Origin of the sequence: Sulfitobacter sp. SK011 (genome assembly GCF_003352065.1) — a bacterium.
Classification (GTDB): Bacteria; Pseudomonadota; Alphaproteobacteria; order Rhodobacterales; family Rhodobacteraceae; genus Sulfitobacter.
In genome coordinates this window covers 57,672-173,014 of sequence record NZ_CP025803.1, presented here as the reverse complement: position 1 = coordinate 173,014, position 115,343 = coordinate 57,672, and the positions used below count along the sequence as shown (strand labels likewise).

Sequence of the window (115,343 nt, the reverse complement as noted above, 5' to 3'; positions counted from 1 at the left end):
TTGTGCTGGTATCTGCCGTTGCTCTGATCGATGTCGACGGCCGAGTGCTGTTGGCACAGCGCCCTGCGGGCAAATCGATGGCGGGTCTTTGGGAATTCCCCGGCGGCAAGGTTGAGCAGGGCGAGACCCCGGAAGTCGCGTTGATCCGGGAACTGGAAGAAGAGTTGGGCATCAACACCTGGGCCTCCTGTTTGGCCCCGCTGACGTTTGCCAGCCACTCGTATGATGAGTTTCATTTGCTGATGCCGCTGTTCGCCTGCCGCAAATGGGAAGGGACACCAACGTCCCGCGAGGCGCAGGCGCTCAAATGGGTGCGGGTCAATGACATGAGGAATTACCCCATGCCCGCAGCCGATTTACCCCTTATTCCCATTCTCAGAGACTGGTTATGATGCCTTTTTTGGCAATCCGGGCAAATTTTCGCTCGCATTATCCGCTTTTTTGAAACAATCTTGTAGTAATCACGCCATTGTTGTCTAGAATAGGTTAACTTTCTGGGGGGGAAGTCGGATGCTACGTACAATAATAATCGGAAGCTGCGTTTACGTTCAGGGCATTTTTGTCAAAGATATGCCTGATGGACGGATCGCAGTGAAGGTTGACGACACTGTTTTTTCCGGAATGCCGGTTCTCAGCAAATCCTGAAACGAAAAAAGGGCCGCGTCACCGCAGCCCCTTTTTGGATACCTTGTCTCACCTAACTCAGCTCAGCGTACGGGTGACTTCCTCGCGTTCGAAAATCTCGATGACATCGCCTGGGCGGACATCATCGTAGTTCTCAAACGCCATGCCACATTCCTGACCTGACTGTACTTCCGGCACTTCGTCTTTAAAGCGCTTGAGTGTCTTCAGCGTGCCTTCATGGATCACAACGTTGTCGCGCAACAGGCGCACACCAGCCGACCGGCGTGCGATACCTTCGGTGACGAGACAGCCCGCGACCTTGCCAACACCCGTGACCTTAAAGACCTCTTTGATATTCGCATATCCGATAAAGTTCTCTTTGATCTCGTTGCTGAGCAAGCCGGACGCCGCCGATTTCACATCGTCCACAAGATCATAGATCACCGAATAATATCGGATCTCGACGCCTTTTTGGTTCGCGGTGTTGCGCGCTGATGCATTGGCGCGGACGTTAAAGCCCATGATCGGCGCGCCTGATGCCTCAGCCAGGCCGACATCGGTTTCCGTAATCGCACCGACGCCGGAATGCAGCACGCGCACGCGCACTTCGTCATTGCCGATCTTTTCCATCGCCTGAACAATCGCTTCGGCCGAACCCTGCACATCGGCTTTCACCAAAATCGGCAGTTCGCTGACGTCTTCGTCGGCTTTGGCGTTCGCCATCAACTGTTCCAGCGTTGTCGCCGCACCAGCCGCAGCGCGTTTGTCTTTTGCAGCTTTCTCGCGATAGGTGGCAATCTCACGCGCCTGCGCTTCGGTTTCTGTCACGTTCAGCACATCACCCGCTTCGGGTGTGCCGTTCAGGCCAAGGACCTCAACGGGAACCGATGGCCCAGCCTCTTTGACACGCTCACCCTGGTCGTTGATCAGGGCACGAACTTTACCGTACTGTTCGCCGACAACAAAAATGTCGCCTTGGCGCAGCGTGCCATTCTGGATCAGAACAGTTGCAACAGGGCCGCGGCCCACGTCAAGCTGAGCCTCAATCACGGCACCGACAGCGGCGCGATTTGGATTGGCCTTCAGCTCAAGGATTTCAGACTGCAATGCGATGGCCTCAAGCAACTCGTCCAGGCCTTGCCCGGTGGTTGCCGAAACCTCAACGTCCTGCACTTCACCAGACATCTTTTCGACGATAACTTCGTGCTGCAAAAGATCAGTGCGCACTTTGTCAGGGTTGGCTGCCGGCTTGTCGATCTTGTTGATCGCAACAATCATCGGCACCTTGGCCGCTTTTGCGTGTGCAATCGCCTCAATCGTTTGCGGCATGACGGCGTCATCAGCAGCAACAACCAAGACGACAATATCAGTGACTTGAGCACCACGTGATCGCATCGACGTAAACGCCGCGTGACCCGGTGTATCAAGGAACGACAGCACTTGGCCGCTGTCGGTCGTGACCTGATAGGCACCGATATGCTGGGTGATCCCGCCGGCCTCGCCCGCCACAACCTTGGCATTGCGAATGGCGTCGAGCAAAGATGTTTTGCCGTGGTCGACGTGGCCCATGATCGTGATGACCGGTGGACGATCCACAAGGTCTTTGGGATCATCCTCTGCCAGTTTGATCACATCTTCGACGTCAGCATCTGAAACGCGGACAACTTTGTGTCCAAATTCCTCGATAATCAGTTCGGCGGTATCCGCATCAATCGTTTCATTCTGCGTCACCATCAAACCGTTGTTCATCAACGCCTTGACGACTGCACCGGTTTTCTCGGCCATGCGAGAGGCCAGCTCTGACACAACGATGGCAGGGGGCAAGTTCACGTTGCGCACGATCTTTTCGCGCTCAACGTTGCCACCCATGGCTTTCTGACGCGCACGTTCCTGCTTGCGCTTCATCTGCGCCATCGAACGATGGCGACTGCCCTCGCCACCAGAAAGCGCCTGATTCAACGTCAGCTTGCCAGAGCGACGGTTGTCTTCGCCCTGCTTATTCCGTTTGTCCGTCTCCTCGCGGTCACGATCCGTCTTGCGGACAGTGGGGCCGGGGGCGGGTTTGTTTGGTGCAGGCCGGGCGGCTGCAGGCTCGGAGGGGGCAGCAGCAGCTTTGGCCACGGCCTCTGCTTCACGCTTTGCGCGCTCTTCTTCGTCTGCCTTCGCCTTGAGGCTCTCTTCGCGTTCGCGATCTTCGGCCTCTTTGGCCTCAATCTCGGCACGGCGGCGTTCGCGGTCTTCTGCGCGCGCCTTTTCTTCAGCCTCACGTGCGGCTGCTTCTTCAGACTCGCGTGCCTTCGCGGCCTGAACTGCCTTCAGGCGACGGTCCATTTCGGCATCAGTAATGCCTGCCGGGCGTTTCGTAGGATCGCTGACCGGTCCGGCACCAGGGCCAGATGGCTTTTGCCCGCCCGGTTTTGGCACCACAACGCGCTTGCGCTTGGTTTCGACCACAACGTTCTTGGTCCGGCCATGGCTAAAGCTCTGCTTTACGTTGCTTGGACGCGAACCGCCCAGACCCAATGTTTTTCTACCGTCACTATCGCTCATTACGATTGTCTATCCTTTCGACTGGCCCTTGCCAGCCTCGATTACGCGCACGCCTTTAAGTCTTCCGGCTTCCTCTACAACACGTTGCGTGAGTCCACCAGAGGCGAGCGCCCCATGTATCACAGTTTGGCGACCGAATGCCAAACCCAATTCATCCGCCGTCAGCCAACCAATGTAATGGCCATAATGCGGCGTACTTAGTTTCGATTTGCCGCGTCCAGAACCATCAACGGCCTGCACCAGAACCTCGGCCTCTTCCATTTGCAGCCAGCCTTTAACCTTCTCATAGCCAGCAACCGCTTTTCCCGCCTTGCGCTGCAGCGAGATCAGGTCGACCACACGGCGCGCAAGTTGCTTTTCAACCTCGTCCGCCAAACCCTCCGGGACTTTCACCGGTCGTTTGGCAGCCCGTGAGAACAGGTTTTTCTGAACAGCCAATTCAATCGCCGTTCGGTCCGCCGCAACGTAAATGCCCCGCCCAGGTAGCTTACCAAGTATGTCAGGCACAACCTGATCATCAGGACCCACAACAAAACGCACCAACCCATGTTTTGGTTGCACGTCACCCGTGGCAATGCACTTGCGATCAGGACCGTCATCTCGGTCTTTTGGAACGCCACCGCGACCCATCAGGTTCTTCCGAGGCCTGCGATCAGGCCTCGGCCTCCTCAGTCAACTCTTCGTCTTCTTCCGTCGCATCCGGCTCCAGATCGGCAGGGTCGACCCAGCCCAGCATGATGCGCGCGGTCATGATCATGGCCTGAGCGTCTTCCAAGGAAACATCAAACGGTTCAAGGACACCATCGTCTTTGACGCGTTCGCCATCAACCGTTGTCCAGCCACCCGCCAATTCCCAATCCGCGCAGGTTGCAAAGTCCTCCAGCGTTTTCACTTCGTCTTTGCCCAGCGCCTCTAGCATCTGGGGTGTCAGACCCTCAAATTCAACCAGGCTGTCCTCAACACCCAAGGCACGGGCGGCATCCATCGCTGCTTTGTTTTTGGCTTCCAGCACATCGCGGGCTCGGGCCTGCAATTCGCCAGCGGTGTCTTCGTCGACACCGTCGATGACCAACAATTCTTCAACTTCAACGTAAGCAACTTCTTCAAGGTTCGTGAACCCTTCGGACACCAGCAGCTGAGCAAAGAATTCGTCCAGGTCAAGGTTGTCCATGAACAGCTTTGTGCGCAGTTCAAATTCGGCCTGTCGGCGCTGGCTTTCCTGCTCTTCTGTCATGATGTCGATATCAAGACCGGTCAGCTGTGACGCCAGACGCACGTTTTGACCGCGGCGGCCAATGGCAAGGCTCAGCTGTTCTTCCGGCACGACAACTTCGATCTTGCCGGCTTCTTCATCCAGAACGACTTTGCTGACTTCCGCAGGCTGCAATGCGTTTACAAGGAAGGTTGGCTGATCTTCATTCCATGGAATGATGTCGATCTTTTCGCCCTGAAGCTCGTTCACAACGGCCTGAACGCGGCTGCCGCGCATACCAACGCAGGCACCAACCGGGTCGATAGAATTGTCATAGCTGATCACGGCAATCTTTGCGCGCGATCCGGGGTCGCGGGCAACGGCCTTGATCTCGATAATGCCATCGTAGATTTCTGGCACTTCCATCTTGAACAACTCGGCCATGAATTCTGGCGCAGTACGGCTCAGGAAAATCTGTGGGCCACGCTGTTCGCGGCGAACCTCTTTGATGTAGACACGGATGCGGTCATTGGGGCGATAAGATTCGCGGCCAATTTTCTCATTGCGGCGCAGAATTGCTTCGCCCGCGCCCACATCAACGATGACGTTGCCATATTCTTCGCGCTTGACCAGACCGTTGATGATTGTCCCGGCGCGGTCTTTGAATTCTTCGTACTGGCGGTCACGCTCGGCTTCGCGAACCTTTTGCAAGATCACCTGCTTGGCGGATTGTGCGGCAATACGGCCCATTTCAACGGGCGGCACTTCCTCAACAAAGGTCTGACCGACCTCTGGATTCTCCATATATTGTTTGGCCTGTTCGACCGTGAATTCCGCCTGATAATTCTCAAGCTCGTCGTCTGCCACAACAGTACGGACACGGGTGAATGTCGCGCGACCTGTCTTGCGGTCGATCGCCACGCGAATGTCCATTTCTGCGCCATACCGCGACTTGGCAGCGCGGGCGAGCGATTCTTCCATCGCCTCAATGACCAGACCGGGGTCGATCATCTTTTCGCGCGCAACCGCCTCGGCGGTTTGCAACAACTCAAGCTGGTTTGCAGATGTAATGGCCATTAGGTGTCTCCCTCATCAGACTCTTCAGTCTGGATCTCATCAAACTTGGTTTCGTCAATTGCACCCGACGCTTTGCGCTGGCGCAGCATTTCTTTGATCAACTCATCGGTCAGCACCAATTTGGCATCCGACAGCCAGTCGAATTTCAATCCAATCGTGCCTTCTTCGACGTTGATCAGGACTTCGTCACCTTCAACACCCGCCAACTCGCCCTTGAAGCGGCGGCGGCCGTCGATCAGCTCTTCAGTTTCAATCTTGGCCTCATAGCCTTCGAACATGTCAAAATCCTTGAGCCGGGTCAGCGGACGGTCAATACCGGGGCTGGACACCTCAAGGGTATATTCTTCGACAATGGGATCCTCGACATCCAGTGTCGCACCAATCGCCTGAGAGATCAGGGCAAGTTCATCCACTTCGATGCCCGCCTCTGGCCGATCCGCCATGATCTGCAAAATCGTGGTCTTGCCCGACATCAACCGCACGCGCACCAATTCGAACCCCATATCCTCGATCACCGGTGTGATGATCTCGGCCATGCGGCGGTCAATGGCTGCTTTGGCAATCAGGTCGTTGTTCATGTTGTCCTTAGGCACAAAAAAACGGGCGCGCGGCCCGTGTTCAAGATCGGTGGAGCGTTTGGTTTGGACCCGAACGCGCCGCTGTTGAAAAGGGATATAGGGCGGATGAGGCGCGACTGCAAGCGGAGTCTGAAGCGCTGCCTATCCAAACCACCAGCGTTCTGCTGCACGCAGATTGTCGAGCGGGCGCAATTGGCTGATCTGCGCCGGATGTGCGATGTCGCGCGAAACCGCTGTAGAAGGCATGCGGCGATGGGGCAGCAGCGCGATGTCGGGCAAGTCCGTGACCCCATCCGCATCTGTCACGTTGACCGCATCCACTAGAATTTCTGCCAACGCCTGAATGCGCACTTTCTCAGATGGGATCGACACCAACTCAACCTCATCAAACCATCCTGCGTCCCCATCCTTGTAATGGGCGGAAACCCGCTCGGTAACAAGCTGCTGACCCGGCGCAAAATGTTTGACGCGGTAAAGGCCGGTCCCAATGCCAGACTGCGGTGCGTGCGCTGGGCGAATGACAAATTCCGGCTGCGCCAAAAGCAGTGGCAATCCGGGATTTGGCGCGTTCAATGCGATAATGACCGCATATTTCCCATCAGCGATACATGTGGTCCCCAAGCCAAAGACGGCGGCAAGACTGCCAGCAACATCTTTTGCAGTCAGAGGGGTATCATCATGAAACTTCACCGCTGGACGCAGATCGAACCGCCACGTGCGCCCAGCGTCAGACGTGTGCCATCCGGTCGCCAGTTCTGCCCGCAATGTTCCGTCTGCGGCAACTTCGGTCAGTGTGTCAAACACCAACCCCTGTCGGGCAACCTGCATAAAAAGGCCTTCGCCATTGGTCCAAGTGTCATCGCGCGCGGCATCTGACAGCGCCATCCGCAGACGTCCCCCGGCGCGTGGAATTCCAGCCGCAGACACGCCAGACGCCGCCAGCAACGCGGCAGCAGCACCAGAAGCAAAAAGTGCGCGACGATCCAAAAGGGAATTGCGCCGTGTCATTGTGCCGCGATCCGATCCATCGCGCGCACCAGCTCGGCGCTGATCCCCGGCTCAGACAACGCATGCCCGGCGTTGCGAACCATTTTGAGTTCGCTCTTCGCCCAGCGCTCTGACAGTGCAAATGCGTTTGTCGGAGGACAGATCATGTCATAGCGCCCCTGTACGATCACACCTGGAATATGCGCGATACGCTTCATATGGGCCAGGATCTGCCCATCAAATTCCAGAAAGCCCGCATTGGTGAAATAGTGATTTTCAAGCCGCGCAAAAGCCCGTGCATAATCTGCCGGCCCTTCGTGCGCGGTGCCTGACGAATGTATGGACGCCAGCGCATTTTCCCACGCGGCCCATGCCTTGCCGTATTTCTGTTCCGTTGGGAGATCACCGGAAAACAGGCGCTGATGATACGCCGAGATCATGTCCCCGCGTTCCTTTTCGGGGATCAGCGCCGCAAACCGGGCCCAAACCTCGGGCCAGAATTTGCCGGCACCGCCGCCGTAGAACCAGTCAAGTTCGGCCTGCGTCATCAAAAAGACACCGCGCAACACCAGGTGACGCACAACTTCCGGATGGCTTTGCGCATATATCAGGGCAAGGGTGGCCCCCCAGGACCCGCCAAAGACAATCCAGCCGTCAATCCCAAGTGTGGTGCGAATCAGCTCAATATCCGCAACCAGATGCCAGGTTGTATTGTCCGTCACAGACGCATGCGGCCGGGACCGCCCACATCCCCGCTGATCAAGCAAAATCACCCGATATTTATCCGGATCAAAATAGCGTCGCATCGACGGGCTGCACCCGCCGCCCGGCCCGCCATGCAGCACCACAACAGGGATGCCATCTGGGTTACCGCATTGTTCAACATAGATGCTGTGACCCTGCCCAACAGCCAACATTCGTTGGTTGAAAGGGTCGATCGGCGGATAAAGATACTGTACCGCGCGTTTTTGATCGGGAAATTTGTCCATCGAAGCCCTATATAGTCTGTCAGGACTAAAGAGCATAGGGAGCGCAGAATGCAAGCGCATCAAACAACCGTAGACCCCGCCGAGATTGCAAAGTTTGAGGCGATGGCCGCTGAGTGGTGGGATTTGAACGGTAAATTCAAGCCATTGCACATGCTGAACCCGTGCAGGCTAGATTATATCACCACTCAGATCGCGGGTGAGTTTGATCGTGATCTGAAGTCACCCGAACCATTCAAAGGTCTGCGCATCCTTGATATTGGATGCGGTGGTGGCTTGCTGTCTGAACCGATGGCCCGTCTTGGTGCTGACGTCGTCGGTGCCGATGCGGCAGAACGTAATATCCCGGTGGCGCAGGTGCATGCCCGGCAATCCGGGCTGGAGATTGATTATCGTCACACCACCGCCGAAGCGATGGCAGCCGCAGGCGAGCAATTTGACGCAGTCCTCAACATGGAAGTCGTCGAACATGTCGCGTCCCCCATCGACTATCTGACCGCGTGCCGACAATTGCTCAAACCGGGTGGCCTGCATATTTGTTCGACGATTAACCGCAATCCAAAATCCTTCATGATGGCGATTGTGGGCGCAGAACATGTGATGCGCTGGTTGCCCAAGGGAACGCATGAATGGGCAAAATTCATCACGCCCGATGAATTGTTTGATCTGCTGCGGCAGGCGGGCCTTGATCCGGTCGACCGCAAGGGGTTTGTGTTTAACCCGATCGCGTGGTCGTGGCGGTTGTCAGATCGGGACCTCAGCGTGAATTACGTCACCGCCAGCACGAAACCTGATCAGCCAAGCTGACGCCGGATTTCTCGCAAGATCGGCAGGGCGGCACGCGCCTGATCTTCGCCCAACTCATCAACAACTTTGTTGATCATCGGGGTAATCGCAGAGATCGCATTCACATGCGCCAATCGACCTGCCGGGCTGATCCCGACCATCTTGCGGCGGGCATCATCCCAATCGGGCCGGATGTGAATGTATCCTGCCCATTCCAGTTTGTTCAGCGTGTTGGTCATCGCACCGCGCGTGACGTTGAATGTCTCTGCAAGTTTGGCAGGGGACCGTTCGCTGCCGTGCCACGCCAGATTATTGAGAACCGAAAAATGCGAGATTTCCATGCCCTTCGGCAAGACCCGTGTCAGCCGGCTTCGCACAGATTGATCTGCTGCCAGCAGTTCGCTGAACAGCAGAATCGCAAGAGTGTTCTTTTCATCTGTCATGTCTGGGCCCGATCAGGGGTCTGAGAACCTGCGCCTATTGGCAAGGCTTGGCACCTTTTGGCGTGCTGCCACCCCTTTTTCCATATTCAGATCAAAGATGTAAACGCCAGTGTCTGTTTCGGCGTCCAAAATCACTTCTCCCCAGGGATCAACGACCAAAGAATGACCATAGGTATCGCGGGTTTTATGGTTTGTGCTGGCATGGGTTCCGGTCTGCGCTGGTGCCAAGACAAAACACCCCGTCTCAATCGCCCGCGCTCGCAGCAGAGCATGCCAATGTGCGGCACCGGTCACCGGCGAAAAGGCCGCTGGCGCGGTCAGGATTTGCGCCCCGGCGCTTGCCAGCGACTGATAGAGCAGCGGAAACCGCATATCATAGCAAATGCTCAATCCGATATTTGCAAAAGGCGTTTGTGCCATCACCGCCTGCGTACCGGGACGGTAGCCTGCTGATTCGCGATAAGTCTCTGTCTCGTTGATCTGAACATCAAACATATGGATCTTGTCATATCGCGCGGCAATCGACCCATCAGGCGCAATCAGAAAGGACCGGTTCGCAAACCGCCCGTCAGCGTCCTCGGTCTTTAGTCCCAGCGAACCGATCAACAGCCAGACACCGGTGTCCGACGCGACCTGCCGCAGAGCGGCCAATGTGATGTCGTCCGCCTCAAGCTGTAAAACGCTTTTTTGATGTTCTCGGCTTGTCGATACGCAATTTGTGACCTCGGGGGTCAGGATGAACTGCGCGCCCTGCGCCGCTGCATCCCGAACCAACTGGACGGTCACTGGCAGGTTTGCCACCGGATCATCCGAAACATTCAGCTGTACAAGCGCCGCTTTCATTATGCGGCCAACAAAGCGTCCAGCTTGCCCGCGCGTTCCAGCGCATGCAGCTCGTCAGAACCGCCCACATGCGTATCACCGATAAAAATCTGTGGCACGGTACGCCCACCATTTGAACGTTGCATCATTTCGGCCTTCCGCCCCGGTTCCGCCAACACATCGACTTCAGAAAAACTGACGCCTTTCTGGGTCAGCAATCGTTTGGCAGCGTGGCAATAGCCGCAAAGCGGCGAGGTATAGATTTCGACAGGTTTCATGGCTGGGCCTCTTTGAACGCGATGTTGGCACCAGATTTAGGTATCTTTTGCGACGCGCGCCAGTGTTACCACGCGCACTGGCCCAGAACCCGCATCAAGACATGCCTGCGCAGCGGCGGTTAACGTCGCACCAGAGGTCATTACATCATCCACCAACAGGATCGGACGGCCGGCCAATCTGTGTCGCCGTTTTGGGTGAACACGGATCGAATTCTCCAACATTTGGAACCGTTCCTGGCTGCCCAATCCATCCAGAGAGCTGGTGCGCCGAACCCTTTGCAATAGATCCGGGCACCATTCTTTCTCCAGCCGCGTCGATAACGCCTTGGCAAGCAATGCGGATTGGTTGTAGCGCCGTTTCATCAGTCTGCTCCAATGCAGCGGAACTGGCGCAATCAACGCATTTTCGGGTGCGATGCTTTGCACCACATTGGCCATCCATAATGATGCAGGGCGGGCGATTTCCTGTCGGTCGCCGGGTTTCAGGGCAAGAACCAGCTTACGGCCTGTATCGCGATACACCAGGGCCGCACGCCCCTGAACCCATGGCCGGGGGGCCGCAAGGCAGCCATCACATTGTAGTGAGCCACTGACATCAACACCCGGCAAGGGCACACCGCAACTGTCACAGGCGGCCCCGCCCACAAATGCCGTGTCGCGCCAGCATGGCCCACATAGGCCAAAATCGCTGTCCACCATCGCGCCGCAGGTCAGACACCGCGCCGGATAGACAAAGTTCAACGCAGTTTGAAATCCCTGCAACAACGTCATATTGATCCTTAATGACTGCACAGCCCATCATGACCGATCTTGCAAAACTTGCCCGCAACCGCGCACGCGCGACCCCGGCAGGCATGTTCCTGCACCAATCTGCCGCAGATGAAATTCAGGATCGGCTGGAATTGATTAACAAATCGTTTAAGGCACCTGCCATTGTGACTGGTTTCCCCAGTTTTTGGGCACCGCAATTGCCCGCTGCACTGGCCGCGCCTGCGGATGAGGTGCTGACCCTTGATCAAGGTGCGCATGATCTTGTGGTCCACGCGATGGCGTTGCATTGGGCCAATGATCCGGTGGGGCAGCTGATCCAATGCAGGCGCGCTTTGCGGGCAGATGGGCTGTTTCTGTCTGTGTGTTTCGGTGGCCAGACCTTGCATGAATTGCGCGCGTGCCTGGGCCAGGCAGAGGCTACGATAACCGGGGGGATGTCCCCTCGCGTGGCACCGATGGCCGAGCTTCGCGACATGGGAGCGCTGCTGCAGCGGGCAGGCTTTGCGTTGCCGGTCGCTGACGCCATGCCTTTACGTGTCGAATACGATGACATGTGGCGTCTGATGCGTGATTTGCGGTCAATGGGCGAAACCAATGCCTTGCACGCCCGCCTGCGCCGCCCAACAGCGCGGAAAGTACTGGAACACGCCGCAGATCTTTACCACAGCCATTTCGGAACAGGCGACGGACGCATCGTTGCAACCTTCGATCTGATATTCCTGACCGGTTGGGCACCCGACGACAGCCAGCCCAAGCCATTGCGCCCCGGGTCCGCCAAACAGCGGCTTGCAGATGCCTTGCACACGGATGAGACAAAACTGCCCAATTGACCCCAGAGGCACAGCGCCTATTTCATCAGAAAACGAAGATATACCAAGGACAACTGAATGCAGCTTACGCGCCCGGAACATGCCGATACCGACCATCCAAAACTGCCCCGTCCAAAGGTTGGCGTCTTGCTGGCAAATTTGGGCACGCCGGATCATTACGACTACTGGTCGATGCGCCGATACTTGGGTGAATTCCTTTCAGACCGGCGCGTCATTGATTACAGCCCATGGCTTTGGCAGCCGCTCTTGCAATTGGTCATTCTCAGCAAACGACCCTTTACCAGCGGTGCTGCGTATAAATCCATCTGGAACGAGGCCGAGAACGAAAGCCCGCTGATGACCATAACCAAGGCCCAGACCGCCAAGATCACATCGGCGATGCAGAAACGCTATGGCGATGACGTTATGGTCGATTTTTGTATGCGCTACGGCAATCCCTCTACACAATCAAAGGTCGCCGAGATGACCGCCGCTGGATGTCAGAAGATCCTGTTCTTTCCGCTATATCCACATTACGCCGGTGCCACATCTGCGACAGCGAATGATGCTTTTTTTGCGGCGCTGGCGAAAGAGAAATGGCAACCCTCTGCGCGCACTGTCCCTGCGTATTTTGACCGGGCCGATTATATTGATGCGCTGGCTGGATCTATTGAGGCGGCCTATGCGGCGGCTGAAACCAAACCTGATCTGTTGATCTGTTCGTACCACGGCGTACCCATTCGGTATTTGACGGAAGGCGACCCATATCACTGCCAATGCCAGAAAACGACGCGGCTGCTGAAAGAGCGTCTGGGGTGGGATGACACCCAGATCATGACCACGTTCCAATCAAAGTTTGGTCCTGAGGAATGGTTGCAGCCCTACACCGTTGAGGAAGTTGCGCGGCAAGCTGAGGCGGGGATCAAGAATATCGCTGTCTGCGCACCGGCGTTTTCAGCCGATTGCATCGAAACGCTCGAAGAGATTAACGAAGAAATCAAAGAGAGTTTTGAACACGCAGGCGGTCAAGAATTCACCTATATTCCTTGCCTGAACGATGACGATGCACACATCGCGGCACTGTCGAATATCATCGAAGAGAATTTGCAAGGCTGGCTCGCTTAATTGGCCAATCCCTTGTCGTTAAAACGCAAAAAAGGCGGTGCAATGCACCGCCTTTTTCGTTTTAGATACTATTACCGATTAGTCGGCAGCAATAGCAGCAGCAACCACGACCAGCAAAAGCAGCGGGATCAGGATGCCAGAAGAAGAAGAGTTTGCTTCTTCAACGATAACAGGCGCTTCGATGATTGGATCTGCCAAAGAACCGGCAAATGCAGTCGATGCAGCAGCTGACAGAGCAGCGGCGAGAACGAGTTTTTTCATATTCATAACCTCCAGAAAAGGCGTGCAGCACAAAAAGTACTCACACGCACCCAAGACTTACCTCGTGAAACTTTCTAAACAGCATCGCCGGGTGATTGCAAACCCAGATTCCACTTTTCAGCCCCAGATGCACCCGAATGTCGTCAAATAAGCAACACTTGTGTACCGACCTTGGTCATCGCAAAGAGCTCCGCAATGTGTTCATTATAAAGGCCAATACACCCGTTCGACGATTTCCGGCCAATCTTGCGTGTGTCGTGGGTGCCATGAATGCGGTAGTACGTCCAGCTCAGGTAAAGCGCATGAGTCCCAAGCGGATTATCAGGGCCCGGTCCGATATACGCAGGCCATTCTGGGTTGCGCTTAAGCATCGAAGGTGTCGGTCGCCAGCTTGGGCCATCGACCTTCTGAACCACCGATGTCCGGCCACGACGGGTCAAATCTTCCGTCAGCGGGACGCTTGAGGGGTAAAGTTTGTAAATACTTTGATTCTCAGACCAATAGTGTACAGCGCGACTGTCGATATCGACCAGAATCGCACCATTCTTCGTGTTTGAGAAATACGGCTGCCAGTCCAAGGTGCGGAAACTTGAGATATTGCGGCGCACTGTTTCATTCAGATCGCGCTCATTCACCGTGGTCGCCGCCGAATTCACAGCAGCTGCATCTTGCGCTATTGCCGGTGCAGCAAGCATAGCTGCGGAACCGGCCAGAAAAGCCCGGCGGCTATTAAGATTGAATCGCTTATCAGACATTTGATGTCTCCATAAATCGGCATTTGCTACATTTGCCATGTATATATGGCGCGAAAGACGCAGTATCAAATCAAACCCGCGTCATTTAGCAGAGTAACGCCGATGTGCGTTTGAACTGCAACGCATGCCGATGTAAGGCAGACAAAATCAAATTTGTGTGGAGCTGCGCCGTGATCCGTATTCTATCAGTACTACTTTCCGTAACGATTGCCCTTGCGGCCTGTACTCCTGTAACGCCACAAATCGGTACTGATGGCCGAGCATTGCCGAGGGCCTACAAGATCAGCCGCGCTGACGCCGGCAAGATCCAGTTCCGCATGCTTGATTCGATTAATGCGTTGCGCGGCTCGGCTGGCGTGGCACCCGTTCAGCTCAATTCAAACTTGAATGCCGCCGCTGCAACCCACTCACGCGATATGTCGGTCCAAAACCGGCCCTGGCACTTTGGCTCTGACGGCTCGTCCCCGGTCGATCGCATCCAAAGGGTCGGATATGCTGGCGGCCTGGTCGGTGAAACCATTTCGGAAACCTATGAGACCGAACTTGAAACGCTCGCGGCATGGATGGACCAGCCTGACACACGCCGCGTGATCATGTCACCCGATGCCCGTAACATGGGTTTTTCCTGGCATCAGGAAAACGGCGGCAAAATCTGGTGGACGTTGGTGATGGGCAGCTGACCCAGAAAAGGGGTCGATGAACGCACCAACTTCAACGATCGCTATGGATTGATCGCAATCGGTGTGCCGTCGCGCACCATCGCGTAAACGTCTTCTATCTGCTTATTCGTCACTGATATGCAGCCCCAGGTCCAATCGGATTTGTCTTTCTTCCGTGGATCCTTTTGGCCGTGAATAAAGATATCACCGCCCGGCTGTTTGCCCAGCGCATTGGCAACTTCGCGGTCCGTTTGATTGGGATATGAAATACCCAAAGACAGATGGAATTTGCTGTTCGGGTTCCGTCTGTCAATGCGGTAAAGACCCTCCGGCGTCCGGCCATCGCCCTCAAATGTCTTATGGCCAATTGGCGCGAACCCAAGCCTGATCTTGTAGGCTTCGAGCACCCTGTCATGATGCAGCAACATCATCCGACGCTGTTCCTTGTTCACGATGACATAGGTCACTTCAGGACCACTATAGCGTTTGAACTTGCTTGTGCTGCACGCCCCCAATGCCACAAGCGCGGTGCCACCAAGAATTAGATTTCTGCGATTCATGTCCTGCTGTCCCAAATGCCCAAGCTCTTCCAGCTCTTTTCAAACTCGACTAGCATATAACTGAATATTTTGCAGTCAAAAAGAGGTGATACGTCATAGAATAGGGGCAATTGTTGCCCCTGGACAATGGCTTAGCTGTCAGATTGTCTTGGTCAGAGATGCAGCCAATTCGACATGTGACGACCAGCGAAACTGATCCACAACCTGCACCCAGTTCAATGTATATCCAGCCGCAACCAACGCATGCGCGTCCCGGGCAAACGTTACCGGATTACACGATACATAGGCGATCCGCGGCACAGCGGCCTCAATCAACTCAGCAACCTGCCGTTCGGCACCGGCACGCGGCGGGTCAAGCACAACGGCCCCCGCCTTGATCAACTCATCGGGCAACATTGGCCGACGGAACAAATCCCGTGTCTCAGTTGTAACTGGTTTCAATCCCTCGGCCATCCGCCACCCCTTATCCAGCGCGGACAGCATCTCTGCATCACTTTCGACGGCATGCACTCTTGCTGTTTCGGCCAGCGGCAATGAAAATGTTCCACAGCCCGCAAACAGATCAACAACGTAACCTGCGTCGCCAACAGCCTCTTTGACCGCTGCCAACAACGCGACCTCGCCGTGATCCGTCGCCTGCAGAAACGCGCCGGGTGGTGGTGTGATCTGTGCTTTGCCAAACTGTTGGCGCGGCGGGTTGCGCATGGCAATCACGTCGCCATCCCAACTTAGCCGGGCAAGACCCAGTTGATCACAAAGCTGGGCCAATTCCTGCCGCAAAGGACCATCCAGAGACTTGCCATGCTGAACCGCAACATCCAGCCCGTATTTTGATGAGGTGACCGTGACCGCAAGCGCCGCTTTGCGGCTGGTGCCGACAACGGCAAGCTTTTCCGCAATCGGCAGTCCCGCCAACACATCGGGTTGAACAAGTTGGCAGCCCGGCACCTCAATTACCACGTCAGACGCGCGGCCATGAAACCCCGCCATCGCACCGTTCTTGGTCCGCTTCGCCGCAAAAGTTGCCCGTCTGCGCGACTGCGGCGGCGACGTGGTGATTGGTCGCAAAACAGTCTCTAATCCTTGCGCTTCCAGCGCATTTCGCACCACTTCCAGCTTCCAATGTGCAACAAATTCATCTGAAGCGTGTTGGAGTTGGCATCCCCCGCAGGATTTGAAATGTCTGCACGGGGGTGACACCCGATCATCGCTCGGCCTGACGATCTTAACATCACGCAAAGCTTGCCCATCGACCCGACCTGTCACCACCTCACCCGGCAGGCTGATCGGCACATAAAGCGGACCCTCGGCAATGCCGTCGCCGTGGTGACCCAAACGCGTGATAAAATGTTCTGTCATGTTCCGGCCATACAGCGGTGACGCATCATGCTAAAGCCCTATTCGGCGGCCCGCGCGTTTAGGAAGCCACCAGATTGACGGTTCCAATAGCGCGCATAAAGACCACCCTGTGCCAGCAACCCTTCATGCGTGCCGCTTTCAACGATGCGACCCTCGTCCATGACGACAATACGGTCCATTTCGGTCAACGTGGACAACCGATGCGCAATGGCAAGGACGGTTTTGCCTTCCATCACACGGGCAAGGGCAGCCTGAATGGACGCTTCGACCTCGCTATCAAGGGCTGATGTTGCTTCATCCAGAATGAGGATCGGTGCGTCTTTCAAAATGGCGCGCGCCAATGCAATGCGTTGGCGTTGCCCACCAGAAAGCTTGACGCCGCGTTCTCCCAGATGGGCGGCATATCCACGCCGGCCTTTGTGATCCTGCAAGTCTTGGATAAACGCATCCGCTTCCGCCCGCTTTGCTGCGTCAATCACCTGTTCCTTTGTCGCATCCGGGCGACCGTAAAGGATATTATCAAGCGCAGATCGGTTAAACATCGCTGTTTCCTGCGTCACCATCCCAATGTTCTGCCGCAGGCTTTCTTGCGTCGCATCCCGGATGTCGCATCCGTCAATTGAAATTGTGCCCTTTTCCGCTTCATAGAGCCTTAAAAGCAACGCGACCAAGGTCGATTTCCCCGCGCCCGACGCACCCACAATTCCCAGCTTTTCGCCCGGCCTGATGGTCAAAGTGATGCCATCAATGCCACCTGTCTTGCGACCATAGGCAAATCCGAGGTCAGAGATGTCGATCTGGCCGTCTGACACCACTAGCGCCCGCGCATTTGGTTTGTCCTCAAGGCGGGTGCGCGGGGTCAAAGTGTGCATGCCATCTTCAATCTCGCCAATGCTGGAATAGATCGCCATCAGCGTAAAACTGACCCATCCAGTCATCTGCGCGATGCGAATGGCAATCGCACCCGACGCAACGATGTCACCTTCGGTCGCCAACCCGCGTTGCCACAACATCACCGTGCCGCCCAACAGCAAAACAGGAAGCAGCCCGGCAAGGCTCATCAAAGCCAGCCGAAAACCCGCGGCCAAATAGCCAAATTCCAATGCGCGCGCACGAAACGTCTGCATCGCGCCCAGCGCCGCGCGGTCCTCATGATCGGCGTGGGCAAACAGTTTGACCGTTTTGATATTGGTGATCGTATCCACCACCTGCCCTGACACCATCGCGCGTGCACCCGCACGACCCGCCGACCGTTTGCGCACACGCGGCAGGAACCAATAGATGAGGGCAAGATAAAGCAAGAGCCAGACTGAAAACCCAATCGCAACGCGCCAGTCAATCGCAATCAGCAAAGCCACCGACCCGACCAGGGATGCCAGCGCAAAAGCGACCACGTTGATCGTTTCGACGGCAACATCCGTAACAGCACGTGCTGTCTGCATCTGCTTCTGTGCGATCCGCCCCGCAAAATCATCATCAAAAAAGGTAACGTTCTGCCCCAACGTCCAGCGGTGCAAACGCGACAGGACCATCGGGTTTACGTTTGGGCCAACCATGATTGAATTGGATGCTGCCGACAGGCCAAAAAGGATCGGACGTGCCACCAAAAAGAACGCAAGCGCGCCAAGGATCAGGGCGATATTGGTCCCGTCAAAAAACTGGTCCGGTCCGCTCTTTACCGTCGCATCGATGATCCGGCCCAGTATCCACGCTGTTCCCGCCTCCATCACGCCGGCAAAGGCCGAAATAAACGCGGCCAGCCACAAAACCGGCCAGGCCCCGGACAGACACCACCGCATAAACGCGCCCAGCGATTGGGGCGGCGGGCCCTTTGCAGCAGAGAATGGGTTGATCCAGTCAGAAATGCTCACGTGTCGTCATCCAGTTTCAGGAACCCACCAGATTGGCGCGCCCAGAAATCTGCATATAGCCCGCCACGTGCCAAAAGCGCGTCATGACTGCCTTCTTCGACAATCTTGCCCTGATCCATCACCAGTATACGGTCCATTTCGGCGATGGTGGAAAGACGGTGCGCAATTGCAATCACGGTTTTGCCTTTCATCATCCCATAAAGCGTTTCCTGAATAACGGCTTCGACTTCGCTGTCCAGCGCACTGGTCGCCTCGTCCAGCAACAATATCGGCGCGTCCTTGAGGATTACGCGCGCCAGCGTAATCCGCTGGCGCTGACCGCCTGACAATTTCACACCGCGTTCGCCGACGCGCGCATCATAGCCGCGCCGCCCTTCGGGATCAGACAGATCAAGGATAAACTCATGCGCCTGCGCCTGTTTCGCCGCCGCGATCATCTGATCTTCGGTCGCATCAGGACGGCCATAAAGAATGTTGTCGCGCACAGAGCGGTGCAACAACGAACTGTCCTGCTGCACCATCCCAATGTGCCGCCGCAAACTGTCTTGCCGCACTGTTGCGATGTCCTGATCGTCAATCAGGATCTGACCACCTTCCGCATCATAAAACCGCAATAACAGCTTAACTAGGGTCGATTTCCCTACGCCAGACCGCCCAACCAATCCAATTTTTTCACCCGGCTGAACGATAAGGTCAACAGATTGCAAACCCCCCGAAGCGCGCCCGTAGTGATGGGTCAGCCGCTTCATTTCAATCTTGCCCCGCGACAGATCAAGCGTTGGCGCAGATGGGTCATCCACCAGACTGATCGGCTGTGCGATGGTCTCCATCCCTTCGGCCACGACACCCAGCTCGCGGAAAAATGAGGACAATGCCCACATGATCCATGCGGTCATTGAATTGAGCCGCAAGGTCAACGCTGTGGCAGCAGCGACAACACCCACGCTTGCCTCACCGGCTATCCATAGCGCCAATGCCCACCCGACAACGCCGACAATAAGCAAGCCATTCAACGCGACCAGCGTCATGTCCATGATCGTAAAAATCCGCATTTCTTTTTGGAATGTCTTCCGCGCCCCTTCGATCGCTTCTTTGGCAAAATCGACTTCCAGATCATGATGCGCAAACATTTTGACCGAATGAATATTGGTATAGGCATCCACCACGCGCCCGGTTACCAAAGACCGCGCATCCGACGCCGCCTTGGACGCCGGGCCGACGCGTCTGACCGTCCAGGCCACCAAACAAGAATAAAGCGCAAACCAACCTACAAGCGGGATCAACAGCCGCAGATCAGAAGTAGACAGCAATATCGCGGCCCCGATCAAATAGGCCAGCGAATAGGATATCGCGTCAAACACCTGAAACACGACCTCGCCCGCGGCGGGCGGGGTTTGCATGATCCGGTTCGCGATTCGCCCCGCAAAATCGTTTTCGAACCAACCTACCGATTGCCGCAACACCTGTCTGTGCGCGCGCCACCGGATCAATGTTCCGAAATTGGGCAGGATGGTATTGTTGAGCAATGCGACATCCAGGCCCTGCACGATGGGTCGGATGAAGATCACGAACAGGGCAACAATGATCAGCTCAGTGCCGTAGTTCTCCCACATCTGCGCAGGGTCAGTGCCCAGCAGATCAACAATGCGGCCCATGTAGTAGATCAGACCGATCTCAATCGCTGCGACCACAATCGACATGACCGTCGTCAGGGCAAACACCCAGAAGAATGGCCGCGAATAGTCACGCAGAAACGGCCAAAGCGCCTGAGGCGGATGGTCTTGTTCATCGTAATCCACATAGGGATTAACGAGGTTCTCAAAAAAACGGAACATGGCGGGAAACCTTAGGACAGATAGCGCAAAATGATCAGGCGCTGCAGCCGCAGGCCCAACAGTGGGGTGTGGTTATGTCAGCCTTAGCCGAACCAGATCCCGCGATACATTTTGCATTCCTCCATCTCCATGCCACCTGATCTAGCCAAATTTTAGCTGGCTGTCGACCCACTACGGCAGATCAAGCAATTCAACGCCACTCAGCGTGAAACCGGAAGCGATCCATTCACTTTCAAGCAGGGCCAGACGCGCGCCCAACGCCGGGCCTTTGAATGTCGGCATCAGGTCGGCAGCCTTGATGGGAAAAACGGCCTGGCTGGCCTTTTTTATCGTCTCTAACATGGCTGTTTCCGGCATATGCTCAGCCAGTGCAGCACGCAACAAAAGCGCTTGCTCGGCTATTTCCGCTCCATGACGATAAGCGACTTCCGGCAATGGCGGACCGGAAAACCCAGTGTCTCGCAGCAGTTCCAGTTTGCGCGCATTGGCTTTGCTGAGCCTGAGCCGAGCCGCGACATCCTGCCCGCCCAGTGCCGCCAGACGTCCAACCCAATCCACATCAATCTTTAGATGTTGTTCAATATGCACCACGATTGAAAGCCATCGGTCGTCCGATCCCGGCAATATGGCCGAAAGCACGCCTGTTTGGCGCATGGCCGCAATTGCCGGGGCGGGGTTAGGAGCCGACAGCAATTTTGTCATTTCCTGTCCAACACGTTCTGCTGAAAGCGTCTCTAACCCGCCGGTATTTGCCGCAATTGCCGCCAAGGCATCGGGATCAAAGCCCGCCGTTTGATTGCTGAACCAAGCTGAAAACCGGAAGAATCGGAGAATCCTCAGATAGTCCTCTTGGATACGCGCACTGGCATCTTCGATAAACCTGACCTTGCGCGCCAATAGATCTGGTAGCCCGCCCAGTGGATCGATAATGCGCCCGTTTGGGTCTGAATATAATGCGTTCATGGTAAAATCACGCCGCCGCGCGTCATCGGCGATATTGTCTGAAAAAGCGACCACAGCGCGCCGACCATCTGTCGCCACATCGCGACGAAAAGTTGTAACCTCGAAAGCGTCCTTGCCAGAGATCACTGTCACAGTGCCGTGGTCTATCCCGGTGGGTACCGCCTTTAATCCCGCCGCTTCGGCAAGGGACATGACCTGCTCTGGTCGCGCATTTGTTGACATGTCCACGTCACTGTCTGGTTTCCCAAGCACTGCATCGCGCACACAGCCGCCAACAAAATAAACATCATATCCCGCGCCAGTAATAACACGGCAAACCCTCTGCGCCTCAGGGTCATTCAAAAAGCCGGTCTTGGCCGGGATTACGATATCATTCGATCGGTCCATGCCCGTAACATACGCGCGGTTGCGCCCCAGATGTAATAGGGCCCGTAAGGAACAACGTAATAATGCCGTCGTTTCCCGCGCCACCGCCGGGACTGGATCAGGTAATTTCCGGGATTCAGCACGTGATCCAGCGGAACGGAAAACACTTCTTCGACCTCACCGCGTTCCGGGCTGATCTCAAACGGTTCAGTGATGAAACCGATGACCGGGGTTACATTGAACCCTGTTACAGTTTCGTGTGCTGGCAACGTCCCCAAAATATCGACGATGCCGGGCGACAGACCAATTTCTTCGCGCGCCTCGCGCAATGCGGCCGCAACAACATCTGCATCGGTTTCGTCCTGCTTTCCGCCGGGAAAGGCAATCTGGCCCGGGTGATGCTTCAATGCCGACGAACGCTTGGTCAACAGCAGCTCCAGCCGCCCATTTTGTTCGATGATCGGCGCAAGCACGCCCGCAGGGCGCAACACGCGCCCCTCAGGCAACACCACATCAGCATTCAAATCAAAGTCAGACGACCCGACGCCCGTCTGCGCCAAGGCGTCCCGATATGGCTGAACCTGATCACTCACCGCTGGTCGCTTTGGCCTCAAACCCGACAGTGGCCGGGTCCAGGTCGTAATGCGCACTGCAGAACTGACAATCTGCGGTCACACGGCCGTCATCGGTTGTCATTTTCTCGATGTCTCTGGCCGAATAGATCGACAGGCTCTGCCGGACACGGTCTTCGGAACACGAACACCCAAATCGCACCGCCTGCGCGTCAAAGACCCGTGGCAGTTCTTCGTGAAACAGCCGCAACAACAGGTCCGTGGGGGCAATGCTGGGTCCGATAAGCTCAAGATCATCTACTGTGTCGAGCAATACATTCACCCGGTTCCAGTTTTCTTCTTCGTCGCCGTGCACCAGATCGGTCGCCGTCAAGACGCCCCCTGACCCTTCACCCTTTGCGACAAAGGGCGAGGCTTTGGGCATATGCTGCAACATCACACCACCAGCGCGCCAATGCTCTGGCTCGTTTGGACCTGATGACCGACCAAAGCTCATCGAGAACCGGGTCGGCAGCTGTTCAGACTGCGCAAAATATGCCTCGGCGCATGCAGAAAGAGAGGTGCCTTCGAGGGGTGTAATGCCCTGATACGGTGCCATCCCCTTGCCTTGGTCAATCATGATCGCAAAGTAACCTTCACCCACCTGATCAAACGGTGTTGCATCGGTTAAACGATCCGCATCATAGCTGGCATAGGCCCGAATGCGCGCGGATTTTCCGTCAGCTTCTGGTCCATAATAGTCTGTGGCAATCATTCGCACCGCACCTTTGGACTGTACCTGCAACGAGAGCTTCCAGCGCACTTTGATCGTTTGCCCGATCAACGCGGTCAGCAGCGCCATTTCAGCCACAAGCGCTTCTACCTGTTGCGGGTAATTGTGCTGACGCAAGATACCTTCCAACGCACCATCCAACCGGGCCACGCGACCACGGATGTCGGCACCATCAAGCTGAAAAGGCAGAACACTGTCGTCCCATGCAATCATTTGGCCGGGCTGTGTATCGGGAGTCATTGGGGTTTCCTTATCGGGGGCCGCTTGGCATACCGCGTCTATATAGGGGCGGCAAGCCTTGGATAAAGGGGCAAACATATGATCAGACGTGTGGGGCAACCGCCGAAGCCAGAAAAGAACTATCGTTTGCGACCCGGTGCCTATGCCATCCTGCCCCTTAAGGGGCGGTTCTTGATGACAGCGCAAACCGAACCAGTGTTTGACATTCAACTGCCCGGCGGCGGTATCGACCCCGGCGAATCCCCGATACAGGCGTTGCATCGCGAGGTGCTTGAAGAAGTTGGCTGGCGGATTGCGCGACCGCGTCGGCTGGGTGCGTTTCGTCGGTTTGTGTACATGCCGGAATATGACATGTGGGCAGAAAAGTTATGCCATGTTTACGCGGCGCATCCCGTTCGACAAATCAGGGAGCCACTTGAGCCCGATCACATCACATTGGTTTTGTCCGCATCAGAGGCGGTTGCAGCACTCGGCAACGACGGTGATCGTATGTTTCTGACGCGTTATGGCCTTTGATCGACGCCTGAGTATTCAAACAATATCCCTGACACATCATCGGGGAAATCAGCCCCGCCAGCAAAATCAGTCAGCTCCCAAATCAGCGCCTCCAATAACGCCGTGCCCTTAACGTCTCTCAGTTTGACCATGATCCGTTCAAGGCCGTCTTCACCCAGCAATTGACCCGCTGGATCAGGACATTCAGTCACCCCATCCGACAGGATCAACAGCCGGTCGCCAGACTCAAGCTGTACATCGAATTGTTCAAATGAAATGCCTGACAAAAGGCCCACAGGAAACCCGCCTGTACCGGTCTGAACAATACTGCCATCTCGTCGCTGGATTGCCGGATGCGGATGGCCCGCCTGCCCGATGGTCACCCTGCCAGTGTTCAGGTCCACAACAGCCAGCATAAGGGTAAAGTAGTGCTCCGTTTCCATCTCGTTCAGAACGAGGTCATTCAAAGTCGCAATCACTTCGCTCGTCGGGCGCGCGGCATATCTGCCATCAGGCTTGCGCTCCAACGCCACATTCTGATCTGGCGCGGTTGCTGATAGATACCCCGCCAGCCGCGCCGTCATCAAAGCCGAACTGATGCCGTGGCCAGACACATCAATTGCAAATAATCCCAATTGCCCCAAACCCGCCGGAAAAAATCCAACAAGATCACCGCCGACGTGCCCACTGGATCTGAGCATCAGTGAAAGGGTGCCTTGGTCAAAGGTTTTGTGACGTTCGCGCAACAACGATTGCTGTAACTTCTTGGCCTCTAACAAGTCCTTATCAAGGGAATCATAGACCCGCTGCAGTTCATCCAACGTGTCCGAAATCAGCCGGTTATTTTCGGATAATTCGCGCTGCATATGCAATATGCGTTCCCCCGCGGTAATCCGCGCGCGCAGTTCGTTGTTGTCGACGGGTTTAGTCAGAAAATCATCCGCGCCAGAATCCAGCCCGCGCGCTACCTCTTCCTTTTCACTCTTGGATGTCAAAAGGATGAAGTAGGCATAGTGGCCATCCGACAATTCCCGGAACGCGCGGCAGAATTCCAGCCCTGACATGCCCGGCATCATCCAGTCGCTTAAGATCAGGTCAGGTCGCCATGATTTGCAAAACGCAATTGCTGCTTCGCCAGATTCGGCTTCTTCGACCTCAAAACCCCATTTTACCAATGACTTTGCCAAAATGCGCCGTTGCAGGCGGCTGTCATCGACAACCAACACCAGTTTCATCTTACTTGAATTTGCGTCGCCGCCAGGATGAGCAAACGCAGGGGAAAATCGGGCCATTTATTCGTCAGTCTTAAAAATAATCCCCCACCCGATAGCCTGCCATGTTTAAGTTAGGATGAATGGTAAAATTTTGACCATTCCGACATTCGTTGATCAAACTTTGTTTAATAAATCCCGTCATTCTATCTGCAAACGAAGGAGTCTGCGGATGATTGACTGGACACGCGTTAAAGAGCTTCGCGATGAAGTGGGTGCAGATGACTTTCAGGAAGTCGTCGACCTGTTCCTTGAAGAGGTTGAAGAGGTCGCGGCGCGTGTCAAAGTCACGTCCGACCAGACGACCCTCGAGGGTGATCTGCACTTTCTCAAAGGCAGCGCCCTAAGCCTTGGGTTCAGTGACTTTGCAAACCTGTGCCAGGACGGCGAAACTGCTTCTGCGCAAGGTAAAGCGGGTGATGTGGATGTACCCAATATCCTTGCTTCTTACGATGCGTCCAAAGTTGTGTTTTTAAGCAAGCTTCCCGGCGTTCTGGCAACCTAGACAAGTTTATACAACGTCTCGGCTCGGGCAGTGCCCGAAGTCTCAATCGCTTTTTCACGCAACATCTGCATGCCCGCGATCCATCTGTCATGGTCCCGCGCCCGATTGACGGCATATCCATGCACTGCCGGGTGTGACATGATCATGAATTGGTTCGCCTCAATTCCATCAGCAATCACCGCCGCGACATCATCTGCGGTCAACAGAGAAGCGCGGTTTTGCGCGTCCTCATCAGATAATCCCAAAAGCGGTGTCGCGACATATTGTGGACAGACGACCGATACGCCGACCCCATCAGCGCCATGCGTAATCGCGAGCGATTCCGCAAAGCTGACTGCAGCGTGTTTTGTCGCAGAATAGGCCGCATCACCAATTTGGTTAAGCAACCCTGCCGCCGAAGCCACATTGACCAGATGACCAGATTTGCGTGCAATCATTTGCGGCAACAACGCGCGCGCAGCATAGACATGCGCCATCACGTGCACCTGCCAATTCAGCATCCAGACATCATTTGATGCAGAGGCTGCGTGGCTTGGTTCACCCGCACCAATCCCCGCGTTAGAGACATAAATGTCAATCTCACCCAGCGTGGCTGATGCCGTCTTTATCAGCGATTGGACTGCCGCTTCGTCACGCACATCACATTGGACGGCGACGCCGCCAATCTCATCAGCGACCGCCTTTGCCCTGTCGCCATCCAGATCTGAAACACAGACGCGCGCGCCCAACCGTGCCGCGTGGCGGGCCAGTGCCGCACCGATTCCGCTTCCGGCACCTGTTATAACAACTGAGGCGTCTGCAAATTTCATCTGTCAGCCCCTCACAATACAAACTGCGCAAGCGTTTCGTCATTGGTAATGTCGGTAAAGGTAAACCCGGATTCAATCAGTTGTTGCAGGAAAGGTTCAAAGTTTTCAGGGCTCCGTGTTTCGATCCCAATCAGCACAGATCCAAAGTTGCGGGCCGATTTCTTGAGATATTCGAACCGACAAATATCATCTTCCGGCCCAAGAATGTTCAAGAACTCTTTCAGTGCACCGGGCCGCTGCGGCATCCGCAAAATGAAATACTTCTTTACCCCCGAATACCGTTGCGCCCTTTCCTTCACTTCCGGCAAGCGCTCAAAATCAAAATTTCCGCCAGAGGCGATGCAGACCACAGTTTTCCCTTTGATTTCTTCGGCAACCTCGCCCAGCGCTTCAATTGACAACGCGCCTGCAGGTTCCAGCACAATCCCTTCCACGTTCAACATCTCGGCTATCGTCACACAAATGCGGTCTTCTGAAAGGTCGATCACATCTTTTGGGTTCACATCCTTCAGCCGTTCAAAATTGCGCGCGCCAATCTTTGCGACGGCTGCACCGTCCACAAAACTGTTGATCGGGGACACATCAACCGGTGCACCGTTCGCCAGCGCGCGGGCCAGGCTGGGTGCGCCGGAAGGCTCTACAAAGGTGTATTTGCAGGGTTCACCAAAATAACTCCGCACACCTGACGACAATCCACCGCCGCCAACAGGCAATATGATGTGGTCGGGAATGCGCCCAAGTTGCTCTTCAATCTCTACCGCGACAGACGCCTGACCTTCGATCACGTCGTCATCGTCAAAGGGGGACAGAAAATAGGCCCCCTCATCGGCACAGAATTTTTGGGCCGCTGCCAGCGTTTTGTCAAAATAGTCTCCGACGAGCCTAATTTCGATTTGTGCACCGCCAAACGTCCGCGTCTTTTGCACTTTTTGTTGCGGGGTCGTGACGGGCATGAAAATAACGCCGCGCACGCCAAAGTGGCTGCACATAAAGGCCACGCCCTGCGCATGGTTGCCTGCTGACGCACACACAAATACCGACTTTTCGGGGATCACCTTGCGCATTGCGTTAAATGCACCGCGCAATTTGTAGGAACGCACCGGGCTTAGATCCTCGCGCTTTAGCCAAATTTCGGCACGAAATCGTTCCGACAAATGGTCATTGCGCATGAGGGGCGTTGCCGGAAAAACCATCCGCATCGCCTGGGTGCCTGCACGCGCCTTTTCTTGGAAATCTGTGGTCACTTTTAGCCCCTCAACCTGATATCTGTCGATAGGCCTGCGCGGCGCACAGGTCAACGCGCCGCTTCATTCTTGCCCGCCCTTCAAAAACCCGATACCCCGCGAGGCGAATTGCAAAGGAACCTGTCATGTCCGCACCTAAAAAAGTTGTCCTCGCCTATTCCGGTGGGCTTGATACCTCGATCATCCTGAAATGGCTGCAAACCGAATATGGCTGCGAGGTGGTGACTTTCACCGCCGATCTGGGTCAGGGCGAAGAGCTGGAACCCGCCCGCAAAAAAGCCGAGATGATGGGTGCCTCTGAGATATACATCGAAGATGTCCGCGAAGAATTTGTGCGCGACTTTGTTTTCCCGATGTTCCGCGCGAATGCGGTCTACGAAGGGCTTTATCTGTTGGGGACCTCTATCGCGCGACCGCTGATTTCGAAACGTCTGGTGGAAATTGCTGCCGAGACGGGTGCAGATGCAGTTGCACACGGCGCGACGGGCAAGGGCAACGATCAGGTTCGGTTTGAACTGGCCGCCTACGCGCTTAATCCAGATATCAAGGTGATCGCACCCTGGCGCGAGTGGGATTTGTCCAGCCGCACCAAGCTATTGGAATTTGCCGAAAAGAACCAAATTCCCGTTGCGAAAGACAAACGCGGCGAGGCACCGTTTAGTGTTGATGCAAACCTGCTGCACACGTCTTCCGAAGGCAAAGTGCTGGAAGACCCCGCCGTTGATGCGCCTGACTACGTGTATCAGCGCACGGTCAACCCTGAAGACGCACCAGACACACCCGAATATGTTGAAATCGGGTTTGAACGCGGCGATGCGGTTTCCATCAATGGTGAGGCAATGTCACCGGCCACGATCCTGACCAAACTGAATGAGCTTGGTGGAAAGCACGGCTGCGGGCGCCTTGATCTGGTTGAGGGTCGCTTTGTCGGTATGAAATCACGCGGGATTTACGAAACGCCAGGTGGCACTTTGCTTCTTGAGGCGCATCGCGGCATCGAATCAATCACGCTCGACCGGGGTGCCATGCACCTCAAGGATCAATTGATGCCGCAATATGCCGAGCTGATTTATAACGGCTTCTGGTTCAGCCCCGAACGCACAATGTTGCAGGCCGCGATTGACGCAAGCCAGACCCATGTGACGGGCACAGTGCGGCTAAAGCTTTACAAGGGCCATGTGCGTACTGTTGGCCGCTGGTCTGATCATTCATTGTATTCCGAGGCGCATGTGACTTTTGAAGATGACGCCGGCGCATACGACCAGAAAGACGCCCAAGGGTTCATTCAACTGAACGCCCTGCGCCTGAAATTGCTTGCAGCCCGAGAAAAGCGGCTAAAGCGTTAAAACAGAGACTAACAAGGCCTGCTGAGCTTATTTGCAGACAGCATCTGATAATAAGGCAAAGCTTGTGCCAACACCGCTTCGCTTTGTGCGTCAACCTTCGGCAAAGGGCCCTCTGCTTGCGCGAATCCTGTACTGCGGTGCACCGCACCATACCAATGCGCGGCCCAGACGCCGTCCTCTGGTCTGGGCCCCTCGGGCCAATGCAGCATTGCAGGATCAAAGACCAAATCAATCGCACGGCACAGGTCGCGTAACATCCCTTCGGGATCAGCCCGAATATCTGTGCTGTCGATGATCAAACCGCCAATTCGTCCATATAGTTCAGCTTGTTGGCGAAATCCGATGTCCTCAAGCGTCGGTGCCTCGCGTTTGGCGGCATAGCTTGCGATGACGCGGGCCGGGTGCCGGATCAGATGGATGTTTACGCAATCCGCTGCCCATTCCATAGGAAACCCATCAAGCATGTGGTGCGGCATATGTTTCATGTAAAGATGCGGCGATCCGGCTTTGGCGCAGGCCAGCGCTGCCTTGTCCGGATCGGTCTCGTGGTGCTTTAGAATATCATCGCGCATCGGATGAAGGGCACCGGACCGTGCCAGATACGCCGCATAAAAAGGTTCATCCATCACCGCGAAATCTGAACGCGCGCCAAAACTGTACATCATTGCGGTGCTCAGATTTCGAGGTCCAGACCACATTGCAATGCGCATTTTCCGATCGCTTTCTTTAGGGGTGTGAACGTCGATTCACCGGCTCTGGCGACGCTAGAAATGTTACGGCGTACTGCCAAGCGGTAAATTGCTTTCACCACCTCGTGACTTGGCGCGTGGAGCAGTTGCTCTTGGTGAACTGTGGGTGCAGCGTTTCATAAAACAGGAGCACGCAATGTCACATATGAACAATCTCAAGACTTTTGCCTTGGTCACGATGATCGCCATTGGCCTGTTTGCGCACTCAAAAACTGCGCATGCGGCTGGATCAGAGACGATTCTTGTCGCAGGTGGCTGTTTTTGGTGTGTCGAAGCAGATTTCGAATCCGTAAAGGGCGTCAAAGAAGCCGTATCAGGGTTTGCTGGTGGCAAGACGGCCAATCCAACCTACAAACAAGTCACGTCAGGTGGCACCGGCCATTATGAGGCCGTGCAGATCACATTTGATCCTGCGGTCGTCAGCCGCGATTCGATACTGGCCCTTTTCTTTCGCTCAATTGACCCAACGGATGCCGGTGGACAATTCTGTGATCGCGGTGCCAGCTATCGATCAGCCATTTTCCCAAACGGGCCTGACCAAAAAGCTGCGGCAGAACGGGCCAAAGCGGCTGCACAAGTGGATTTGGGACAAACGGTGGTTACCCCGATCCTAGGCCCAGCCAAGTTTTACCCGGCAGATGCCTACCATCAGAATTACTACAAAAGCAGTGACCGACTTGCGGTCAGCAGTGTTGGCATAGGGGTCAAGAAATCTGTGGCCTACAAACGCTACCGCAACGGTTGTGGTCGCGACCAGCGGGTTAAACAACTTTGGGGTGCGGCGGCCCCGTTTACGCATTAACCAAAATCATGATCCTGGATGTCTTTGAGATCCGGGATGACATCCGCTGTGCCATGGCGCATGACCATCAGCGCCCCTGCTTTTGACGCAAGGTCTATTGCCGCGGCAATGTCCATGCCTCGGTCCAGACCCGCAGCCAAATAACCGGTGAACGTATCACCAGCACCCGTGGTGTCGACTGGAACAACCTTGTAAGCGGCAAAGGATTCCGTGATTTTTTTCTTGTTAGAGACCCATTTGCACCCATCGCCGCCTAGGGTCACGACAATGTCCGAAATTGGTAAATCCTCTAGGTCTTTGCCAGTCGCCTCTCGCAGTTGTGCCGCCTCAACCTCATTCAAAACCAGCAAATCAACCTGATCCATGATCAATTGGGTCGCTTCGGCGTCAAAGGGTGCGGCGGCATAGATTACCCTAAGCCCCAGTGTTTTTGCTGTTGTCGCTGCATAAGATTGCCCAAGCGTTTCATTTTGCATCAACAATATGTCGCCTGGAGATGCTTCCGTCAGCGCGGCACCGATCATCTGGTCTGTCACGCCATGATTGGCCCCGGCAAACAACACGATGTTATTTTCGCCGTTCTGATCGACATTGATGTTCGCGTGCCCCATCGCAATGTCGATGGCTGACACATGCCGTGTGTCCACGCCATATTCCAGCAGGCGTTCAACTGCCCAACTTCCATTTGGCCCAACCGCCCCGATATGTTCGACACGCGCCCCGGCCCTCGCAGCGGCAACAGACATGTTCGCGCCTTTGCCGCCCAACCCCTGATCAAATTGCAGCGCGGCGAGCGTTTCGCCCGGGGCAGGCAAATGCGGCAACAGATAGAAATTATCCGTATTGATTGAGCCGAGATTCCAAATCATTCCCCAACCTTACAAGCCGCTAGAATTGCCATATTCAGAATGTCATTTGCCGTCGAGGTCGATGAACAGATTTGAATGGATTTATCCAACCCCGTCAGGATCGGTCCAATCACCGTAGCGCCGGCCATTTCCTGCATCAATTTCACCGAGATACTTGCAGAATGCCTTGCCGGGACGACAAGAATATTTGCTGGCCCTGTAAGCCGCGAAAACGGATAGTTCTTCTGCGATTCAGCGTTCAGCGCGACGTCGACTGTCATCTCACCTTCGTATTCGAAATCCACACCGCGCTGATCAAGGATCATGGGCGCTTTGTGCATTTTCTCAGCACGTTCCGAGACAGGATATCCAAACGTAGAAAAGCTGACAAAGGCGACACGTGGCTCAAGCCCAAGGTGTCGGGCGACACGCGCACCGCTGACAGCGATATTGGCCAGATCATTTTCATCAGGCCATTCATGCACCAAAGTATCCGCGATAAAGACAATCCGTCCCTTGTGCAGCAATGCGGTGAAACCTGCGGCCCCATGTTCGGGGTTTGCCTCAAACACATGGTTCAGCCGCTCAAGAACATGCGCAGATTTCCGCGTGGCACCCGTAACCAGACCATCACCATGACCGTGCTCCAACATCAGGGCCCCAAAAACGTGGCGATCCCGCGCCGCGAGGCGGTGAATATCTTTGGCGTCAAAGCCACGCCGCTGCAAACGCCCGTAAAGATATTCCTTGTAGCTGTCCAAATGGTGCGAATTTGCAGCATTGACCACTTCAAGCTCGCGCACCGCATCCTCCATGCCGCTTGCCAGCAGCTTGGCCTTTACGTCTTCCTGTCGACCGACAACCAATGCCTTGCCCAACCCGGATCGCTGATACAAAACAGCCGCCCGCAAGACGCGTGGATCGTCGCCTTCGGCAAAAATCATCCGCGCTTGGTTGTTGCGCGCACGCGCGTTGATGCCACGCAGGATATTGGCCGTGGGATCCATCCGCGATTTCAGGCTTAGCTCATAGGCGTCCATGTCGATAATCGGACGCCGTGCGGCACCGGTATCCATTCCCGCGCGCGCAACGGCAGGCGGGATGCGATGGATCAGACGCGGATCAAACGGCGTGGGAATGATATAGTCACGCCCAAAGCTCAGGGTTTTGCCATAGGCCAAAGCAACTTCATCTGGAACGTCTTCCCGTGCAAGTTTGGCCAGCGCATGGGCGCAAGCGATCTTCATTTCGTCATTGATCGCACGGGCGTTGATGTCGAGCGCACCGCGAAAAAGATAAGGAAAGCCCAAAACATTATTGACCTGATTGGGGTAATCACTGCGTCCGGTGGCAACAATCGCGTCCATCCGAACCGCGTGCGCTTCTTCCGGTGTGATCTCTGGGTCGGGGTTCGCCATTGCGAAAATGACCGGGTTATCCGCCATGCTGGCGACCATATCCTGTGTGACCGCGCCCTTGACGCTGACACCCAGAAACACATCTGCCCCATCCATCGCTTCTTCCAATGTCCGCAGGTCGGTCGTGGCGGCATGCGCCGATTTCCACTGATTCATACCTTCGGTACGGCCCTGGTAAATGACGCCCTTGGTATCACACATGATACAGTTGTCATGCCGTGCACCCATCGCTTTAAGCAATTCAAGACACGCAATTCCGGCCGCACCTGCACCGTTCAAGACAATACGCACGTCCTCGATTTTCTTGCCGGAAATGTGCAACGCATTCAAAAGTCCCGCCGCACAGATGACGGCCGTTCCGTGTTGGTCATCATGAAAGACTGGGATGTTCATTTCTTCCTTGAGGCGCTGTTCAATGATGAAACATTCCGGTGCCTTGATGTCTTCCAGATTGATCCCGCCAAAGGTCGGCCCCATCAACTTGACTGCATTGATGAACGCATCCGTGTCTTCAGTGTCCAGCTCAATATCGATGGAATTCACATCGGCAAATCGTTTGAACAGAACCGCCTTGCCTTCCATCACCGGCTTGGACGCCAGGGCCCCAAGGTTGCCCAACCCAAGAACCGCCGTCCCATTGGAAATAACCGCAACAAGGTTACCCTTGTTGGTGTAGTCGTAAGCCGTCTCCGGATTTTCTGCGATCGCCTCGCAGGGCACAGCGACGCCAGGCGAATACGCCAACGACAAATCCCGCTGCGTGGTCATCGGCACTGTTGCGGTAATCTCAAACTTGCCGGGCGTGGGTTCCAAATGGAAAGCAAGCGCTTCGGCGTCGGTAATACGGGTCTTGGACAAGGGTTTTGACTTTCTCTTTTTGATGACCTTAGCCATCTGCGCGCAGACCTACAATCACACAGCAGTCAGCGACAAAAACTTCATCAGGCGATGTAACGAACCCAACTATGGTTTCCCAGAAACGCATCATGGCGTTGTGGGAAATCTGCCTTGAGCTGCGCAAGCGCCCAACGGATGACTTGAGGTCGGTCGCACCTGTTGGCGCACCAAACGATACGAACCAATGTCTGCCAACGTGAAGGGTCCGCTTTGAAAGCCCGGTCAAGCGCGATCAGTTCTGATTTTGGTTCATCCAGTTGCTTGTGGCAATCGGCTTGAAGCAAAAATAGCTTGGCATTGTCCCTGACCAGTTGGGGGTGTTGTTCCAGAAGTCTGACAGCGTGTTCACCGGCACCAACAGCCAAAACCCTGCGCCCGACTTCTTCCAGGCTCGTTGCGGTTTTCAACGTGGGATAATGCCCCAGAACAGTCACTACAAAGGCCATAACCTGTGCCGTTCCTGTTTTGGAAAGCATGACAGGCACAATGCCGTCTATTGAAAAGCGAGGTTCTGAAAGAGGTTTGTCGCCTTTGAAATCAGCAAAGAAACTGACGTACCGGCACTGTGCCGCGTTCGCCAACGGCCAAAAGTCGGTCCATCGGAACTGCGCGGTCTGCAACGTTCCGATCTCAATCACAAAGGCATCCGGATTGGCAAACAGCATATTGGTAAATCCCGCGCCGTGATAGGAAACCATCATCTCGGCGTTCGCCATCAACGCGATCTGCTCAAGCGGGGTCAGGCTTTCAAAAACAACGTACTCAAAACCAAACAGCCTGAGGTGATCATACAGCATATCCTCCCCTTCCATGTGCCGTGATCTGCTTTGCCGTGTGTCACGGCCAACATAGAACCGACGGGGAAGATGGCCAAAATCATGACCTTCGATTGCCTGCAACGCCCGGGCACGCAGTGTCAGCAATGCTGAACTTACTGAATTCATCGAAAGGACCGGCTGAAGCGTTATATCTGTCAGCCCCACTTGGTCTGCCAATCCGGCGGGTGCGTGCTTTTCAATGCCAGCAACATCTTCCAATGGCCGCATTGGATGTGACCCAACAAGATCGAAAGCTGTAAGCACTTTTTCATAGTCTTTCGGGGACCGTTCAAAAAAAACCCGGCCCTCGAACTCAGGAAAAAGCGCCATCACAAAAGCCTCGGCAAAGGGGCGTTGCTTGTCTTCCTGGTTTGGGAAGTGGAAATAGATGTTTCCCTGAAATCCAAGCGTATCAAGCAATGTGAGTTGCGGCAGGGATTCGGTGATAAAGTGATAATAGTTGAACGTATTGCGACATTCGATGGCAAAGGCGATATCAGGCTCTAATAAGCCTGAATAGATCGGAATTTCACGATCTTTGTTGTCACTCCGACACCCGGAAAAAAAGGCGTCAAGCCGCGCATCCACGTCAGGATCAGACTCCTCGTTTTCCCGCCGATACTGGTTTAGCAAACGCGTCCCGGATGCCCCGATCAACAACAATCGGTCATGCGCCATGATGTAGGATTTGCGAAAACTTGCATGCTCAAGCACCACTGGAACAGCATTGTACTCAATCGCGCGAGAGAATTTTTTGTCACGCTTGGTTGCCGTGAGAAATACCGATATCTTTTGGTTAATCTCTTTAAAAGCGCTGGCAGAAAACCCTTCGATCACCGCCTTTGGCATCGAACGCCAAATGAATTCAGGCTCCAGCAGCAACCGAAACCCGGGGTCACGCCATGGGTTCAGAAACAGGGTATCAGGCGGAGACCTTAGTTCAATTTTGTTGCGCACAGAGTCCAGCAGCTTTCATGTGGTCTGATCGTTACCCAATTTTAACACGATCCTTGCACCCGTCCACCGAGAACCCGCTTCGCTGCCCCTTTCCCTAGGGGGCGTGGTTTTGTACAGACACGTATGCAAGCGGGGGATGCACGTGGGCGACGATAAGATCACACCAATGATGGCGCAATATCTCGACCTTAAGGCCGGATATAACGACGCATTGCTGTTCTACCGCATGGGTGATTTTTACGAGATGTTCTTTGATGATGCAGTTGCCGCAGCAGAAGCATTGGATATCGCCCTGACGAAACGAGGCCGGCACAATGGCCAGGACATCCCGATGTGCGGCGTCCCGGTTCACGCAGCCGAAGGGTATTTGCTGACGTTGATCCGCAAAGGGTTTCGCGTGGCCGTCTGCGAACAGATGGAAAGCCCAGCAGAAGCCAAAAAGCGCGGTCATAAATCAGTGGTCAATCGCGATGTTGTGCGGTTGGTGACGCCCGGCACCTTAACAGAAGAATCGCTGCTAGAGGCGCGCCGACACAACTATCTGGCCACCTTTGCCGAAGTGCGCGATGCCGCCGCCTTGGCTTGGGTTGATATTTCTACAGGCGCGTTTCATGTCATGCCGCTGACACCTTTGCGACTTGGTCCCGAGCTTGCGCGGCTGTCTCCGTCAGAGCTGGTTGTATCGGAGGCCAAAGAGGCTGATTTACGCAATTTAGTCTCTGAATTCGGGATTGCTATGACCGCCCTTGCCGCATCGGCATTTGACAGCACCAGTGCCGAAAAACGCATCTGTGATCTGTTTGGCATCGCGGCGCTGGACGCCTTTGGAACCTTCACCCGGGCCGAGGTTTCAGCAATGGGTGCTTTGATCGAGTACCTTCAAATTACTCAAAAAGGCAAATTGCCCCTTCTGAGCCCTCCGCACAAAGAAAGCGAAGCACGGACCGTGCAAATCGACGCGGCCACAAGGCGCAATCTCGAACTGACCCATAGCCTTACTGGGGGGCGCGCCGGGTCGCTGCTTGCGATCATGGATCGAACCTGTACGGCTGCTGGTGCGCGCCTGCTTGAACGCCGGATTTCCAGCCCTTCACGGCTGTTAGAGACGATACTGGACCGCCTTGATGCTGTGACATTCTGTTTCACAGATGCGCGTGCGACACAAGATATCCGCACCATCCTGCGCAGTGTGCCCGATCTGGATCGGGCGTTATCGCGGCTGTCTCTTGATCGCGCCGGGCCGCGTGACCTTGCATCAATGCGCAACGGGTTGATCGAGGCCGCCAAATTGGCAACGCAGCTCAATCAGCGGAACCTTCCCGCACTTATCAAAACTGCAGCGGCAGGGTTGGTTGGCCATGACGATCTGATTGACCTCTTGGAGGACGCACTTGTTGCAGAACCACCCCTGCTCACACGCGACGGCGGCTTTATCGCACCCGGTTATGAGGCCGAGCTGGATGAAGCCCGCAAACTGCGGGATGAGGGCCGCAGTGTGATCGCACAAATGCAGCAGCAATTCGTCTCTGACACAGGTATCGCCTCACTTAAGATCAAGCACAACAACGTCCTTGGGTACTTTATCGAAACAACCGCCGTCCACGCGGAAAAAATGCTGTCGCCCCCCCTCTCCGAAACCTTCATCCATCGGCAAACCACCGCAAACCAGGTGCGTTTTACCACGGTGGCCTTGTCCGAGATGGAGACAAAGATACTGAATGCGGGAAATCATGCGCTTGAAATCGAAAAGCGGCTCTATGAAGGTCTAAAAGCAGAAATATTGGCGCGGGCGGCCGAAATTGGTGTGACATCAACCGGGCTTGCCGAGATTGATTTGGCAGCCGCTCTGGCGGACCTTGCGCAGGCGGAAAACTGGGTACGTCCAAAGGTCGACAACAGCCGCGCATTTGCCATTCAGGGCGGTCGGCACCCGGTTGTTGAACGCGCATTGGCACAACAATCGGGCGAACCTTTCATTGCCAACGACTGTGATCTCAGCGCAGAGGCGGAAGCCGCGAACATCTGGTTGCTGACCGGGCCGAACATGGCGGGTAAATCAACTTTTCTGAGGCAGAATGCGCTGATCGCCCTCATGGCACAGATGGGCAGCTATGTTCCCGCCACCTCCGCCCACATCGGGTTGATCAGCCAGCTGTTCAGCCGGGTTGGCGCATCGGATGATCTGGCGCGGGGCCGTTCGACATTTATGGTCGAAATGGTAGAAACAGCCGCGATTTTGAACCAGGCAGATGATCGGGCATTGGTCATTCTCGATGAAATCGGCCGCGGCACCGCCACATATGATGGCCTGTCGATCGCATGGGCCACGCTGGAACATTTGCATGACGTGAACCGGGCGCGCGCCCTCTTTGCAACACACTATCATGAAATGACTGCCTTATCAGGCAAGCTTGATGGCGTTGATAACGCCACGGTCGCGGTAAAGGAGTGGGACGGCGAGGTGATCTTTCTTCACGAGGTCCGAAAGGGCGCCGCAGATAGATCATATGGCGTGCAGGTCGCACAGCTTGCCGGGTTGCCCGAAGCGGTGATTGCCCGCGCCCGCGTGGTACTTGAAGCGCTGGAAAAAGGCGAGCGCGAGGGGGGTGCGAAACAAAAAACCCTGATCGACGACCTGCCCTTGTTTTCCGTCAACCCAACGCCTGCACCAACGCCCAGCAAGCCATCTTTGGTCGAAGAACAGCTCAAAGATATTCTTCCCGACGAACTTACCCCGCGCGAAGCGCTGGACTTGCTTTACAAATTGAAAGAGGCGGCCAGATCCTGACCGCCTCTGCCTTGCCTTGTTCAGCAATCTCAGGATGCAGGATATTCAGGCCCAGGAGCGCTTGCTGGCGTTGATGATACGCCAACCTGTGCCGGGCGCAGCAGGCGGTCATGCAACATGAAACCTTCAGCCGCAACCTGAATGATGTCTCCTGCCCGCGTCCCGGGAACAGGTGCCTCAAACATTGCCTGATGACTCTGGGGATCGAACCGGTCACCGACTTTTGGTTCGATCAGGTCGATTCCGTGTTTTTTGAATACGTTGAGCAATTCCCGCATGGTCAGCTCTACGCCTTCCAGCAGCGGGCCGGAAACAGCGCGTTGATCTTCGGTCGCCACTTCAAGAGCACGCTTCATGTTGTCGTAGACAGGCAACATATCACGCGCCAGCTTTGAACCGCCGTAATTCTCGGCCTCGCGCCGATCTTTGTCAGATCGCTTGCGCGCGTTCTCTGCATCTGCAAGCGCGCGCATAAACCGATCTTTCAGCTGATCACGCTCTGCGCGAAGCTGATCCAATTCTAACGCTTCATCATCAATTTCAGCCATTTCATCGGCGTATTCATCCGCCTCGGCCTCATCAATATCATCCAGAAATTCGTTCTCTTTCGGCTCTGCCATCTTCCACCTCTAACTCCGGTCGGAAATCAGTTTTCCAACCAGTTGCGCCGTGTAATTCACAATCGGCACGATACGTCCATAGTTTAGGCGTGTGGGACCAATCACTCCGACGGCACCAATCACCTTTCGATCAGCGTTCATATAAGGGGAAACCACCAAAGAGGAACCCGAAAGTGAGAAAAGTTTGTTCTCTGAACCGATAAAAATGCGTACACCTTCACCGCCTTCGGCCAAATCAAGGAATTCTGCGATATCGCGTTTGCGTTCGAGGTCGTCAAAGAGGTTCCGAATCCGCGCCAGATCCTCCCCTTCGCCATCTTCGCTCAACAGGTTCGATCGACCCCGCACAATCAGCCGCTCAGTCGCCTCGTCTTCGCCCTGCCACAACGCAAGACCACTTTCGACCAGTTGTTGCGCCAAGATGTCTATCTCTTGACGTCTTTGTGCAATTTCATTGCCTATGGTCCGTTGCAGTTCAGTGATTGTTTTTCCCTCTACCAGCGCATTGAGAAAATTTGCCGCCTCTCTCATCGAGCTTGGTGTTTGCCCAGGCGGAGGTGTGAACAGACGGTTTTCAACATGACCGTCGGAAAACACCAGAACGACCAACGCACGTTCATGAGAAAGCGACACAAATTCGATGTGCTTGATTGGCGCTTCATGTTTGGGCGTCAGAACAAGAGATGCACCATGCGTGACACCTGACAGCGCGGAACCGATCCGATCTAACAAGCCCCCAACATCAGTGGCATTGCTGCCCATCGTCGCGTCTATTTTTTCGCGGTCCGTTTCGGAAGGATCACCGATTTCAATCATTCCATCGACAAACATCCGCAGACCCATCTGTGTGGGAATACGCCCTGCACTGACATGGGGCGACCCAAGCAGACCCATATATTCGAGGTCCTGCATCACATTCCGAATTGTCGCAGCGCTGACCTTTTCGCTGAAATCACGCGTCAGCGTGCGGGACCCCACAGGATCACCGTTGGCCAGGTAACCTTCGACCACCCGGCGAAATACTTCGCGGGATCTGTCATTCATGTCGTTCAGCATATCTGAGGTCTCTGTCATGGCATCCTCTGTTTGTCCTACAGTAAAGGTGCACAACAACCAAACGTCAAACGGGGTTGCATCCCCGCACATCTGAGCGGTATCTCGACACTAACATCAAAAAGGAAAGAATATGCGTCCATCTGGCCGGAAACTCGATGAAATGCGCGCTGTCAGTGTTGACGTGGGCTTTACCAAACATGCCGAAGGGTCGGCATTGATCAAAGTGGGCGACACGCATGTTTTGTGCACCGCCACAGTTGAGGACCGCGTGCCGCCTTTCATCAAAGGATCAGGACTGGGATGGGTCACTGCGGAATACGGTATGTTGCCGCGTGCCACCAACACCCGCATGCGCCGCGAGGCGGCATCGGGGAAACAGGGCGGCCGGACTGTTGAAATTCAGCGCCTCATTGGTCGGTCCCTGCGCGCAGGCGTTGACCGGGTCGCATTGGGCGAACGTCAGATCACCGTCGATTGCGATGTGTTGCAAGCTGATGGCGGCACCCGTTGCGCGGCCATCACCGGCGGCTGGATCGCCCTGCGTCTGGCGGTGAACAAGCTGATGAAAGCTGGCGATGTGATCAGTGATCCGCTTATTGATCCAGTCGCGGCCACAAGTTGCGGGATTTATGCAGGCCAGCCCGTGCTTGACCTGGACTATCCGGAAGATTCTGAGGCGGGCGTTGACGGCAACTTTATCATGACCGGCACCGGACAACTCATCGAAGTTCAAATGAGCGCAGAGGGATCAACCTATTCCCGCGGTCAGATGAACGAACTGATGGATTTGGCAGAAAAAGGTGTGGCGGAACTGGTGGCAATACAAAAGTCAGTCACATCATGACCCGAAAGTTCACCGACACCCGCATCTTGATCGCCACCCACAACGCCGGGAAGCTTGAAGAGATGGGCCAGTTGTTCGCGCCATATGGCGTGACCGTGGTGGGTGCCGCTGAACTGAACCTGCTCGAACCAGAAGAAACCGAAAGCACATTTGTCGGCAACGCGCGCATCAAAGCGCATGCTGCGGCCCAGGCAACCGGCCTTCCGGCGCTTTCGGACGATTCCGGGATTGAGGTAGAGGCGCTGGACAATGCGCCCGGTGTCTATACCGCCGATTGGGCTGAAACACCCAACGGTCGTGATTTCATTGCGGCAATGACCAAGACCCACGACCTTCTTGAAAAGAAAAACGCGCCTCACCCACGGCGTGCTCGTTTTTGTGCAACTCTCGTGTTGGCGTGGCCAGACGGACATGACGAAGTGTTCGAGGGCAAAGTGAACGGATCGCTGGTATGGCCGATGCGTGGCCGGCAGGGACATGGCTATGATCCGATGTTCCTGCCTAACGGGTACGAAGTTACCTTTGCCGAAATGGATGCGGATGCAAAGAATGCAATCAGCCACCGTGCGGATGCTTTCAGCAAACTGATTTCAGCCTGTTTTGACTGAAGATTGGCAGCATGGCGGGTTTGGCCTTTATATCCATTGGCCGTTTTGCGAGGCAAAATGCCCCTATTGCGACTTCAATTCGCATGTCAGTCGGCACATAGATCAACGGGCATGGCGGGACGCCTACCTGACAGAGCTTACGCGCGCAGCCTCAGAGACATCTGGACGCGTGCTAAACGCTGTTTTTTTTGGCGGAGGCACACCCAGCTTGATGGACCCCGATGTCGTTGCTGACATCATAACGCACATCAAGCAGTTATGGCCAACCGCCAATGACCTTGAAATCACGCTCGAAGCGAACCCAAGTTCTGTCGAAGCAGGCCGCTTTGCAGCCTACCGCCAAGCTGGGATAAGCAGAGTGTCCATGGGCATTCAGGCACTGAACGATCCGGACCTGCGGCGGCTGGGTCGTATCCATAGCGCAGCTGAAGCATTGGCTGCCTTTGATATCGCACGAAATGCTTTTGACAGGGTTAGCTTCGATCTGATTTACGGACGACAGGATCAAACATTGGCAGAATGGGAAAACGAGCTAAAACAGGCTCTAAATCTGGCGATTGATCATCTTTCGCTTTACCAGCTTACTATCGAAAGCGGCACGGCATTTGGTGATCGGTATGCCCGCGGAAAACTGCGGGGTTTGCCCGATGATGATCTGGGCGCAGATATGTATGAACTGACCCAAGATCTGTGTGGTGCGATGGGAATGCCCGCCTATGAGGTATCAAACCATGCCCGTGACGGTGCCCAATCCCGGCACAACCTGATCTACTGGCGCTATGGTGACTATGTTGGCATCGGCCCCGGCGCGCATGGTCGCATCACGGTTGGTGGGCAAAAATTGGCAACCGTCTGTTATAGCAATCCACTTCGCTGGCTTGATGGCGTCGCGGACAAAACGTCAGAAAAGCCGCGCGAAGCTTTATCCCGGCGGGATCAGGCAAATGAGTTTCTGCTGATGGGTCTTCGCCTGAAAGAAGGCGTAAGCCTGGATCGGTACGAAAGGTTACTGGGCCAGCCATTGCCCGAGGACAAGATTGCTCACCTCGAGGACATAGACATGATCACGCGCGCCAATGACAATATATCTGTTACAAATCAAGGGGTTATGTTACTGAACGCCGTTCTTGAAGAGCTTCTTGTCGATTAGCTTCCGCTTAACTTCCGACACAACTCATCAAGGTCATCCAACGACTTGTAATGCACCGTCATCTGACCGGCCTCTTGCCCCGGTTTGTGCGCAAGCTCGACTTTCATCCCAAGGCTCGCCGACAGATCCCCCTCAAGCGCCTTGGTATCTGCATCTTTTTCGGTCTTCGGTTTCGCAGAGTCCTTGGAAAAGATGTTATCGCTAGTGCCCGTCTGTTCTTTCTTGACCAAAGCCTCTGCTGCTCGAACCGACAAGCCGCCTTTGACAATCTGTTTTGCCAGCTTCACTGGGTCCTCGGCTGGAACCAGCGCGCGCGCATGCCCAGCACTCAGATCACCGGCGCGGAGCATTTCCAGAACGGGCTCAGGCAGGTTCAGCAATCGCAGCAGGTTTGCGATATGGCTGCGGCTCTTGCCCAGTGCTTCGGCCATTTTCTCTTGGGTATGTCCAAATTTATCCATGAGCTGCCGATAACCCGCAGCCTCTTCTACAGAGTTCAGATCAGCACGCTGGATGTTCTCGATAATGGCAACTTCCAAAACCTCGACATCAGTAAAGTTGCGCACAATGACAGGAAGCTCATGAAGCTGAGCGATCTGTGACGCGCGCCAGCGACGTTCACCAGCGACAATTTCATAACTGCCATCATCCCGCTTGCGCACGATCAAGGGCTGAATGACGCCCTTTTCCTTGATTGACGCAGCGAGATCATCCAGATCACCCTGATCAAACCGTTTCCGTGGTTGCTCCGGATTCGGGGATATGCGTTCGATCGGGACGTATTGCTCTGCGGCGACGGTCCCCCGGGCAACTGCCTCCTCCGTCTCCGAAACATCCGCCATCAGCGCAGACAGCCCGCGCCCCAAGCCACGTTTACGATCTGATCTGTCTGCCATGGTCATCGCCCTCAGTTTGAATTGTTGTTGATCAGCTCTTTCGCGAGACTGCGATAGGCCCGCGCTCCTTTAGACTGACTATCGTAGTTTAGGACGGGCATTGCAAAGCTTGGTGCCTCACTCACCCTGACATTCCGCGGAATGACTGTTTTGTACACCAGGTCACCCAGATTGCTGCGGGCATCCTGCTCCACCTGCTGCGAAAGGTTATTGCGGCTGTCGTACATGGTCAGCACGACGCCTTCGATCCGAAGATCCTTGTTGCCGGCCTGCCGAACCTCCCGGATAGTCAGCATCAACTGCGAGAGACCTTCCAGTGCAAAAAATTCGCTTTGCAGCGGCACCAAGACGGAATGTGCCGCAATCATCGCATTGACGGTCAACAAATTCAAAGATGGTGGACAGTCAATGAGGATGTAATCAAATTCAAACTCATCCATCTGCGTTTGGCGAAGTGCATCATGCAATAAAAAGCTACGCTTTTCGTTCGAAATAAGCTCCATATCGGCTGAGCTTAGATCCACGGTTGCAGGTACAATCAGCAGATTGGCAATCTCGGTCTCCTGAACAACCTCTTTCAGATCTATGTCTTCCAATAACAGTTCGTAGGTCGTGAACTCACGATCCTCCAGCTCAATCCCCAGACCCGTAGAGGCGTTGCCCTGTGGGTCCAAATCAACCACAAGGACCCGTTTGGCGTTCTCAACCAAAGCAGCGGCAAGGTTGATGGTTGTAGTGGTTTTTCCTACGCCGCCTTTTTGGTTTGCAACCGCGATAATTTTCGGGCCAACAGGCCGGGAGAGGTCAGACACGGGCTATTTCCTTGATCTTTAGAACGGCCGCCGAAGGGTTGGTTAAGCTCTTAATGGGTTCACATTCGTAAGACCACACGCCTTGTGCATCTTCATGTTCTTTCCGCCAACTTTCGCCCTTTGGGAAAAGTGCTGTGCCGGCCGACTTCAGGTGCATGTCAGCATACCCCAGAAGTGTGGTAAGGTCGGCGAGCGCGCGGGCCGAAACGATATCGGCCTCTAAGGATGGAACATTTTCGATCCGATCTGAGATCACCGTCGCTTTCAGTCCAAGCTCTCGAATTGCTGTACGCAAAAACGCGCCCTTTCTGTGATCGCTTTCTATCAGTGTCAGATTGTGACTATCGCCCTGTTCCGATGACAAAATCGAAATCACAATGCCGGGAAACCCACCGCCACTGCCGATATCAACCCATGAGCCTGTTTTGGGAGCCATAGTGAAAAGCTGAACTGAATCAACAATATGCCGCTCCCATAGGTTTGGGACGCTCGGCTTTGACACCAGGTTGATTTTCGGCGTCCACTTTTCCACCAATCTTGCGAAAGACTCGAGCTTTGCAAATGTTTCACGTGAAACATCCAGACCCCCTACTGTCGTCATCCCGCCTGCTTCCGTCCATCGCGCCGAAGATGAGCAAGGATAAGAGTGAGTGCTGCCGGGGTAATACCGTCAATGCGCGCAGCCTGCGCAAGAGTCGCTGGACGGGTCGCGGTGAGCTTCAGCTTCAATTCATTGGACAAACCCTCCATCCCCGTAAAATCAAAGCCTTTCGGTATCAAATGCGCCTCATCCTTGCGCAAACGGTCAATATCCTTTTGCTGCCGTTCAATATAGTTCGAATACAGCGCATCCCGCTCAATTTGACGGCGTGTTTCGATGTCGACAGACGAAAATGCCGCATCAAGTTCAATCAAGTTCTCAAAGGACACATCCGGAAAAGACAACAGCTCAAACGCCGTCCGTCGGTTTCCGTCTTTGCTCAACTGAAAACCCGCCAGCGCAGCTTCCTTGGGCGTAAAGGTAGAGGCTGTCAGCAAAGCTTTTGCTTTTTCCAATCTCTCAAGCTTTTCAGAAAAGATGGATCTACGTTCATCAGAAGCACACCCAAGCGCCATCGCAACCGGTGTTAAACGCTGATCCGCATTATCCGCCCTCAAGGACAACCGAAATTCAGCGCGGGACGTAAACATCCGATAGGGCTCCGTCACCCCGCGCGTGGTTAAATCATCGATCATCACACCGATATAGCTTTCCGACCGGCTGAAAATCACCTTGTCTCGGCCAAGGGCCGCCAATCCGGCGTTTAGCCCAGCGACCAAACCCTGCGCTGCCGCTTCCTCATAGCCTGTTGTTCCATTGATCTGCCCTGCCAGAAAAAGGTTCGGCACAGTTTTGACTGCCAGGATCGAATCAAGCGCACGAGGGTCAACGTAATCATATTCAATTGCATAGCCTGGTTGAAGAATCTCGGCCTTCTCAAGCCCCTTGATTGACCGAACATACCGCATCTGGACATCTACAGGCAGGGACGTGGAAATGCCGTTGGGGTAGATCGTGTGATCGTCAGCGCCTTCAGGTTCCAGAAAGATCTGGTGGGACGATTTGTCAGCAAAACGAACCACCTTATCCTCTATTGAAGGACAATACCTCGGCCCAATCCCATCAATGTGGCCCCCATACATCGCGGACAGATGTAGGCTTTCCTGTATGATTTCGTGGGTGTTCGCATTCGTGTGGGTGATTCCGCACGAAATTTGACGTGCTGTGGTGCCCTTCGACAAAAAGGAAAACAAAACCGGCTCATCATCCCCCGGTTGGGTTTCCAGGATGTCCCAGTCAATTGTTCGCCCGTCAAGGCGGGGTGGCGTGCCGGTTTTCAGGCGCCCCAGAGGCAGTTCAAAACTGTCAATTCTTTCTGCAAGTTTGATCGATGCCTTGTCACCAATTCGTCCACCAGAATGCCGTTCGTCGCCAATATGTATCACCCCGCGCAAAAATGTGCCGGTGGTCAAAATGACTGAATGTGCGCTGATTATCTCACCATCGGCCAGCACGACGCCTTTGACGGCACTACCATCCATGCTAAAATCTACAACTTCGGCTTCAATGATCGACAGATTTACCCGATCCACCATCTCTTGTAGCATCTCACGCTGATAGATTTTTCGATCCGCTTGTGCACGAGGCCCTTGTACCGCCGGCCCTTTGCGTCGATTTAGGAGCCGAAATTGAATCCCGGCCCTATCAGCAACCCGACCCATGACACCGTCCATTGCGTCAATTTCCCGAACCAGATGGCCCTTGCCCAAGCCACCAATCGCCGGGTTGCATGACATAACGCCGATACCATCTCGTGACATTGTGATCAAAGCAGTGGTCGCGCCAAGTCGCGCCGCAGCATGAGCCGCTTCACATCCGGCGTGCCCGCCGCCGATCACAACCACATCAAAATGTTTCACGTGAAACACTCCATTATTTGCCCAAACAGAAATTAGCGAAAATTTCGTCCAAAAGGTTTTCTACGTCAATTCGCCCGACCAAGGCCTCGAGCGCACGAATCGCTGAACGCAACTCTTCTGCTGCTATATCATAATGGTCAGGCCCACGATCCAGTACGTCAAAAGCAGCATCCAAAAATTCCGCAGCTTGTTCCAAAGATTTCCGGTGCCGTAAATGCGTCGCCAGACCAACTGATGCTGCTCTTTGGGCTAAAACTGACTGCACCTGTGCAATCAATTCAGGAATGCCAACACCTGTTTTACCCGATATCCCGACGGTTGATGCTGGCAATAGATCCACTTTAGGGGTGACAACAATATCTTCACCAGATGGCGAAATCATCAATGAGTCCCCTGGCTCAGCCAAAAACACCCGCAAATCTGCTGTTTGCGCCCGCTCAATCGCCCGGCTGATTCCGATTGATTCAACATCATCATCGCTGTCACGCAGCCCCGCCGTATCAAGAAGCGTAACAGGCAAACCGCCCAAATCCATACGGACTTCAATGATATCCCGGGTCGTACCCGCCTTCTCTGATGTAATCGCCGCGTCCCGGCCGGCCAGAGCATTCAGCAGTGTGGATTTACCCGCGTTCGGCGCACCTACAATGGCAACCTCGAAACCCGACCTGACACGCTCAGCAACTTTCGTTCCTTTGATTTCCTTCACGATCTGGGTGTGCACTCCGGACAAAAGCGATCCAACTTCAGGTGTGACATCAACTGGCACATCTTCATCTGCAAAATCAATTGTCGCTTCAAGCAGCGCTGCAGCTCTGATGAGGTCACTGCGCCACGATTCAACACGTTGGCCGAGGTGCCCTGACAATACACGAAAGGCCTGCTTGCGTTGCGCTTCTGTCTCGGCCTCGATCAGATCACCCAGCCCTTCTATTTGGGCAAGATCCATCTTTTCATTTTCAAGGGCGCGTCGGGTAAATTCTCCGGGCTCTGCCAGCCGGGAGTTTGGAAACTGCCCCAGCACATCGAGCACGGCACGCACGACGGCAATGCTCCCATGAAGATGAAATTCTACGACATCTTCGCCAGTAAAACTGTTGGGTCCCGAGAAGAACAGCACGAGCGCCTGATCAATGACTTCGCCATCCAGATCCTTAACATGGCGTAACCCGGCCAATCTCGCGTCCGGCACGGGACCACAGATCTGCGAAGCGATCTGCTGTGCATCTGGCCCTGAGAGACGCACAACGGAAACACCCGCACGACCGGGTGCCGTTGCCTGGGCAAAAATCGTGTCCATTAATCATAACCTTTTGTTATTGTTAAATAACTCAGGTATTCATCGAGTCAAAGAAGTCCGAATTCGTCTTGGTTTGCTTCAGCTTCCCAATCAGGAATTCGATCGCATCCGTTGTCCCCATTGGATTCAAAATCCGGCGCAGGACAAAAGTTTTCTGCAGGTCGATCTTGTCGATCAGCAGGTCTTCTTTGCGTGTACCCGACTTAAGAATATCGATGGCCGGGAACACGCGTTTGTCCGCGATCTTGCGATCAAGAACAATTTCAGAGTTACCAGTCCCTTTGAATTCTTCAAAGATGACCTCGTCCATCCGCGACCCCGTATCAATGAGCGCTGTTGCGATGATCGTCAGCGACCCACCTTCTTCGATGTTTCGCGCAGCACCAAAGAAACGTTTGGGCCGTTGCAGGGCATTCGCATCCACACCACCGGTCAGTACCTTACCTGACGAGGGCACGACCGTGTTGAACGCACGACCCAATCGGGTGATCGAATCCAGCAAGATCACCACATCACGCTTGTGTTCGACCAGACGTTTGGCCTTCTCAATCACCATTTCTGAGACTGCCACGTGACGGGTGGCGGGCTCATCAAAGGTCGAGGATACAACTTCACCCTTCACAGAGCGTTGCATGTCGGTGACTTCCTCGGGCCGCTCGTCAATCAGCAGCACGATCAGATAGCACTCAGGGTGGTTCTTTTCGATAGAGTTGGCGATATTCTGCAACAGCACCGTCTTACCTGTCCGTGGCGGTGCCACAATTAAGCAGCGCTGGCCTTTACCAATTGGTGAGACCAGATCGATGATGCGCGCCGAACGGTCTTTGATCGTCGGATCATCCACCTCCATCGTCATCCGTTCATCAGGATAAAGCGGTGTCAGGTTCTCAAAGGCAACCTTGTGGCGTGCCTTCTCAGGATCCTCGAAATTGATCTTGGTGACCTCAGTCAGCGCAAAGTAGCGCTCGTTATCGTCAGGCGCTTTGATCAGCCCCTCAATGGTATCCCCGGTGCGCAGCGAATGCTGACGGATCATGTCGGGGGAAACATAGATGTCATCGGGACCCGGCAGATAATTGGCTTCGGGGGAGCGGAGGAAACCAAACCCGTCTTGCAACACTTCCAACACGCCATCGCCAGAGATTTCCCAGCCTTCATCCGCGCGTTCGCGCAGAATCTGAAACATCATCTCGCCCTTGCGCATCGTTGAGGCGTTTTCGATCTCAAGCTCTTCTGCCATCGCCAGCAGGTTCTTGGGAGTTTGTGCCTTAAGATCGGCAAGGTTCAGGGTGTCAGTTGTCATGGAAAATCCTGTTCAGCTGCAGCATGAGTGAGCCGGCTGTTCATGTTTCGAAAATTACAGATGTGCGCCATCCCCGGACGGGGTGGTGGCGCAGATATAGGCAGACCCCGCCGCCGAGTCAATCAGATCAGAATTTCACGACAACCGAAAAGACAATGATGATCATCAATACGGTCGGAACTTCATTCATGATCCGGTAATGCCGCCCCGTCAGCGTGTTTTCGCCGCGCCCAAATGATTTTACGCGGATCACCAGCCAGGTGTGAAAAACCGTCATCCCAATCACACTTGCAGCTTTGGTCCAGGGCCATATCATCGACCAATCAACGATTCCCGGCGTAAAAACCAGACATAGACCAAAAACCCAGGTAGCGTGCATCGCCGGACGCATGATCACGTTAGAAAGCTTGAATTCCATCATTGCAAACAGATCATGCATTTCACCACTAAGCCCTGCCTTTTCGGTATGATGTACCATGAGCCGGGGCAGATAAAACAGCGCTGCCATCCAAGAGATCACTGAAACGATGTGCAGTGCTTTGACCCAAGGGTAAATGAGGGCAAGAATATCTGACATGTTCATCTCCGATCTCTGGCCCCTTCTTATAATAATAAAGAAGATAAGAAAGATGATGTTGTAAGTAGGGACGCTGAAATCTGTGGATTATTGAGTTATCAGGGTACTTACCCACACGTGGATAAAGTGCCACAGATAATCACCGAATTTGGGTAATAGTCGTTTAAAAACAGGTTTTTAAATAATGCATGGCCAAGAAAAACTGTGGATATCAGATAGGATAACCCAAAAATCTGGTGATTCCTCCCGCAGCGCAAGTTTTCCTTATCCGCATCTGTAGGAATCGGTTGAACGTCCCTGAAACTTTGCGATCCGCAGGTACTTGTAACACCGGGCCCGATTATGCAGAACCAGTCCTTAAGTCGTCCTTAATGAGACACACAGGGTTATCCACATGGTACAGCCTTTCATCCTAGCGTCAGGGTCAGAAATCCGGGCAAAACTGCTGCGGCAGGCGGGTGTTGATCACGTTGTTGAACGACCGCGCGTTGACGAAGAGATGATCAAGCAGGCGATGTTGGCCGAGACGGCCACACCCCGTGACATCGCGGACGCATTGGCAGAGATAAAAGCACGCAAAGTCAGCGATAAACATCCAGGCACATTGGTTCTGGGCTGCGATCAGGTTTTGGATCATCGGGGGACCTTGTTGTCCAAGCCGGTTGATCAGGACGATGCGTTACGGCAGCTTACCTCATTGCAAGGTGACCGTCACAGCCTGCTTTCAGCGGCGGTTATCTGCGAAGACGGTAAACCGATCTGGCGGCATATCGGTCAGGTTAGGCTGCGGATGCGGCAGGTCAGCGATAATTATTTGTCCGACTACGTGACGCGAAATTGGGACAGCATTCGACACACGGTCGGGTGCTATAAATTGGAGGAAGAAGGCGTGCGGCTGTTCTCGAATATCGAGGGGGATTACTTTCACGTCTTGGGTATGCCACTTTTGGAACTGCTGAATTATCTTACTCTGCGCGGAGACCTTGCCACATGACATTGCCAAAAATTCCGCTGGCCGGGGTGATCGGTTCGCCAATTGCACATTCCAAATCGCCGCAAATCCATGGTCACTGGCTTAAAACCTATGGGATCGCGGGACATTACATCCCTATGGATGTGGCCAGCAGCAACTTGACCGACGTGATCCGTATGTTGCCAAAAATGGGGTTCGTCGGGGTGAATATAACGATCCCGCACAAAGAGGCGGTGTTGGCGATTGCTGACCTTGTGACTGATCGCGCAATTCTCATTGGTGCTGCGAATACGTTGATTTTCCGCAAAGACGGCAAAATCCACGCTGACAATACAGATGGCTATGGGTTCCTTGAAAACCTCAAAACCGGCGCGCCGGGATGGCAGCCCAAGGCCGGTCCCGCCGCCGTTTTGGGTGCGGGTGGTGCCGCGCGAGCGGTAATCGCATCGCTGCTTGATGCGGGCGTCCCCGAGATTTTCCTGTCAAACCGCACAAGAGTTCGCGCCGAACAGCTAAAGTCAGATTTCGGCAGCCGCGTTCGGGTGTCAGATTGGGTGCAGGCCGGCAATATGCTTGAACACGCGTCACTGGTGGTGAACACGACCTCGCTTGGGATGTTGGGCAAGGGTGAAATGCGGGTACCGCTTGATGGGTTGAAACCGGGGACGATTGTGACGGATCTGGTTTATGCGCCGCTCAAGACCCGTTTTCTTGAAACAGCAGAAGAAATGGGCTGCGTGACCGTTGATGGACTTGGCATGTTGCTTCATCAGGCGGTGCCGGGATTTGAACGCTGGTTTGGAACGCGGCCAGAGGTTGACCGCGCCACACGTGCGGCCGCGCTACGCTGATGTTTCTTTTGGGGCTCACCGGATCAATAGGGATGGGCAAATCGACCACCGCGCAGATGTTCGCCGAAGAAGGATGCGCCGTGTGGGATGCAGATGCCGCTGTGCACAGGCTCTATTCAAAAGGGGGCGCTGCGGTTGACCCGATTAGCACCCTTTTCCCGCAAGCGATCGTTGATGGGTGTGTTTCGCGTCCGGAACTGAAAACAATCATTTCCGAAACACCAGAGGCACTGATCCAGATTGAGCAAATTGTGCACCCCCTGGTCGCAAAAGATCGCGGTGCTTTCATTGAGGCTACAAAAGCTGATGTTGTTGTTCTCGACATGCCACTGCTGTTCGAAACCGGAGCAGAGGCTCAAATGGATGCTGTCGTATGTGTCACTGTTTCGGAGGAAATACAGCAAAAGCGGGTGATGGAACGGGGTACAATGACCGCTGAGCAATTTGAGGCAATCAAAGCAAAACAGATGCCAAACGCAGAAAAATGTGCACGCGCCGACTATGTAATCGAGACGGAGACAATTGATCACGCCCGGCGTCAGGTGCAAGATGTGGTCGCGGATATCAGGGGAAAGCAACGCCATGCGTGAGATCGTTCTAGACACGGAAACCACCGGGTTTGACCCTGAATCCGGCGACCGCATCGTCGAAATCGGTGCGGTTGAGCTGATGGGTCATATGGCAACCGGCGAAACCTTTCATCAATACATCAACCCCGAACGCGCAATGCCGGATGAGGCCTTTCAGGTCCATGGCCTTGGCGACGAATTCCTGCGTGATAAACCCAAATTTGCCCAAGTTGGGCAAGCATTTCTCGACTTTATTGGGCAATCCAAGCTGATCATCCACAATGCTGCATTTGATATCAAATTTTTGAATGCGGAACTGAAATGGATGAACCTGCCGCAAATCCCATGGGAACAGGCGATTGATACGCTTGCCATTGCGCGAAAACGATTTCCGGGTTCGCCAGCATCTTTGGACGCATTGTGTCGCCGATTTGGCATCGACAACACATCACGCACCCTGCACGGGGCGCTTTTGGACAGCGAAATTCTGGCCGAAGTCTATCTGGAGCTGATCGGAGGGCGGCAACCGGATTTCGCGCTATCCGCAAAACCTGAGCGTAAATCGGGCGATGCCAGCAGTGAGTGGGCAGCAACCCCACGACCGACCCCACTGCCCTCGCGACTAACCGAAAAAGAGGCCGCCGCCCATGCTGACTTCATCAGCAAACTGGGCGACGATCCTGTGTGGCGTAGGGGTTAAGCGTCTGCTTTTGGCGGCGTTTCTGCCTGACGTCGGGCAATTTCGCCGCGGTAAAGCGCAAGAAAATCAATGTTTTCAAGATTGAGCGGCGGGAATCCACCATCACGTGTAACGTCGCTGACAACACGACGCAGGAACGGGAAAATCATCCGCGGACATTCGATCATGAGAAAGGGATGGATCTGCTCTTCGGGAACATTTTGAACGTCAAAGATGCCGACATAGTCAATTTCGAACAGGAAAAGCGTCGTGTCGCCGGTTTTGGATTTTGATGTGATATTCAGTTTGATGGCTGACTCGTACTGGTTTTCAGCGGTGCGTTTCTTGGCATCAAGATTGACCTGAACCTGAATGTCGGGCTGCACATCTGTGGGCGCGCCTTTTTGCGCCATGATGTTCTCAAAGGACATATCGCGGATGAATTGACCCAAGACCCGCATTTGCGGCGCTTTTGGTTGTTCTGCTTCTGCCATGATTGGCTCCCTCAACTTAAAATCAGATTTACGCGGCCTTATCAGGTTGCCCCGCCACCCTCAATGCTTTGTCCAACCAGAGGGGCCCTTGGACTTGGCTTCTTCTTCTGAAATCTCGTGGTATTCCCCGTCAATCACATCACCTCTGGCAGATTGCCTTCTGGGGCCTGTGCCGGGCGCATCAAAGCTTTGTATATTCACGCGCGACCGGATCGCATTGAACGCGGCTTGTCTGATCTGGGGTACAAGGAACGAAAATCCGACAGCATCCGTAAAGAAACCCGGTGTCAACAAAAGCGCGCCAGCGAACAGGATCATTGCACCATGCACCAAAGGTTCCGTGGGATCACGCATATCAGAGAACGACGACCGCAGTTGTCCCAGCGCCATGGCACCCTGTGTCCGAACAAGCCAAGTCCCCAAAATCGCCGTGAGAACCACAACTCCCAAGGTCCATCCCAGCCCGATTGCACCACCGACTTGGATAAACAGAGTTATCTCAATCAACGGAACAGCAATAAACGCGATCAATAGCCACATGGCTTTGGCTCCTTTTGGTGGGGTCAGAGTGGACTTGCCCCTATCAAGCACCTACATAAGACATCGACACGCATGTTTCCATGTTTTGCCCAAAAGAGGTTCCGATGAATTCACCTATGATACAGCTTCTGGTGTTGGCCGGTATCGCCGTATTCCTGATTTTGCGATTGAAAAATGTTCTCGGCACACGGGAAGGTTTTGAAAAGCCGCCTGTGACCGATCAAAGTCCGTCCCGGCGCACGGGCCCGGCCCTTGAAGTGATCCAGGGTGGTCCGGATCTGGACATCACCGATCACGTTGCAGAAGACAGCGATGCAGGCAAAGCCTTGGCCGCAATGAAGCGCATTGAACCTTCATTTGGCGTGAGCGATTTTTTGTCTGGTGCCAAGGGTGCTTACGAGATGATCGTGATGGGATACGAACGCGGTGATCTGGCCGAAATTCAACCATTCCTCTCGGAAGACATCTACGAGAGCTTTGTTGACGGCGTTGCCGCCCGCGAGGATCAGGGCCTGACCATCGAAGCGAACTTTATCGGCGTGCGAGAGACAACGCTGGTTGATGCCTCACTTGATCCCGATACCAAAGAGGCGGAAATGACCATTCGCTTTGGTGCCGAACTGACGTCAGCAGTGCGGGACAAGGGCGGAGATATCATCGAAGGCAGCTTAACAGAAATCAAACGCCAAAAAGATACCTGGGTCTTTGCCCGTATCATGGGCTCGGATGATCCAAATTGGTTGTTGGTTTCCACAGACGGGTAAGCCATGCGATTTGTGCATTGGCATGGATTGGGGCGGTCTTTATGACCAGCCCCGCCAGCGCCTCAGATGTACGGTACCAGGTCTTGGAATTTGATCAGCTGGACGGGTGGTCACAGGATGATCATGCCCAGGCTCTAAAGGTTTTTCTGAACACGTGCCGCGATATGAAAGACGCCGACTGGCGCGCGCTGTGCAAGTTTGCCGAGGCTGATCCCGATCCACGCCAGTTCTTTGAATTGTTTTTTCGTCCCGTGCTCATTGATGATGGCAATGACGCAATGTTCACCGGGTATTTCGAACCCGAGTTGGACGGCGATCTTTATCAATCCGCCCGCTTTCGATACCCGATTTATGCCATGCCACCCGAGGCGCTTAAGTCAAACCCGTGGTTCACCCGGCGTCAAATTCTTGGCACAGACATCATGAAGGGCCGCGGGCTTGAAATTGCCTGGGTCGATGACCCGGTTGAGCTTTTCTTTTTGCAAATTCAAGGGTCTGGCCGGGTGCGGCTTCCGAACGGACGGTCCATTCGCGTTGGTTATCGTGGGGCCAACGGGCATCCATATCGGTCCATCGGCGTCGAATTGGTCAGGCGAGGTGTCTATGATGCCCATCAGGTCAGTGCGGATGTGATCAAAAGCTGGGTGCGGCGCAATCCTGACGAGGGGCGTGAACTTTTGCTGCATAATCCGTCCTATGTGTTTTTTCGTGAAGTCAGCAAAGTGCCCTCTGATCAGGGGCCTTTGGGCGCAATGAATAGGTCGGTTACGGCGATGCGGACAATTGCGGTTGATCCAAGCTATGTGCAACTCGGCGCGCCCGTCTGGATTGAAAAGGAAGGTGAAAAACCTTTGCACCGCCTGATGATCGCCCAAGATACCGGGTCTGCGATCAAAGGTGCTCAACGCGCCGATGTATTTTTTGGGACCGGTGACAAGGCAGGCCGCGAGGCTGGCAGATTACGCGATCCGGGCCGTATGTTCGTATTGATGCCAATCCAGCGCGCCTATGCGCTTTTGCCTGAAAGTGCGATATGAAGCGGGACCGAACGCAGGGCAGATTAAACGAGGACGATCTGGAGCTATGGCGCAAAGTGACCGAGCGGACAGAGCGTTTGGACCTGAAGAAACTTTTTACGCCCGAAATAGACGCCCCTGCCCCTGCGCTTACCACATTGCGCAAATCAAAATCTGTTGTGATGGGAAAGCCCGAGGGGAAACTGCGCCGCTTGCCGCACAATCTGGCACCATCGCTGCCCGATCAAATCAGCAGCGCGCCGGTTCAGATGGACCAAAAGGCATTTGGCAAACTCAAACGTGGCAAGCTCAAGCCGGAAGGTCGGATTGATCTGCACGGCATGACGCTGGATCACGCGCATCCAATACTCACAAAGTTTATCCTGTCTGCGCACGCCCGCGGCAAGCGGCTGGTTTTGGTGATCACCGGCAAGGGTAAGTTACGGGATGATGGCGGCCCCATTCCCGTTCGGCACGGCGTGCTGCGGCATCAGGTCCCACAATGGCTGGCGATGCCGCCACTGTCATCGGCAGTCTTGCAAATCACCCAAGCGCACGTAAGCCATGGCGGCGGCGGTGCCTATTACGTCTATCTCAGAAGACACCGCTAACGACCCAGCGCTGGTCGATATTTGACGATGCCCCATGTTGCGAGGGCTGCGGCAAGGACGTAATAGACCGCAATCGGGATCATCTGTTCCGGGAATGTGATGCCCAGATCAATAAACGCCCCTGTGACGCCCGGCCCGATTGCGGACCCAAATACCATAAGCGCCGCTGCCACAGCCTTGATCGCGCCGATATGCTTAGTCCCATAATATTCTGGCCAGAACGCTGATGCTCCAGTCGATTGTATGCCCTGCCCGACACCAAAAATCACCAGCCCGACACCAGCCATGAACAGCGTATCAGCATAGGCCAACACCGCAAAGGACAGCGCAAAGGGTAACATCTGAAACGGCACAACCCGGCTGACCCCAAACCTGTCGATGGCCCACCCTGAGGTAAAGGTCGCGATCACTGCGGACAGGACATAGGTCGGCATGAGCGAAACATAGGCAACCAGCTCCCATCCCTTAACCTCTGTAAGGTGAACCTGTTGAAAAAACAGCGCCGTTCCCCATGCCGACGGGCCAACAATCAGCGGTATCATCAACCAGAACAAACCTGATTTGAGGACCTCGGCCCGCGCCCAGTGTCGGCCATGCATGCCAGCAATCTGTGCCTCTTTCGCCATGGACTGGGGCGTGCGTTCCTGGCGCAAGAGCAGCATGAGCACCGGGATGGTGATCACCACAAGCAGGGCTGCGATGACCCAAAGACTGCGCCAATGATAAACAGCAAAGAGCGCCACGAAAATGATCGGGAGAAATGCCTGTCCAACGGCAAATCCCATCGACGAAATAGAAAGCGCCTTGCCGCGCGCCGCCTCGAACCAACGCACCATCGCCACTGCGCCAAGCTGTGACAACATCCCCTGCCCGGTAAAGCGCAGCGCGAAAATCACAAAGATCAGGCCAACCCAGTTTGGCACAGCTGCCATCGCAAGGCAGGCCAGCGCAAGGCCGATCATCACGCCAAATGCCAACGCGCGGACCCTGAAATTGTCAGTCAGAACGCCGGCCCAGATCATCACCACCGCCGACAGGGTCGTGCCGATGGTATAGATGCCGCCCCACTGCCCATCGCTTAGCCCGAACTCGCCCTTAATTTCACCCGCAAACAGCGAAATGAAATAGGTCTGCCCATAGGACGAGGTGAACGTCAGCAAAAAGCCAGCGAGCAGGAACAGCCAATTCAGTCTGAGGAAGCGGAGGTAACCCATGCCCCCTGAATTTCAGGGACATGGCGAAATGAAAAGCCCTAAAGCACGTAGCGGCTGAGGTCAGTGGATCTGGTCAGCGCGCCAAGGTTTGCTTCCACGAAATCTGCATTGACCTCGATCGCCTCGCCTGCCCGATCCGGCGCGGTAAAGGACAACTCCTCAAACACCCGCTCCATCACGGTATAAAGGCGTCGTGCACCAATGTTTTCAATGGATTGATTGACGTCTGCCGCGATCTTGGCCAGCGCCGCGATGCCATCCGACGTAAAGCTGACAGTTACCTCTTCGGTTCCCATCAAGGCTGTGTATTGCAAGGTCAGTGCATTGTCGGTTTCTGTCAGGATGCGCACGAAATCTTCTTCGGTCAACGCGCGCAATTCAACGCGGATCGGCAAACGGCCCTGAAGTTCCGGCAACAGGTCTGATGGTTTTGCAATATGGAACGCGCCGGACGCAATAAAGAGAACATGATCGGTTCTCACCGGGCCGTATTTGGTGCTGACGGTTGTGCCTTCGATCAGGGGCAGCAAATCGCGCTGTACCCCTTCGCGGCTGACATCACCACCGCGTGCATCCGACCGCGCACAGACCTTGTCAATTTCATCCAGAAACACGATGCCATTCTGCTCAACAGCCTCAATCGCGGCGCGGTTCACGGTTTCATCGTCCAACAGTTTGTCGGCCTCTTCCCCGATCAGGATGTCATAGCTGTCAGATACGGAAAGGCGCTTCTTTGTTGTACGGCCACCCATCGCCTTGCCAAAAATATCACCGAGATTCAGCATGCCAGCACCGCCACCAGGCTGTCCCGGAATATCCATCATTTGAAATGGATTCGAGGGCTCGGCAACGTCGAGGTCGATCATCGTATTGTCCAACTCACCCGCCCGGAGCTTTTTGCGAAACATCTCGCGGGTGCCACCACGTGAATCGGTGCCTGCGATGGCATCAATCACCCGCTCTTCTGCGGCGCTTTCCGCATTGGCTTTGACGTCTTCGCGCATGTGTTCGCGGACCATGATGATGGCACCGTCCACCAGATCGCGAATGATCTGTTCCACATCGCGCCCGACATAGCCAACTTCGGTAAATTTGGTCGCCTCAACCTTGAGGAATGGCGCGCGTGCAAGTTTGGCCAAACGGCGGCTGATCTCTGTTTTACCAACGCCTGTCGGCCCAATCATCAGAATATTCTTGGGATAGACTTCGTCACGGAGATCGTCGGCCAGTTGTTTGCGCCGCCAGCGATTGCGCAGCGCCACAGCAACGGCGCGTTTTGCATCGTTTTGACCAATGATAAACCGGTCCAGTTCTGAAACGATTTCGCGCGGAGTTAAGTCAGTCATTTGCCAATCTTTTCTACAGTCAGGTTGCCATTGGTATAGACGCAGATGTCCGCCGCAATCGCCATCGCGGCGCGGGCGATGCCTTCGGCGTCTTTGTCCATGTCCATCATGCCGCGTGCAGCAGCCAGTGCGTAATTGCCGCCTGAACCAATCGCTGCGACATTGTGTTCTGGTTCCAGCACATCACCGGCACCCGTGATCACCAGCAATTCGGTGCCATCGGTTACAATCAACATCGCCTCAAGCTTTTGCAGATATTTGTCCGTCCGCCAATCCTTTGCCAATTCAACGCTTGCGCGCGCCAGCTGACCGGGTGTTGCCTCAAGCTTGGTTTCCAGTCTTTCCAGCAAGGTGAAAGCATCCGCCGTAGATCCGGCAAAGCCAGCAACCACGTCAAATCCGCCGGGGGAAAGCCGGCGCACCTTTCGGGCGGTGCCCTTGATCACGGTTTGACCAAGGCTGACCTGACCGTCACCAGCGATGACAACTTCGTCGCCTTTCTTGACGCCAATGATCGTTGTCCCATGCCAGCCGGGAAAATCCTGTTTTGCCACCTGCGACCTCCTTTTGTCTGAGGCCTATATGGCCCCCACATCTCTTCGGCACAAGGGTGGTACCCCTTGTGAGCCTATTGGCCCGAGGATAGCGTTGCCCCATGAATGATGATCAGACCGTGTGTATCTATCTTGAGGAACCTCTGCTCAAAAGTGCAGAGGCCGGAGAGCACAATTTCATCAATTTGGTTGTTGATGTGTTAAAAAACGCTCGGTTTAGGGTCGATTTTTGCGATATCAAAGGAATGGGAACACAGACCGGGGGATATTCTCTGTCTCATATGGTTGAACCGCCAGATGTGCATGGCCTCGTCTTTCGCAGAGTGTATCATTATCCATTTTGGCAGATCGAGCAGACAAATGAGCGCTGGCATTGGGATGTCGCCAAGGCCCCTTTTGATCCCAACCTCACGGCACCTGATGCGGCGCGGTTTTATCAGTTCTGGCAAAAAAGATTGTTCGCGGATGCCCCGGATCAAACCCGAAGAGACGGGTACATTTATGTCCCCCTGCAAGGTCGACTGAGCCAACACCGAAGTTTTCAGTCGTGTTCTCCGATTGAGATGATTGAAGCCTGCCTGGACCATAATCCTCAGCGAGACGTCATCGCAACATTGCACCCAAAAGAGCAATATTCAGCAGGCGAGTTTGCTAAATTGGACGCGCTGCAAAGCAAACACGCGCGGCTGTCCATTCACACCGGCGATATGGTGCGCCATTTGCAGCATTGCGATTATGTAGTGACCCAAAATTCAAGCGCCGCATTTTCGGGGTATTTTTTTGGCAAACCTGCGCTGTTGTTTGGCAAGGTTGATTTTCACCATATCGCGGAATGCGCGGATATTGAGAATTTGACCCAAAGCTTTGAAAGTACAGCGCAATTGCGCCCGGCTTATGACGCTTTCATTTGGTGGTTCTGGCAACAACAGTCCATCAACGCAGGACGCGACGACGCCAGCGCCAAGATTTTGGCCCGCCTTAAACGGTTTGGGTGGCCCATAAACTAAGGGCGCCCAAATTGGACGCCCCTTACAATTCCCATGCCGTCAAATGTTAGACTGAGTCTTCGATCCAGCTTTGCAAAGCTGCCTTTGGACGGGCGCCGGCCATGTTTGATACAACTTCACCATTTTTGAAGATGAAAAGCGCCGGAATGCCGCGCACGCCCATTTGCGCGGGGGAATTCGGGTTCTCATCCACGTTCACTTTGACAATTTTTACCTTGCCGTCCATTTCCGTGGACAATTCTTCCAGTGCGGGGCCAATTTGCTTGCACGGGCCGCACCATTCGGCCCAGAAATCCACCACAACGGGGATATCGGAATTTTTGACTTCGGCGTCGAATGTATCGTCGGTGACTGCGACGGTGGCCATGATGTTCTCCTGACAGGATGAAGTGCGTTGAGAAATGAACCTAAGAACCCACGCCCGCGTCGTCAAGATATGGCGAGCGTTCAAGCGCCGATGTCACAATATTGTGGGGCAATACCATCAGCTCCTGACAGGTGGTCCACAGAATAGCGGTTCGGATTTCATGCTTTGGATAAATCTGAGCCAGGACATGCGCATAGGCCCCCATTTGCCGGAGAAGCCCTTCGGGACATGCTTCCGGACTTTGGGGGACAACCCGGTTGGTTTTGAAATCGACGGCAAGGATGGTGTTTTCTGAAACAAGCAGGCGGTCAATTGTGCCGTGAACACGAAGGGTACCAATTGTTCCTGTGACAGCGACTTCGGCCAGAGTGTCGGAGCCAAAGATGTGCGAAAGATTGGGTGCCTTTAACACGGCACTAGCCTCACGTTGAGCATTTGCCAAAACGCCCGGGTCAACACCAGCGCCGCCATGCCCAATCGGGTCATGTGCATGTTCGAGCAGCAGATGTACCAGGGATCCGTAAGATTTTGCCGTTTCCTGATCTGCGCCATCCTCCCCCGGTAGCGCCTTGGCACCCCCTAATTCAGAGGGCGATAATGTCTTTGGCATTTCGACGATCATCGGGGCTGGTTGAAGGAAAACAGGCTCTAACACAGGCTGATCTGCGGTACTCTGCGGTGTTCCGCCAACTGGCAATCCGTCCCAATCGCCTTCTTCAAACCTGACAGCGCCCTCTGTTCCTACGGGTACGCCGTTCACGTGGCTCATTGCCGCCTGCGTGATTTGATACCAGGAATTACTGTCTTTTGACAGGTCGCCCGCCGCCGCAACAATCAGCCATTTTTCGGCGCGGGTCATCGCGACATAGAGCAGCCGCAACCGTTCCTCAAATTGTGAGGATTTCATACCCTCGACGCTGTGCCTCATGGCGCTGGGCATTTCGTCGATGCTAACTTTCCAGACCGGAACGCCCTCCATCTTGATGATCTCATCTTTGATCGTGATGTCCCGTCTGCCCGTATCCGGCAGAATCACAATCGGCGCTTCAAGCCCTTTTGCGCCATGAACTGTCATCACCCTGATCTGGTTAGATGACGCGTCGATCTGGCGCTTGATCTCAAGATCGTCGGTCTGCATCCATTCCAGAAACTCGGTCAGGCTGGGTACATTATTGCGCTCATAGGCCAACGCCTGCGTCAGCATTGCGTTTATGCCATCCTCTGCCTCTGGCCCCAACCGCGCCAATAGTTTGGCGCGCCCATCATGTCGGGTAAGAATCCGTTCGATCAAATCGTAGGGCCGCAGAAAATCGACCTGTGCACGCAAGTCGCGCAGCACGGCAATCGTTTCAGGGAACTCCTCAACCCGCTTTCGCAAAGATTGCCAAACACGCTCCTCGGTTCTGCGGTGTGTGAGGTCGAAAAGGCTTTGCTCGCCCCATCCGAACAAGGGCGATTTGAGCGCGGTCGCCAAGGCGAGGTCGTCGTCCGGGGTGGTCAGAAATGACAATAGGGCGGCCAGGTCTTTGACAGCCAGTTCCGCACCCACCTTAAGCCGGTCTGCGCCAGCAATTGGCAGGTCGGCTGCCTTACACGCGCGGATAATTTCGGAAAACAACGGGGACCGACGTTGCACCAGTATCAGAAAATCGCCAGGCTGGATTCGGCGTTTGTAAAGGGCTCCATTGGCCTGTCTGTCATCGGGGATGAAATGTTCTCCGATGGTCAACTCCTTGATCTTTGCGGCGATCTGTTCGGCCAGAATTACCGTGTGATGCTGTGCACTGCGTCGATCAACGGGGTCCGTCCAAACATGATCATCGTCAGTCGCAGATCTTTCAACCAAAGGCCATAGATCGACACGCCCCGGCAAATCAGATTTGAAGGGTTTGTGCAGGGTCTCTTTGTCAAATCCCGGCTGAACCCGAGAATCCAGCGCCGTATCCACCATCCGTAAGATCGCGCTGGAAGATCGAAAGGAATAATCAAGACTGCGGTGCTGAAACATCTGCCCGGCATCTGTGATTGTGCGTTCGAAAATGGCGCTCTTGCGGTCAAATTCACGCGGATCGGCACCTTGGAACGAATAGATGGATTGTTTTTTGTCCCCAACGACAAACAGCGTCCGCTGAACATCTTCGCGTGCGCCTGCACCTCGGTAAAACTCATCCGTCAGCTTTTCGACAACATCCCATTGGCGTGGGGACGTATCCTGAGCCTCATCAACAAGAATGTGATCAATACCACCGTCGATGCGGTAAAGAACCCACGCCGCAACGGCCTTGTCGGTCAAAAGCGCACGGGTCTTGAGGATCAAATCATCAAAATCCAACCATCCGCGCAGTTGTTTCTGCGCTTCGTAGTGTATCAAAAACGCATGGGCGAACCGGTGCAGAACGGCAGATTTTTCGGCCGCCAATAGCGCAAGTCGTGCCTCGCGGGCGTCTTCGACGCGTTGCATAAGCGCGTCAAGATCGGCCATCAGATACGCAATGACGCCCTGTGTCGGTTTGGTCGGAAAGCTGCCGATTTTCGCAGTAAAAGGCGCGTTTGCACCACTACCGGTCAAAAACACTTTCTCTAAAGTGGGCAGCGCAGACATATCGAATTTTGACACGGCACCAAGTGTTTCCCCGGCCCTAAGGTCATTGCCGCCTTTCGCAAGCAAATGCGGGATCATCTGTGTGATCAGGTCCTGTTCATTGCCGTCAAAGACCGCCGCTTCGATTTTCTCCCAAGTCAGATCCGGTGGCTGATCAAATAGCGCCAGAGTATCAGGTACGGTGAGTGGTTGAAGAAAAGCGTCCCTTTGGGTCACGATGCTCCGGGTCAGTTTGGAAAAATCCTCGCCAATGTAATGCCGTGCGACATCAGCGATCAGCTGCGACTGACTGCCCTCAGCCATACTATCGACGATTTCGGCGCGCAGCAGGTCAGCGGCACGATCCTCAATCTCGGAAAATTGCGGATTAACCCCGGCTTCAAGTGGAAAGCGGCGCAGGAGAGATGCACAAAAAGAGTGGATCGTCTGAATTTTCAACCCGCCCGGTGTCTCGATTGCGCGCGCAAAAAGGGTGCGTGCATCGCGAAGCCTGTCTGGCGCAAGGATGTCAGTAATCCCAAGATCGGCCAACGATATCCGCAGCGCCTCGTCATCAAGCATCGCCCATTCGCCCAATCGCTTGAACAACCGGTTTTGCATCTCTGACGCGGCGGCCTTGGTATAGGTCAGGCACAAGATTTGCTGCGGCTCGACCTTGTCCAGCAACAGCCGCGCAACCCGATCCGTCAGAACCCGCGTTTTGCCCGACCCTGCATTTGCCGTCAGCCAGGTTGACGCATCAGGACGCGCGGCATCAATCTGTGCGCGGGTGGCATCATCAAAACGCGCGGTCATGTCAGATCCTCTGGCGTCGGATCTGTCGTACCGTCCCATTCGCCAAAGCGCGCAAGCTGGTCATAGTCGCCTGCAGCCTCTTCGGTTTTGACGAGCCGTCGCGCAGTGAAGCCTTGGGTTTCATCAAGGTATTTTGATATCAATTCGTGCAACCCACGCAGCACTTCAACGGGCGGTTCTTCTTCCAGCGGCGCGGCAATTTCGACGGGTTTTGCACCCAACCCGATGAAAGCAGCATGGGCCACCGAAACGGCACCGACCTCTTTGAACCCACCCTCTTCGACCATCGCCGCCTCGATCAGCAATTGCTTATCGAAAAACCGCTGTTCTTTCTTCGACGGAGGTGTGCCAGTTTTATAGTCATAGATCAAAGCATCGCCATCATCGGTTACATCAATCCTGTCGGCATATCCGGTCAGCGTGAACCCCAGATCAGCAAACACATGGCTTCCACGCGCGCCTTTCTCAAACGCGACCGGGCTGGAATAGCCTTGTCGCCGCTTTTCATTTTCGATGAACCAATCCGCAACGCGTTCGATTCGCGCCATCCACATCAGCCGCGCGGCGGGCCAGGGTGCCTCAACCAACAGCACCTCGGCAGCTATTTCCATGAGGTGCTCTTTGGTCAAGCGGGCAGGGTCCGCAGAAATCGATTTCACAAAACGTTCCATCACCATGTGCAGGATGATGCCGCGCACCGGCGCGTCGGGCGATTGCACCAATGGATTGACAGTCCGCAATCGCAAAGTGTGTTTCGCATAGATCGCATAGGGGTCACGGATCAGGCGTTTGATTTCAGTCACCGAAAGCCCATGCGGGCGTGCGGACCTTGGCGGTCGCGGTGACGGTCGAATGGCGGCAGGCGTCCTTTGGATCGCTTCGAGGGCGCGCACTTGGTCCAGCCATTTAGAACCGCGGGTCTGCATCGACTCCCATGCGTCGGGGCCACCGTTTTTCGGCAGGCCATTCAACAGGTTGCCCAACCGGTTCAGCCATCTGGACGGCACTGTTTCCGCTTCATCCGACCGGATGGCGCGGGTCAACCACACTTCTGGCGCGGCAATCGCCTGTTGATAATCATGCGCAGAAAGGCCAATGCGCCGCTCAGGTAAAAGCAGCCCCACCTTGAGCCGCATCTGCCGGTTAAGCCACGGGTCTGGGGGTGGTGCTTCAGGCCAGGTGCCATCATTCAAACCACCCATAATCACCAAATCAGCACCCTGAACGCGCGCTTCCAATGTACCCCAGATCATGATGTCGGGATGCGGTGCATCGCGGTCGCGCACTTCACCTGTCGCAAGCAATGCCCCAACAATGTCAGCGTAATCAGATGCGGCCATTTCCCCGCCATGCTCGGCCTGCGCTGCGAGGTCAGCCATGACTTCTTGCGCCTTTTCCCCGGCCTTGAGATTCCACAATTCGTGATCCGCGGTTTTTGATCGACCTGCTGCAACCGCATTGGCAAGCTTCAAATGATCAGCAACCCATTCTGTTAGCTTTTTGTCACCCCGGCCATCATGGCCGGTAAAGGTTTCCGCAACCCAATCCGCCCAGGCCAGAAAATCAGCAGGGTCTGATTGTTTGTCTGCCGCTTTCGCAGCGATCCGGGACAAGCCTTCGGCGTCGACATAAGGCAACCCATCCCGCCTGATCTGCATCTCAAGCCGTTGGGTGTTGAGTTGATGTTCATTGCGGCTGGCATCGCTGTGGGTCAGCGGATGTTTCAGAAGCGTCAACAGCGCCTCGGCATCCAGCCGTCTGACAAACAGAGCTGCAACATGGCGCAAGAAACGCCCGGGCGGAGAAAGCTGAAGCGGTGTGCCTGCGCTGTCGTCAGGTAGGATATCCCACTGATCCAAGGCCGAGGTTACTTGCCGCGTCAACATCCGATCCGGTGTAATCAGGGCTGCGGTCTTGCCGTCTTCAACCGCCTTGCGCAAACGCAGGGCAATGGCGAGCGCCTCAATGCGCGGGGTTGGTGCCTCGACCAAGGTCAGATTGGCGGTTGCTGTCTCCAGCCCCTCCAGCTTTGGGCCCTCGGTCAGCCATGCGTGTGTCACCGGAGCAGGGCGCAATGACAGGGAAATCAAGGCGTTGCGGTCAGGCGATGGCGGCTTTGTCGGTGTCCATTCCTCAATCCCAGCACGGGGCAGATCAAGGGCCCGCATGATATGTCCAAAGCGATATTGGGGGTGGTCCTCGGATAACAATTCCTGATCCAGCGCCGCCCAGACCTTGGTGGGCAGGTCAAAATCAAAACCCGGCAGAATGATCGCCCCTTGCGGAAGCTTCGCCACCGCCTGCATCAACATCGACGTCGTTCCCCGCGACCCGGTAGAACCTGCCAGGATCACCGGGTTGGTTGGTGGTTTCACCTCCCAATGCGCAATGATGCGGCTGACCAGTTGCCTTTGCCGCGCTTCTTTATCTGGCTGGCCTTCTGTTTGATCGAGATAGTTTTGCGCGATGGTCAGAAATCGTTGCGCCCGTTCCCAATGACCCGACTGATCGCTGACATCCAATTCAGCGACAGCGGATGCGGCAACCCCTTCACCCTGCATTTCGTCGATTAGGTTCGCCAGACTATCAGACAATGCATAAAGCGACGATCGCGGCGCAAGCGTGGGGTCCGCGGTGATCAATTTCGACACCAGTTGGACCAGCTCCAACCGCCGGCGAAGCGATGATGTCGCAGGTGGCAATGTGATCCCCGGCACCAGCGTATCAAGATCCGTCACCAGCCGAACGCGCGGCAGAAATCCCGGCGCTCCGTCATCAAAGATATCCCGCAGACGACGGGCCATTCGATTGGTGTTCACAATCAAATCAACACGGGCCATCGCATCGGGTGGCTGACCCTCAAGTCGTGTCCGCAGCCCCTGAACCAGAGCCGCTGGAAAATCGACGCCCGGTGCCAACCCAAAGACGCGCGGCATGTCACTTTGGTCAAACATCGGCATCTGCCAGCAACGTCTCAGCAAGGGCTATCCCTGCTGGATGACCAACATCGCACCACTTCCCCTCATAGCGCAGGCCGTAGAGCCGCTCGTTTTTTAGCATGTCATCCCAAAGCAGGTTCAGCGAAAACGCGCCTTCTTTCATCTGGTCAAGGCGGTCAGTCTTGATGATCTGGACGCCGACATAAATCACATCGGTCCCCCGTTTCAGTTTGCCGTTTTCCGCGATTGAGAAATCACCTTTGCCTTCATACCCGACGGCATGGGTCGGCGGGACACACATCAACAGTGCGTCCATCTCATCCGGTTTCCAAGCGGCCGCCAGTTCCAACAAAGGGTTTGGCCCTGCCCAGATCGCATCGGTGTTTATGGTATAGACCGGACCATCGCCGAGCCTGGGCAGCGCATTGCGCAGCCCGCCCCCCGTTTCGAGGATATCTGGCTGTTCCAGAACCGTGACAATACCTTGGCTTTGCAGGTGCTGGTTCAGAAGGTCAGGTTTGTAATGAAGGTTCGCCACAATAGGATCGCAGTTCGCCGCACGAGCCAATGCCAATGCATGGTCAATCAGCGGCTTTCCGGCCACCGGGATCATCGGTTTTGGCTGGTCTTTTGTCAGGTGCTTCATCCGCGTGCCAAAGCCCGCAGCAAACATCATGATGGCGTTGGGATGGTCGCGCATTGGCTTTTCAGATGCTCCAGATGATCTTGGGTTGGATAGGGCAGGGCGGTTTCAATAAATGCGGCCAATGGCGCAAGTTCAGGATGTGTCAGGTTGCGCACAATGTAACCCCAGACCCGCGGGATCAGATCGACATAATGCGGCTTGCCGTCGCGCAGGCAAAGCCGCGCAAATATGCCCAAGATACGCAGATTGCGCTGCACCCCAAGCAGCGCATAGGCCGCTCGAAACTCAGCTTCATCTGCACCTGTATTATTCAGATAATGTCCGATCATTTCAGCCTCAATCTCCGGCGCTACATCCCGCCGTGCGTCTTGCAGGATTGACACCATATCGTATGCGGGATGGCCAAGTAATGCATCCTGAAAGTCCAGCAATCCAACGTTCGCCGCACCCTCACGCTCAGGCAGCCACAGCAGGTTTTCTGCATGGTAGTCGCGAAGGATGACAACCTTTTGGGCCACGTCCAACCGGGCGGCCAGTGGATGAAAAACATCTCGAAAGTGCTGCATGATTTGATCGGTTGATCCGCCTGAATACCATTCAAATGCAGGTTCGGTCATGTCGGTCAGCCAGCCAGCATCGCATATTGGCAGGCTCAGGGGCTCGGCTCTGTGCAGATCGATCAAAACATCCGTTGCCGCACGATAAAGCATGCTTTCTTGTTTCGAGTCTGCCGCCATCATGCGCGCAAAAAGGGCGTCGCCCAAATCTTCGATCAACAGAAACCCCGCGTCAGGGTCCTTGTTCAATATCTTTGGTGCGCTCAGGCCGATTGCCAAAAGATATTCCGCGATGCGCACGAATGGGCGCACATCCTCGCCCCGGTTCGGGGGGGCATCCATGAATATCACCGTTGCGCCCGTGGGTGAGGTAAGGCGATCATAGCGGCGGTTAGAGGCATCGCCGGCCAACAAAGTGCTGCGGCTCTGGCCCCAGCCAGAGCGTGCGATGAATTCGTTGGCTTGGGTCGCACGTGACCTCATGATTGCCAACCGGACAGCTTGGCAGGCCACTTTTCATCGTGCCAATGCGCCGTCAATGTCCGCGCGTTTTCGTCTGATCCGGCGACCAGTTCAATGGTCAGCGCGGAGGCAGGTAGCAAAGAACCCAATCTGTCTGGCCATTCAATCAGACAGATCGCACTGTCAAAGGCATCGACCACCCCCAACTCTTCCACTTCATTGGCTGACGTGATGCGATACAGATCAGCATGCCAAACCTCGCCCCTGATGGTGTCATAGGTTTGCACCAGCGTAAAAGTCGGTGATGGGATGTCCTGAGGTTCTTTGAGCAATGACTGGATCAACGATCGCGCGAAATGAGTTTTTCCTGCTCCGACGTCGCCGCTTAGCAAGACAACGTCCCCTGCAACCAAAGAGCGCCCCAATTCTGCGGCCCGTTGGGATGTGTCATCAGGATCGGAAAGGGTTAGCGTACATTTGGGCATGGCATATGCTTAGCGGCGCTGGCACCCTTCGCAAGGCGAAACAGGCAAAAAGTGGCGTCAGTCCGCAGAATTCTCAGCCAGATCAAGGGCGTGTTTCTGCATCTTTGATTGCACCCGAAAACGCAATAATGTCGCCCCCGACGAAATCGGAACAAGCTGGCAGGTGACAAGCCCACCGTCGTTTAGGATGATCGGCATATTCCATTCTTCTCGCTCACCAAAGGCACCGATATAGTCTTCGACCTTGTGCCAAAGCGGGTTTTTCTCTGATCCGGCTTGCCAAACAGATATGCAGTCAAGGATCGTAACATCAGCAAAAGCAACGTCAGGCTTTTGTTGCCACAACGTATTGTATGCGGCGTTGCTGAAGGTAAGTATCCCACTTGCCGAAAACACAGCCAAACCATCATCAAGCGTGTCCAGCAAAGATTGGCCCAACTCAAGTTCAGCGCGAAAATTGCGGGTCAGGGTCACTTCGGCGCTGATGTCTTCGATCAAAAAAGCAGTCGCGCCATCGGGGTGGGGGCGCCCTTTGACGCTATAGGTCTGGCCGGTTTCCAGGGACCATGTTTCTTGATACCTGCCATCGGTTGCTGCGGCGATGACATCAGCAATCTCTTGCCGCCAGTTTAGATAATTCTTGGGTTCAGGCATCCGGCGATTTTCGCGCAACCGGTCAAAGAACGACAGCATTGTTGGTCGTGCGCTTAGAAAATGCGCGGGCAAACCAGTGAGATCAACAAGGGCCGGATTAAAGAGCGCCAGTTGGCCGTTGCGGTCAAAGATGGCCAGCCCGATGGATAGATGGGCGAATGTTTTGGCGAGCGTTTGCACAAAGTTTCGTTGCGCATTTTCTGCTGAAACCACTGCATTGATGCAGGTAGCATGAAAAACGGTCACGCCGTCCACACAGATCACGGACAGCTCGTACCAGTCAGGTTGTTCCTCAGCTTCGGTGCGCAACGAAACGCGCTTGGGCGCATCCTGATCACCTTCTGAGAACAGCCGTATTTCGGGGTCAACCGGGCCCCCATGCGCCAGTTGGAAAAGAGCGGCATAGGCGGGGTTGTACCAAAAGACCTTGCCAGACGAGTCTTCTTGCCAGACGGGATTTGGCAGGGATGCGCTGGCGCGGCGCAGGTTGATCAACTCTTTCGTGTCTGATTGATTTTTGGCTTTATCATTTTGCGGTCTGCCCTTCGCGAGCGTGACCCAGCAAAGTGGTCCTCGCCACGAAACCTCCAGGCGATCGGGCGTGCGGTTATCAGACGCGTGTATTGTCACACGGCCATGCGCCCCGGCACCCGGAAGATCGGAAAATCCCGGAAACCGAGGGACAAGGGTATCGCGCAGATCATTCCACCCATGGGCTCCCGGTTGCAGTGCAAGCTCAGCCAGCGCAGCATTTGTTCCGTGATGCAAAACCCCGCCATCAAAAAGCAGCGACATAGGCTCATCCGGTTCTGCAAAGGGCCGCATTTGGGATGCCTTGGGGCGTTGCAGAAACCAAACAGCGCAGGCCGCTGACAGCACAGATACGCTCAGCACCACGATCACATCTGACAGTTCAAGCACAATTGCTTCCTTCACAGGGTTAGAAGTGACCAAGTGTTAACGTTTGAGGTTAACAGGCCATTAACGAAGGAAAACGAGTGCCCCTTCGGCGCAACACGTCAGTGCGGCAAGATAGGTCCAGACTCAGACAGGGATGCGTCGATTTTGACCCAATGGAACCGGGTCATCGCCGTCGCGGGCAGCAATTGTGCTGCGTGGCCAGCTTACTTCGACCACGGCACCCGTTGCTTGTCCCTTGTGCCGTTCGTCAAATCCATTGGCAAACCTCAATGTTGCGCCAGACCGTTCAAGCAACGTCTTTGCGATGAAAAGGCCCAAGCCCATCCCTTCGTATTCGGGTCGTTCGCCCTTTGCCCGCAAAGCGGAGCCGCGTCTCATAAAAGGATCCCCGATACGGCCAAGTATGTGCGCCGGATAACCGCGACCATCATCCATGATCCGCACGGACACGTCCTTGTCGGTCCAATCCGTTTCAATCCAGACATTGTGATCGGCAAAATCAACCCCATTCTGGATCAGGTTCCGCAACCCGTGAATGATTTCTGGTTTGCGCAATATTGTCGGTGGATTTGGCCGGGCCTCATCATCCGAATGGTGGTTAAAATGGACTTGCTTGTCGCGGTAAAGATGAGGTTCTGCCGCTTCAAAAACAACGGCTTCTAAAGGGGCGTGTCGCAGGTGGAGGTCGTCTTTGCCACTGCGGCCCATATCGCGCAGGATGTCCCGACACCTGTCGGCTTGGTCGCGAATAAGCGCTGCGTCTTCTGCAAGTTCGGGCAGATCGGCAAGGTCGCCGAGCAATTCAGTGCTGGTCAGTTTGATGGTGGCCAGGGGCGTGCCCAGTTCATGCGCGGCGGCGGCAACCACCCCGCCTAAATCCGTCAACTTTTGCTCACGCGCCAGCGCCATCTGCGTGGCGGCCAACGCGTCGCCCATCGAATGAATTTCGGATGTAACACGACGGGAATAAGCGCTGGTAAACACAATCCCAATCAGCAGCGCGATCCAATGACCAAATACAAAAACCTGCGGTATCCGCAAAACCTCGCCTGTTTCGGTGGTCAAAGGCAAATGTGAGACGGCCAGGAACGACACCGCAATAATGGCAATTGCACACATCAACAGTGTGGAACGCAAACTGAGCGCGGTTGCCGAAATCGTGACCGGGCCAAGCATCAAAAGTGCAAAGGGGTTGTGCAGCCCCCCGGTAAGAAAAAGCAGAAAGGCGAGCTGCAGAAGGTCAAACAAGACCATTGCAAGATTCTCTTGCTCGGTCAGTCGTTTGTTTTCAGGAAACACAAAGGTTGCGACCAGATTGCCGATAACGGACACACCAATTGCCAGATAACAAAGGCCAAGCTCCAGTTGCAGCCCGTACACAAGCGGGGCAATGGTAATGGCGATGAACTGGCCGGTGATTGCCACCCAGCGCAGCAGGATCATGGTGCGTAACCTGATCCAATTGGCCCGCGTGCGCGCGCCGAGGGGTCGAATATGTCCCTGCGTCATGAACGCACCTTTGATCTGTTGGCTATTGCATCAAACGAACTGTAGCGTAGGTCTGCATAGACCCCTAATCAAGAGCGCCATTGGGCACAGGAGGATATGATGAAACGCATAGTCGCTATTTCCGCTGTTGCAGTCACAGCCCTATTTTTGGCCGGCATGGTCTGGTTCTCACAACGCCAAAGTGGCGACCAGTTTGCACAGTGTCGTTCGTCAGCGGTTGCGGGCGGTGACCTTGGCGGCCCGTTCGAATTGCTTGACAGCAACGGCCAGACAGTCACTGACGCGGATGTGATAACAGAACCTACGTTGATCTATTTTGGCTACACCTATTGCCCGGATGTTTGCCCGCTGGATGTTGACCGCAATGCCAGCGCTGTTGATATTCTTGAGGAACGCGGGCAAAGCGTGACGCCGGTGTTCATTTCAATCGACCCTGCGCGTGACACGCCCGAGGTGGTGGGTGATTTTGCCTCCAACATGCACCCAAAAATGATCGGTCTGACCGGATCGTCAGAACAGATAAAGGCCGCAAGCAATACTTATCGGACATATTACAAGGCTCACGAGGCTGTGGACGATGAATACCTCGTTGATCATTCAACATTCAGCTATCTTGTCCTGCCAGAGGTTGGCTTTGTCGAATATTTTCGTCGCGAAGTGACCCCGGAGGAAATGGCCGACAAGATCGGTTGTTTCATCAATAACATGTGAAGGTTTGACCTGCGCTGGGGTGCGCCCCATATTGACAAGCAAATGATGAGCATGAGGGAATTCGAGGTGAAACAAGACAGCCGAAACTTGGGGCCAGACAAAACTCTTTTGCTTGTTGATGACGATGAACCGTTTCTGCGCCGGTTGGCCAAAGCCATGGAAAAGCGTGGTTTTGAAGTCGAAACAGCCGGTTCCGTTGCAGCGGGACGTGCCATCGCAACGGCGCGCCCACCCGCCTATGCCGTTGTTGATCTGCGTCTTGAGGACGGCAACGGGCTGGACGTGGTTGAGGTGTTGCGGGACAAGCGTGAAGATGCCCGCGTCGTTGTTTTGACGGGGTACGGTGCCATTGCGACGGCTGTGGCGGCGGTTAAGATCGGTGCGACAGATTACCTGTCAAAACCGGCTGACGCCAATGACATCACCAACGCATTGCTGGCCCCCGAAGGGGATATGCCCCCGCCCCCCGAAAACCCAATGAGCGCGGATCGTGTCCGGTGGGAACACATTCAACGGGTCTATGAATTGTGCGACAGGAACGTCTCGGAAACCGCGCGGCGACTGAACATGCACCGGCGGACGCTGCAGCGGATATTGGCAAAGCGGTCCCCTCAGTAACGCGTCTGTACTACGTCGGTATCACGTCGGTGCGCGCGCCGATCACAAATCGAAACGCTTCAACCGTTTGTCGACGATCTGACCATCGGCCATTTTGTGGCCTTCGATCACCCGATAATCCTGAAACCCACGGCTTTGATAATAAATCAAACCACCCTCGTTATCGGCACGGATGTTGGCGTTTATCCAGACATAGCCAAGCGCCTTGGCCGCCTTGCACGTCGCGGTAAAAAGCGCGGATCCGATTCCAAGGCCGGTTTGCCCGATTTGAACAAAGGTGGCAATTTCGGCGGCTTCGCGCGGTAAATATTTGGCCGGCTCAATCCATTGGAAACCCACAATGCGTTCAGCGCCATCAACGGCAACATACCAGGCGCTGTGGTCTGGATCATGCGCGATCCATTCGGCAAGGTCCTGTCCAGTGACGGGCCGGGCCATCGCGGTGGTACCGCCGGCACTGATAATTTCGTTCAACAGACGCGCCATATCCGCCGTGTCGAGGGTAATTGGGCACCGTACAGTGATCATGAAATCTGGCTTAGAAGCTCGGCATGCCGCGCAGTAAATGCACTGCGGGTTGCCACGGGCGCGCGCAGCACGATGTCCAACCCCTGCATCAGCGCGAGGTCGGGTTTGCCAAAAAACTTGCTCGATTCAGTTTCGGAAAACCCAGCAATCTGGGTCGCCTCCATCCATGCGCTGATCTTGTCGGCTTTCTTGATCTGCTTTTTGACTGCAGCAGGTATCGCAGCAGGCAGACCAAACCGGATGTGAATAGCCGCTGAAAGCCGGTCATCCAGCGCACCGTATCCTGGGCCAACGGCGGCCTTGACGGGCGAAATCATATCGCCAATCACATATTCCGGCGCGTCATGCAAAAGCGCAGCAAGCCGCCATTTGGCTGGGGCGCGTGGGTCAATCCGGGAAAATATCGTTTCAACCAGCAGCGAATGTTCCGCGACAGAATACGCAAAATCACCATGAGTTTGGCCGTTCCAGCGCGCGACAAAGGCCAATCCATGCGCAATATCATCAATTTCGATGTCAACGGGTGTCGGATCAAGCAAATCCAGCCTGCGACCCGATAACATGCGTTGCCATGCGCGGGGTTGTTGCGCCATGTCGCGAACTCCAAATATGACGGTGTTGAACCGCGTTGTTCTTCCCATGAAGTTGGCGATCATGGAACCCACATTTCGACTGAACTTGATCCTGCAAACGGAAAACGAACAGACGTTGAGAACTTAGGCCAAAGATGATACGCGGCGCTCAAAGCTTGTGAATGAGGTGCCAGATGGCCAACGACTATATTGTAAAAGACATCAATCTTGCTGGGTATGGCCGCAAGGAACTGGACATTGCCGAAACGGAAATGCCCGGTTTGATGGCGCTGCGCGAAGAATACGGTGAGAAAAAGCCGCTTAAAGGCGCGCGCATTGCCGGTTCTTTGCACATGACGATTCAAACGGCTGTTTTGATTGAAACGCTGGTGGCGCTGGGCGCTGAAGTGCGCTGGGCCTCGTGCAATATATTCTCGACGCAAGATCACGCAGCGGCGGCAATCGCGGCCAGCGGCGTGCCTGTGTTTGCGATCAAAGGCCAGTCTTTGGTCGACCATTGGGATTATCAGGACCGCACGTTCTTTTTCAAAGAAGGCGGCGCGAACATGATCCTGGACGACGGCGGGGATGCGACGCTTTATGTCTTGCTGGGCGCACGTGTCGAAGCAGGTGAAGACGCGTTGATCGCAGTTCCGAAATCGGAAGAAGAAGAAGCGATTTTTGCACAGATCAAAAAGCGCATGGCGGCAAGCCCTGGCTGGTTCACCAAGCAGCGCGAGATGATCCAGGGTGTGTCCGAAGAAACGACAACGGGCGTGCATCGTCTTTATGAGCTGTTCAAGCAGAACCAGCTGCCATTCCCGGCGATCAACGTGAATGATTCCGTGACCAAGTCCAAGTTCGACAACAAATACGGCTGTAAGGAATCGCTGGTTGACGGCATCCGCCGGGCCACGGACACCATGATGGCGGGCAAAGTTGCGGTCGTGATGGGATATGGCGACGTAGGCAAAGGGTCAGCGGCGTCACTCAAAGGTGCCGGCGCACGGGTGAAAGTGACGGAAGTTGACCCGATCTGTGCCCTGCAGGCCGCGATGGATGGTTTTGAAGTGGTGTTGCTGGAAGATGCAGTGGCCACCGCCGACATCTTTATCACCACCACCGGCAACAAGGACGTGATCCGCATCGAGCACATGCGCGAGATGAAGGACATGGCGATTGTTGGCAATATCGGCCACTTCGACAACGAAATTCAGGTTGCGGCGTTGAAGAACCATAAGTGGACCAACATCAAGGAACAGGTGGACATGATCGAAATGCCAAATGGCAATCGGTTGATCCTGTTGTCCGAGGGACGTTTGCTGAACCTTGGTAACGCCACGGGGCATCCGTCATTTGTGATGTCAGCATCCTTTACCAATCAGGTATTGGCGCAGATTGAATTGTGGACCAAGGGCAACGAATACAAACCCGGCGTTTACATTCTGCCCAAGCATCTGGATGAAAAGGTTGCGCGTTTGCATCTTGATCGCATTGGCGTGAAATTGAGCAAACTGGACACTGAGCAGGCCGCCTATATCGGCGTGTCGCCCGATGGCCCGTTCAAGCCAGAGCATTATCGCTACTAGGCCTCTCGAACCAGTTAGCCCGCCTCATGTATTGACAGCCACCCGATCAATTCGGGTGGCTCGCGGGGTCGAGCGGCCGAAAAATCGCATCTCAGCATGATTAGAAAGCGGCCCGGCATCGCCGCCGCCCGAAGCGCCTATTCGTGATGTTGGCACTTCAATAACCTTTATGACAACGGATTAGACAACCAATACGACGCCTAACGCACCCGATATGACAAGACCCAGACTAAGCAAAAGCAACTTGAATGACCTTGGTATCTCGGCCTTGGGCAGGGTTGGTTGCATTGATGGAGCCATTTGTGCGGCGCCACTGTGGACCAATTGCGCGCCAGCACCTTTGCTTTGAATGCGTTTGAGACGCTCTTCAAATCCATGTTTGTTTCCGGTCATCGTCGCCTCTAAGTGGTTCATTGGATGATTGTACTACCATCAGAAGAAACAGGCAGAAGTTGGCCGGAATGTGACAACAAGAAGGATTTCTCTAAGTTGTTGTTAAATTCTGCTTCCACAGGGGGGAGAAATCGAGGAATTTTCCCTTTGTGACTGTAAAAAGAGCCGTTAGTGTCCCATGGGAGCGCCGGAGGGGGCTTTTTGATTTAATGGGCGGCAACGCCAGACAGGTGGAGGATTTCATATGGGCAAACGGGATGAGTGGATCGCAAAATACGCGGAAGATCTGAAAAACAAATGTGGCATGACGCCGGACATGGATTTGCTGACGAAGGTGACAATCGGTTGTGGCCCGTCAATTTATAACGCAGACGCGCAAACTGTTGCGGCAGGTCAGGCAAGCGAGCTTGAACTGGTCAAGAACAATTTCCTTATTAAGAAATTGGGAATGACCGATGGTCCAAACCTGATGGAAGGCATCCATAAGGCTGTCGAGACATATGGCCAGTCAGAGCGCAACAAATACCGCGCGGTGATCTATTACATGCTGACCAAGCACTTTGGAAAAGAATCTGTTTACGGATAATCTAGCCTTAGTTACCAAGACCTTAGCGCCCGCTTGGTTAAGCGGGCGTTTCGTTTTTAGAGCGGTTTTGAAATACAGTTTTGTTGCGAGACGCCGCCACCTTTGGTATCAAGAACCAACAGGCCAGTACGGCCAGAACAGATTTCAGATACGTGTGTGGTGGTCTTGGGAGCACACGGGGTGAGAAAGGGTTCTGGCGGGGTGCCAGAACCCTTTTTTCGTATCTCTTAGCCCCTCAAAAGAATGTCAGAACCAGTCCGATAATGGCGCACCCGAAAGTGGCATAGCCACCATCAATCAACGTCAGCTTGAATGGGCGACCGCCATATCCATTATTGATCATGATCCAAGGGCTGATGAAAAAAAGGCCGATCCCGAGGCCAGACACCAATCCCTTGCCCAACGTATCAATGCCTGACAGAGCGAAAGAATGCCGCATCATCCCGGCGACAAGCAGCATGGCAAGTGCGGCCATGATATAGGGTGTGGGCGAATCCCCCATCGGTTTACCATCTGGCCCTGCGGTGATGCCTGCGGCTTCCATCCATGGATTTGCCAATGCCATGTACCAGACGGCCCCAAACCCAAAACCTGCCGCCGCCGCAATGATGACTGCTAGAAATCCCATTTTTCTCTCCTCTATTCAGTAACTGAACGGAGTATGAGCCGAAATATCAGTTTCGCCTACGGTTTCGTATCGCCCATCGCGCAAATGATCTGCCATTCTGCAGAGCTAACCGGCTGGACCGACAGGCGCGAATTTCTGACCAGGGTCATTTCAGCCAGGCGTTCATCGGCCTTGATCTGATCAAGCGTCACAGGTTTCTCAAAACCGCGCACCGCCTTGATATCCACACATTCCCAACGTGCGTCATCGGTTGTGCTGTCCGGATGGGCGGTCGCAACCACTTCGACAATGCCCACGACGGCCTTTTCGGTCTGTGAATGATAAAAGAAACCCCGATCACCAACCGCCATGTCGCGCATGAAATTGCGTGCCTGATAGTTGCGGACCCCATCCCATTCCTCGCCGGTGTCACCTTTGGCGACCTGGTCATCCCAGCCCCAGGTGCTGGGTTCTGACTTGAACAACCAATAAGCCATCAGCCGATAACCCGGTTCCAATGGATCAGATCAACTGATCCAAACAAACCCGCCTTTGCGTAAGGGTCATTGTCAGCCCAGGCCTGCGCCGCAGCCAAGTCAGCGACATCAAGAATGATCAGGGATCCGATCATGCCCCCATCCGCATCCAGCAACGGCCCCGCCTGAGCAACCAGATCAGTTGATTTCAGGTAATCCAGGTGTGCCGGTCGGTTTTCGGACCGGATCGCCTGTGCGCCGGGTTTGTCTTTTGCGATTAGGGCAACAAGCATATCATTCTTCCTTTAGGGGGCGGGTCAGCAGTGATTTCATGGCGTCTTGTACATTTAGCCTGTTGTCCAGCAATCCCGCAACTGCGGCTGTGATCGGCATGTCCAACCCTGATTTCTCGGCCAAAGCGTGAACTGCATGCGCGGTGGCGGCCCCTTCGACGGTGGTGGTCGGATCAAAAGGGATGTCTTTGCCCAATGACAGACCCAGCCGATAGTTGCGGGATTGTTCAGAGGTGCATGTCAACGTCAGATCCCCAAACCCCGAAAGGCCGGATAGGGTGGCTGGATCTGCTTTCAGATGGGCTGCGAGTCTCTGCATCTCGGCAAAACCCCGTGTCATCAAAGCGGCGCGTGCACTTTCGCCAAGGCCCGCCCCAATTGCCGCACCACAGGCAATTGCAATCACGTTCTTTAACGCGCCACCAAGTTCGGCACCGACGGTGTCTGTTGTGCGGTAAATACGGACATTTGCCGTTGTTAGAGCCTGTTGCATCTCTGCGCCGACGGCATCATCCGCGCATGCAAGCGTCAGGGCGGTCGGCAGACCGCGCGCAATGTCAGCCGCGAAGCTTGGGCCGGTCAAAATCGCGGCGGTGGCCGACGGAATGGTATCCTGAATAACATTCACTGGCCCGACACCGGTCGACAGTTCGATCCCCTTACAACAGGCGACGAGGCGTTTTGTAGCCATTCTGACACTATTGTCGCTGAGAAATCTGCGCAGCTTCTGCATTGGCACAGCAATCAGCAAAATTTCGGCCTGACATGCGTCATCAATGTTGTCGGTGACCCGCAGCGCATCGGGAAACCCGCATCCCGGCAGGCGCAGGGTGTTTTCGCGGTCACTGGCCATGGTGCCCAGATCCCGCGCCCAGAGAGTAACAGGGCCCTTGCGTGCCAGTGAAATGGCAAGCGCGGTGCCAAAAGCGCCAGCGCCCAACACTGAGACCTTCATGCCTTCGCTCCCTTCTTGCCACTGCCCAGCATCGCAGGCTGCGACATATCCAATGGCCACCGCGGGCGGGCAGACAGGGTCAGATCATCTGCATCGCCCGTGCCGCGCTGTTCAGCAGCAGCATAGGCGATCATTGCGGCGTTGTCGGTGCACAATGACAAAGGGGGCGCAACGAATGATGCATTTTGTTCTGCCGAGACAGTCTCTAACCCTGACCGAATGGCATGATTTGCCGCGACACCACCCGCAACGCAAAGGGTGCGGCTGACATCGGGTGGATAGGATTGAAAGGCACGACGTGTCTTCTCGACCAACACGTCAACGACAGCGGCCTGAAATCCGGCAGCCAGATCTGACTGGTCTTGCCCGGTCAATCCGCCGCGTTCAGCGATAATGGCATCGCGGGTCCGCAGAACGGCGGTTTTCAGACCGGAAAACGACATATCACACCCGTCGCGATCCAAAAGCGGTCGGGGAAATTTGAACCGCTTTGGGTCGCCTTGTCTGGCGGCATGTTCAATCGCGGGCCCGCCGGGTTGCGACAATCCAATCAGGCGCGCAATCTTGTCAAACGCTTCGCCCGGAGCATCGTCAATTGTGCCGCCCAGACGTTCAAATTTATGCGGCCCGTGTACGATGAGAAACTGACAGTGACCGCCGGAAACCAACAGCATCAAATAGGGGTACGGCACGTTATCGGTAAGTCGCGGTGTCAACGCGTGCCCTGCCAGATGATTTACGCCATAAAGCGGTTTTCCGGTGGCGAGTGACAGGCCTTTGGCACACATCACGCCAGAAATAACGCCTCCAATCAAACCAGGCCCCGCCGTTACAGCGATTGCATCAATATCAGACAGCTGCATCTTTCCCTGCATTAGAGCCTGTTCAATGCACAAATCGAGCTTTTCTGCATGCGCGCGCGCCGCGATTTCAGGAACCACGCCCCCAAATGCCGCATGCAGGTCAGTCTGATCCGCAACAACCGATGACAAAACGGATGCATGACCATTTGCCCCCACCCGGACCAGCGCGGCGGCAGTGTCATCGCAACTGCTTTCTATTCCCAATATGGTCACTGCCTGAGGCATCTGTGTTCTCCGATTTGCCTTTCGCAGGTAACACTGCAACCCATGGCAAACAATGCCAACGCAGGATATGACGGTGAAGCCATGACCCGACCTTCGCTTTTGATCACCCGACCCCTTGCCAGCGCGACCCGATTTGTGGGGCGTTTGGCAGAAGACATCCAGCAAAGTGTCACAATCATCGTCTCGCCACTGCTTGAGATTGTCCCGACTGGCGCTCAGGTTGACCTATCGCCCTATGCCGGGGTCGTCTTTACGTCGTCCAATGCGGTTGCTTTGGCCCCGAACGGAAACCAACGGCCTGCCTATTGCGTCGGAAACATGACAGCAGAGCGTGCAAAGGCAGCGGGATGGACGATTGCCGCAACAGAACAAAACGCGGAAAACCTGATCGCAGAGCTTGCCAGAACACTCCCCATCGGGCCGTTGCTGCATTTGGCAGGCCGGCATCGACGGGGTGATATTGCGGCGCGGTTGACCGGGCTGGGCATCAAAACAGACGTTCAGACCCTTTATGATCAAAATCCTGTAGATCTTTCTGCACAGGCACTTGCGTTGTTTGAGGGGGAAGGGCGCATTCTGGTTCCCCTTTTTTCACCACGTTCGGCGGCGCATTTCATTGAGAGGGCACCGAAGTTGCATAATGTCAGCGTTGTGGCCATCAGTGATGCAGTGGCGGACTGCTGTCAGATGGCGGGTATCGAAAGTGTCATGGTGGTGGCAGAGCCGACGGGTAAAGAAATGCTTTGCGCTGTTGAAAAGATACTGCAGGGCACCAGCTTAGCTTGAGGGGGGCAGGGATGCCGGGTAAGGTTGTCAGGTCAAACTGATCTTGATGGTCAGAATCGGAAGGGTGACAGAGTGGCTAAAGCGAAAAAACCAGCGTCGACAGCTGCTGCTGCAGCAGGCAAAACCGGCGATGAGGCAACCAAAAAGACTGGATCAGTGCCGAAGACAGCCAGATCAAAACCTTCTACCGGCTCCACAGCTTCGAAAGCGGCAACAAAGCAGCCATTGCCTGAAAAAACAGCGACTCAGACCGTTTCCAAGGCGTCCCCGGAACCTGCAAAAACACCGGCACCTGAGCCAAAAGAGTCACCGGCAGCGGGATTGGAAAAGGCTGTGAACAAGCCTTCAGACTCTAAGCCAACAGAAAAACCTGCACCTGAGGGCAGCAAATCATCCCCGCCAGCGAGGGCCGAGGCGAAACCGGCCCCGGTCGTGACCACCAAGCCGGAGGCAGAAAAATCTGGCAGCGTCTTTTGGCCTCTGTTGATCGGTGGTGGGTTGGCCGCCGCCCTTGGGTTTCTTGCCTCAGAGATGAACATGCTCGGCACGCGCGGGGACACAGGTGATTTGCGCGCTTTGCTAAGTGAACAACAGGCGCAGATCGCTGAGCTTCAGAGCGCTGAACCGATGGTGCCGCAAATCGAATTTCCAGAATTGGACGGCCTGACATCCGAAGTTGCCTCTTTGTCAGAGGCGCTTGGCGCATTGGATGCCCGCCTGACCGAGGTTGAAAAGCGACCCATTACCGGCGGATCATCGGAGGCTGCGGTTGCCGCTTATGAACGTGAACTGGCGGCACTGCAGGCGTCGGTCGAAGAGCAGCGTTCAGAGATTGAAGGGTTGCTCAATAACGCGCTGAGTGTGGAAGAAGCGACAGCCGAGGCGGCGCGCAGCGCAACGTTGCAGGCCGCACTGACACGGATCACGGCCGCGATAAATGGCGGTAAGCCCTACGCATCTGCGCTCGCCGATCTGCAGGCGAACGGTCTGGATGATGTCCCGCCTGCCCTTGCAGATAATGCCGACAATGGTGTGGTTACCTTAATCAATCTGCAGACGCGGTTTCCTGACGCGGCGCGTGCAGCACTGTCAACGGCGCGCGCAAGTGGCAACGATGAAGACACCGGCGGTGTAGGCGGCTTTTTGCGGCGCCAGTTGGGCGCACGTTCCGTGGCCCCGCGTGAAGGCACCGATCCGGATGCCGTTTTGTCACGTGCCGAGGCCGCCGTGCGTGATGGCCGGTTGATCGACGCTTTGGCGGAACTTGATACGCTGCCTGAGAATTCACAAAGCGCGATGGACGTTTGGCTGGCTGACGCACGCGCCAGACAAGCGGCTGAATCTGCCGCCGAAGACCTGTCACAACGCCTGACGGCAAACTAAGGAACCTGAATTTATGCTGTGGTCATTGATCAAGATCGTTCTGTTTGTCGCTGTTGTTGCGCTGTTGGCCTGGGGTGCAGGGTCCCTGTTGGAAAGCCAAGGCGGCATTCAAGTGACTGTTATGGGTACGGAATATAGTTTTGGCCCGCTCCAATCCGTCATCGCCGTGATCCTGTTGATGATCGGCGTTTGGCTGCTTCTCAAGATATTTTCGCTCTTGGTGGCGACTTGGAAATTCCTGAACGGTGATGAGACCGCATTGTCGCGTTATTTCGACCGGAACCGTGAAAAGAAGGGGTTTGAAGCGCTTTCAGAGGGCCTTATGGCGTTGGCCAGCGGTGAAGGACGGGTTGCGATGTCAAAGGCGGCGAAGGCCGACAAATATCTCAACAAGCCTGCACTGACCAATCTGTTGACAGCACAGGCAGCTGAACTGGCCGGTGATAGCCGCAAGGCCGAAGAAACCTATCGCAAGCTGGTTGAAGACGAATCCACCCGGTTTGTGGGCGTGCGTGGGATCATGAAACAAAAACTGGCGGCTGGGGATACGGAAACAGCGCTCAAGCTGGCCGAACGGGCATTTGCGCTTAAGCCTAAGCACGCGGAAACCGGTGATATTCTGTTGCAGCTTCAGGCGGCAAAGGAAGATTGGAGCGGCGCGCGGCAGACCCTGAGTGCGAAACTGAAAAACGGCCAATTGCCACGGGACGTGCATAAACGACGTGATGCAGTGCTGGCGCTTTCAGAGGCCAAGGATGTGATTGCCGAGGGCAAAAGCATCGAATCCCGCGAAGCAGCGATTGAGGCCAACAGGCTGTCACCTGATCTGATCCCGGCAGCAGTTATGGCTGCTCATAGCTATATTGAGCAGTCGAAACCAAAATACGCCGCTCGTCTTTTGCAAAAGGCATGGAGCGTGCACCCACATCCGGATCTCGCCGCAGCCTATGCCGCGATTGCGCCGGACGAAACACCGCCGGAGCGAATCAAGCGGTTCAAAGCGTTGATCAAATCACAACTGGATCACGCAGAAACCCGCATGCTGTTATCTGAACTGCACATCGCAAATGAAGATTTCCCCGAAGCGCGGCGTGCATTGGGAGACCTTATTGAAACTGATCCGACAGCGCGTTCTGTCACCTTGATGGCGGCGATTGAACGGGGCGAAGGGGCGTCAGATACGATTGTGAAGGGCTGGTTGGCACGGGCACTAACGGTGTCGCGCGGTCCGCAATGGATTTGTGACAATTGTCAGCACATCCATGCGGAGTGGAAACCGATCTGTGAGAACTGCAAGAGCTTTGACACATTGGCGTGGAAATCGCCGCCGATGTCAGAAGTCGCTATGCCGGGTGGCGTGCAAATGTTGCCGCTGATCGTTGGTGCGATTGAGGATAACTCGGGTGCAGATGGCGCTGCCAAAGTCGCAACGCGAAGCGACATTGAAGATGTCGAGCTGATCACTGATCCCCCCGAGGAAGAGCCGAATAACGCCGAGAAGTAAGGTGTTCTAAACCGTCTCTAACGCAGGTGTTTGTGGGCCGCATTGATACTGAGTTTCTCCAGCGCGCGGCTTAGCTGTGTCGCCTCATCCGGGGACATGTCAGCAAACAACCTTGCGCGGGCCTGATGCACATCCGGGTTGGTCAGTTTCAGGACATCGCGACCTTTGGCGGTCAAGGAAACCTGAGCGAACCGCCGGTCCGTCTTGAGCGCGACCTTTTCGACCAACGCCCGATCCGCGAGCCTGTCGACCAGACGGCTTGCAACAGTGCGGTCCACAACGGCGCGTTCTGCCAGATCAAATATGGTGAGGTTTTCCTGCGCCGCAAGGCAATCCAGTATCCGCCATTCCACCAGCTTAAGCCCATGTCCGCGCAACACTGAATTCATCATTTCCTGAATGTGCCGACCCGCCAGCGCGATAAGGAACTCGGGCGGGTCCATATCGTCGAGCCAATGCTCAGCTGGATGATCGTGGATATCTGGGGCGGCGGGCATTGGGCGGTCCTTTAGAAACGGGCTGACCCTACACTACGGCTTCTACGCACAAAAAGCTACTCAGATGCTTAATATGTGCTATAACACATATTAAGCATCTCACCGCGCAAATCTGGAGTTCACGGCATGAAGATCACGACAATTGGCGGCGGCCCCGGCGGCCTCTATTCGGCGTTGCTGACCAAAAAGGCGAAGCCCGATTGGCATATCGAAGTGTTTGAGCAAAATCAGGCGGATGATACCTTTGGGTTTGGTGTCGTATTCTCGGATGAAACGCTGGACGAATTTTTGAGTCGGGACAAACGCCTGTTCGAACTGATGCGCAATGAATTTGCGCATTGGGATGACGTTGCGGTGCATTTCAAGGGTGAGGAAATGCGTGCCGGTGGCAACGGTTTTTGTGGGCTGTCGCGGCATACTCTGTTGCGGCTGTTGCAGCAGCGGTGCCGCGAGGAAGGCATTGAAATGCATTTTGGCGCGGGTGTTGATGCGTCCCAGATCAAGACGCGCTTTGCAGATAGCGACGTGATCATCGCCTGTGATGGCGTGAATTCGGCGGTTCGGAATGAATACGCCGATGCCTTCCAGCCTTCAACGACACTGCGCAAGAACCGCTTTTGCTGGATGGGGTCAACGCGGCCAATGGGGGAATTCAACTATTTCTTCCGCGAGACCGAACACGGCCCAATGGTGGCCCATTGCTATCAATACGAACCCGGTCATTCGACATGGGTGTTTGAGATGGATGATGACACCTGGCACGCGCATGGATTCAAGGAAACGGATGAGGAGGACAGCAAGGCAAAGCTGGCCGAGATTTTTGCAGAGGAGCTGGAAGGTCACACCTTGCTGCTGAACCGATCGCATTGGCGGCAATTCCCACGGGTGTTTTGTGAAAACTGGTACACAGATAACATCGTTATTCTGGGCGACGCCAAAGCAAGCGCGCATTTTTCAATCGGGTCGGGGACCAAACTTGCGATGGAATGTGCGATCGCGCTGTCCGACGCATTGGTCGCCCACGCCGAAAATGATGTGCAAAAGGCATTTCAGGTCTATGACGACGTCCGCCGCACACCTTGCCAGATCACACAACACAACGCCGATGTGTCGCTGTCGTGGTTCGAACATATGTCGCGGTCATGGGACATGGACCCCTATCAATTCGCGATGGTCGTGATGTGCCGGGCCAAGTCGATCACCTATGACAACCTGATCGTGCGCGACCCCGAATTTGTGCAAAAGGTGGACGATGAATGGTACGCGCGTCACCTGCGCGATACGGGCGAAGATTTGCGCCAGACACGCCCGACACCGATGTTTGCCAAATTCAAGCTGCGCGACATGGAAGTGGACAACCGCGTGGTCATGTCCCCGATGGCGCAGTATTCTGCCGATACTGACGGCAATCCCACAGACTGGCACAAGATACATTATGCCAGCCACGCTATGGGTGGCATGGGTATGATCTTTGTTGAAATGACCTGCCCCTCTGCCGATGCGCGGATCACCGAAGGGTGCCCCGGCATGTGGACCGATCAGCATGAGGCAGGATGGAAAGAAATAGTTGATCTTGTCCACACCAACACCGGGGCCAAGATCGCGATGCAGCTCGGCCATGCCGGGCGCAAGGGATCAACGCAACTGGGGTGGGAGAAAATGGACCATCCTATCGCGGATAAATCACGGAACTGGCCGCTGGTTTCGGCATCAGCCCTGCCATGGTTTGCAGGAGAAAGCAGTACGCCAAAGCCGTTGGACCGTGCAGATATGGATTCGATCAAGGCCGACTTTGTGCAAGCGACAGAACGTGTGGCGCGCGCCGGATTTGACATGCTGGAACTGCACTGCGCGCATGGATATCTGCTTGCGTCCTTCCTGTCGCCCCTGACCAACACACGGGAAGATGACTATGGTGGTTCAATCGAAAACCGTCTTCGCTATCCGCTGGAAGTGTTCGAGGCGATGCGCGCCATCTGGCCTAAAGAGCGGCCCATGTCTGTGCGGGTCTCTGGCACAGATTGGAAAGACGGAGGTCTGAGCGAAGAGGACCTCATCGCCATCGCAAACGCGTTTGAGGCGGCGGGTTGTGACCTGATTGATGTGTCAGCGGGCCAGACTGTTCCCGATCAGGAACCGACATATGGCCGCATGTTTCAGGCCCATTTGGCAGAGGCTGTGCGCAATCTAACCGGCATGGCAACGATGGCGGTCGGTGCGGTAACCGAAGCGGCACAGGTCAACACGATTCTGCATACCCGGCGGGCCGATCTTGTGGCGCTGGGGCGGACCCATATGGCAAACCCCTACTTCACCCATCAGGCCGCCGCCTGGTACGGGGCGCGTAACGAGGCGATGTGGCCCAAACAATACATCAGCGGCGCGGCGCAGGCGTTTCGAGAGGCCGAAAAGAACCGCGAAAAGATGTTGGAGCTGCAACGCAAGGCGGCACCGGGACGTCATTCAAAAATGGGATAGGGGTGTTGCCCCTATTTTCCCTTCCACACAGGATCACGTTTTTCAGCAAAGGCGCGCGCGCCTTCCATCTGATCTTCTGAGGCATAAAGCACGTCCACCGACGGCAATTGCCTACGCGTGATCCGGTTCATGCTGTCCTGAAATTTGCTCGCTTCGGCGTCGCGCACGATCTCTTTGATTGCCGCATAAACCAGTGGCGGGCCCGAGGCGAGCAGGCGGGCAAGTTCCCATGCCCGGTCCATCAGTTGATCTGCGGGCAGAATTTCATTGATCAGGCCCCAGCCCTTGGCCTCGTTCACGTCGAACCAACGGCCCGTCAGCAGCAGTTCCATCGCGATGTGATAGGGGATGCGTTTCGGCAGTTTGACCGACGCCGCATCGGCCACCGTACCTGACCGGATTTCCGGTAATGCAAAAGTGGCGTGATCAGCGGCAAGGATCATGTCGGCGCTCAACGCCAGCTCCAATCCACCGCCGCAGGCGATCCCGTTGACGGCGGCAATCACAGGTTTGTTCAGGCCACGCAATTCTTGCAGACCACCAAAGCCGCCAACACCATAATCACCATCGACCGCATCACCATCAGCAGCGGCCTTGAGGTCCCAACCGGGGCAGAAAAACTTGGTACCGCCCCCGGTAATGATCGCCACCCGCAGGTCAGGATCGTCCCGAAAGCTGGCAAATACCTCGCCCATTTTTCGGGATGTCAGCAAGTCGATGGCGTTCGCCTTTGGTCTGTCCAGGGTGACTTCTAATATGGCACCGTCGCGGCGGGTTTTGATGGGGCTGTCAGACATCTTTTGTCCTTTCATTTCGTGCAGCGCAGCAGCGCGTCAGCGGCAATTGCGTCGTTTGGCGTACAGATCAACGGATTGACCTCAATCTCAAGCACTTCATCTGCATTACTCACGGTATAGTCCTGGACCGCCTGAATGGCACGCAGGATCGCGTCCATATTGGCAGGTGTCGCGCCGCGATATCCTGTGAGGACGGGGGCGATCCTGAGGTCAGCCAACGCGCGTTCAACCGACGCGGTTGATGCGGGAACCAACAAAGAGACTGAGTCTTGCACAATTTCGGTTAGCGTGCCGCCTGCCGCAATGGTCAACACGAACCCATGCGCAGGATCACGAACAACACCGACAAGCAACTCTGCCACTGCGCCCGTGATCATTTCCTCGACCAAAAAGCCGGGGGCAGCCATGCCTTGGGCAGCGTTCTGGGCCTGTTGCGCTGAAGTGATGTTCAGACGCACCGCACCGGCCTCGGTCTTGTGGGCAATGCCTTCGCCCTTGAGGGCAATTGGAAAACCAATGTGTTCGGCGGCCTGTGCAACGGCATCGGCTGACGCGCATCGCGTGGCACGCGGAATGCGCAAACCGTGTGCCGCAAGTCGCGTTTTTGCAATTGCCTCAGGGATGAGGACGGCGGTGGCATCTGCGCGGGGTAACAAAATTGGATCGGTGTCAGAGGGTGCCTGTATCGCTGCGGCGGCACAGGCGGTCAGGGCCTCGGTCAGACCACAAAAGGGCACGATCCCAGCCGCGATCAGTGTCTCGGCGACCGGTTCATGCATCAGTTCAGGCAATGTAGCGGCCACGCCGTAGTGCGCGCCGGTCTGTCGGGCGGCCCCAATGGCGGCTTCAATCACACCGTCCCAATCCTCGGGAGAACATCTGTCTGGCCGCGGGAAATCTGCAATCAGGATCGTGATAGCAAGCGCGGGGTCCGCCATGGCTGCAAAGGCACGCGTCATCGCGGGCACATCGCGCCAGATGTAGGTGTGATAATCAAGCGGATTTGCCAGCGCGACGCGTGGCCCAAGAGCGGCCCGCAGGTCAAGTTTTTGTCGGCTATTAAGCGGTGGAAACGTCACGCCAAGGGCATCTCCGGTATCGGCGGCAAGGCTCGCCTCGCCCCCCGAACAACTGATTGTCGCGACGGTACTCTGCGTAAGGGGTCCAGTGATGTGCAGCAGCTTGAGCGTTTCGATAAACGAAGGAAGGTCGGCGAGGCGAGCAATGCCGAGACGCGCCAGCAGGGCATCCGCGCCTGCGTCATCACCAGCAAGGGATGCAGTATGTGACACGGTCGCGGCGCGGGCCTGAGCAGAGCGACCCACCTTGATCGCCACAATCGGTTTACCCAAAGCGCGCGCATGGGCCGCCAACCCCTCAAAGGCGCGCAGATCACCAATGCCTTCGATATGCAGGCCAAGCGCTGTTACGCGTGGATCGTCCAGCAACGCGCGGCTGATCTGAGATATGCCCGATTGCGCCTGATTGCCTGCGGTGACGACATAGGCCAATGGCAATCCACGTTGCTGCATGGTCAGGTTTATCGCGATGTTCGAGCTTTGCGTCACCAGCGCGACACCGCTTTGCACGCGTTGTCCGCCATGTTGGTCAGGCCAGAGCAACGCACCATCAAGGTAATTGATGAAGCCATAGCAGTTGGGCCCAAGGATGGGCATGTCGGCTGCCGCACAAAGCAGTTGTGCCTGAAGGTCTGCGCCTGTGCTGTCTTCGGCCACGGCTTCCAGAAAACCGGAGGCAAAACAGACAGCACCCCCCGCGTTCATCGCGGCCAGACTGCGCACGATGTCGATCGTTGTATCGCGGTTTACGCCGACAAAGCTGGCATCAGGGGCGCTGGGCAGGTCTGCGACGCTTGGAAAAGCGCGGAAGCCCAAGATTTCCTGCGCCGAAGGATGCACGGGCCAAACCTGACCGTCAAAGCCCATCTTTTGGCATTGCTCGATAACCTGCCGACACCATGCGCCGCCCCCAATCACGGCAATGGTCCGGGGCCGCAGAAGACGGTCCAGGTTTCGTGTCATGCGCCGAGCGGGCGCAACAGATCCCGCGAAATGATGTGGCGCTGAATTTCAGACGTGCCGTCCCAGATACGTTCAACGCGGGCATCCCGCCAGAACCGTTCAATCGGAAAATCATCCATCAGGCCCATTCCGCCATAAATCTGCAGTGTCGCGTCCGTGACCCGCGCCAGCATTTCCGATGCATAAAGCTTGGCAGAGGCAATTTCACGGTTTGCTGGCAGCCCCTGATCCAAGCGCCACGCGGCGGAAAGCGTGAGCCAGTCGGCGGCGTCAATTTCGGTGATCATGTCGGCAATCTGAAAACTGACGCCCTGAAACTTGCCAATGGGTTGGCCGAACTGCTGTCGTTCAGCGGCATAGCCAAGTGCCATATCAAAGCACCGCCGCGCACGTCCGACGGACATGGTGGCGACCGTGATGCGGGTCGCATAAAGCCATTCGTTCATCACCGCAAAGCCACCATCAACGTCACCAAGCACCTGTGCGTCCGGCAGGCGACAATCATCAAATTCGAGGATCATATTTTTGTATCCACGATGGCTGACCGATTTATAGCCGTCGCGAATGGTGAAACCCGGCGTTCCGCGATCCACAAGAAAAGTCGTGATGCGCTTTTTGGGGCCATGTGGCGTGTCGTCTTCGCCAGTTGCCACGAAAACGATCAGGAAATCGGCGTGATCAGCACCCGAGATGAAGTGTTTCGTCCCGTTCAGGACCCAATCACCCCCATCGCGTCGGGCCGTGCATTTCATGCCACGCACATCCGACCCGGCACCTGGTTCCGTCATTGCCAGCGCATCCATGCGTTCACCCCGAACAGCGGGCAACAGATAGCGTTCGCGTTGTTCGTCATTGCAGGCCATCAAGATGTTTTGCGGACGCCCGAAGAAGTGGTTCAGCGCCATCGAACCGCGGCCCAGCTCGCGTTCGACCAGCGCGAATTCAAGATGGTTAAGGCCCGCGCCGCCAACTTCTTCTGGAAAGTTGCAGGCATAAAAACCCAAATCAATGGTCTTTTGCTTGATCGCCTTGGCCACTGCCGGCGGCACCTGACCTGTACGCTCAACTTCGGCTTCGTGTGGATAGATCTCTTTCTCGACAAAGCTGCGAACGGTCGAAACGATCATCTCTTGTTCGTCGGATAATCCAAAATGCACGGGCAATCCCCCTTGTGGCCTTAGCCGCAGCATTATTCAGCTTGTGAGAAACCTCTGTGCAGAGTTAGATAAAAATATGCCAACTTGGAAAAAATCATCTGATAAACCGCTGCGGGTCGGTGTGGTTCTGTTCGATGGGTTCTCGAACCACTGCGTTGCCAATGCGATTGAACCGCTAAGGGCGGCCAACATGCTGGGACATAAACGGCATTACGAATGGCAGTACCTGACAATGAATGGTGACATCGCAGAAAGCTCAAGTGGGCTGAAAATTGTCCCGCACGGACGATTGGAGGACGCAAAAGGTGATCTTTTGATGATCACGCCGTCTTATGGATATCAGGACTTTGGCGGCCCGGGTGTCCAGCGCGGTCTGCGCGCCGCTGCGCGTCGGTTTTCGGATCTGGCGGGGTTGGATACGGGCAGTTGGCTTATGGCCAAAGCCGGGCTGCTGGCGGGGCGCAGGGCCACGATCCATTGGGAGGTTCTGACCGCATTTTCGGAGGCATTTCCGGATGTGAACGTGGTGCGCGAAAGATTTGTCGTCGATGGGAACCGGATCACCTGTTCCGGTGCAATGGCTGCTTTTGATCTTATCCTGCATCTGATTGCACAAGATCACGGCAAAGCGCTAGCGCTGGATGTTGAGCAGTTGTTCATGGCCCGTGAACCCCAAACCCAACATCTGACGGGCGCTGCCAGAGGGCGGTTGGCCAAAGGGGCAGTGACCCATATGCAGGCCCATCTGGAAAAACCCCTGACCGTTGGTCAGATTGCGATGCGATGCGGATGCAGCCAGAAAAAGCTGGAGCAGGTGATGCAACGCGATCTTGGCGCATCGCCCCAGCAGGTTTACCTGCGGCTTCGGCTTAATCTGGTGCGCAGGCTGGCGGAAGAGACGAATTTGCAATTGTCCGAGGTGGCGCTGCGTGCCGGGTATCGTAACCCAAGCGCAATGACGCGGGCGTTCAAGGCGGAATTTGGCGTGACCCCCAGTAATGCCCGCCACCGCGCAACATGAAAACTTCGATTTTTCAGCAGGCCCAACGGATATTGGATATACAGGCCACGCAAGGCTTCAGCGGTAAGGTAAATCAATGACGCAAAAGAACATTCTGTTCATCATGTTCGACCAGTTACGCCATGATTACCTAAGCTGCGCTGGGCACCCGCATCTGAAAACACCCCATCTGGACAAGCTTGCGGCCAAAGGTGTCAGGTTTTCAAAATGCTATGTCCAATCCCCCATCTGCGGCCCGTCAAGAATGAGCTTTTATACCGGTCGGTATGTGCATTCCCATGGCGCCTCTTGGAATAACTTTCCATTGAAGGTGGGCGAGATGACGCTCGGGGATCATCTGCGTGAACGTGGCATGGATTGCTGGCTGATCGGCAAGACCCATATGAAGGCTGATGATCCGGGTATGGAGCGTTTGGGTATCGCGCGTGACAGCGTCATTGGGGCACGGGTCAGCGAATGTGGGTTTGACATATTTGAACGTGACGATGGCCTGTGGGGCGAAGGGCCTGCGGGGTTTTATGACAAGAGACGCTCGCCTTATAATGCCTATCTGAAATCCAAAGGCTATGATGCTGAGAACCCGTGGCTGCACAATGCGAACGCCGGACTTGATGAAAAGGGTGGCATCGCCTCTGGCTGGTTCTTGCGGCACTCGGACAAAGCGGCCAACATTGATGAGCGCGACAGCGAAACGCCGTGGTTAACCGGCCGTGCGATGGATTTCATCGCTGAAAAAGCTGCCGAAAATGCGCGCCCGTGGTTGTGTCATCTGTCCTATATCAAACCGCATTGGCCCTACATCGTGCCGGCACCGTATCACACGATGTATGGCAAGGATGATCTGACAAAGGTCGTGCGCGACCCATGCGAAAAAGACGATCCGCATCCTGTCTATGCGGCGTTCATGGATACCGAAGTGAGCCGCAACTTCAGCCGCGATGAGATACGTGAAACGGTCTTGCCTGCTTACATGGGACTGATCAAACAGGCCGACGACCAGATGGGCCGCCTGTTTGATTGGCTTGAGGTCGAGGGGCAGATGGACAACACGGTCATTGCCGTCACTTCGGATCATGGTGATTACATGGGCGATCATTGGCTTGGTGAAAAGGACCTGTTTCATGACCCTTCGGTGCGCGTTCCGCTGATCATCTATGATCCCTCGGCCGAGGCGGATGGAACGCGCGGCACTGTCTGTGATGCATTGGTGGAAAGCATCGATCTGGCGGCGACTTTTGTCGATATGGTGGGCGAGGTTCCCGAACATATCCTTGAGGGGCGATCGCTTTGGCCCTTTTTGAAAGGTAAAAAGCCCGAAAGCTGGCGGGAATTTGCGGTCAGCGAATATGATTATTCCGCAACCCCACAGGCGAAGGTATTGGAGGTTGATCCCAGACATGCGCGGTTGTTCATGCTGGTGGATGCGCGTTGGAAATGCATCTTTGCCGATGGTGGTTTTAGGCCCATGCTTTTTGATCTGTTGAACGATCCGAATGAACTGAACGATCTTGGTGGCAGCGGCGATCACGGTGACATCATTGATAAGTTCCAGGCGCGCTTGTCGGCATGGGCACGCCGCCCGTCACAGCGGACCACGGTTGGTCATGATGCCTTGATCAGGTCCCGTGACGGCACATCGGAACCTGTTGGGATATTCATTGGTGTCTGGCAGGAAGACGATAAACCGGCAGAGATGAGCGCAAAGGCACGCGGCAAAGATGCGCGGTTAAAGTAGCGGCAATGTCTTTATGATGGCGGTCCTGCTCCAGTGGACCAGAACGTCAAAGAATGATCCCTCATTGCGACAGGGTGTCTAGGTTATGACATCCGGTTTCAGCCGGCCAATGGTGGCATCCATACGACAGATGGCCTGCGCCGCATCACGCACTTTGCGCAATGCCTCCTGGCTATCCATTTCCAGATCGCCCCCGATCCCGGAATATTGTTCGAGGTAGAGCCGCAAAGTGGCACCCTGGGTACCGGTGCCTGACAAACGGAAAACGGCGCGCCCTCCACCAGCAAACCCGATCCGCAGGCCCTGGTTTTTGCTGACCGATCCGTCAACCGGATCGAGATAGGAAAATTCATCCGCCGACGTCACGGTGAGACCGCTGATATTTTTGCCCGTCAATTGGGGCAATTGCGCGCGCAGATCATCCATCAGGGTGCTGGCCTGCTCAATGGCAACATTCTCGTAATCATAGCGTGAATAATAATCGCGCCCGAAGGTTTGCCAGTGATCCATCACGATCTCGGCGACCGATTGTTTGCGGACTGCCAGAATATTGAGCCACAATAGAACCGCCCAAAGCCCGTCTTTTTCACGCACATGATCTGACCCGGTGCCGGCACTTTCTTCGCCACAAATCGTCACTTTGCCCGCATCCAGAAGGTTTCCAAAGAACTTCCAACCCGTCGGCGTTTCATAGGCCCCAATGCCCAGTTTTTCCGCCACACGGTCGCTTGCAGCACTGGTCGGCATTGACCGGGCGATCCCGGCAAGGCCCTTTTCATAAGCGGGGGCCAGATGGGCATTTGCGGCGAGAATAGCGAGGCTGTCAGACGGCGTCACATAGATGCCCCGCCCGACAATCATGTTGCGGTCGCCATCCCCATCCGACGCGGCCCCAATGTCGGGCGCGTCATCTGACATCATCAGGTCCATCAAGGGCTTCGCCCAGATTGGGTTTGGGTCTGGGTGACCTTTGCCAAAATCCTCAAGCGGCACGCCGTTCACCACCGTGCCGGGTGCGGCCCCAAGCGCCCCTTCAAGGATCGCCTTTGCATAGGGTCCGGTGACGGCGTGCATGGCATCAAATCGCATGGTGAACCCTGCGGAAAACAGACCCCGCATCGCATCAAAATCAAAAAGCGTTTCCATCAGCGCCTGATAACTTTCAACCGGATCGATAACGTGAATTTGCATCTGCCCCTGCTGGATCCTGCCGATGGTCCCAAGATCCACATCGTCAGTCACCGCGATCTTGTATGCGCTGATTGAAGTGGTCGCCGCAAAGATTTTGGCGGTCAGTTTTTCCGGCGCGGGGCCGCCATTTTCGGCGTTGAATTTGACTCCGAAATCCTCATCTATCCCGCCCGGATTGTGGCTTGCTGACAAGATAAAGCCGCCATCCGCACCATTGAGCCGGATCAAGTGAGATGCGGCAGGTGTCGACAAAATGCCATCTTTTCCAACGATTACCGTCGCGGCCCCATTCGCCGCCGCCATCTTCAGGATTGTCTGAATGGCAGGTTTGTTGAAGTAGCGCCCGTCACCGCCGACAACGAACGTCTTGCCCGCGCCACCGCCGATAGCGTCAAAGGTGGCCTGAATGAAATTTTCAAGGAACCGCGGCTCCATAAAGACGCGTGTTTTCTTGCGCAGACCCGATGTGCCGGGCATCTGCCCCTCGATCGGTGTGGTGCTGACAGTTTCAATCTTCATCTGGCACTCCTTTCAGAGAATTATGTCTTGCTGCGTCGCGCATGATTGACGCGGTGGCGGTCAATCGGTCGTCATGGGCCAATCCTTCAAGCGGTGAGGTGTATTTTCGCCGCCAGTTTGGGTGCTCGTCAATTGTGCCGGGCAAATTCTGCGCCTCAACTGAGCCAAGCACATCATCAAGCTGAACGGCTACCAGCGCTGCATTTGACCGTGCGAGCAGGGTGTGAACATGGGTTCGGAAATCACCGTCATGTGCGATGGCAGTTATTTCATCATGCCGCCGCGCCTGCGCGTGTTTGGCTTCAGGGGCATCAATCCACCCAAGTTTGGCCCACCAGTCAATATCGCGACCAGTGGCAAAACCATTTACAGTTGGTGTGTCATGGGTGGCAAAACAGGACAGCACCTGTTCGGCACCTGAATGCGGGTCACGGAACCCACCGTGATCATCGCGTTCATATTGCAGGACGGAATATCCGTAAAATCCATGCCCGCGCATCGTATCGCGAAAGCCATCGGGCACCAGACCAAGGTCTTCGCCGATCACCAGACAATTGTGCCGCTCCGCTTCGATCTTGATGACCGCCAAAAGCGCCTCAAACGGTTTACGAATATACGCACCGGGGCTGCCGTCATCGGGCAACCAAAAACTGCGGTTCAGGCCGAGAACGTGATCGATCCGAATAACCCCGGCATGGTGCATCGTCTGCGATAAGATGCGGCGCAGCGGCGCGTATCTTTGTGCCTGAAGCTTGCGTGGTGCAAAGGCGGCCAAATCCCAGTTTTGCCCTTCCGGGCTAAGATGATCAGGGGGCGCGCCGACCGATACGCCCTGCGCAATGGTGTCCCGTTCGCACCAGCTTTCTGCGCCATCGCGGCGCGGTCCGACCGCCAGATCCAGGTAGAGGCCAAGGGGCATTCCCGCCGCAACTGCCCGGGTTTGCGCGCGGCCCAGCTGTGTGTCCGCGACCCATTGCAACCACATGTGAAACCCAAGCTGTTCTTTGGGCGGCACTGCTGGATCATTTGGCCAGTCCCGCCAGTCTGTCCCGAAATTTTTGCTCAGGACTTCGAACTGCGCGAAGGTCTGTAATTCTGCACCGCCATTCACCACAAAACGCGCAAATGCGTTTTGTGCCTTGGTGTCAGCCTCTGCTTGAAATCTGCCAAACAGCGTTTCCAGAGCAGCGTTATGAGTATGTTTATGATCATGGTATTGCACCGCCACAGCACGCCGCAATTCATCGAAAGCCAACGGTTCTGCACCGCCTTCCAACCCCGGAATTTGATCGATGGCGATGTATGATGTGTTCAGAAAACCGCGATGCGACGGTGAATAGGGACTGATGGCCGTTTTGTCGAAATAGCCCATATTATGGATCGGATTGATGCCAACAAAGGCGGCACCTTCGGTGCCCGCGATCTCTGACATCTCGGCGAGGTCTTCAAAATCGCCCAAACCGGTGTTGCGATCAGATCTGATCCCGTAAAGCGCAAAATTGAGACCCCAAAGGCGATCTGTCTGGGTCAAAGACTGCACCTGAGGCAGACGTTTCGGCGCAACGATAACAGTGACGGTTTCGATCCGTCCCGAAACAGAAGCGGTCAAAACATAAACGCCGGATTTCAGGGCGGGCAGGGTGATGTGATCGGCGGGCCGTCCTTCGGCGACAACAGTGTCCTGGTCATCCAGATGGATTTCCCACGCTGCGCCAAGGCCAAAATCAAGCGGTGTGGTTTTGTTGCTTTCGATAATGATCTCTTGGGGGAACCAACGATTTTCGAGTTCATGGCGCAGGGCGGAAAGCGTCTCGTGAATGGTCGCGTCGCTGGTCACATCAAACCCGTTGGCCCGCAAAAGCGCCTTTTGCGTTTCCAGTGTTGTGATCCGTTCTTGCCCTTGCAGATCGTGATAGCGCGGCAGGATCCCGCACAGATCGCAGAGCGCATCGAGGGTGCTATCGCCGTTCATTCCGCGCCCATTGGCATATCCAGGACAAAGGCCACCACGGATTGTGGGGCGATGTCGACCTTGTCTGCCATGCATTTTGGGGATGTGGTGATGTCAGGTTGGCTGGTGTCAATTGCGCGCAACCAGGCACGTCCGTTTGATACCTTCGGCAACTGAACGCTTGCTTGTTCCTCGCTTCGGTTGAAGACAACAAAGACCACATCATCATCCAGATCATGTTCTGGTGCCTCGCCCGAACATCTTAGCGTGAGGCACAGGTTTGCAAGGCGTGGATCACGCCAATGCAGCGGCTGCCCATCGAAACCTGTCCAGTCAACGTCCGGCTGCCCGTCAGATGCGCGCACCGCACCATGCAAGAACCTGGTTTGCCGCACGGCGGGATGCGACTGACGAAACGCCGACAGGTGGCTGACAAACTGCTGCAAATCACTGTCTGCCTGACCCCAGTTCAGCCAACCTGTCGCATTGTCCTGACAATAGGCGTTGTTGTTGCCCTGTTGCGAATTGGCGAATTCATCACCTGCAAGCAGCATCGGCGTGCCTTGGGACAGAAACAAGGTGGCCAACATATTGCGCTGCCGCTGTGCGCGATGGGCGCGTATTTGTGGATCGTCTGTGTCGCCCTCAACCCCACAATTGTCACTGAAGTTCGAGTGATGTCCGTCACGGTTGTTTTCGGTGTTGGCCTCATTGTGACGTCTGGAATACCGGGTGATATCGGCCAAAGTGAATCCGTCGTGAGAGGCCAGAAAGTTGATGGATGACCAGCTGCGCCGCCCGGAGTGGTCAAATTTGTCGGCAGATCCCAAAAGCCGTGCTGCAATCTCCTGAGCGCTGTGCGCGTCTCCCCGCCAATATCGGCGCACGGTGTCGCGGTAACTGTCGTTCCATTCGGAAAATTCAGGTGGAAATTCACCAAGCCGGTAACCGCCCGGCCCGATATCCCATGGTTCGGCAATCATGCGTACCTGCGACAGAACCGGATCTTGCCGCAGCGCATCAAAAAAACCGCCGCTCGCGTCGAACCCATAGTCTTCGCGACCCATTGTGGTGGCGAGATCAAACCGGAACCCGTCAACGCCCATGGCTTCAACCCAGAAACGCAAACTGTCCATCACCATGCGCAGCACATAAGGGTGTGCGATGTTCATCGTATTCCCGCACCCGGTGTCATTCACATAATAGCGCGGCTGATTGGCGTTCAAACGGTAATAGGATGCGTTATCCAGGCCCCTGTAACACAAGGTTGGCCCGCGATGATCGCCCTCGGCAGTGTGGTTATAGACGACATCAAGAATGACCTCGATTCCGGCGGCGTGCATCCGGTCGACCATTTGGCGAAACCCCTGAATGCCGTTTGGCCCAAAATATCGCGGCTCGGTGGCGAAAAACCCGATCGAGTTATAACCCCAATAATTTCGCATCTCGCGTTCAACCAGAAACCTGTCGTCAACAAAGCTGTGGACCGGCAAAAGCTCAACCGACTGCACGCCAAGATCATTGAAATGCGCCAGCATCGGGTCTGACGCCAACCCTTCATAGGTACCGCGCACGGCTTCGGGTACATCCATGTTCAGCTGTGTCGCACCTTTAGCATGAGCTTCATAAATCAGATCGCGATCTGTGCGGGTATGCTGGCCTTGCTGGCTCCTGACGAAGAGTGCGGGATCAGATACGACTGATTTGGGAACGAATGGGGCGGAATCGCGTGTGTCAAATGACATGTCTTCGGCAGCGGATGTGATGTCATAGCCTAGCAGCGCGGGGTCGTTTCCCCATGCGCCGCTAAGCTCACGGGTGTAAGGATCAATCAACAGCTTGTTGGGGTTGAACCGATGCCCGCGTTCCGGTGCGTATGTGCCATGCGCGCGGTATCCATAAAGCGTGCCAATCGGTAGATCGGGCATATAACCATGCCAAACCGGACCGGTGCGTTCGGGAAGTGCAATGCGCGCTTTCTCGGAAACCCCATCAGATGAAAACAGGCATAACTCAATCTTGGTGGCATTCTCTGAGAACACGGCAAAGTTGACGCCGCTGCCGTCGTGATGCGCACCAAGTTTACGGTCAGTGCCGCCCCGTATCTTTTGGAATGTCATGAGGTGCGACTGTCCCGGGCCGCGCGGTAAACATCCAGATAGGCCGCAGCGGACAGGTCCCATCCGACCGGATGGCGCATCGCACGGCGCATCATGGCAGCCCAGGCTTTCTGATTGGCAAAAAGCGTACAGGCCCGAGAAATGGAATGGCCGAGCATGGTTGCATTGATCGGCGCAAATTGAATGCCTGTGGCACAGTCAGCAAGCATCGCGGCCTCGTTCGCGTCTATTACAGTATCTGCCAGACCGCCGGTGCGCGCGACAACAGGCAGCGTGCCATACCGCAGCCCATAAAGCTGGGTCAGCCCGCATGGCTCGAACCGCGACGGTATCAGGATTGCATCACTGCCAGCCTGAATGAGATGCGACAAAGCCTCGTCATATCCGATAATTGTGCCCACTGATCCTGCATAGCGGTTGGACGCGTCGATGAAGGCACGCTCCAACGCGGGTTCACCCGAACCCAGGACCGCAAGTCTGCCACCAAGGCTTACGAGGTGCGGCAAACGATCCAGAAGCATATCCAGACCTTTCTGAGGGGTCAGGCGACTGATCACGCAAAACAAGGGCCCGTCACCTGTAGTCAGACCAAAGCGGGCCTCAACCTCTGCTCGGTTTTTGGCCTTGCCTTTGATGCTGCGTGCGGAATAGGTCGCGACAAGATCGGTGTCTGTTTCCGGGGACCAGATATCCAGATCAATACCATTGAGTATGCCCGAAAGATCGGCCTGACGATTGCGCAAAAGGCCATCCAGCCCCATGCCAAAGTCCGGTGTCAGCAGTTCTGCGGCATAGGTTGGGCTGACTGTCGTGATCTTTTCGGACAGCGCCAAGCCCGCCTTGAGAAAGCCGATTTTGCCAAAGTACTCGACACCTTCTGACGTAAAAAGCTGTGCCTGCAACCCCAATGCGGCCAGACGGGTGGAGTCAAACAATCCCTGAAACGCGATGTTATGGATGGTCATCACAACGGGCGGTTTTGGCCCCTCGGACTGTTGCAGATATGCTGGGACAAGCCCCGCTTGCCAATCATGCGCGTTGATCACATCTGGCACCCAGTCTTCAATGCCTTGTGTTCCGATCTGCGCCCCGGCGTAGGACAGCGCGCCAAAGCGCAGGTCATTGTCCGGCCAATCCTGACCATTGGGTCCAAGATAAATGTTGCCGGGTCTGTCAAAGAGATGCGCCGCTTCGAGCAAGAGCATGTCCAGCCCTTCAGCCTCAATCGCAACAACGCGCGCAGGACCGCCAAAGAGATAATCGAAAGACATGACGCTTTTGCCTTTCGCCACCAATCCCGCCAGCGCGGGATAAGCCGGGATCAGCACTTTGACGCTGACATCCTGTTCGGCCAGCGCTTTGGGAACGGCACCAATCACGTCGGCCAATCCGCCCGTCTTGATGAACGGCGCACATTCAGAGGCGACAAAAAGCAGCTTCATGTCATTTTTCCAATGCGTCGATCATGGGCTGGGTGATCAGGCAAACGCCATTTTTGCTGCGCCGAAACCTCTTCGCGTCAAGCTTGGCGTCTTCGCCAACAACCAGACCTTCGGGTATGGTAACACCCCGATCAATGACGACATTTTTCAAACGCGCGTTGCGATTAATTTCGGCATAAGGCATCGCGACAACGCCTTCGAGTTGCGAAAACGAATGGGTTCTGACGCCCGTAAACAAAAAGCACCGTTCAAGCGACGACCCGGAAATAATACAGCCCCCCGAGACCATGGAAGACACGGCATGACCGCGCCGTCCTTCTTCGTTGTGGATGAATTTCGCAGGGGCAGTCAGCTCTGAATAAGTCCAGATCGGCCAGGAGTTGTCGTAAAGATCAAGCTCTGGCTTGAAATCGGTCAGATCGACGTTTGCCTGCCAGAACGCATCGACAGTCCCCACATCCCGCCAATATGGTTTTTCCTCCAGCCCGGTCCGAACACACGAGCGGCTGAAGGGATGTGCGATGGCTTTGCCGTTCTTGACAATGTCAGGAATAATATCGCCGCCAAAATCGTGCTTGGATGTGGGATTGGCCGCGTCTTTTTCCAACAATTCGGCCAGATAGTCCGTTTTGAACACGTAGATTCCCATGCTTGCCAATGCCATGTCGGGATGGCCGGGCATGGCGGGCGGGTCTGCGGGTTTCTCGACGAAATCAAGGATGCGATCCGTGTCATCCACTTTCATCACGCCAAAGCCCGTGGCCTCCATCCGGGGGACTTCGATACAGCCCACGGTGACGTCCGCACCGCTTTCGACATGATGTTTGACCATCAGAGAATAGTCTTGTTTGTAGATGTGGTCGCCGGCCAGAATGATAATGTATTTCGGGCCATAACCGCGAATGATCTCGATATTCTGGGTCACCGCGTCGGCGGTTCCTTTGTACCAGTTTTCATTGTTCATCTGTTGTGATGCAGGCAGGATATCAAGCGACTCGTTGCGTTCTGCGCGGAAAAAGCTCCATCCGCGCTGCAAATGCCTGATCAGGGAATGTGCCTTGTACTGCGTCGCGACACCGATACGGCGGATGCCGGAATTCACAGCGTTGGACAGGGCGAAATCAATAATCCGGCTCTTGCCACCAAAATACATTGCTGGCTTGGCTCTTTTGTCGGTCAGTTCAAACAACCTGCTGCCGCGGCCCCCCGCAAGTACGAACGCCATCGTTTGCTGGGCCAGTCGTTGTGGTTCTGTATCCATTTGTCGTCCTCCCTAAATGCCGTCGGTCATGGGGCTAGTCACCCTCTTTTAATTCAAAGAATAGAGTTGTTAGCGGTGGAATGGTCAGCGAAATCGAATGGGGCCGACCAGAGGCGGCAATTTGTTCGCTGTCAGCAAAACCCATATTCCCACGATCACCCCCGCCATAGATACTGGCGTCCGTGTTGAGCTTTTCAACCCAGCGCCCCGGACGTGGGACGCCGATGCGCCGCGCACTGCGTTCAACGGGGGTAAAATTGCTAACCACCAATACAGGTGCCGTGCCATCAGAGCCTTTGCGCAACCATGCAAAAAGAGATTCTTCTGCCGCCCCTTCCTCGATCCACTCAAACCCTTCTGGCTTACAATCAAGCTGGTGCAGGGCGGCCGTATCACGCAACAGCGTGTTCAGGTCCCGCACAAGGTTTTGCATGCCCGCATGCAGCGGATGATCCAGCAGATGCCAATCAAGGCTGCTGTCGTGGTTCCATTCGACACCTTGCGCAAACTCGCAACCCATGAACAAAAGCTTTTTGCCCGGATGGCCCCACATAAACCCGTAATAGGCCCGCAGGTTGGCGAATTTGTCATCGCCATGCCCCGGCATTTTCTCGATCATCGACCCTTTGCCATGCACCACTTCGTCATGGCTGATCGGCAGCACAAAGTTCTCTGAAAATGCATAGTGCAGGCCAAAGGTCATTTTGTGGTGGTGGTATTTCCGATGGATCGGGTCCTCGGCCATGTAGGACAGGGTGTCATTCATCCACCCCATGTTCCATTTGAAGCCAAAGCCCAGGCCGCCATGATCAACGGGCGCACTGACCCCGGGAAATGCTGTCGATTCTTCGGCCACGGTTACAATGCCGGGCACATCGCCATAAGCGACGGTATTGGTGCGCTGCAGGAACGATATCGCCTCAAGATTCTCGCGTCCGCCGTCCTTGTTCGGCACCCATTCACCTTCTTTGCGCGAATAGTCACGATATAGCATCGAAGCCACGGCATCGACCCTCAGACCATCAATGTGGTGCTCGCGCAGCCAATACAATGCATTGGCCACAAGATAGTTCGACACTTCACGGCGACCGTAATTATAGACCAGCGTGTTCCAGTCTGGATGAAACCCTTCTTTGCGGTCGGCATGTTCATAAAGCGGTGTGCCGTCAAACAGACCCAGCCCGTGCTGATCTTCGGGGAAATGCCCTGGCACCCAGTCAAGGATCAGTCCGATATCGGCGTGGTGGCATGCCTCAACAAAAGCGCGGAATTCCTGCAAAGTGCCGTGCCGGATGGTCGGCGCATAAAGCCCGACAGGCTGATACCCCCAAGAGCCGTCAAAAGGGAATTCAGAGACGGGCATCAGCTCAATATGGGTAAAGCCCATATCTTTGGCGTAGCGCACCAATTGTTGCGCATGTTCATCGTATGACAGCGGGCGATTGCCGTCCTCCGGGACGCGCCGCCAGGATCCAAGATGAACCTCGTAAATTGAAATTGGCTGGTCGATGCGGTGCAGGGCCTCACGTTTGCGCATCCAGGTTGCATCGGTCCAACTGTGACCTTCCAGCTTGCGAATGACAGACGCGGTTTTTGGAGGGTGTTCGGCACCAAATCCAAAAGGGTCGGCCTTTTGCGGTAACAATGTGCCCTGCCCATCAAGCAGTTCGTATTTATAGGCTTCGCCTTCGGTCAGGCCGGGCATGAACACCTCCCAGACACCTGTCTGGCCGCGCCGCCGCATCGGATTTCGCCGACCATCCCAGCCGTTAAAATCTCCGATCACCGAAACACGCGAGGCATTTGGTGCCCAGACCGCGAAATGTGTGCCATCTGCGCCTTCATGAACCATGACATGCGCCCCAAGCACCTTCCATAGATCAAGATGCGCGCCCTCAGCGATCAGATGTTCGTCCAATTCACCCAATACCGGGCCGAATCGATAAGGGTCATCCATTTCCCAAACGTGATCGCCATTGGTGATCCGCAAACGGTACCCAAACGGCTTTTTGCGGCGCGACGCCACGCCGGTATAGACGGCAGGTGCATCGGGCGAGGGGGTAAGCGACAAGGCTTTGCGGCCTGATTTGCTGTCCAGTACATCAATTGCATCAGCGTCAGGATGAAAAACCCGTATTGTCACCTTGCTGTCGATAATGTGCATGCCAAGCACGGAAAACGGGTCAGAATGGGTACCATTCACGATTTTTTGCATATCGTTCGAATTGATCACGTCATCCATCCCTTATGCTTTTCCACGCCATCAGCGGACTGAGGTCACACCCCAGATGTCATGTGCGTATCCTCGAATGGTTCGGTCGGAAGAAAACCACCCCATCCCGGCGGTGTTCGCTGCGGCCATCCGCGTCCAGCGTGTAACATCCTGATATACTGCATCAACTTCACGTTGTTTTGCAAAGTAATCGTCAAAGTCGCAGCTCACGAGGAAATAGTCGTGTTCCCAAAGGTTGGTCAGAATGCTTGAATACCGCGACCGGTCACCGCCCGAAAATACGCCATCTGCAATCTGTCCAAGCACACGGCGAAGACGCGGGCTGTTCTCAATGGCGCGCCGGGCATAGCCATGATGTGTGCGTGCCTCTTGTGCCTGGGCGGCAGTGAGCCCGAAGAGAAAGAAGTTTTCGGCCCCTACATGATCGCGAATTTCAACGTTGGCCCCGTCCAGCGTCCCGATTGTGGGACTGCCGTTCAGGGATAGCTTCATGTTGCCCGTGCCAGACGCCTCTTTGCCTGCCGTTGAGATTTGCTCTGACAGGTCAGAGGCCGGGATCAAAATCTCTGCCATCGAAACATTGTAATTCTCAGGATAAATCACCTGGAGCAGATCACGTGTCAAAGGATCGTTGTTGATGGTCGCCGCAACGTCATTGATCAGGCGAATGATTGATTTGGCCAGCGCATAACCCGGTGCAGCCTTGCCGCCAAAAATTTTGACCCGTGGTGTCCAATTGCCCATCGGATTGTCGCGGATTTCATTCCAAAGCGCGATCGTTTCAAGAATGTTCATATGCTGGCGCTTGTATTCGTGAATGCGCTTGATCTGGATATCGAACATCGCATCGGTGTTCAGCGTAACGTCATCGCGATCTTTCAGCCACCTGGCCAGATGGTGCTTGTTTTGGGTCTTGGCATCGCGAAACGCCTTTTGAAATGCGCCGTCGTCCAGATGTGCATTCAGATCTTGCAGCTTTTCCAGATCCTCCTGCCAACTGGTGCCAATGGTGTCGTTGATCAGGCCGCGCAGCGCTGGGTTACATGAATAGAGCCAACGGCGTGGCGTGATCCCGTTTGTCTGGTTGAGGATGCGATCAGGATAGGCTTTGTGCAGATCGGCGAACACGGTTTCCTTGACCAATTCGGAATGCAGCGCCGACACTCCATTCACCCTATGCGCCATGATAAAGGCCAGTTCGCCCATTTTGACGTTGCCGTGCTCAATGATCCGAATATCAGACCCTGTTGCGGCCAAATGGCGCTCCTGGATCATTTCAATGATCCGATGATGACGCGGCAATATCCGTGCAAAAAGGCCTTCTGGCCAGCTTTCCAATGCCTCGGGAAGCAATGTGTGATTGGTGTAACCCAGACATTTACGTGCCATATCGATGGCCTGATCCAGATCGAAATCATGCTTGTCGATCAACAGGCGCACCAATTCGGGTCCAGCGATTGCAGGGTGCGTGTCGTTAAGCTGGATCGCGACCATCTTGTGCAGGTCTTCGATCTTGTGACCTTCGGACAAAAACCGCCGCAACAGGTCTTTGATTGATGCGGAGGTAAAGAAATATTCCTGCTTCAGCCGCAATTCTTTGCCATCTTCGGTGGTGTCGTCAGGGTACAAAACACGAGAGATGGTTCTGGCCAACCGCTCGGGTGCGTTCGCACCGACGTAATCGCCGCGGTTAAAGCTTTCGAGATCGAAAAGCTTGATGGGTTTGGCAGCCCAAAGGCGCAGGGTATTGGCCCATTTGCCCTTCCAACCCACCGTCGGGGTGTCATAGGCCATTGCCAGGACCGTTTCCGCAGGGTTCCAGTTTGCCTTGCCATCCGTTTCGCTGACATACCCGCCAAAGTGAATCTTATAGGCGACCTCCGGGCGTTCGAATTCCCACGCGTGACGTTGTGCAAGCCAACCTTCCGCGGTTTCAATCTGTTGACCATCCTGAAAATGCTGCTCGAACAGGCCGTGTTCATAGCGAATGCCATAGCCATAGGCGGGAATCGATAACGTTGACAGGCTGTCCATGAAACAGGCCGCCAAACGACCCAGCCCACCATTGCCAAGTGCAGCGTCAGGTTCATCTGCAACAACGGTTTCATAGTCCTGACCCAGTGTTGCCATGGCGTCACGTGCAATACCTTCTACGTCCAGATTGATTGTGACGTCTTCGATCAACCGGCCAATCAGAAACTCCATCGACAGGTAATAAACCCGCTTGTTCTTGCCCTCATAGGTTTTGCGGGTGGACGCGAACCATGGCTCAACAACCCGATCACGCAGTGCCAGCGACAACGACATCCGCCAGTCATAGAGGCTTGCATGCTCTGCGTCTTTGCCCAGCGATAGCGTTAGATGCCGCAAGATATCGTCGCGCAGGACATCTACGGTTGCGATAGGTTGGGTGTACTCAGGCATAGCGATCTCTTTGGATAAAAGTCAGTCACGCGCTGTTCATTCACCCAGAATGCCCCATTCGCAACCAGTTACAGGGGCCTTACATTATATTTTCGGAGAATGTTAGCGCTAAACCATCAATAAATAAGGGTGTTCCGCAATAGTCACGGTCTTGGATTTGTGTTCGGCGGTAAGATTCTCACCGGGATTTTCTCTGCACGCAATCGCCTGCTCCTTGGCAAAGCTGGTCTGGACTGGCAATTGACCGCTATGGTTCCGTTACTTAGCCCAAAAAGGACAAATGCCACGTGTTCACCCGCTATGCCATCTATTACACATTGCCACCGTGCCCGCTTGCTGAATTCGGCGCGGCTTGGCTGGGGTGGGATATTGCGTTGGCAAAACGCGTGGGACACCCCGATTTGGATGGTCTCGACATCTCGTCGATAACTAAAGTGCCGCGGAAGTATGGGCTGCACGGGACGATCAAACCGCCTTTTCAGCTGGCTGAAGGTACCAACGAGCAGGCATTGAAGAATGCTTTGGCATTGCTGTGTCAGGACTTGCAGCCTGTGATGCTCGACAGGCTTATGCTGACCACGCTCGGACGGTTTTTGGCGTTATATCCTGTGGGGGATGCGGTAGAGTTGAATGATCTTGCCGCCGAGGTCGTCAAAACGCTGGACGGCTTTCGCGCGCCTTTTACCGAGAGTGAATATGCCCGTCGATGCCGCGCCAATTTGTCGCCTGCCCAGAAAGAAAACCTGCGGAACTGGGGGTACCCTCACGTTATGGACGCATTCAAGTTCCACATCACACTGACTGGCAAACTTGATAAAGTGACACTGTCAAAGGTGATCTCGGCGCTTGATCCATTGATCACGCCCATGATCCCACAGCCTTTCGTGATCAACAGCTTGACCCTTGTCGCTGAGCGGACGGACGGCATGTTTGTGGCCCTCGACCGCTATCCTCTTGGAGCAACCGAACCCAAATCCGAGGCTTAGCGAAATAACAGACCCTAAAAAGGCAGTTATCCCTTTGCACCCTGCCCACGGGCATAGACATCTTCATAGCGCACAATGTCGTCCTCGCCCAAATAACTGCCGGTCTGCACCTCGATCAATTCCATCGGTAATTTCCCGGGGTTTTCCATGCGGTGCACCGCCCCAACCGGAATGTAGACACTTTCATTTTCGCTGACCAATTGAACCGTTTCATTGATCGTGACTTTGGCGGTCCCGGCGACGACGATCCAATGTTCAGACCTATGCACATGGCTTTGCAAGCTGAGCGCCGCACCGGGCGTCACAACGATACGCTTTACCTGAAAACGACCCGCCATGATCAATGTCTCAAAGAAGCCCCAGGGCCGGTGATCCTTGGGAAAGGTATCCGCCTGTGGGATCGCGGATTTGCGCATTTCCTTGACCACATCACCCAGATCCGCGACCCGGTCACGATGCGCGACCAGAACCGCATCGGGCATGGCCACTGCGACGATGTTCTCAAGCCCAAGCCCAACCAATTGCAGCGCCTCATTATCAGAACGCAGCAATGTATCCTTGCAGTCGATGGCATAGGACGCGCCTTGTGTTGCGACGCCGTCTGTATCTATCTCGGCGTGCTGATGCACCGCATTCCAGCCCCCCAAATCAGACCAATCGCCCTTGTGTTGGATCACCGAAAGATTGCTCACCTTTTCCATGATCGCAAAATCCACGGAAATATCGGCACATTTTGCCCATGCGTCTGGATCAAGGCGGAGGAAACCCAGATCGGTCTGTGCGGCTTCTACCGCAGCGCGCACGTGCGTAAGCGTATCAGGCGCGTGTTCAGCAAAGGCATCAATCAGCGTCTGTGCCGTGTACATGAAAATACCTGCATTCCACAGGTAGTCGCCAGCGGCCAGCATCCGCTCCGCCTCGGCCAAATGCGGTTTCTCGACAAAGCGTTTCAGGGGGACAACCCCGTTGACCTTGCCGCTGCCCAGTTCGAGATAGCCATATCCGGTTTCAGGACGATCCGGCGTGATACCAAAGGTCACGATTTGCCCCGCCTCTGCGGCGGCGATCCCGCGCAGTACGCTGTCTCGGAATACATCCGCTTGGGTGATATAGTGGTCTGACGGGGCGGCCAGCATCAAACCATCAGGATCAGTCTGCGCGAGAACCAGTGCCGCCGCCAACAGTGCAGGTGCTGTATTGCGCGCCTGCGGTTCGATCAGGACGGCACCGGGATCAATGTCCATCTCGGACAATTGTTGGGTCGCGATAAATCTGAAATCAGAATTGGTGACAATCAGCGGTGCCGCAAACCCAGCGCCAGACAGGCGTTCGCTGGATTGCTGAAACAGGCTTCCTTTGCCAACAAGTGCAATGAACTGTTTGGGAAAACTTTTGCGGGACACTGGCCAAAGACGTGTGCCAGAACCGCCGCACAAAATAACCGGGGTGATATTCTTTGACGTCATCAATGCTTCCTCTGTCGCTTGGGCGAACGTTACCAAAAGTGCACGGTGCGCCCAAGCACCAGTCCACCAGACCATTAACCTCAATACTCAGCTTGCTATACGGCCAAGCATTTATCGCGATCGGCTATTGACTTGGAAGCCAGAAGCCCTGCGCAATACAGCTAAGCATAAGTCATTGAGGAAATACAAGATATGGCAAACATTAAGAACGACGGTGTTACGTTGGAGGCCATGACAACCCGCGCTGTTTCCCTCAGTGATGCGGTGCTCCGCACGCCTGTCGTACCGCTGAAAACGCCCTTGATCGGTGATCTTATGGGGGGCGGTTCCGTATTTCTAAAGCTTGAATGCTTTCAGCATACGGGAACGTTCAAAGCGCGGGGTGCGCTGTCTGTTGCGCGGCAGATACCCGAGGATCGGCTTGGTGCGGGGATCACGGCGGCAAGTGCCGGAAACCATGCAATTGCAGCAGCTTGGGCAGCACGGCAATGTGGCATGTCAGCCAAAGTTGTGATGCAGAATACCGCGAACCCCTTTCGGATTGCCCGTGCCAGGGCCGAACAGGCTGACGTGATTTTGCGCGACCCCGGACCAGACACCTTTGCCGAGGCTGAGCGCCTGTCGCGTGAGGAGGGCCGAACCTTCATTCACCCGTTTGAGGGGATCGACACTACGCTTGGCGCGTCGGGCGTCGGGTTGGAATTGATCCAGGATGTGCCTGAACTTGATGCCGTCATCGTGTCGGTTGGCGGTGGCGGGCTGATCAGCGGGGTCGCAGCCGCGATCAAGGCCGTGAACCCAAAGTGCAAGGTCTTTGGTGTTGAACCAACCGGCGCGGACAGCATGTCACGTAGCCTTGCAGCAGGTCAGCCAATTGCGCTGGACAAGGTTATGACCATTGCTGACAGCCTCGCGCCACCGATGGCCCTGCCGTTCGGCTACGCGCTCTGTGCGGCTTATGTCGATGAAATTGTGACCGTAACAGACGACCAGATCTGCGCAGGGATGGTGGTTCTGCAACAAGAGGCCAAGCTGGCTGTTGAGCCTGCGGCTGGGGCGGCGATAGCAGGGATGATCGGGCCATTGCGTGCGCGACTGCTTGGTCAAAAGATCGGTGTCGTCATTTGTGGGGCAAACATGGATGCCGCATCTTATGAGGTGCTGTTGGCGCGGGGTCGCGACCATTTGGACGAGTTGATCGCGCCGTGATCAATCACCACGGGTCAGCTCTGCAATCTTGAGGCGTTGGATCTTTCCGGATGGTCCTTTTGGCAGGTCATCCAGAATATGCACGACATCGGGTGCCTTGAAGGCACCAATCTTTTTGCTGCAAAGCTCAATCAAATCCAGATTGGTCAGAGTTGACCCTGCCTTGATCTTGACGGCCGCCTCAACCCGCTCCCCATAACTTGTGCAGGGCCGCGCAAACGCTGCCGCCTCAATCACATCCGCATGCGAATAAAGTGCCTCGTCAATCTCGCGCGGGGCAATGTTTTCGCCGCCTTTGATGATCAGTTCTTTCAAGCGCCCAGTGACAAAGAGATAGCCATCCGCATCCTTGCATCCCAGATCACCGGTGCGCAGCCATCCGTCAGGCGTGAACGACCGGGCGGTGGCGTCCGGATTTTTGAGGTATTCGAGCATGACATTTGGGCCGCGCACACAAATCTCGCCTTCCTGATCGACAGGCATGGGCTTGAGGTCATTGGATAGGATGCAAACCTCGTTGCCAAAGGCCAATCCCGGCGAGCCAATTTTGCGAACACCGGGGGGCAAAGGGTTGGACAATATCTGTGCCGCGGTTTCGGTCAGACCCATTGTCTCGACAATCGCGACGCCAAATCGCGTTTCAAACGCGGTCTGCACGTCGGGCGACAAAGCGGAGGATGCCGAGCGTCCAAAGCGCAATGCCGCGCGGGTCTTTGCATCTGGGTTGGCCTCTGCGTGCAGCAGATGCGAGATGATCGTTGGCACAACTGAAAACCACGTTGCCTTGGCAGAACTGGCGTGGTCCCAGAATTGGCTTGCCGAAAACCTGGGGCACATCGCGACAGTCCCACCCGACACAAGCGCCCCCATGAGGGTCACGCACAACCCATTGATGTGATAGATCGGCAGCACACAAAGACCGCAATCCGAAGGCGTCAAGCCATGTGCGATCGCCGTGGTCCAGCCGCCGGCAAGCAGACTGGCATGGGTGTGCACCACGCCTTTGGGCTGACCGGTTGTACCAGAAGTATACATCAGCAAGGCCTGATCGGTCGGGGCAAGATCAACCAACTGTGCGGTATCAGAGCCATTGATGTGGACCTGGCTGATTTGTCCCGGTCTGGCCGCCTGATCAAAGATCGCCTGCGCATCTTGATGTACGAAAGCGTACCGTGCCTCGCTGTGGTCCAGCGCATACCTTATGGCGCTGGTACCAGCGACAAGGTTGATCATTGTCGCGCGAAAGCCGCCGTAAAGAACGCCATAAAGCGCCAGCACACCGTCGCGGCAATTGGGCTGCATCAACGCTACACTTTCGCCTTTTTTGATGCCCTGTGCCGTGAGGTGCGCGGCAATCCGGGCTGCGTGATCCCGCAGATCGGCCCAACTCAAAGCATCATCATCACCCGCCGGAAAAACAAATGCCGGACCATCGGTTGCAGCCCGTGTATTGAGCCAATCCCGAACGGTGCCCTGTGGCGGCGTTTCAGCAGACAGGATCATGCGCCGACGTCAGCCCAATAGCCTGCGAAAATATCCTCGACCGAAGGTTCTCGTGTCGGGATTTCGCGAATGATTTTGGTGGTCTGCATGAAATGTTTCCAATGCAGATTATCATCTATCGAATTGCCGCCCCAAGACCCGCAGCCCATGGAAAGGGAAAATGGCATCCCATTGTTAAAGGCACCCCCCGTGGCAAAACAATGCGCCTGATTGACGATCACCCGGCAGGTTGGCAACACGCGGCCCAGTGCAAGTGCGCGTCCGTCGTCGGTTGAATGCAGGCCCACTGAATGACCGGCACCCTGATGCGCAAGGATTTTGGCTGTGAGAGACAATGCATCCTCAAAATCCGCAGCACGGTAAAGCGCCGCGACACGCGACAGTTTCTCGCCCGACAAAGGGTATTCTGGCCCGATCCCTGTTGTCTCAACTGCCAGAAACCTGGTGTCCGACGGCACCTCATTGGTCATACCGAGCGCGGCCAGCATCTTGTCCGCATCCTGTGCGATGACAGATCGGTTCAGATGGCCATCTGGCCAAAGTTTTGAAACTATCTGAGCTTCATCTTTCACCAGTGCGCCGCCAGCTTTCGCAAGCGCGGCGACAAACCCGTCATAGACGGCATCCACAACGACAATCGCATTTTCAGACGAGCATGAGGTTGCATTGTCAAAAGTCTTGGAGGCGGTGATTTTTTCTGCGGCAGCATCCAGATCGGCGGTTTCATCGATGATCACGGTGACGTTGCCTGCCCCTACGGCCAAGGCCGGAGTGCCGCTGGTATAAGCGCGCCTGACGTTGTTTTGGCTGCCGGTCACGACAATCATGTCGCTGATCTCAAGCAATCTCTGGGTTTTCTCTTTCGATCCTTTACCGGGGATCATCTGAACCAGCATTTTGTCTTCGCCAATCTTGTCAAATTCTGCGTGGATATACGCAAGCAATGCCACGCAGGCTGGAACGCCTTTCGGCGAGGGCGACAGTACAATGGCGTTGCCGCATTTCAGCGCATTGATGATGTTATTGGCAGGCGTTGCAGCCGGATTTGTTGAGGGCACTACCGCGCCGATCACCCCGATGGGGCGGGCGATTTCGGTGATGCCGGTTTCGGTGTTGTTGGAAATGACGCCAAAGGTTTTAGCATCTGCGATATCGCGCATCAGACCCAGAGTCTTGCGATGATTTTTGGTGATCTTGTCGGGCACATTGCCCAAGCCCGTGGTTGTCACTGAAAGCTCAGCCAGCTTGCGGTTCCGCGCAGGCTCCATGATGGCCCAGGCGGCAGCCTGTGCAGCACGGTCATAGCGTTGCTGCGATCCGCCTGCCTCAAATGCCTGCTGTGCAACACGGGCACTGGCGACAACGGCATCGACGTCGGCAAGGTCATCATGGGCATTCATTGGGCGTGTCCTAATTCAGGGTTAGTGGGGCGACCATCACCCCGCCAGCGCGGGCTGGTGGTCAGGTTTTGTCAAAGACCTGAAAGCAGTTCCTTGAGGCTTTCTTCACGCGCGGCCCACATCGCTTTGACCTCATCACGGTTCATGATGTGCATGGGCGATCCACCTGATTTCATCTTGCCGGTCACTCTGCTGTTTTCAAACATCAACGGAACTGTTGCCGCCAGCTTCTCGATGATTGCTTCAGGCGTCCCTTTGGGCACCATGATGCCGCGAAAGTTGACGGATGCGTTATCAACATCCAGCCCGGCCTCTTTCATTGTCGGTACATCTGGCAGAAATTCATTCCGCTCCAGATCAGCCACCGCGAGGATTTTGACATTCCCTGCTTCTGCGGCGCGGAACGCATCAGACAGGTTGTTGATGCCTGCCATAACCTCTCCGGCAATCACTGCCTTCATCGCTGCGGCACCGCCGCCTTTGGTCGGGATGAAGGCGATTTTCATGTCGCCCGCTTTTTCCATTTGAAGGGCCGCGATGTGGTGGCCCACAAAAAGACCGGCACCGGAGGTTGTCAGTTTACCCGGATTGGCTTTGGCAAAATCAACCACATCTTGCAGCGTGTTGAATGCGCTGTCGGCACCGACAATCAGAACTGCAGGGTCCGCACCCCAGTTGGCAATCGGTTCAAAGCTGTCTGCGGAATACTCAACGCCGCCTTTGATCGATTGGGCGATAAAGTGCGGAATGTTATAGGCACCAAGGGTGTAGCCATCGGCGTCAGCCTGTGTCGCGAACCAGTTCCATCCGACACGGCCACCCGCACCGGGTTTGTTCAGGATGGCGATGGGCATGCCCAGCGCGTCCTCGTTCCCGGCGGTCATTGTCACGATGCGGGCCTGAAAATCAGTTGCACCCCCAGCGCCATAGCTGACCATCATCATAATTGGGCGGTCTGGAAAGTTGCCATGCCCATCTGCGTATGCCGCCCCTGTCAGGCCCAAAATGGCCATTGCGGCCCCGGCTAGTAACTTCTTCATCGTTGTTTCCTCCCTGGAATGTGTGATCTGCCGCCCTTGCGGTTCAGAAGAATATCTCTCGCGGTGTGTACACTTTGAGAAGTGTTGCGAAGAGAAGGTACATAACGACCATAAAGCAGGCCGTGATGATGACGCGTTTGACCCATGATCTGACTTCAGAATGTGAATTCGGGTCATACAAACTTAGCAGAATGAAAAAGGCGATTGCGGTCGCGGTGTAAAAACCCAATCCCTTGGCCGCCCAGAAGATATAGACAAGGGCGACGATCAAGCCCGGCAGCAGGCTGGTGAATTGCCGCAGGGTGATGCCGGTGCCGACCTTTGTCCATCCAAGGCATGCTTTGACAAAGGTCCAGATGGCGAGCACGACAAAGATGGTTGCGATCAGTCGCGGAAACAGAAAGGCCTCGGAT

The 115,343-nt window shown here is 55.2% G+C and carries 104 protein-coding genes (2 of these 104 cut by a window edge); 33 read left to right on the top strand and 71 right to left on the bottom strand.

The features are described from left to right. Nucleotides 1-392: the 3' portion of a (deoxy)nucleoside triphosphate pyrophosphohydrolase gene (locus C1J02_RS00770; protein WP_114880286.1), read on the top strand. It extends 7 nt beyond the left edge of the window; only the last 392 of its 399 coding nucleotides appear in the window; the start codon falls outside the window, past its left edge; the stop codon is at nucleotides 390-392. A gap of 310 nt (nucleotides 393-702) precedes the next feature. Here C1J02_RS00770 and infB read toward each other — a convergent pair whose 3' ends face one another. From infB to pip, 6 genes are all read right to left on the bottom strand, one after another. Next, entirely contained in the window at nucleotides 703-3,174 is a 2,472-nt protein-coding gene (infB, locus tag C1J02_RS00765) for a translation initiation factor IF-2 (protein WP_114876707.1), read from the bottom strand. 9 nt (nucleotides 3,175-3,183) lie between these two features. Further along, nucleotides 3,184-3,804 carry an RNA-binding protein gene (locus tag C1J02_RS00760; RefSeq protein WP_114876706.1) on the bottom strand — a complete coding sequence of 207 codons (621 nt, stop codon included), beginning with the start codon at nucleotides 3,802-3,804 and terminating at the stop codon, nucleotides 3,184-3,186. Between the two features lie 22 nt (nucleotides 3,805-3,826). Then, nucleotides 3,827-5,443 (bottom strand): transcription termination factor NusA, encoded by a 1,617-nt coding sequence (gene nusA, locus C1J02_RS00755; protein WP_114876705.1) that lies wholly within the window; start codon nucleotides 5,441-5,443, stop codon nucleotides 3,827-3,829. Then, a complete protein-coding gene (gene rimP, locus C1J02_RS00750) occupies nucleotides 5,443-6,021 on the bottom strand; it encodes a ribosome maturation factor RimP (RefSeq protein ID WP_114876704.1) in 579 nt (192 codons plus the stop codon). Before rimP ends, nusA begins: the two co-directional genes overlap by 1 nt. Nucleotides 6,022-6,162: 141 nt before the next feature. Continuing rightward, complete coding sequence (locus tag C1J02_RS00745; RefSeq protein ID WP_114876703.1) at nucleotides 6,163-7,029, bottom strand: ABC transporter substrate-binding protein; 867 nt, start codon at nucleotides 7,027-7,029, stop codon at nucleotides 6,163-6,165. Continuing rightward, nucleotides 7,026-7,997, bottom strand: a complete 972-nt coding sequence (pip, locus tag C1J02_RS00740; protein WP_114876702.1) for a prolyl aminopeptidase — start codon at nucleotides 7,995-7,997, stop codon at nucleotides 7,026-7,028. The genes C1J02_RS00745 and pip overlap by 4 nt, the downstream gene beginning before the upstream one ends. Nucleotides 7,998-8,045: 48 nt before the next feature. On the opposite strand from pip, the gene ubiG reads away from it, so the two are divergent. Then, complete coding sequence (gene ubiG / locus C1J02_RS00735) at nucleotides 8,046-8,801, top strand: bifunctional 2-polyprenyl-6-hydroxyphenol methylase/3-demethylubiquinol 3-O-methyltransferase UbiG (protein WP_114876701.1); 756 nt, start codon at nucleotides 8,046-8,048, stop codon at nucleotides 8,799-8,801. Here ubiG and C1J02_RS00730 read toward each other — a convergent pair. The 4 genes from C1J02_RS00730 to C1J02_RS00715 are packed head-to-tail and all read right to left on the bottom strand — an operon-like array spanning nucleotide 8,789 to nucleotide 11,094. Next, complete coding sequence (locus C1J02_RS00730; protein WP_114876700.1) at nucleotides 8,789-9,223, bottom strand: MarR family winged helix-turn-helix transcriptional regulator; 435 nt, start codon at nucleotides 9,221-9,223, stop codon at nucleotides 8,789-8,791. The genes ubiG and C1J02_RS00730 overlap by 13 nt on opposite strands. A 12-nt stretch (nucleotides 9,224-9,235) precedes the next feature. Next, nucleotides 9,236-10,066 carry a carbon-nitrogen hydrolase family protein gene (locus C1J02_RS00725; RefSeq protein WP_114876699.1) on the bottom strand — a complete coding sequence of 277 codons (831 nt, stop codon included), beginning with the start codon at nucleotides 10,064-10,066 and terminating at the stop codon, nucleotides 9,236-9,238. Further along, nucleotides 10,066-10,323 (bottom strand): glutaredoxin 3, encoded by a 258-nt coding sequence (grxC, locus tag C1J02_RS00720; protein ID WP_114876698.1) that lies wholly within the window; start codon nucleotides 10,321-10,323, stop codon nucleotides 10,066-10,068. The genes C1J02_RS00725 and grxC overlap by 1 nt, the downstream gene beginning before the upstream one ends. A 36-nt stretch (nucleotides 10,324-10,359) precedes the next feature. After that, nucleotides 10,360-11,094, bottom strand: coding sequence for a ComF family protein (locus C1J02_RS00715; protein WP_114876697.1), 735 nt, complete (start codon nucleotides 11,092-11,094; stop codon nucleotides 10,360-10,362). Between the two features lie 11 nt (nucleotides 11,095-11,105). On the opposite strand from C1J02_RS00715, the gene C1J02_RS00710 reads away from it, so the two are divergent. Both C1J02_RS00710 and hemH read left to right on the top strand, forming a co-directional pair. After that, nucleotides 11,106-11,924 carry an SAM-dependent methyltransferase gene (locus C1J02_RS00710; protein ID WP_114876696.1) on the top strand — a complete coding sequence of 273 codons (819 nt, stop codon included), beginning with the start codon at nucleotides 11,106-11,108 and terminating at the stop codon, nucleotides 11,922-11,924. Nucleotides 11,925-11,981: 57 nt separating this feature from the next. Continuing rightward, on the top strand, nucleotides 11,982-13,028 hold the full coding sequence (hemH, locus tag C1J02_RS00705; RefSeq protein ID WP_114876695.1) for a ferrochelatase: 1,047 nt from the start codon (nucleotides 11,982-11,984) through the stop codon (nucleotides 13,026-13,028). A 78-nt stretch (nucleotides 13,029-13,106) separates the two neighbouring features. Here the strand turns inward: hemH and C1J02_RS00700 are convergent, their stop codons facing one another. Next, entirely contained in the window at nucleotides 13,107-13,289 is a 183-nt protein-coding gene (locus C1J02_RS00700; protein ID WP_114880285.1) for a hypothetical protein, read from the bottom strand. Nucleotides 13,290-13,432: 143 nt separating this feature from the next. After that, entirely contained in the window at nucleotides 13,433-14,044 is a 612-nt protein-coding gene (locus C1J02_RS00695) for a L,D-transpeptidase (protein ID WP_114876694.1), read from the bottom strand. A 170-nt stretch (nucleotides 14,045-14,214) separates the two neighbouring features. Here C1J02_RS00695 and C1J02_RS00690 point away from each other — a divergent pair, with 170 nt between their 5' ends. Beyond that, nucleotides 14,215-14,724, top strand: a complete 510-nt coding sequence (locus C1J02_RS00690; RefSeq protein ID WP_114880284.1) for a CAP domain-containing protein — start codon at nucleotides 14,215-14,217, stop codon at nucleotides 14,722-14,724. Nucleotides 14,725-14,765: 41 nt separating this feature from the next. Here the strand turns inward: C1J02_RS00690 and C1J02_RS00685 are convergent, their stop codons facing one another. The 7 genes from C1J02_RS00685 to C1J02_RS00655 form a co-directional block, all read right to left on the bottom strand. After that, a complete protein-coding gene (locus C1J02_RS00685; protein WP_114876693.1) occupies nucleotides 14,766-15,263 on the bottom strand; it encodes a murein L,D-transpeptidase family protein in 498 nt (165 codons plus the stop codon). Between the two features lie 138 nt (nucleotides 15,264-15,401). Then, nucleotides 15,402-16,622: a class I SAM-dependent RNA methyltransferase gene (locus tag C1J02_RS00680; RefSeq protein ID WP_114876692.1), complete on the bottom strand. Its 1,221-nt coding sequence runs from the start codon at nucleotides 16,620-16,622 to the stop codon at nucleotides 15,402-15,404. Between the two features lie 38 nt (nucleotides 16,623-16,660). Next, complete coding sequence (locus tag C1J02_RS00675; RefSeq protein ID WP_114876691.1) at nucleotides 16,661-18,493, bottom strand: ABC transporter ATP-binding protein; 1,833 nt, start codon at nucleotides 18,491-18,493, stop codon at nucleotides 16,661-16,663. Beyond that, complete coding sequence (locus tag C1J02_RS00670) at nucleotides 18,490-20,328, bottom strand: ABC transporter ATP-binding protein (RefSeq protein WP_114876690.1); 1,839 nt, start codon at nucleotides 20,326-20,328, stop codon at nucleotides 18,490-18,492. The genes C1J02_RS00675 and C1J02_RS00670 overlap by 4 nt, the downstream gene beginning before the upstream one ends. A 171-nt stretch (nucleotides 20,329-20,499) precedes the next feature. After that, the gene (locus C1J02_RS00665; protein ID WP_114876689.1) at nucleotides 20,500-21,678 is read right to left on the bottom strand and encodes a CCA tRNA nucleotidyltransferase; all 1,179 of its coding nucleotides are present in this window, start codon (nucleotides 21,676-21,678) and stop codon (nucleotides 20,500-20,502) included. After that, nucleotides 21,654-22,250 carry a CoA pyrophosphatase gene (locus tag C1J02_RS00660; RefSeq protein ID WP_114876688.1) on the bottom strand — a complete coding sequence of 199 codons (597 nt, stop codon included), beginning with the start codon at nucleotides 22,248-22,250 and terminating at the stop codon, nucleotides 21,654-21,656. The genes C1J02_RS00665 and C1J02_RS00660 overlap by 25 nt, the downstream gene beginning before the upstream one ends. Further along, a complete protein-coding gene (locus C1J02_RS00655; protein ID WP_205389840.1) occupies nucleotides 22,243-23,241 on the bottom strand; it encodes an Hsp33 family molecular chaperone HslO in 999 nt (332 codons plus the stop codon). Before C1J02_RS00655 ends, C1J02_RS00660 begins: the two co-directional genes overlap by 8 nt. A 78-nt stretch (nucleotides 23,242-23,319) precedes the next feature. Between C1J02_RS00655 and C1J02_RS00650 the strand changes: the two genes are divergently transcribed. After that, a complete protein-coding gene (locus tag C1J02_RS00650; RefSeq protein ID WP_114876686.1) occupies nucleotides 23,320-23,757 on the top strand; it encodes an NUDIX domain-containing protein in 438 nt (145 codons plus the stop codon). Here C1J02_RS00650 and C1J02_RS00645 read toward each other — a convergent pair. Beyond that, nucleotides 23,745-25,028 (bottom strand): PP2C family protein-serine/threonine phosphatase, encoded by a 1,284-nt coding sequence (locus C1J02_RS00645; RefSeq protein ID WP_254693175.1) that lies wholly within the window; start codon nucleotides 25,026-25,028, stop codon nucleotides 23,745-23,747. The genes C1J02_RS00650 and C1J02_RS00645 overlap by 13 nt on opposite strands. 151 nt (nucleotides 25,029-25,179) lie before the next feature. Between C1J02_RS00645 and C1J02_RS00640 the strand changes: the two genes are divergently transcribed. Then, on the top strand, nucleotides 25,180-25,512 hold the full coding sequence (locus C1J02_RS00640; protein ID WP_114876685.1) for an Hpt domain-containing protein: 333 nt from the start codon (nucleotides 25,180-25,182) through the stop codon (nucleotides 25,510-25,512). Here the strand turns inward: C1J02_RS00640 and C1J02_RS00635 are convergent. Together C1J02_RS00635 and ilvA are read right to left on the bottom strand one after the other, a co-directional pair. Continuing rightward, nucleotides 25,509-26,321, bottom strand: a complete 813-nt coding sequence (locus tag C1J02_RS00635) for an SDR family oxidoreductase (protein ID WP_114876684.1) — start codon at nucleotides 26,319-26,321, stop codon at nucleotides 25,509-25,511. The genes C1J02_RS00640 and C1J02_RS00635 overlap by 4 nt on opposite strands. Nucleotides 26,322-26,332: 11 nt before the next feature. Then, nucleotides 26,333-27,565 carry a threonine ammonia-lyase IlvA gene (ilvA, locus tag C1J02_RS00630; RefSeq protein ID WP_114880282.1) on the bottom strand — a complete coding sequence of 411 codons (1,233 nt, stop codon included), beginning with the start codon at nucleotides 27,563-27,565 and terminating at the stop codon, nucleotides 26,333-26,335. A 125-nt stretch (nucleotides 27,566-27,690) separates the two neighbouring features. Here ilvA and C1J02_RS00625 point away from each other — a divergent pair, with 125 nt between their 5' ends. Then, the gene (locus tag C1J02_RS00625) at nucleotides 27,691-28,911 is read left to right on the top strand and encodes an argininosuccinate synthase (protein ID WP_114876683.1); all 1,221 of its coding nucleotides are present in this window, start codon (nucleotides 27,691-27,693) and stop codon (nucleotides 28,909-28,911) included. Nucleotides 28,912-28,919: 8 nt separating this feature from the next. Here C1J02_RS00625 and C1J02_RS00620 read toward each other — a convergent pair whose 3' ends face one another. Further along, nucleotides 28,920-29,621, bottom strand: coding sequence for an HAD family hydrolase (locus C1J02_RS00620; RefSeq protein WP_114876682.1), 702 nt, complete (start codon nucleotides 29,619-29,621; stop codon nucleotides 28,920-28,922). 175 nt (nucleotides 29,622-29,796) lie between these two features. Between C1J02_RS00620 and msrA the strand changes: the two genes are divergently transcribed. Next, nucleotides 29,797-30,462 (top strand): peptide-methionine (S)-S-oxide reductase MsrA, encoded by a 666-nt coding sequence (msrA, locus tag C1J02_RS00615; RefSeq protein ID WP_114876681.1) that lies wholly within the window; start codon nucleotides 29,797-29,799, stop codon nucleotides 30,460-30,462. Here the strand turns inward: msrA and C1J02_RS00610 are convergent. From C1J02_RS00610 to C1J02_RS00600, 3 genes are all read right to left on the bottom strand, one after another. Beyond that, the gene (locus tag C1J02_RS00610) at nucleotides 30,459-31,331 is read right to left on the bottom strand and encodes a ribokinase (RefSeq protein WP_114876680.1); all 873 of its coding nucleotides are present in this window, start codon (nucleotides 31,329-31,331) and stop codon (nucleotides 30,459-30,461) included. The two genes, msrA and C1J02_RS00610, sit on opposite strands and share 4 nt — an antisense overlap. Next, nucleotides 31,328-33,586 (bottom strand): NADP-dependent malic enzyme, encoded by a 2,259-nt coding sequence (locus tag C1J02_RS00605; RefSeq protein WP_114880281.1) that lies wholly within the window; start codon nucleotides 33,584-33,586, stop codon nucleotides 31,328-31,330. The genes C1J02_RS00610 and C1J02_RS00605 overlap by 4 nt, the downstream gene beginning before the upstream one ends. A gap of 83 nt (nucleotides 33,587-33,669) precedes the next feature. Beyond that, entirely contained in the window at nucleotides 33,670-35,400 is a 1,731-nt protein-coding gene (locus tag C1J02_RS00600) for a glycosyltransferase family 61 protein (RefSeq protein WP_114876679.1), read from the bottom strand. Nucleotides 35,401-35,566: 166 nt separating this feature from the next. On the opposite strand from C1J02_RS00600, the gene mutS reads away from it, so the two are divergent. Beyond that, nucleotides 35,567-38,188: a DNA mismatch repair protein MutS gene (mutS, locus tag C1J02_RS00595; protein ID WP_114880280.1), complete on the top strand. Its 2,622-nt coding sequence runs from the start codon at nucleotides 35,567-35,569 to the stop codon at nucleotides 38,186-38,188. Nucleotides 38,189-38,217: 29 nt separating this feature from the next. Here mutS and C1J02_RS00590 read toward each other — a convergent pair whose 3' ends face one another. Together C1J02_RS00590 and hrcA are read right to left on the bottom strand one after the other, a co-directional pair. Beyond that, on the bottom strand, nucleotides 38,218-38,808 hold the full coding sequence (locus tag C1J02_RS00590) for a nucleotide exchange factor GrpE (RefSeq protein WP_114876678.1): 591 nt from the start codon (nucleotides 38,806-38,808) through the stop codon (nucleotides 38,218-38,220). Nucleotides 38,809-38,817: 9 nt separating this feature from the next. Beyond that, the gene (gene hrcA / locus C1J02_RS00585; RefSeq protein WP_114880279.1) at nucleotides 38,818-39,882 is read right to left on the bottom strand and encodes a heat-inducible transcriptional repressor HrcA; all 1,065 of its coding nucleotides are present in this window, start codon (nucleotides 39,880-39,882) and stop codon (nucleotides 38,818-38,820) included. 112 nt (nucleotides 39,883-39,994) lie between these two features. Here hrcA and rph point away from each other — a divergent pair, with 112 nt between their 5' ends. From rph to hemW, 3 genes are read left to right on the top strand one after another with little or no spacing between them, the layout of a single operon-like run. Further along, nucleotides 39,995-40,708 carry a ribonuclease PH gene (gene rph, locus C1J02_RS00580; protein ID WP_114876677.1) on the top strand — a complete coding sequence of 238 codons (714 nt, stop codon included), beginning with the start codon at nucleotides 39,995-39,997 and terminating at the stop codon, nucleotides 40,706-40,708. Then, nucleotides 40,705-41,316, top strand: a complete 612-nt coding sequence (gene rdgB, locus C1J02_RS00575) for an RdgB/HAM1 family non-canonical purine NTP pyrophosphatase (protein ID WP_114876676.1) — start codon at nucleotides 40,705-40,707, stop codon at nucleotides 41,314-41,316. Before rph ends, rdgB begins: the two co-directional genes overlap by 4 nt. Further along, a complete protein-coding gene (gene hemW / locus C1J02_RS00570) occupies nucleotides 41,309-42,466 on the top strand; it encodes a radical SAM family heme chaperone HemW (protein ID WP_114876675.1) in 1,158 nt (385 codons plus the stop codon). The genes rdgB and hemW overlap by 8 nt, the downstream gene beginning before the upstream one ends. Here hemW and C1J02_RS00565 read toward each other — a convergent pair. The 7 genes from C1J02_RS00565 to C1J02_RS00535 form a co-directional block, all read right to left on the bottom strand. After that, nucleotides 42,463-43,362, bottom strand: a complete 900-nt coding sequence (locus tag C1J02_RS00565; protein WP_114880278.1) for a ParB/RepB/Spo0J family partition protein — start codon at nucleotides 43,360-43,362, stop codon at nucleotides 42,463-42,465. The two genes, hemW and C1J02_RS00565, sit on opposite strands and share 4 nt — an antisense overlap. A gap of 11 nt (nucleotides 43,363-43,373) precedes the next feature. Next, nucleotides 43,374-44,174: a ParA family protein gene (locus C1J02_RS00560; RefSeq protein ID WP_114876674.1), complete on the bottom strand. Its 801-nt coding sequence runs from the start codon at nucleotides 44,172-44,174 to the stop codon at nucleotides 43,374-43,376. Further along, entirely contained in the window at nucleotides 44,167-44,775 is a 609-nt protein-coding gene (rsmG, locus tag C1J02_RS00555; RefSeq protein WP_114876673.1) for a 16S rRNA (guanine(527)-N(7))-methyltransferase RsmG, read from the bottom strand. The genes C1J02_RS00560 and rsmG overlap by 8 nt, the downstream gene beginning before the upstream one ends. Further along, the gene (gene mnmG / locus C1J02_RS00550; RefSeq protein ID WP_254693174.1) at nucleotides 44,772-46,634 is read right to left on the bottom strand and encodes a tRNA uridine-5-carboxymethylaminomethyl(34) synthesis enzyme MnmG; all 1,863 of its coding nucleotides are present in this window, start codon (nucleotides 46,632-46,634) and stop codon (nucleotides 44,772-44,774) included. The genes rsmG and mnmG overlap by 4 nt, the downstream gene beginning before the upstream one ends. A 13-nt stretch (nucleotides 46,635-46,647) precedes the next feature. Further along, the gene (gene mnmE / locus C1J02_RS00545; protein ID WP_114876671.1) at nucleotides 46,648-47,934 is read right to left on the bottom strand and encodes a tRNA uridine-5-carboxymethylaminomethyl(34) synthesis GTPase MnmE; all 1,287 of its coding nucleotides are present in this window, start codon (nucleotides 47,932-47,934) and stop codon (nucleotides 46,648-46,650) included. A 31-nt stretch (nucleotides 47,935-47,965) separates the two neighbouring features. Beyond that, nucleotides 47,966-49,237, bottom strand: coding sequence for a transcription termination factor Rho (gene rho, locus C1J02_RS00540; protein ID WP_114876670.1), 1,272 nt, complete (start codon nucleotides 49,235-49,237; stop codon nucleotides 47,966-47,968). Nucleotides 49,238-49,364: 127 nt separating this feature from the next. After that, on the bottom strand, nucleotides 49,365-49,814 hold the full coding sequence (locus C1J02_RS00535) for a CopD family protein (RefSeq protein ID WP_114880277.1): 450 nt from the start codon (nucleotides 49,812-49,814) through the stop codon (nucleotides 49,365-49,367). 394 nt (nucleotides 49,815-50,208) lie between these two features. On the opposite strand from C1J02_RS00535, the gene C1J02_RS00530 reads away from it, so the two are divergent. The 4 genes from C1J02_RS00530 to dnaQ are packed head-to-tail and all read left to right on the top strand — an operon-like array spanning nucleotide 50,209 to nucleotide 52,907. Continuing rightward, complete coding sequence (locus C1J02_RS00530; RefSeq protein WP_114876669.1) at nucleotides 50,209-50,808, top strand: nucleoside triphosphate pyrophosphatase; 600 nt, start codon at nucleotides 50,209-50,211, stop codon at nucleotides 50,806-50,808. Continuing rightward, on the top strand, nucleotides 50,805-51,638 hold the full coding sequence (locus C1J02_RS00525; protein ID WP_114876668.1) for a shikimate dehydrogenase: 834 nt from the start codon (nucleotides 50,805-50,807) through the stop codon (nucleotides 51,636-51,638). The genes C1J02_RS00530 and C1J02_RS00525 overlap by 4 nt, the downstream gene beginning before the upstream one ends. Next, nucleotides 51,638-52,228: a dephospho-CoA kinase gene (gene coaE, locus C1J02_RS00520; RefSeq protein WP_114876667.1), complete on the top strand. Its 591-nt coding sequence runs from the start codon at nucleotides 51,638-51,640 to the stop codon at nucleotides 52,226-52,228. The genes C1J02_RS00525 and coaE overlap by 1 nt, the downstream gene beginning before the upstream one ends. Beyond that, nucleotides 52,221-52,907 carry a DNA polymerase III subunit epsilon gene (gene dnaQ, locus C1J02_RS00515; RefSeq protein WP_114876666.1) on the top strand — a complete coding sequence of 229 codons (687 nt, stop codon included), beginning with the start codon at nucleotides 52,221-52,223 and terminating at the stop codon, nucleotides 52,905-52,907. Before coaE ends, dnaQ begins: the two co-directional genes overlap by 8 nt. Here dnaQ and secB read toward each other — a convergent pair. Together secB and C1J02_RS00505 are read right to left on the bottom strand one after the other, a co-directional pair. After that, the gene (gene secB / locus C1J02_RS00510; RefSeq protein WP_114876665.1) at nucleotides 52,904-53,380 is read right to left on the bottom strand and encodes a protein-export chaperone SecB; all 477 of its coding nucleotides are present in this window, start codon (nucleotides 53,378-53,380) and stop codon (nucleotides 52,904-52,906) included. The two genes, dnaQ and secB, sit on opposite strands and share 4 nt — an antisense overlap. A 60-nt stretch (nucleotides 53,381-53,440) precedes the next feature. Beyond that, nucleotides 53,441-53,920, bottom strand: coding sequence for an FxsA family protein (locus tag C1J02_RS00505; protein ID WP_114876664.1), 480 nt, complete (start codon nucleotides 53,918-53,920; stop codon nucleotides 53,441-53,443). Between the two features lie 104 nt (nucleotides 53,921-54,024). Here C1J02_RS00505 and C1J02_RS00500 point away from each other — a divergent pair, with 104 nt between their 5' ends. The 3 genes from C1J02_RS00500 to C1J02_RS00490 are packed head-to-tail and all read left to right on the top strand — an operon-like array spanning nucleotide 54,025 to nucleotide 56,311. Then, nucleotides 54,025-54,684, top strand: coding sequence for a Tim44/TimA family putative adaptor protein (locus C1J02_RS00500; RefSeq protein WP_114876663.1), 660 nt, complete (start codon nucleotides 54,025-54,027; stop codon nucleotides 54,682-54,684). A gap of 41 nt (nucleotides 54,685-54,725) precedes the next feature. Further along, the gene (locus tag C1J02_RS00495; protein ID WP_114876662.1) at nucleotides 54,726-55,721 is read left to right on the top strand and encodes a murein transglycosylase A; all 996 of its coding nucleotides are present in this window, start codon (nucleotides 54,726-54,728) and stop codon (nucleotides 55,719-55,721) included. Then, entirely contained in the window at nucleotides 55,718-56,311 is a 594-nt protein-coding gene (locus tag C1J02_RS00490; protein WP_114876661.1) for a Smr/MutS family protein, read from the top strand. The genes C1J02_RS00495 and C1J02_RS00490 overlap by 4 nt, the downstream gene beginning before the upstream one ends. On the opposite strand, the gene C1J02_RS00485 is transcribed toward C1J02_RS00490, so the two are convergent. The 3 genes from C1J02_RS00485 to hslV are packed head-to-tail and all read right to left on the bottom strand — an operon-like array spanning nucleotide 56,308 to nucleotide 59,425. After that, the gene (locus tag C1J02_RS00485) at nucleotides 56,308-57,525 is read right to left on the bottom strand and encodes a nitrate/nitrite transporter (protein ID WP_114876660.1); all 1,218 of its coding nucleotides are present in this window, start codon (nucleotides 57,523-57,525) and stop codon (nucleotides 56,308-56,310) included. The two genes, C1J02_RS00490 and C1J02_RS00485, sit on opposite strands and share 4 nt — an antisense overlap. A 38-nt stretch (nucleotides 57,526-57,563) precedes the next feature. Then, a complete protein-coding gene (gene hslU / locus C1J02_RS00480) occupies nucleotides 57,564-58,871 on the bottom strand; it encodes an ATP-dependent protease ATPase subunit HslU (protein WP_114876659.1) in 1,308 nt (435 codons plus the stop codon). Then, complete coding sequence (hslV, locus tag C1J02_RS00475; RefSeq protein ID WP_114876658.1) at nucleotides 58,868-59,425, bottom strand: ATP-dependent protease subunit HslV; 558 nt, start codon at nucleotides 59,423-59,425, stop codon at nucleotides 58,868-58,870. Before hslV ends, hslU begins: the two co-directional genes overlap by 4 nt. A 101-nt stretch (nucleotides 59,426-59,526) precedes the next feature. Between hslV and C1J02_RS00470 the strand changes: the two genes are divergently transcribed. Beyond that, complete coding sequence (locus C1J02_RS00470) at nucleotides 59,527-60,432, top strand: hypothetical protein (protein WP_114876657.1); 906 nt, start codon at nucleotides 59,527-59,529, stop codon at nucleotides 60,430-60,432. 46 nt (nucleotides 60,433-60,478) lie between these two features. On the opposite strand, the gene trxA is transcribed toward C1J02_RS00470, so the two are convergent. From trxA to regB, 8 genes are all read right to left on the bottom strand, one after another. Continuing rightward, nucleotides 60,479-60,835 (bottom strand): thioredoxin, encoded by a 357-nt coding sequence (gene trxA / locus C1J02_RS00465; protein WP_302622769.1) that lies wholly within the window; start codon nucleotides 60,833-60,835, stop codon nucleotides 60,479-60,481. Nucleotides 60,836-60,839: 4 nt separating this feature from the next. Next, a complete protein-coding gene (gene addA / locus C1J02_RS00460; protein ID WP_114876655.1) occupies nucleotides 60,840-64,196 on the bottom strand; it encodes a double-strand break repair helicase AddA in 3,357 nt (1,118 codons plus the stop codon). Further along, nucleotides 64,193-67,150: a double-strand break repair protein AddB gene (addB, locus tag C1J02_RS00455; protein WP_114880276.1), complete on the bottom strand. Its 2,958-nt coding sequence runs from the start codon at nucleotides 67,148-67,150 to the stop codon at nucleotides 64,193-64,195. The genes addA and addB overlap by 4 nt, the downstream gene beginning before the upstream one ends. After that, nucleotides 67,143-67,835 (bottom strand): nucleotidyltransferase family protein, encoded by a 693-nt coding sequence (locus tag C1J02_RS00450; RefSeq protein WP_114876654.1) that lies wholly within the window; start codon nucleotides 67,833-67,835, stop codon nucleotides 67,143-67,145. Before C1J02_RS00450 ends, addB begins: the two co-directional genes overlap by 8 nt. Further along, nucleotides 67,808-68,821, bottom strand: coding sequence for an aminoglycoside phosphotransferase family protein (locus tag C1J02_RS00445; RefSeq protein ID WP_114876653.1), 1,014 nt, complete (start codon nucleotides 68,819-68,821; stop codon nucleotides 67,808-67,810). Before C1J02_RS00445 ends, C1J02_RS00450 begins: the two co-directional genes overlap by 28 nt. Next, nucleotides 68,818-69,285: a tRNA (adenosine(37)-N6)-threonylcarbamoyltransferase complex ATPase subunit type 1 TsaE gene (gene tsaE / locus C1J02_RS00440; protein WP_114876652.1), complete on the bottom strand. Its 468-nt coding sequence runs from the start codon at nucleotides 69,283-69,285 to the stop codon at nucleotides 68,818-68,820. Before tsaE ends, C1J02_RS00445 begins: the two co-directional genes overlap by 4 nt. A 57-nt stretch (nucleotides 69,286-69,342) precedes the next feature. Continuing rightward, entirely contained in the window at nucleotides 69,343-70,860 is a 1,518-nt protein-coding gene (locus C1J02_RS00435; protein ID WP_254693173.1) for a PAS-domain containing protein, read from the bottom strand. Between the two features lie 123 nt (nucleotides 70,861-70,983). Next, a complete protein-coding gene (gene regB / locus C1J02_RS00430) occupies nucleotides 70,984-72,369 on the bottom strand; it encodes a sensor histidine kinase RegB (RefSeq protein ID WP_114876651.1) in 1,386 nt (461 codons plus the stop codon). Between the two features lie 99 nt (nucleotides 72,370-72,468). Between regB and C1J02_RS00425 the strand changes: the two genes are divergently transcribed. Both C1J02_RS00425 and C1J02_RS00420 read left to right on the top strand, forming a co-directional pair. Further along, nucleotides 72,469-73,080: an SCO family protein gene (locus C1J02_RS00425; RefSeq protein ID WP_205389893.1), complete on the top strand. Its 612-nt coding sequence runs from the start codon at nucleotides 72,469-72,471 to the stop codon at nucleotides 73,078-73,080. Nucleotides 73,081-73,131: 51 nt separating this feature from the next. Further along, a complete protein-coding gene (locus C1J02_RS00420) occupies nucleotides 73,132-73,698 on the top strand; it encodes an ActR/PrrA/RegA family redox response regulator transcription factor (RefSeq protein ID WP_114880274.1) in 567 nt (188 codons plus the stop codon). Between the two features lie 42 nt (nucleotides 73,699-73,740). Here C1J02_RS00420 and C1J02_RS00415 read toward each other — a convergent pair whose 3' ends face one another. Beyond that, the gene (locus C1J02_RS00415) at nucleotides 73,741-74,226 is read right to left on the bottom strand and encodes a GNAT family N-acetyltransferase (protein WP_114876649.1); all 486 of its coding nucleotides are present in this window, start codon (nucleotides 74,224-74,226) and stop codon (nucleotides 73,741-73,743) included. Then, nucleotides 74,223-74,819 carry an HD domain-containing protein gene (locus C1J02_RS00410; RefSeq protein ID WP_114880273.1) on the bottom strand — a complete coding sequence of 199 codons (597 nt, stop codon included), beginning with the start codon at nucleotides 74,817-74,819 and terminating at the stop codon, nucleotides 74,223-74,225. The genes C1J02_RS00415 and C1J02_RS00410 overlap by 4 nt, the downstream gene beginning before the upstream one ends. 173 nt (nucleotides 74,820-74,992) lie before the next feature. On the opposite strand from C1J02_RS00410, the gene ahcY reads away from it, so the two are divergent. Together ahcY and C1J02_RS00395 are read left to right on the top strand one after the other, a co-directional pair. After that, nucleotides 74,993-76,387: an adenosylhomocysteinase gene (ahcY, locus tag C1J02_RS00405; RefSeq protein ID WP_114876648.1), complete on the top strand. Its 1,395-nt coding sequence runs from the start codon at nucleotides 74,993-74,995 to the stop codon at nucleotides 76,385-76,387. A gap of 637 nt (nucleotides 76,388-77,024) precedes the next feature. After that, nucleotides 77,025-77,366: a DUF2853 family protein gene (locus C1J02_RS00395; protein ID WP_114876646.1), complete on the top strand. Its 342-nt coding sequence runs from the start codon at nucleotides 77,025-77,027 to the stop codon at nucleotides 77,364-77,366. A 235-nt stretch (nucleotides 77,367-77,601) separates the two neighbouring features. Here C1J02_RS00395 and C1J02_RS00390 read toward each other — a convergent pair whose 3' ends face one another. Genes C1J02_RS00390 through tsaD form a run of 5 tightly spaced genes read right to left on the bottom strand, consistent with a single transcriptional unit; the run spans nucleotide 77,602 to nucleotide 80,785 of the window. Then, nucleotides 77,602-77,994: a DUF1761 domain-containing protein gene (locus tag C1J02_RS00390; RefSeq protein ID WP_114876645.1), complete on the bottom strand. Its 393-nt coding sequence runs from the start codon at nucleotides 77,992-77,994 to the stop codon at nucleotides 77,602-77,604. A 56-nt stretch (nucleotides 77,995-78,050) separates the two neighbouring features. Continuing rightward, nucleotides 78,051-78,470: an EVE domain-containing protein gene (locus C1J02_RS00385; protein ID WP_114876644.1), complete on the bottom strand. Its 420-nt coding sequence runs from the start codon at nucleotides 78,468-78,470 to the stop codon at nucleotides 78,051-78,053. Then, nucleotides 78,470-78,742 (bottom strand): YciI family protein, encoded by a 273-nt coding sequence (locus C1J02_RS00380; protein ID WP_114876643.1) that lies wholly within the window; start codon nucleotides 78,740-78,742, stop codon nucleotides 78,470-78,472. Before C1J02_RS00380 ends, C1J02_RS00385 begins: the two co-directional genes overlap by 1 nt. 1 nt (nucleotide 78,743) lies before the next feature. Continuing rightward, nucleotides 78,744-79,697, bottom strand: a complete 954-nt coding sequence (locus C1J02_RS00375) for an NAD(P)H-dependent glycerol-3-phosphate dehydrogenase (RefSeq protein ID WP_114876642.1) — start codon at nucleotides 79,695-79,697, stop codon at nucleotides 78,744-78,746. Continuing rightward, nucleotides 79,694-80,785 carry a tRNA (adenosine(37)-N6)-threonylcarbamoyltransferase complex transferase subunit TsaD gene (gene tsaD, locus C1J02_RS00370; RefSeq protein ID WP_114876641.1) on the bottom strand — a complete coding sequence of 364 codons (1,092 nt, stop codon included), beginning with the start codon at nucleotides 80,783-80,785 and terminating at the stop codon, nucleotides 79,694-79,696. Before tsaD ends, C1J02_RS00375 begins: the two co-directional genes overlap by 4 nt. 42 nt (nucleotides 80,786-80,827) lie before the next feature. On the opposite strand from tsaD, the gene C1J02_RS00365 reads away from it, so the two are divergent. From C1J02_RS00365 to C1J02_RS00355, 3 genes are all read left to right on the top strand, one after another. Continuing rightward, nucleotides 80,828-81,571: a uroporphyrinogen-III synthase gene (locus C1J02_RS00365; protein ID WP_162798197.1), complete on the top strand. Its 744-nt coding sequence runs from the start codon at nucleotides 80,828-80,830 to the stop codon at nucleotides 81,569-81,571. A gap of 333 nt (nucleotides 81,572-81,904) precedes the next feature. Continuing rightward, the gene (locus C1J02_RS00360; protein WP_254693172.1) at nucleotides 81,905-82,954 is read left to right on the top strand and encodes a COG4223 family protein; all 1,050 of its coding nucleotides are present in this window, start codon (nucleotides 81,905-81,907) and stop codon (nucleotides 82,952-82,954) included. Nucleotides 82,955-82,967: 13 nt separating this feature from the next. Next, entirely contained in the window at nucleotides 82,968-84,458 is a 1,491-nt protein-coding gene (locus tag C1J02_RS00355) for a heme biosynthesis protein HemY (RefSeq protein WP_114876640.1), read from the top strand. 17 nt (nucleotides 84,459-84,475) lie between these two features. Here the strand turns inward: C1J02_RS00355 and C1J02_RS00350 are convergent, their stop codons facing one another. Beyond that, on the bottom strand, nucleotides 84,476-84,955 hold the full coding sequence (locus C1J02_RS00350; protein WP_114876639.1) for a MarR family winged helix-turn-helix transcriptional regulator: 480 nt from the start codon (nucleotides 84,953-84,955) through the stop codon (nucleotides 84,476-84,478). 126 nt (nucleotides 84,956-85,081) lie between these two features. Between C1J02_RS00350 and C1J02_RS00345 the strand changes: the two genes are divergently transcribed. Next, on the top strand, nucleotides 85,082-87,433 hold the full coding sequence (locus C1J02_RS00345; RefSeq protein ID WP_114876638.1) for an FAD-dependent monooxygenase: 2,352 nt from the start codon (nucleotides 85,082-85,084) through the stop codon (nucleotides 87,431-87,433). A gap of 11 nt (nucleotides 87,434-87,444) precedes the next feature. Here C1J02_RS00345 and C1J02_RS00340 read toward each other — a convergent pair whose 3' ends face one another. Genes C1J02_RS00340 through C1J02_RS00330 form a run of 3 tightly spaced genes read right to left on the bottom strand, consistent with a single transcriptional unit; the run spans nucleotide 87,445 to nucleotide 91,429 of the window. Further along, nucleotides 87,445-88,230 (bottom strand): carnitinyl-CoA dehydratase, encoded by a 786-nt coding sequence (locus tag C1J02_RS00340; protein ID WP_114880270.1) that lies wholly within the window; start codon nucleotides 88,228-88,230, stop codon nucleotides 87,445-87,447. Between the two features lie 11 nt (nucleotides 88,231-88,241). After that, the gene (locus C1J02_RS00335) at nucleotides 88,242-90,272 is read right to left on the bottom strand and encodes an acetate--CoA ligase family protein (protein ID WP_114876637.1); all 2,031 of its coding nucleotides are present in this window, start codon (nucleotides 90,270-90,272) and stop codon (nucleotides 88,242-88,244) included. Continuing rightward, nucleotides 90,269-91,429, bottom strand: coding sequence for an acyl-CoA dehydrogenase family protein (locus tag C1J02_RS00330; protein WP_114876636.1), 1,161 nt, complete (start codon nucleotides 91,427-91,429; stop codon nucleotides 90,269-90,271). The genes C1J02_RS00335 and C1J02_RS00330 overlap by 4 nt, the downstream gene beginning before the upstream one ends. Before the next feature lie 76 nt (nucleotides 91,430-91,505). Here C1J02_RS00330 and C1J02_RS00325 point away from each other — a divergent pair, with 76 nt between their 5' ends. Continuing rightward, a complete protein-coding gene (locus tag C1J02_RS00325; protein WP_114876635.1) occupies nucleotides 91,506-92,450 on the top strand; it encodes a GlxA family transcriptional regulator in 945 nt (314 codons plus the stop codon). Nucleotides 92,451-92,526: 76 nt separating this feature from the next. After that, nucleotides 92,527-94,185 (top strand): sulfatase-like hydrolase/transferase, encoded by a 1,659-nt coding sequence (locus C1J02_RS00320; RefSeq protein WP_114876634.1) that lies wholly within the window; start codon nucleotides 92,527-92,529, stop codon nucleotides 94,183-94,185. Nucleotides 94,186-94,263: 78 nt separating this feature from the next. Here the strand turns inward: C1J02_RS00320 and C1J02_RS00315 are convergent, their stop codons facing one another. The 7 genes from C1J02_RS00315 to C1J02_RS00285 are packed head-to-tail and all read right to left on the bottom strand — an operon-like array spanning nucleotide 94,264 to nucleotide 107,326. After that, nucleotides 94,264-95,895, bottom strand: coding sequence for an alpha-D-glucose phosphate-specific phosphoglucomutase (locus tag C1J02_RS00315; RefSeq protein ID WP_114876633.1), 1,632 nt, complete (start codon nucleotides 95,893-95,895; stop codon nucleotides 94,264-94,266). After that, entirely contained in the window at nucleotides 95,885-97,867 is a 1,983-nt protein-coding gene (gene malQ / locus C1J02_RS00310) for a 4-alpha-glucanotransferase (protein WP_114876632.1), read from the bottom strand. Before malQ ends, C1J02_RS00315 begins: the two co-directional genes overlap by 11 nt. Further along, a complete protein-coding gene (gene glgX / locus C1J02_RS00305) occupies nucleotides 97,864-99,966 on the bottom strand; it encodes a glycogen debranching protein GlgX (RefSeq protein WP_114876631.1) in 2,103 nt (700 codons plus the stop codon). Before glgX ends, malQ begins: the two co-directional genes overlap by 4 nt. Beyond that, nucleotides 99,963-101,408: a glycogen synthase GlgA gene (gene glgA / locus C1J02_RS00300; protein WP_114876630.1), complete on the bottom strand. Its 1,446-nt coding sequence runs from the start codon at nucleotides 101,406-101,408 to the stop codon at nucleotides 99,963-99,965. The genes glgX and glgA overlap by 4 nt, the downstream gene beginning before the upstream one ends. 1 nt (nucleotide 101,409) lies before the next feature. Next, the gene (glgC, locus tag C1J02_RS00295; RefSeq protein WP_114876629.1) at nucleotides 101,410-102,669 is read right to left on the bottom strand and encodes a glucose-1-phosphate adenylyltransferase; all 1,260 of its coding nucleotides are present in this window, start codon (nucleotides 102,667-102,669) and stop codon (nucleotides 101,410-101,412) included. Between the two features lie 34 nt (nucleotides 102,670-102,703). Continuing rightward, the gene (gene glgB / locus C1J02_RS00290; protein WP_114876628.1) at nucleotides 102,704-104,911 is read right to left on the bottom strand and encodes a 1,4-alpha-glucan branching protein GlgB; all 2,208 of its coding nucleotides are present in this window, start codon (nucleotides 104,909-104,911) and stop codon (nucleotides 102,704-102,706) included. A gap of 21 nt (nucleotides 104,912-104,932) precedes the next feature. After that, a complete protein-coding gene (locus C1J02_RS00285) occupies nucleotides 104,933-107,326 on the bottom strand; it encodes a glycogen/starch/alpha-glucan phosphorylase (protein ID WP_114876627.1) in 2,394 nt (797 codons plus the stop codon). 287 nt (nucleotides 107,327-107,613) lie between these two features. Here C1J02_RS00285 and C1J02_RS00280 point away from each other — a divergent pair, with 287 nt between their 5' ends. Beyond that, nucleotides 107,614-108,312 (top strand): DUF1045 domain-containing protein, encoded by a 699-nt coding sequence (locus tag C1J02_RS00280; RefSeq protein WP_114876626.1) that lies wholly within the window; start codon nucleotides 107,614-107,616, stop codon nucleotides 108,310-108,312. Nucleotides 108,313-108,338: 26 nt separating this feature from the next. On the opposite strand, the gene C1J02_RS00275 is transcribed toward C1J02_RS00280, so the two are convergent. Beyond that, entirely contained in the window at nucleotides 108,339-109,778 is a 1,440-nt protein-coding gene (locus C1J02_RS00275; RefSeq protein WP_114880269.1) for a mannose-1-phosphate guanylyltransferase/mannose-6-phosphate isomerase, read from the bottom strand. Nucleotides 109,779-109,970: 192 nt separating this feature from the next. On the opposite strand from C1J02_RS00275, the gene C1J02_RS00270 reads away from it, so the two are divergent. Further along, a complete protein-coding gene (locus C1J02_RS00270; RefSeq protein ID WP_114876625.1) occupies nucleotides 109,971-110,987 on the top strand; it encodes a threonine/serine dehydratase in 1,017 nt (338 codons plus the stop codon). Here C1J02_RS00270 and C1J02_RS00265 read toward each other — a convergent pair whose 3' ends face one another. The 4 genes from C1J02_RS00265 to C1J02_RS00250 form a co-directional block, all read right to left on the bottom strand. Further along, nucleotides 110,988-112,490 carry an AMP-binding protein gene (locus tag C1J02_RS00265; protein ID WP_114876624.1) on the bottom strand — a complete coding sequence of 501 codons (1,503 nt, stop codon included), beginning with the start codon at nucleotides 112,488-112,490 and terminating at the stop codon, nucleotides 110,988-110,990. Beyond that, entirely contained in the window at nucleotides 112,487-113,890 is a 1,404-nt protein-coding gene (locus tag C1J02_RS00260; protein WP_114876623.1) for an aldehyde dehydrogenase family protein, read from the bottom strand. The genes C1J02_RS00265 and C1J02_RS00260 overlap by 4 nt, the downstream gene beginning before the upstream one ends. Before the next feature lie 71 nt (nucleotides 113,891-113,961). Continuing rightward, nucleotides 113,962-114,930 carry a tripartite tricarboxylate transporter substrate binding protein gene (locus tag C1J02_RS00255; RefSeq protein ID WP_114876622.1) on the bottom strand — a complete coding sequence of 323 codons (969 nt, stop codon included), beginning with the start codon at nucleotides 114,928-114,930 and terminating at the stop codon, nucleotides 113,962-113,964. 43 nt (nucleotides 114,931-114,973) lie between these two features. Continuing rightward, nucleotides 114,974-115,343, bottom strand: the 3' portion of a protein-coding gene (locus C1J02_RS00250) for a tripartite tricarboxylate transporter TctB family protein (RefSeq protein WP_114876621.1). The gene runs 101 nt beyond the window's last position; only the last 370 of its 471 coding nucleotides appear in the window; its start codon lies off the right edge, out of view; the stop codon is at nucleotides 114,974-114,976.

What these genes read in the sequence shown, in the direction of transcription:
- C1J02_RS00565 (WP_114880278.1), bottom strand. Translation starts at nt 43,362, where the DNA reads ATGGCAGACAGATCAGATCGTAAACGTGGCTTGGGGCGCGGGCTGTCT.
- C1J02_RS00490 (WP_114876661.1), top strand. Translation starts at nt 55,718, where the DNA reads ATGAAGCGGGACCGAACGCAGGGCAGATTAAACGAGGACGATCTGGAG.
- C1J02_RS00700 (WP_114880285.1), bottom strand. Translation starts at nt 13,289, where the DNA reads ATGAAAAAACTCGTTCTCGCCGCTGCTCTGTCAGCTGCTGCATCGACT.
- C1J02_RS00590 (WP_114876678.1), bottom strand. Translation starts at nt 38,808, where the DNA reads ATGGCAGAGCCGAAAGAGAACGAATTTCTGGATGATATTGATGAGGCC.
- C1J02_RS00320 (WP_114876634.1), top strand. Translation starts at nt 92,527, where the DNA reads ATGACGCAAAAGAACATTCTGTTCATCATGTTCGACCAGTTACGCCAT.
- infB (WP_114876707.1), bottom strand. Translation starts at nt 3,174, where the DNA reads ATGAGCGATAGTGACGGTAGAAAAACATTGGGTCTGGGCGGTTCGCGT.
- hslU (WP_114876659.1), bottom strand. Translation starts at nt 58,871, where the DNA reads ATGACTGACTTAACTCCGCGCGAAATCGTTTCAGAACTGGACCGGTTT.
- hrcA (WP_114880279.1), bottom strand. Translation starts at nt 39,882, where the DNA reads ATGACAGAGACCTCAGATATGCTGAACGACATGAATGACAGATCCCGC.
- addA (WP_114876655.1), bottom strand. Translation starts at nt 64,196, where the DNA reads ATGACCGCGCGTTTTGATGATGCCACCCGCGCACAGATTGATGCCGCG.
- C1J02_RS00425 (WP_205389893.1), top strand. Translation starts at nt 72,469, where the DNA reads ATGAAACGCATAGTCGCTATTTCCGCTGTTGCAGTCACAGCCCTATTT.
- glgA (WP_114876630.1), bottom strand. Translation starts at nt 101,408, where the DNA reads ATGAAGCTGCTTTTTGTCGCCTCTGAATGTGCGCCGTTCATCAAGACG.
- rph (WP_114876677.1), top strand. Translation starts at nt 39,995, where the DNA reads ATGCGTCCATCTGGCCGGAAACTCGATGAAATGCGCGCTGTCAGTGTT.
- C1J02_RS00255 (WP_114876622.1), bottom strand. Translation starts at nt 114,930, where the DNA reads ATGAAGAAGTTACTAGCCGGGGCCGCAATGGCCATTTTGGGCCTGACA.
- C1J02_RS00445 (WP_114876653.1), bottom strand. Translation starts at nt 68,821, where the DNA reads ATGAGGTCACGTGCGACCCAAGCCAACGAATTCATCGCACGCTCTGGC.
- C1J02_RS00610 (WP_114876680.1), bottom strand. Translation starts at nt 31,331, where the DNA reads ATGATTTGGAATCTCGGCTCAATCAATACGGATAATTTCTATCTGTTG.
- nusA (WP_114876705.1), bottom strand. Translation starts at nt 5,443, where the DNA reads ATGGCCATTACATCTGCAAACCAGCTTGAGTTGTTGCAAACCGCCGAG.
- C1J02_RS00665 (WP_114876689.1), bottom strand. Translation starts at nt 21,678, where the DNA reads ATGGACCGATCGAATGATATCGTAATCCCGGCCAAGACCGGCTTTTTG.
- C1J02_RS00500 (WP_114876663.1), top strand. Translation starts at nt 54,025, where the DNA reads ATGAATTCACCTATGATACAGCTTCTGGTGTTGGCCGGTATCGCCGTA.
- C1J02_RS00485 (WP_114876660.1), bottom strand. Translation starts at nt 57,525, where the DNA reads ATGGGTTACCTCCGCTTCCTCAGACTGAATTGGCTGTTCCTGCTCGCT.
- C1J02_RS00350 (WP_114876639.1), bottom strand. Translation starts at nt 84,955, where the DNA reads ATGCCCGCCGCCCCAGATATCCACGATCATCCAGCTGAGCATTGGCTC.
- tsaD (WP_114876641.1), bottom strand. Translation starts at nt 80,785, where the DNA reads ATGCCTCAGGCAGTGACCATATTGGGAATAGAAAGCAGTTGCGATGAC.
- C1J02_RS00340 (WP_114880270.1), bottom strand. Translation starts at nt 88,230, where the DNA reads ATGTCTGACAGCCCCATCAAAACCCGCCGCGACGGTGCCATATTAGAA.
- C1J02_RS00355 (WP_114876640.1), top strand. Translation starts at nt 82,968, where the DNA reads ATGCTGTGGTCATTGATCAAGATCGTTCTGTTTGTCGCTGTTGTTGCG.
- hemH (WP_114876695.1), top strand. Translation starts at nt 11,982, where the DNA reads ATGCAGCTTACGCGCCCGGAACATGCCGATACCGACCATCCAAAACTG.
- C1J02_RS00715 (WP_114876697.1), bottom strand. Translation starts at nt 11,094, where the DNA reads ATGACGTTGTTGCAGGGATTTCAAACTGCGTTGAACTTTGTCTATCCG.
- C1J02_RS00375 (WP_114876642.1), bottom strand. Translation starts at nt 79,697, where the DNA reads ATGAAGGTCTCAGTGTTGGGCGCTGGCGCTTTTGGCACCGCGCTTGCC.
- pip (WP_114876702.1), bottom strand. Translation starts at nt 7,997, where the DNA reads ATGGACAAATTTCCCGATCAAAAACGCGCGGTACAGTATCTTTATCCG.
- malQ (WP_114876632.1), bottom strand. Translation starts at nt 97,867, where the DNA reads ATGAACGGCGATAGCACCCTCGATGCGCTCTGCGATCTGTGCGGGATC.
- C1J02_RS00420 (WP_114880274.1), top strand. Translation starts at nt 73,132, where the DNA reads ATGAGGGAATTCGAGGTGAAACAAGACAGCCGAAACTTGGGGCCAGAC.
- C1J02_RS00625 (WP_114876683.1), top strand. Translation starts at nt 27,691, where the DNA reads ATGTCCGCACCTAAAAAAGTTGTCCTCGCCTATTCCGGTGGGCTTGAT.
- glgC (WP_114876629.1), bottom strand. Translation starts at nt 102,669, where the DNA reads ATGGATACAGAACCACAACGACTGGCCCAGCAAACGATGGCGTTCGTA.
- C1J02_RS00415 (WP_114876649.1), bottom strand. Translation starts at nt 74,226, where the DNA reads ATGATCACTGTACGGTGCCCAATTACCCTCGACACGGCGGATATGGCG.
- C1J02_RS00635 (WP_114876684.1), bottom strand. Translation starts at nt 26,321, where the DNA reads ATGAAATTTGCAGACGCCTCAGTTGTTATAACAGGTGCCGGAAGCGGA.
- dnaQ (WP_114876666.1), top strand. Translation starts at nt 52,221, where the DNA reads ATGCGTGAGATCGTTCTAGACACGGAAACCACCGGGTTTGACCCTGAA.
- C1J02_RS00620 (WP_114876682.1), bottom strand. Translation starts at nt 29,621, where the DNA reads ATGCGCATTGCAATGTGGTCTGGACCTCGAAATCTGAGCACCGCAATG.
- regB (WP_114876651.1), bottom strand. Translation starts at nt 72,369, where the DNA reads ATGACGCAGGGACATATTCGACCCCTCGGCGCGCGCACGCGGGCCAAT.
- C1J02_RS00695 (WP_114876694.1), bottom strand. Translation starts at nt 14,044, where the DNA reads ATGTCTGATAAGCGATTCAATCTTAATAGCCGCCGGGCTTTTCTGGCC.
- C1J02_RS00650 (WP_114876686.1), top strand. Translation starts at nt 23,320, where the DNA reads ATGATCAGACGTGTGGGGCAACCGCCGAAGCCAGAAAAGAACTATCGT.
- C1J02_RS00655 (WP_205389840.1), bottom strand. Translation starts at nt 23,241, where the DNA reads ATGACTCCCGATACACAGCCCGGCCAAATGATTGCATGGGACGACAGT.
- C1J02_RS00450 (WP_114876654.1), bottom strand. Translation starts at nt 67,835, where the DNA reads ATGCGCGACCATCCCAACGCCATCATGATGTTTGCTGCGGGCTTTGGC.
- C1J02_RS00270 (WP_114876625.1), top strand. Translation starts at nt 109,971, where the DNA reads ATGGCAAACATTAAGAACGACGGTGTTACGTTGGAGGCCATGACAACC.
- C1J02_RS00685 (WP_114876693.1), bottom strand. Translation starts at nt 15,263, where the DNA reads ATGAATCGCAGAAATCTAATTCTTGGTGGCACCGCGCTTGTGGCATTG.
- glgB (WP_114876628.1), bottom strand. Translation starts at nt 104,911, where the DNA reads ATGGATGACGTGATCAATTCGAACGATATGCAAAAAATCGTGAATGGT.
- glgX (WP_114876631.1), bottom strand. Translation starts at nt 99,966, where the DNA reads ATGACATTCCAAAAGATACGGGGCGGCACTGACCGTAAACTTGGTGCG.
- C1J02_RS00725 (WP_114876699.1), bottom strand. Translation starts at nt 10,066, where the DNA reads ATGAAAGCGGCGCTTGTACAGCTGAATGTTTCGGATGATCCGGTGGCA.
- addB (WP_114880276.1), bottom strand. Translation starts at nt 67,150, where the DNA reads ATGTTTGACCAAAGTGACATGCCGCGCGTCTTTGGGTTGGCACCGGGC.
- C1J02_RS00530 (WP_114876669.1), top strand. Translation starts at nt 50,209, where the DNA reads ATGGTACAGCCTTTCATCCTAGCGTCAGGGTCAGAAATCCGGGCAAAA.
- C1J02_RS00680 (WP_114876692.1), bottom strand. Translation starts at nt 16,622, where the DNA reads ATGACAGAACATTTTATCACGCGTTTGGGTCACCACGGCGACGGCATT.
- C1J02_RS00470 (WP_114876657.1), top strand. Translation starts at nt 59,527, where the DNA reads ATGAATGATGATCAGACCGTGTGTATCTATCTTGAGGAACCTCTGCTC.
- ahcY (WP_114876648.1), top strand. Translation starts at nt 74,993, where the DNA reads ATGGCCAACGACTATATTGTAAAAGACATCAATCTTGCTGGGTATGGC.
- grxC (WP_114876698.1), bottom strand. Translation starts at nt 10,323, where the DNA reads ATGAAACCTGTCGAAATCTATACCTCGCCGCTTTGCGGCTATTGCCAC.
- C1J02_RS00380 (WP_114876643.1), bottom strand. Translation starts at nt 78,742, where the DNA reads ATGCTTGTTGCCCTAATCGCAAAAGACAAACCCGGCGCACAGGCGATC.
- C1J02_RS00505 (WP_114876664.1), bottom strand. Translation starts at nt 53,920, where the DNA reads ATGTGGCTATTGATCGCGTTTATTGCTGTTCCGTTGATTGAGATAACT.
- rho (WP_114876670.1), bottom strand. Translation starts at nt 49,237, where the DNA reads ATGACAACTGACACCCTGAACCTTGCCGATCTTAAGGCACAAACTCCC.
- msrA (WP_114876681.1), top strand. Translation starts at nt 29,797, where the DNA reads ATGTCACATATGAACAATCTCAAGACTTTTGCCTTGGTCACGATGATC.
- C1J02_RS00710 (WP_114876696.1), top strand. Translation starts at nt 11,106, where the DNA reads ATGACTGCACAGCCCATCATGACCGATCTTGCAAAACTTGCCCGCAAC.
- C1J02_RS00410 (WP_114880273.1), bottom strand. Translation starts at nt 74,819, where the DNA reads ATGGCGCAACAACCCCGCGCATGGCAACGCATGTTATCGGGTCGCAGG.
- tsaE (WP_114876652.1), bottom strand. Translation starts at nt 69,285, where the DNA reads ATGCCCAAATGTACGCTAACCCTTTCCGATCCTGATGACACATCCCAA.
- C1J02_RS00345 (WP_114876638.1), top strand. Translation starts at nt 85,082, where the DNA reads ATGAAGATCACGACAATTGGCGGCGGCCCCGGCGGCCTCTATTCGGCG.
- C1J02_RS00325 (WP_114876635.1), top strand. Translation starts at nt 91,506, where the DNA reads ATGCCAACTTGGAAAAAATCATCTGATAAACCGCTGCGGGTCGGTGTG.
- C1J02_RS00390 (WP_114876645.1), bottom strand. Translation starts at nt 77,994, where the DNA reads ATGGGATTTCTAGCAGTCATCATTGCGGCGGCGGCAGGTTTTGGGTTT.
- C1J02_RS00275 (WP_114880269.1), bottom strand. Translation starts at nt 109,778, where the DNA reads ATGACGTCAAAGAATATCACCCCGGTTATTTTGTGCGGCGGTTCTGGC.
- C1J02_RS00745 (WP_114876703.1), bottom strand. Translation starts at nt 7,029, where the DNA reads ATGACACGGCGCAATTCCCTTTTGGATCGTCGCGCACTTTTTGCTTCT.
- C1J02_RS00395 (WP_114876646.1), top strand. Translation starts at nt 77,025, where the DNA reads ATGGGCAAACGGGATGAGTGGATCGCAAAATACGCGGAAGATCTGAAA.
- C1J02_RS00730 (WP_114876700.1), bottom strand. Translation starts at nt 9,223, where the DNA reads ATGACAGATGAAAAGAACACTCTTGCGATTCTGCTGTTCAGCGAACTG.
- ubiG (WP_114876701.1), top strand. Translation starts at nt 8,046, where the DNA reads ATGCAAGCGCATCAAACAACCGTAGACCCCGCCGAGATTGCAAAGTTT.
- secB (WP_114876665.1), bottom strand. Translation starts at nt 53,380, where the DNA reads ATGGCAGAAGCAGAACAACCAAAAGCGCCGCAAATGCGGGTCTTGGGT.
- mutS (WP_114880280.1), top strand. Translation starts at nt 35,567, where the DNA reads ATGATGGCGCAATATCTCGACCTTAAGGCCGGATATAACGACGCATTG.
- C1J02_RS00365 (WP_162798197.1), top strand. Translation starts at nt 80,828, where the DNA reads ATGGCAAACAATGCCAACGCAGGATATGACGGTGAAGCCATGACCCGA.
- C1J02_RS00640 (WP_114876685.1), top strand. Translation starts at nt 25,180, where the DNA reads ATGATTGACTGGACACGCGTTAAAGAGCTTCGCGATGAAGTGGGTGCA.
- coaE (WP_114876667.1), top strand. Translation starts at nt 51,638, where the DNA reads ATGTTTCTTTTGGGGCTCACCGGATCAATAGGGATGGGCAAATCGACC.
- mnmE (WP_114876671.1), bottom strand. Translation starts at nt 47,934, where the DNA reads ATGGACACGATTTTTGCCCAGGCAACGGCACCCGGTCGTGCGGGTGTT.
- C1J02_RS00260 (WP_114876623.1), bottom strand. Translation starts at nt 113,890, where the DNA reads ATGAATGCCCATGATGACCTTGCCGACGTCGATGCCGTTGTCGCCAGT.
- C1J02_RS00645 (WP_254693175.1), bottom strand. Translation starts at nt 25,028, where the DNA reads ATGGCCCGATTTTCCCCTGCGTTTGCTCATCCTGGCGGCGACGCAAAT.
- C1J02_RS00265 (WP_114876624.1), bottom strand. Translation starts at nt 112,490, where the DNA reads ATGATCCTGTCTGCTGAAACGCCGCCACAGGGCACCGTTCGGGATTGG.
- C1J02_RS00495 (WP_114876662.1), top strand. Translation starts at nt 54,726, where the DNA reads ATGACCAGCCCCGCCAGCGCCTCAGATGTACGGTACCAGGTCTTGGAA.
- C1J02_RS00535 (WP_114880277.1), bottom strand. Translation starts at nt 49,814, where the DNA reads ATGTCAGATATTCTTGCCCTCATTTACCCTTGGGTCAAAGCACTGCAC.
- C1J02_RS00525 (WP_114876668.1), top strand. Translation starts at nt 50,805, where the DNA reads ATGACATTGCCAAAAATTCCGCTGGCCGGGGTGATCGGTTCGCCAATT.
- C1J02_RS00385 (WP_114876644.1), bottom strand. Translation starts at nt 78,470, where the DNA reads ATGGCTTATTGGTTGTTCAAGTCAGAACCCAGCACCTGGGGCTGGGAT.
- C1J02_RS00285 (WP_114876627.1), bottom strand. Translation starts at nt 107,326, where the DNA reads ATGCCTGAGTACACCCAACCTATCGCAACCGTAGATGTCCTGCGCGAC.
- C1J02_RS00315 (WP_114876633.1), bottom strand. Translation starts at nt 95,895, where the DNA reads ATGAAGATTGAAACTGTCAGCACCACACCGATCGAGGGGCAGATGCCC.
- rimP (WP_114876704.1), bottom strand. Translation starts at nt 6,021, where the DNA reads ATGAACAACGACCTGATTGCCAAAGCAGCCATTGACCGCCGCATGGCC.
- C1J02_RS00760 (WP_114876706.1), bottom strand. Translation starts at nt 3,804, where the DNA reads ATGGGTCGCGGTGGCGTTCCAAAAGACCGAGATGACGGTCCTGATCGC.
- rsmG (WP_114876673.1), bottom strand. Translation starts at nt 44,775, where the DNA reads ATGACGACAGTAGGGGGTCTGGATGTTTCACGTGAAACATTTGCAAAG.
- rdgB (WP_114876676.1), top strand. Translation starts at nt 40,705, where the DNA reads ATGACCCGAAAGTTCACCGACACCCGCATCTTGATCGCCACCCACAAC.
- C1J02_RS00335 (WP_114876637.1), bottom strand. Translation starts at nt 90,272, where the DNA reads ATGACACGAAACCTGGACCGTCTTCTGCGGCCCCGGACCATTGCCGTG.
- C1J02_RS00670 (WP_114876690.1), bottom strand. Translation starts at nt 20,328, where the DNA reads ATGTTCCGTTTTTTTGAGAACCTCGTTAATCCCTATGTGGATTACGAT.